Genomic DNA, 114,075 nt, shown 5'->3' with positions numbered 1-114,075 from the left:
TGAACTCAATCATCAAATCGGCGTTCCTATTCCGGCTCCTCGTTTTAGCCTTCGTCCTCGTCGTGGTGGTGTTCATGGTTACAGTTTCTCTGCTGACCTTATGGTTGATGGGGTCCCTGCTGGGCTTGTCGCTTGGGGAGCTGCGAACCATGGGTGTTTCGTCTCCTTTTCTGGTACTGGATGTGACGCTCTTGATTTTGTCGCTCTGCATCGTGTCATGGAGCGTGTTCCTGGTATCCGGATTACTCGTGTCGACTTGGCGCTGGACGATTACAGCGGTGAGATTATTACGTACACCGGGGCTGTAGAAGCTGCCCAGCGTGGCGCTTTCCACCCGGCCCGCGGCAATGCGCCCAAATGGATGAAGATTGAGGCCGGTGAGCTTATCCCTGAGATGGTCAAGGGCTTGGCCAAACGCTTTGGCCTTATCGCTTCCTCCGGTTGCTCGTTCTACATCGGTTCTCGCATCAACGGTAAATGTGGCCGTACCTATGAAAAGGGTAAACAGCTTTCATCTGTCGAGTTCCCGAACTGGGTACGGGCTGAGGGTGAATTGCACAACAAAGACCGGATTATTCCGCTCGATGTACTGATAAATCCTGACCCCTATTTCGCGGGGATGTATCCCCAGTTTGCTGAATGGTTGTCTTCTATGGTTGATGAATCGGTTGAACCGGTGCGTATTACCACCTTCAAGAATAAATTCCGCATTGGTCGTGATGCTGCTGTTGCCAATATGGCAAGAATGGCCGGTCGCATGCTTAATTGGATGGCTCATGTTGAAGGTTTGAATCCTGAATCAATTATCAATCAGTTGACCTCACATTTGTCACCTGATGATGTTCCGCTTCGTTTATTGCTGCCGCTTCCGTCTGAGATATTAGATGGTCGTTGCTCGCTGTTCGCTATGCCCACAACAGAGGGCTTAATCACTGGAGAGTATCAACATGTCTGAAATTACCGGCGTTATCGTAATGTGTGTCACTCATGGTAAGGGCATTTCCCGTAAATCGGGTTCACCCAAGCCGTATGACTTCGCCAGCCTGGAATACATCGTTCCTGCCGATAATGTCGACATGGCCGAATGTACCATCAGGAACTGGGGCTTCCAGGCTAAAAGCTTCCCGGTCAAGAATGACCCGGCTGTGCTGGCTCATATGGCCGTCTGTCCCAAGCTGGTGCCGGTGACGCTCATTCTGGAATCAGACCCTCGGGACTTCTCTAAAAACATCGTCGTCGGGTTCAAATCCGATTTGCCGGTGAAAGACGAGTTCGGCAGTAATTCTGCTGCCAAACCCTTGGCTAAGGATGAAAAATCCCCAGCTGAGAAAACGTTCTGATGGGCTGCTTACTTGTGTCCGAATTGGGTGAACTCTCTGTCACAGGGGATGACATTGCTACCTGCACGGGGTATGTGCTGGTGACACCGGACCAATATCGGGCACAAGTAGGCGCACTGTCGGAATTTGATAATGACCTTGCAGGCGAATATTTGGGTTTCATGTTGTTGACTTTTTTTGCTGGTCACAGCTTGGGACGGTTGGTTCGCTGGATGGGTAGACGTTAATTTCACAAAAGGAACTGTGTTATGAAAATCATCAATCAAGTTCGTAAGTATGCCGCCCCGGTTGCCGTTGTTGCCGGTACTCTGTTCGCTTCTGCCTCCGCTTTCGCCGTGGATATCACCGTGCCGTTCGAAGCGGCTAAGACTGATGCCATGGCGAACATGGACCTCCTCACCATCGGTCTGGTCGCTCTGGCGCTGTTCACCTTCGGTTTGGGTGCAGTGCTGGCTTGGTCGCGTAAGTAATGTTTCCGGCCCTGTTATGGGCCCTCGGGGTCGGCCTCTGTTTCGTGCTTGGGTTCGTCTCGGGGGTTTACTCGGCATAACACGAGGGGGCGGGGAAACCCGCCTTTTTTTTTATGAAATGGATCTTCGCCCTCTTATTTTTATTTTCTGTTAATTCTTTTGCGGTTGAGTCTGTCCCTGCTGATATTTCTTCTACTCCTAATTATAATTCCGATAAGGCTTCTCAATGTTTTTACACGGGTGCCTTGGTTGCAAATAATGTAAATTTATCCGAGTGTGTGAAGATAAAAAATGGTGCTAGTACGGCTTATGGTGTAGGTGCTTTAACTAGCCATACGGGTGGTGGGGCTTCTCATCAGTTTAATTTTTCTGCAACTTTTAATGGTTCCATTCAGCAGAATAGGAATTGGGTTTTAGCTTATTATAATTATCAACCATCTTATTCATGCCCTCCTAATGACAACCCATCTTTTACCGTTGGTCCTGTTGATTTGAATGGTTCCAAGGTTTGTCAAACAGTTCCCAAGGTTTGCATGATGGGTTCCACTGTTCGTATTCAGGGTAATGGCGCTGAAACCTGCGTCTCTAATTGCAGTTCTGCAGCTGGTCTTGCTCATCAGTCACGGTTCTTTTATCAGGCAGGCCCTAACCCTGGCTCTACGTCAGGTGAAGTCAAATGTTACGGTCAGTGTTCTATCCAAACGGTTGGCGGTGGTGTCCAGCTTACATCAGGTGCTTGGACAGGGAATTTCACTTTCACCGGTGCCAACTGCCCTGTTATTCGTCCTGAGCCTACTGTTGATTCTGAGTCAGACACTGGGGGCAATGGCAATGCTCCTGCTGTTGATGAATCCACTACGTCTGAGGGTACTGACAACGCCCTGGGCGAGCTTTCTGGTGCTGCCTCCTCTGCTACCGGTTCACAGGTGCAACCCTCTGCCACTGGCCCTGATGGTACTTCTACGCTCAATGACGTAGCCCAGACGGTTGCTGATGCTGCTAACGCTCAGATTCAAGCTACCTCTTCCCAGAACGTGGCTACCGGAAACCTCATAGCCAATACCACAAAGGATCTACAGAACACCATTATCAGAACGGGCAGCGTCGGTGCTTCTTCCGTGCTCCAGGCACAAGGTAATTCCAAGCTAGATGGCATTGGCTCGGCCATTGGTGAAGGCAATGGCAAGCTTGATGGTATTAAGTCCTCTCTTGATGAAATCTCAGACAAGTTAGATGAACCCGGTGAAGAAACTCCTTTCGTGCCCGGTGCTGGCTCTGGCGCGTTCTGGGAAAGTATCTTGCCTGAATCTTCGTTTACAGAAATCAAAGATAAACAGGCTCAGTCAATTCAGGATATGAAGGATTTATCTACTGAGTTTCAGGATTCGATTAGCTTCACTGATTTATCGGCTAGCGGTGCGCCTGATGAATGGTCTTTGAATGTTCACGGAACTGCTTTGCCGTTTGGGTTGGGCGCGTTTCAATTGTTAATAGACATGGGTATTGCTGCCATTGTTTTGTTCCTTTGCGCGCTCTATACAATCTATATCATTACATCAAGGAAGTGATTTATGATAACCGAATTCATTAACTGGATTTCAGGGATGTTTGTAGATATACACTCCTTCTTTACTGATGGTGTGCCTTATATCATTTCCCGAACCTTGGCTTATATTGTTGAGGTTGGCCTCTATTTAAAGATAGAGGGTGAGATTATGATTATTCAGGTGGGTTATTCTATCGCACAACAGATATTACAGGATTTTAATATTTCGGCGATATTGCAGCCTTTAATGAGTGCCCTTCCTTCATCCTTGCAGTGGTTTTTATTTCAGTCGGGATTTGTGGATGGAATGAATATGATACTTCATGGCATCGTTACTCGTTTTGCTTTGAATTTCTTGGGGTGGTGATATGGCCGTTGTTATTCGTCATGGGCCTAACGGTTCTTATAAATCGGCATCGGCAGTATGGTATGACCTGCTCCCGGCCTTGCGTCAAGGCCGCATCTGTATCACTAACCTTGAGGGGTGTTATCCCCTTGAGGAAATCGCTAAGCGGCTCGGTGAGACGTTCCCTGATACTACTCGCCTCTATCGTATTAATATTATCCATGATGAAGCCTTGCGTCTCTGGCGGCGTTGGTTTCACTGGGCCCCTGTTGGTTCTTTTATCCTCATGGATGAAGTACAGGATATTTATCCTGATAGGTCATGGAAAGAATCCGATTTGGATTATCAGCCCATCGAAACCTACAAGGACCAGTTACCTCCGGGTTTGATTGAAGATTATTATACGGCCATTGAGGCCTGTAAGCCTGACCAGTTTGATTCCTGTGATTATGATGATACAGGGGCATTATTGTTTGATGAAGAGGGCCGTATTGTTTATCCGAGGACGTTAAATGGTGCATTTAAACGGCATCGTAAATTTAACTGGGATATTGTGTGTGTTACTCCTGATATTAATGATATTGCTCCTATGGTTCGTGGTTGCGCTGAATTAGCCAAGGCGCAATCTAATAAGGATTCTTTATTCATATTCAAACGCAAGCCGAGGATATATGAACATAACCCGCGCTCAAATGGCATTCCGAATGCTAACTCTCCGGTTTATCGTGAGAAAGTGCCTTTGGCTGCTTTTCTTCTCTATAAATCGACACAAACCGGAAAACAAACCAAATCAGGTCAATCAAAGGGTCCCTTTAGTTCGCCCGTTATATATTTTTATCTCTTCTTACTTACGCTCGCTACTGGCTTTTATTTTTACCACTCTTCTTCGCCCGGTGCTCCAGCTGTTAAAACTGAGCCTAACTCGAGTGTGGCAGTTGCTTCGCAAACTTCTCCTGATGTTGTTCAAGGTACTGCGCGTGTTTCTAGTTCTGTGGGCACTGGCGGCACTGACAAGGTATCTTCTCGTCAGCCTGTTTTTGTGAACCCCTATAACGCCAAGGCTGTTTACGTGACCGGCTCGTCGCTGGACACCCAGGGTAATGGTGTGATCACGTTCTCGCTCTATACCAAGGATGGATCTGAATATCACACCAACAATGATGAACTCCTGTCTATGGGCTATGCCGTCCGCTTCAAGCGTTACTGCCAGGCTGAATTGTTCAACATCGATACCGGTCAGTCGGTGACCGTCTATTGTGAGCCTGCCAAGGTTGTCGAGCCCAAGGCCCCTGCGCTGTCCGCTCCTGCGTTGTTGAACCCCTTCACTACCACTGACAAGGATGAGGGGGGCGGAAAGGAGGAGGGAGCGGTCTAGCGGACGACGACGCCCCGCCCGTCATAGGTTAAAAATATTGGTAACTGTTACCGATATTCCCTTGCATTTATGGTAATAGTGACCGATAATGTAATTACGGTAACAGTTACCATAAATCGAGGGATTGAATATGAAACTCCGTTGCATCAAATCAGGTCTTGGCATTGAATCCGGTAGGGAATATCCGGTACTTTCTGAGAATAAATTGGCTTGGGTTATCGTCATTGGTCAGCTTGAAAAGAAGGTCACTAAATCAACTGGTCTTTTTGTTGGTGCTCCAAAGGGTGGCCCATCCTTCGAATTGGTTACTGTTACTGAAATTCAGTTAGACCTCCTTCCGAAAAAACGCCCTGTTGGGCGTCCAAAGACCGGTACAGCCTTGAGCTCTGCTGAGAAGCAGGCCCGTTATCGCGCCCGTCAGGCTGAAAAAAAAGTAACAGTTACCTTTAATCGTTCTGATTTGGCTGTCTTGAAACAAGCTTTAGTCATTGCTGAAACTGATAAGGGCGGCTATTTGACTGATACTGATGCTTTCGAACGTATCTGTAAGGCTGTCTATGCTGCGCAATGGTAGCGCCTAAGCTAACGAGCGCACGCAGTGCAAGCGAGTATAAGGCGGCCCTCTATCGCTCATTTTCGTGACCTAGGTGGGCCCGCCGAAACGTCTTTGTGGGCTTTCCCTGTGCCCGGCTCCACCCCTTCCCTGCTAGACCGTCTTTACTGCTCCGTCATAGTGCCCAGCCGAAGGCTATGGGGCACGGCCAGCGCCTGCTTATGCCTCCTGTCGAAGACAAGCGGCACTCACAGTGCCAGCCGGTTTTGGGATCCCCCCCCCGTGTAGTAATACGGGGGGAATTCAACTCGGTGCTTCCCATGTGCACGAACCACTGAAAATCAAAAGGGGCCGCCAGGCCCCTTCTGTTACTTGTAATTTCTGTACTTGATACGGGGTGATCGCCATCGCTTGAAATCTTCGACTCCCATGATGTCGATGAGCTCTAGCCGTTGTCTGGTCATTTGAGAGCCGGCTGGGGTGATGAGGTGATAGCCTGACATGCGCCACCCGCTCCAGTATCGTTCGAATATGGACGGCAATTCTCTCCCTGTTGCCATTCTCATAACTCGTTTGCATACGTCAGGGATTTGCTTTCCTTCGTCCCATAGTGTGACCTCGGTCACAGAAACGAAACAAAGTGTTGCTGTTTCTTCCTTGTTCAAACCGCATTCAAACCAACGAAAAATAAAGTTTCTCGTGATATTACGTTCCATGTCATTCAAACCCTTAAAACTGGCATATTCCAGCCGGGGTTATTTGAATCTCTATTTAACGTAATCTGTACCGTAACGCAGTAATGGTGTCAGCCCCGGATTGTTGTACTGTTCGCGGCTCCCGGCTCAGAGCAGCCCCTGCAGGGCATGGTCATCGAACTTGTTGGCATCGTCGAAGTACTCCTGCAAGGTGCGCATGTCCTTGTGGCGAGTGACCTCGATGATCTTGTTCATCGGCTTGCCGGCCGTCACCGCCGAGGTGATGAAGCCCCGTCTCAGGCTGTGGCCGCTGACATAGAGATCGTCGATGGCCATGCCGGTGCGCCGCTTGATCATCAGGTTGATGCCTTGTGGTCCGAGGGGGTCCTGGGTGAGCTGGCCCCAGCGGGTCATGCGGCGAAACAGGGCCCCTTGGCTGATGCCACTCATGGTCAGCCAGTGGCGCAGGGCTGCGATGGGGCAATGTTCCCGCCCCGGGATCAGGGCTATCTCGGTCTCATGGAGCTGATGTTTGCTCGGCTTGAGACGCAGCCTCACTCCCCGCCCGACGAAATCGAGATCCTCGACCTCGATACGGGCCGCTTCCGAGCGACGCAGGGCGCCGCTGAACATCAACAGCAGCAAGGTGTGATCCCGCAGCCCCGCCAGGGTATCTGTGTCGATCGCCTCGAGTACCTGGGCCAGGGGTTGCAGGGTCAGGGCCCCTGTCTTGCGCTTGCGGGTATCACCGAGACGCACTATCCCCCGCATCATCTCCTTGATCTCGCTGTGCTCGGTGGGCATGGGCGCTATCCCCTTCTGGCGAAAGGCATAGCGGATCCCCGCCAGACGCCGCACCAGGGTGGCCGGTTTCCTCGGCTCCCCGTTGCGCAGCTCCCCCCTGCCCCGGCTCTTGTCGAGCCAGACCCAGTGGGCGAGTACCCCATCGGCCTGATCCGCCAGGAAGTTCATGATATCGAGGTGGTTGCAGGCCAGGGGATCCAGCCCCTGCACCTGGCACCAGTGGACGAAGATACGGGTATCCGCTTGGTAGGCATTGAGGGTGGTGTCGGCCTTGGCACTGCGCAGGAAACGGCGAGCACGGCTGTTGAGCCTGGCATCGAAGACGCTCTGCAACCCTTGGTGAGCCGTCTGGGGCAAAAAAGCGGAAGTCACTGGTAACCCTATGATTTCATATGGAGTTTCGGGGATCTTACAGGATCTTTCATCCTCATCAAGTATCGATAATGAATATTATCGATACTTGATAAATCTGCCTTCAACCCAGGCAAGCCCCCGTTCAATCCTCACCTTGAGTGGCTTCATAACATTGCTTTTCATGGGCATTAGGTTGGATTGGCTGCCCGAGGTGTGAGAGATAACGCATCGTGTAATGGCGTGTTTGCGTGAGGGAAGAGAGGCGCTTTAAATGAAACAGACCCCGTTGCATGGGGCCTGTTGGCTCACTGCTTGGCAAGTTTGAACAGCTCGAAAAAGTTGTGGCTGGTGGCTTGCGCCAGTTCGGCAAGGGGGATCTGACGCAGATCGGCGATGAACTGGGCCACGTCAACCACGAAGGCGGGTTCGTTCTCCCTCCCCCGATGTGGCACGGGAGCCAGATAGGGAGAGTCCGTCTCTATCAGCAACCGTGACAGCGGCAGTGCCCTGACCACCTCCTGCAAGGCGGCGGCACTCTTGAAGGTCACTATGCCGGAGATGGAGACATAAAAGCCCATGGCCATGGCGGCCTCGGCCATCTCCAGGGATTCGGTGAAGCAGTGCAGCACCCCACCCACCTGATCCGCTCCCTCTTCGACCATGATCCGCAAGGTGTCCTCCTGGGCATCCCGGGTATGGATGATCAGGGGCTTGTTCAGCGCCCGCGCCACCCGGATATGCTCCCGGAACGAGTGCTGCTGCACCTCTTTATTCTCAGGGCTATAGAAATAATCGAGCCCGGTCTCACCGATGGCGACCACCCGGGGATCCTTTGCCTGCTCGAGCAGCAGGGAGGCGTCCACACCGGGATCCTGGTTGAGCGGGTGCACGCCGCAGGAGGCAAACACCTGGGGATAGGGCGCGATCGCCGCCAGCATCTCTGGAAACTGTTGCTGGGTCACGCTCACACACAGAAAGTAACCCACCTGGCGCGCCGCCGCCTTGGCCAGCACATCGGCCAGATCGGTCTGCTTGCTGCCATAGCTGAGCCGATCCAGATGGCAATGGGAATCTACGAATAACATGGGATCTTTTCCTCTGTTCACAGCCAATGGCTGAGCCAGTTCATCAGATGTATGGTCGGATTGGAGAGTTGCCCCGGTTGGCAGGCCTCTTTGAGGCTGACGAGACGTTGCTCGGCATCGAGCAGCCGCTCGCTGGAGTGGCCCTCGGCCAGAGCATGACTGAGCCCGGCCAGGTCCGGCATCGCCAACTGCTGATGACCGCAGCCGGCCTGGGTCTTGAGGGCATCGCACAGCAGCAGTTGCAACCAGTGCAAGCGGATCTGGGTCTCCTGTCCCAGCAGGGAGCAGAGCGCGGTGATCCGGGTCGGCTCCTGGCTCAGCTGCACGAAGCCCCCCAAGAGATCCTGGCGTGCCTTGTCCTGTTGCTGCGCCAGATAGTCGAGCACCCGCAGGGGCGCCCCCTGGCAGATCCGCACCTGGGCCTGGGTCGCCGGATGGCCCTGCTCGGCCAGCCAGTTCAGGGTGACCGGCTCGGGGGGAATGTGGCAGACATGCTTGTGGCAGCGGCTGCGGATGGTGGGCAGGAGACGGGAGATCTGCGAGGCGATCAGCAGCAGCAGGCTGTCGCCGGCCGGCTCTTCCAGGGTCTTGAGCAGGGCGTTGGCCGCCGCTTCCGTCATGCGTTCGGCATCGGGAATGATCACCACCTTGCCGCGACCGAGCTGGGCGGAACGCTGCAGACGCGAGCCGAGCTCGCGCACCGCATCCACCCCTATGGTCTTGCTGTCGCCTGGGATGATGCTGAGATCAGGATGGTTGCCCTTGTCCGCCAGCTGGCAGGCATGGCAGTGGCCACAAGGCTCCCCCTGCCGGGGTTGGTGGCACAGATGAAGCCGTGCGAGCCGCTCCGCCAGCTGCTCCTTGCCAAGGCCGGCTTCCCCCAGCAGCAACCAGGCATGGCCGAGTCGCCCGGCGACCGCGCTCTGGCTCAGGGCCTGCCAGTCCGGGATCAGCCAGGGATACATGCGCGGCTGTCCAGTGCGAGTTCGATGGCGGCCTTGACCCGCTCCGGTGTCTGGCTGGCATCGATCACCAGGATGGCGTCATCCTGGGCGGCCAGCTCGAGATAACGGGCCCGGGTCCGCTCGAAGAAGCTCAGCTGCTCCAGCTCGATCCGGTCGAGTTCCCCACGATGGCGAGCCCGCTGCAATCCCAGGGCGGGATCGATGTCGAGATAGAGGGTGAGATCGGGTTTAAAGTCGCCGAGCACCGCCTGCTTGATGGCATGAATGAGCCCGCTGTCTATGCCGCGTCCGCCCCCTTGATAGGCCTGGGAGGAGAGATCATGCCTGTCCCCCACCACCCAGATTCCCTCACGCAGGGCCGGTTTGATCCGCGTCTCCACCAGTTGCACCCGGGAGGCATACATCAGCAGCAGCTCGGCCTGGATGGTGAGTGGTTCCTCGTGCACCTCCTTGACGATGGCCCGCATCCGCTCGGCCAATGGGGTGCCACCCGGTTCCCGGGTACACTCGATGCGCGAGACGCCATGGGCCTTGAGGTAGTCGGTGACATACTGGACGGCGGAGCTCTTGCCCGCCCCTTCCAGTCCTTCGATCACGATAAATTTGGACATCAGGATTTCTTCAAAATGTATTGGCGAACCGCCCGGTTATGCTCTTCGAGGGTTCGGGAGAAGTGATGGGCACCGCCCCCCTTGGCGACGAAATAGAGAAAATCGCTCGCCTTGGGGTTGAGGGCCGCCTCGATGGATGCCTTGCCCGGCATGGCGATGGGGGTCGGTGGCAGGCCGTCGATCACATAGGTGTTGTAGGGATTCACGTCGGTGAGATCGCTGCGGCGAATGTTGCCATCGTAGCGATCCTTGACCCCATAGATGACGGTCGGATCCGTTTGCAACTTCATGCCAAGGCGCAGCCGGTTGACGAAGACGCCTGCAATCTCGGCCCGCTCCTCGGGCACCCCTGTCTCCTTCTCTATGATGGAGGCCATGATCAAGGCTTCATAGGGTGTCTTGTAGGGCAGGTTCTCCTGGCGATTCTCCCAGGCGGTTTGCAGGACGCTCTCCATCTCCTGATGGGCGCGGCGCAGCACGGAGAGATCGCTGGCATGAACCGTATAGGCGTAAGTCTCCGGCAGGAACCAGCCTTCCAGCTTGCCATTGTCGATGCCGAGCTCATGGGCCAGCTCGGTCTCGTCTTGCTCCAGGGTGACCCGCTCCAGATAGGGGGCGCTGGCGAGCTGCTTCTGCCAATCCTCGAAGCGGGATCCCTCGACGAAGGTCAGGCTTAAATGAAACTCTTTGCCCGAGGCAAACAGGGAGAGAGTCTCCTTCAAGGGGGTCCCTTCCTTGATCTCGTAGGTGCCTGACTTGATGGCCGCCAATTCAGGATGGCTGCGAAGCCAGAGCCGAAGCGCCCAGGGGGTCACCTCGCCATCGGCCAGTTCGGTGATGAGGCCGGCGGCATGGGAGCCCTTTGTGACTGTGTAGAGGCGGGTCGGCCCCTTGTTGGTCAGGGTCTCCACCTGATACCACTTGTAATAGACGTACCCGCCGGCCAGGGCGGCGCTCAGGGCCGCTCCCGCGAGCAGGGTGTAAAGCCGATTAAACTTCAATTAGCAATCGCTCCTGTAGACGACGCACCACCTGCTGTGAGTCGTACTCTTTATGCTCGATACGGGTGACGGGCACCAGGCCCATCAGGGTATTGGTCAGCCAGACCTCCTCGGCCTGCCAGAGTGACTCCAGGGGGGCTTCGACGATACGCAGCTCGATCCCCATCTGACGCAGGAGCGACATCACCTGTCGGCGCATGATGCCATCCACGCCACCGTGGCCAAGATCCGGGGTAAAGACGGTGCTCCCCCGGCGCCAGAACAGGTTGGCACTCACCCCTTCCACCAGAAACCCTCGGCAATTCAATACTATTCCTTCGACCGCGCCTTGCTTGGCAAGTTCGCCTTTAAGCAAAACTTGTTCCAGTCGATTGAGGGTCTTGAGTCCGGCCAGCATGGGGCTGTCACCAATGCGCTGCTGGCAGACGCCAATGCTGATGCCGGTCCGCTGCCAATCCAGATAGTGCATGGGATAGGGCGCCAGAGAGAGGATCCGGCTGGTCTGCAGGCAGCCAGAGCCATCATAGCCACGGCCCCCCTCCCCTCGGGTCAACACTATCTTGGCGACGGCCAGCGCCTGATCGGCGATCAGGGTGTCGAGCTCGGCTGCCAGGGTGGTCCAGCACGGCGGCGAGATGGCGAGTCGCGCGCAGCCCTGCTGCAAGCGTGCCAGATGCTCGGGCCAGTAGCGGGCCTGTCCCTCCTGGATCAGCAGGGTGGTGAAATGGCCATCGCCATAGGCCAACCCTCGATCCCGGGCCGATATCGACTCTGCGGATACACCATTGATGAGCAAGCGGGATCCCTCCGATAAAAAAGGCCCGATACGAGCTCGTATCGGGCCTATTGAACATTGCCCTGGCGCGAATTATACGCGTTTGAAGATCAGGGAGCCATTGGTGCCGCCAAATCCGAAGGAATTGGAGAGGGCGTACTCAAACTGGCCTGGTTTGGCCACATGGGGCACCAGATCCAGATCGCACTCCTCATCCGGATTGTCCAGGTTGATGGTGGGCGGAGCCACCTGATCCCGAAGGGCCAGCACGGTAATGATCGCCTCGATGGCGCCGGCGGCACCCAGCAGATGACCGGTCATCGACTTGGTGGAGCTGATCATCAGGGCGTTGGCATGGTCGCCAAACACCTCTTTCATGCCACGCAGTTCGGCCACGTCACCCAGGGGGGTGGAGGTGCCATGGGCATTGATGTAGCCGATCTGCTCGGGGGCGATGCCGGCATCCTTGATGGCGTTCTTCATGGCACGAGCGCCACCGTTGCCGTCAGAAGGCGGGGCCGTCATGTGATAGGCGTCGCCGCTCATGCCAAAGCCAACCAGCTCGGCGTAGATCTTGGCGCCACGGGCCTTGGCATGCTCGTACTCTTCCAGCACCAGCACCCCGGCGCCGTCACCCAGCACGAAACCGTCGCGATCCTTGTCCCAGGGGCGACTCGCCTTGGTGGGTTCGTCGTTGCGGGTAGAGAGCGCCTTGGCCGCCGCGAAGCCGCCCATCCCCATGGGGGTGGAGGCTTTCTCGGTGCCACCGGCTACCATCACGTCCGCATCACCGTAAGCAATCATGCGACCCGCCATGCCGATGGCATGGGTGCCAGTGGTACAGGCGGTGGTCACGGCAATGTTCGGCCCCTGCAGCCCCTTCATGATGGAGAGATGACCGGACACCATATTGATGATGGTGGATGGCACGAAGAAGGGGCTCAGCTTGCGCGGGCCGCCATTGACGAGGCTGGTATGGTTCTGTTCAATCAGACCCAGGCCGCCGATGCCGGAACCGATGGCCACACCCACCCGCTCTGCGTTGTCTTCGTTGACAACCAGACCCGAATCATCCAACGCCTGTATGCCCGCCGCCACGCCGTACTGGATGAAGAGATCCATCTTGCGGGCTTCTTTGCGGTTGATGCCGTACTGTTCGGGATCGAACGCCTTGACCTGGCCTGCGAAACGGGTCGCAAACTCGCTGGCATCAAAGTGTTCGATGGGAGAGATGCCGCTCTGCCCGTTGAGCAGGGCTTGCCAGCTGGATTCGGCTGTGTTGCCCACCGGGGAAAGCATTCCCAGGCCGGTCACCACGACTCTGCGTTTTGACACTGAGCTAGTCTCCGAGAGGTATTTTGAAAGGGGTAAACATAAAAGAAGCGGCCCTTGGGCCGCTTCTTTCAGAACAGGAACTTATTCCTGATTAGCGGTGATGTAGTCGATAGCCGCTTGTACAGTAGTGATCTTCTCGGCTTCTTCATCCGGGATCTCGGTATCGAATTCTTCTTCCAGCGCCATTACCAGTTCAACGGTATCCAAAGAGTCAGCGCCCAGGTCGTCGACGAAGGAGGCAGCGTTTTTAACGTCTTCCTCTTTAACACCCAGTTGTTCGATGATGATTTTCTTTACGCGTTCTTCGATGTTGCTCATGACCTGAATTTTCCTTTAAAAATACGCTATTGCGTCTGGTTGGGGTAGTTTATTCAATTGACGTTGGTTTGCAAGTAGCTTGCTGCTGGTCAAACCACGAAATGTGCCAAACTTCGGCGTAATATCGCAAATTTGAGCAGAACTGACGACAAATTGATTACACCATGTACATCCCGCCGTTAACATGCAGGGTTTCGCCGGTGATGTAAGCGGCGTCATCAGATGCCAAGAATACCACAGCGGCGGCAATTTCTTTCGGATCGCCCAAACGGGCTGCGGGTACCTGGTTCATGATACCTGACCGCTGCTCTTCATTGAGCGCCTTGGTCATGTCGGTCTCGATGAAACCGGGAGCAACCGCATTGACCGTGATACCACGGGATGCCACTTCACGGGCCAGCGACTTGGTAAAGCCCACCAGACCGGCCTTGGCGGCGGCATAGTTGACCTGACCTGCGTTGCCCATGGTACCCACCACGGAACCTATGCTGATGATGCGGCCATGGCGCTTCTTCATCATGGCGCGCAGCACCGGCTTGCTCAGACGATAGAGGGAAGTGAGGTTGGTGTCGATGATTTCGCTCCACTCATCATCCTTCATGCGCATCAACAGGTTGTCGCGGGTGATACCGGCGTTGTTGATCAGGATGTCGATGTCGCCAAAACGCGCCTTGATGGCGGCGAAGACGGCTTCGATGGATTCGGGGCTGGTCACATCCAGGGCCAGGCCGCAGCCATGCTCGCCCAGGTAGGCGCTGATGGCCTCGGCGCCGCGCTCGCTGGTCGCGGTACCCACGACGTTCGCGCCACGGGCCACGAACGCCTCGGCAATGGCACGACCGATGCCACGGCTGGCGCCGGTCACCAACACAACCTTATCGGTAAAACTCATGCTCTACTCCTGTTTACTGAATCTGGGCCAGCGCCTGTTCGAATGAAGCGGCATCGTTGGCATGAATGCCTTCCACCCGCTTGTCGATACGCTTGGCGAGACCGGTCAGTACCTTGCCCGGCCCCATCTCGATCTCGAGGGTGATGCCCTCATTGGCCATCCGCTCGACCGTCTCGGTCCAACGTACCGGGCTGAACAGCTGACGCACCAGCGCCTGCTTGATGGCGGCCGGATCCTGTTCACAGCTGACATCGACATTATTGATGACAGCGATGGATGGAACCTTGATCTCGATCCCATCCAGGGCCGCGGCCAGCTTCTCGGCGGCCGGTTTCATCAGGGCGCAGTGAGACGGCACCGAGACCGGCAGCGGCAGCGCCCGCTTGGCACCGGACGCCTTCATCAGCACATTGGCACGCTCGACGGCTTCCTTGTGCCCGGCGATCACCACCTGGCCCGGGGAGTTGAAGTTGACCGGGGAGACCACCTGCCCCTCTGCCGCCTGCTCGCAGTTGGCGGCGATGGTGTCGTTGTCCAGGCCGATGATGGCGGCCATGGCGCCGGTGCCTTCCGGCACGGCTTCCTGCATGGCCAGGCCGCGCAGTTCGACCAGCTTGACGGCATCGGTGAAGGCCAGGGCGCCGCTACAGACCAGGGCGGAATACTCGCCGAGGCTGTGACCGGCCATGACGGCCGGGGTCGCCCCACCCTGCTGCTGCCACAGACGCCACAGGGCAACGGAGGCGGTCAGCAGGGCCGGTTGGGTCTTCCAGGTCTTGCCCAGCTCTTCTGCCGGCCCCTGCAGGGTCAGCGCCAGCAGATCATAACCGAGCACCTGGCTCGCCTCGGCGAAGGTCTCCTTGATAATCGCATGCTGTTCGGCCAGTTCGGCCAGCATGCCGACAGCCTGGGAGCCTTGTCCCGGAAAAGCGATGGCAAATTGGGTCATCATGATGTCCTTTAAAGCGAAAACGACATGAGGAGCGTGGCCGGCACAGGGCTGGCCACGCTCCTTCGTGGTGAAAGCTTAGAAGCGAACCAGGGCTGAGCCCCAGGCAAATCCGCCACCAAACGCCTCGAGCAGCACCAGCTGACCGCGCTGGATACGACCGTCACGGACCCCTTCATCGAAGGCGATGGGGACGGAGGCGGCCGAGGTATTGCCGTGTTTGTCGAGGGTCAGCACCACACGGTCAAGGCTCATGCCGAGTTTCTTGGCGGTGGCGTTGATGATGCGGTAGTTGGCCTGGTGCGGCACCAGCCAGTCGAGCTCGCTCGGATCTATGTTGGCGGCGGCCAGGGTCTCGGTCACTATCTCGCTCAGGCGGGTCACCGCGACCTTGAACACATCGTTGCCCTTCATATACATGTAGGCTTCGAGCTCGCTGCCGCTCAGGCCGCGACGGGGTTGGGGCAGCTTGAGCAGATCGCCATAGCGACCATCGGCATGCAGGTGGGTGGAGAGGATGCCAGGGGTCTCGCTGGCACCAATGACCACGGCCCCTGCCCCATCACCAAACAGTATGATGGTGCCGCGATCTTGCGGATCGCACATGCGCGACAGCACATCGGCGCCGACGACCAGCACATGGCGGGCCGCCCCCGATTTGACGAACTGATCGGCGATGGAGAGGGCATAGGTGAAACCGGCGCAGGCGGCGGCGATGTCGAACGCCGGGATCCCCGGCACGTCCAACAGGTTTTGCAGCTCGCAGGCGGCGGCCGGGAAGGCATTTTCGGCACTGGTGGTGGCCAGCACTATCATGTCCAGATCGCTTGCCTGGAGGCCGGCGGCATCCAGTGCACGCAGGGCGGCCTGATGAGAAAGGGTGGCGACGGTTTCGCCATCCCCCGCGATACGGCGCTCATGGATCCCGGTGCGCTCCACGATCCAGTCGTGGCTGGTCTCGACCATCTGTTCGAGATCGGCGTTGGTGCGCACTGAACTTGGCAGGTAGCTGCCAGTACCCAGAATTTTGCTATGCATAGAGTTCTTATAGATCCCTGTCGGAAAAGACAGATTCAAGGCGATCTGCTATTTGCAATGGAAGTTGATGCTTGGCCTCTTGCGCGGCCAGCAGGATCGCAGTAGAGAGGGCGCGACGTTCGGCCCGCCCATGACTTTTTACCACAATGCCGCGCAATCCTAACAGACTTGCACCGTTATACTGGTCGGGGTTCAGGTAAGAAAAACGCCGTTTGAGCATAAATCCTGCGATCAGCCCAAGAAAACTGCGCTTTTTTCGCGGATAACCGGCCAGTTGCCCCATCATGCGCACCACCCCTTCCGCCGTCTTCAGGGCCACATTGCCCACGAAGCCATCGCAGACGATGACATCCGCCTGGCCGGTGAACAGGCAGTCTCCCTCGATGAAGCCGGTGAAGTTGATGGCAGGGCACTGGCGCAGCAGCTCGGCGCTGTGGCGCACCAGATCGTTGCCCTTGATCTCCTCCTCCCCCACGTTGAGCAGCGCGACACGGGGTGACGCTATGCCCTCCACCAGTTCGGCGACGACCGAGCCCATGACCGCAAATTGCAGCAAGGTGTCGGCATCGCAACTGACGTTGGCCCCCAGATCCAGCATGACGGTGCGTTTGCCCGCCACCGTCGGCAGCGCCTTGATAAGGGCGGGTCTGTCGACCCCGGGCAGGGACTTGAGCACGCACTTGGCCATGGCCATCAGGGCCCCGGTGTTGCCCGCACTGACACAAGCATCGGCGGCGCCGCTCTTGACCAGATCCAGCACAACCCGCATGGAGGAGTCTTTGAGGGTTCTCAGCGCGACGATCGGCTTATCGCCCATCCCGACGACCTGGGAGGCATGTACGAAGCGAACGCGGGGATGATTGAGCAGGCCATGCTGGCGCAGAAGCGGTGTGACGCTGGTTTCGTTGCCGACCAGGATCAGATTGAGCCGGGGCAAAAGAGACAGTGCCTGCACGGCGGCAGGCACTGTTTCAGAGGGACCGAAATCGCCCCCCATTATGTCTAGCGCGACGTTGAGCGTAGACAAAGGCAATCCTTAAGCGATTACCTTTTTACCGCGGTAGAAACCATCGGCAGTCACGTGGTGACGACGATGAATTTCGCCACTGGTCTGATCAACAGTCAGGGCAGCGCTGGTCAGTGCATCGTGGGAACGACGCATGCCACGCTTGGCACGGGTTTTACGGTTCTGTTGTACGGCCATGGTAGGCTAACTCCTAGATTCACTTACGTTTAAGCTCTTCAAGAACTGCAAAGGGATTTGGCCGCTCATCAGCAGGTTCGATATCACCCCAGGTCATCTCCATGTTTCCTCTCGGGCAGGCATCCATGGGATGCATTGCGACTTGAGGCAACGAGAGGATGAGTTCATCCTCCAGGATTTGATGAAGATCTATCTCACCGTTTTCGTCCAACTCAATGGGCTCATAAGCTTCCGGCAGTTCTTCCTCGTTTGTTCTCTCGAACAGCGGAGTGTAGATAAATTCAGCTTCACAAAGGTGTTGGAACGTTTCGCCACAACGCTGGCAAACCAGGTCAACCTCGGCATGGGCAGTGCCTTTCATAACGGTCAACTTCTGGACATCTTTGCCAAAGTGCAGTGACACATCCACATCACTTCGCAAGCCTGCGGTTGATGCCTCCAGCCTGGGCATCTGCGACTTTTCAACTATCCCGACATAATCGAGTAGCTTCAAGGCACTACGGACTGGATCAACCTTAACGGGCAACTTCACCTTTTGCATAGGGCGCGAATATTATAGGTCCAACAGGGGATAGTCAAAGGAAAAAGTCCTTACCGCCGATGATTTTAACAACACATGCCCCCAAGATGCCGGGGCTTGCGCTCATCGGTGACCGATTATGCCACAAAGCAGCGGATCCGACACAGGATCCTGTCCGCCACTTGGGCCCTCGGGTGATCGCCATTCGTCCATCGCCCGTGACCATCCCCCTGATGTGCCCGGGCATCGTCATGGTCAAATGGCATCAGGACACCAGACATAACGCCCAGGTGGGGGCTGCCATCCCATCCGGCAATTGCCCTGTCGATGGCGCGGCGATACCATCGGCCGCTGATCGCAACGAACCTGGATATCATGATGTCAACACCGCTGATCCTCGCCTCCACCTCCCCCTATCGCAAAGCACTGCTGGAAAAGCTCGGCCTCCCCTTCGAGTGTGCAGCCCCCCGGGTGGATGAATCCCCTCTGCCCGGCGAATCGGCCGAGGCGCTGGTGACGCGGCTCGCCCATGCCAAGGCGGCAGCCATTGCCGACGAGGTTGAGCGGGGATTGATCATTGGCTCGGACCAGGTGTGTGTCTGCAACGGCAGGATCCTCGGCAAGCCGGGGTCGGTGGACAATGCGGTGGCGCAGCTCATGGCCGCACAAGGGCGCAGCATCACCTTCTATACCGGCCTCACCGTGCTGGATGCCGCCACGGGCCAATGCCATGGCCTGGTCGAGCCTTTCACGGTCCACTTTCGCACCCTGGATGAAGCGGCCATTCGCCGCTATGTCGAGGCCGAACGACCGCTCGATTGCGCCGGCAGCTTCAAGTGTGAAGGGATGGGAATCGTGTTGTTCGAGGCGCTGGAGGGGCGCGATCCCAATGCCCTGATAGGCCTGCCCCTGATCGGCCTCATCGAGCTGCTGGGGCGTCACGGTCTCGCCCTGCCCTGACGCCCATGACACGCCAGCCATGAAAAACGGGAGCCCAGGCTCCCGTCTTGTCATTGTTGTCAGCGGCTCGCTAATCCAGAGAGCGCCTCAACTGAGCCATGGTATCGACGATGGCGACCGGATCATGGGCCTGCAGCCGTTCTCTGCCGTGCACGCCCCAGGTCACCCCGATGCGGGCCATTCCCAGCGCCTCGGCCATGCCAAGATCATGGACCGTGTCCCCTATCATCACCGCCTCGCCAACCGGCAACGCCAGCTCGTCCAGCAGTTGACTCAGCATCAGGGGGTCGGGTTTGGAACGTGCCTCGTCGGCGCCGCGACTGGCGGCAAACAGCGGCCCCAGCCCCGTCTCCTCGAGTACCCGATCCAGACCACGGCGAGACTTGCCGGTGGCCACCGCCAGCAAGATGCCGCGCCCATGCCAGTCATGGAGCAAGTCGGCGGCATCGGCAAACAGCGGGCTCGGCGTATCGTCATGAAGATAGTGATGACGATAGGCGGCGACCAGACGGGCACAGGACGCACTACCCACCGTCAATCCGAACAGGCTCGCCAGCCCCACCTCCAGGCTCAGGCCGATGATCTGCCGGGTCTGCTCCCGGGCAGGGAGTGACAGACCGCACTCCCCGGCGGCCAGTTCGACACAGTTGACGATGCGCCCGATGGAGTCCATCAGCGTGCCGTCCCAGTCGAAGATGGCGAGCCGGGTACCCTGCATCAGCGCGCCAGCTTGTTCAGGAAGGTATCGAGCTCGGCGGCCAGCGGCGCCTCGATCAACACCTCCCGGCCATCCACCGGATGGGTAAAGGTGAGCTTCCAGGCATGCAGGAACAGCCGTTTCAGCCCCTGGCTGCGCATTTTTTCATCAAAGGCCGCTTCACCATACTTATCATCGCAGGCGATGGGGTGGCCGGCGTGTTGGGTGTGGACCCGGATCTGGTGGGTGCGGCCGGTGATGGGGCTGCATTCCACCAGGGTTGCCTCGGCAAATTGGCGGGCAATCCGAAAGCGGGTTTCGGACGGCTTGCCGTCACTGCTGACCCGCACCACCCGCTCGCCCGATTGCAGATCGTTCTTGCGCAGGGGCGCATTGACCACCTTGACGTGGGACTGCCACTGACCGCGCACCAGCGCCAGGTACTGCTTGCGCATGGTCTTGACTCGCAACTGCTCGTGCAGGCTGCGCAGGGCGCTGCGCTTCTTGGCGACCAGCAAGACGCCGGAGGTGTCGCGGTCGAGCCGGTGAACCAGCTCGAGGAAGCGGGCTTCCGGGCGCAGGGCACGCAGCCCTTCAATCACGCCAAAGCTCAGGCCGCTGCCGCCGTGCACCGCCATGCCGGACGGTTTGTTGAGCACTATCATGGCGTCATCTTCAAACAGGATCTGGCTCTCCAGACGCTGGATGCTGCCGAGGTTGGCGGAGGGGAGCTCGTTCTTTTCGGCGACGCGCACGGGGGGCACCCGCACCTCGTCACCCGGGCAGAGCTTGTATTCCGGTTTGATGCGCTTCTTGTTGACGCGCACCTCCCCCTTGCGAAGGATGCGATAGATCAGGCTCTTGGGGACGCCCTTTAACTGAGTCTTGAGAAAATTGTCGATGCGCTGCCCTTCATGCTCAGCTTCGATGGTGAGCAGCTGCACTTGTTGATGTATCTGTGTCATGGCGCGGATTTTAACACCCCACGGGCCCCTTTGCTCCATGCTTTGTTGAAAAATGGCACCTTGCTATAAAAGTGGTTTAAATGGGATAATAAACAAGGTTTTGTCATTGTGTTCAAGCCTTGTACTAAGTGGCCAAAAAGTATGCCACCCAATCCCGAAACACCGTGTATACAAGAACATGACGGTTCCCGGGTGCGAGGTACAGCGCATGGAGAACGCAAACAGAACCGGCTATTTGTCTCCACACCGGCATCCTTTATTCATCCCTTCTCGAGAAGGCTGAACCAGAGCGCCCTTAGTTTGCGCCTCATGCGTACCCCAACCGGGAGGTTGCCCCAGTATGCTGAAGACCCGAGGCCGGCGCCGGCAGGATCCTGTGGAGGAAATCAAAATGACAAAATAATGAGAACTCAATGAAAAGAATGCTAATCAACGCGACTCAGGAAGAGGAGTTGCGCGTAGCGCTGGTTGACGGACAACAGCTCTACGATTTGGATATTGAAAGTCCGGGACACGAGCAGAAGAAAGCGAACATTTACAAGGGCAAGATCACCCGCGTAGAACCCAGTCTCGAAGCTGCTTTTGTCGACTACGGCGCCGAGCGCCACGGTTTCCTGCCGTTAAAGGAGATCGCCCGCAATTATTTCCCCTCCGGTTACTCCTATCAGGGTCGTCCCAACATCAAAGAAGTGGTCCGCGAGGGCCAGGAAGTGATCGTCCAGATCGATAAGGAAGAGCGTGGCACCAAGGGTGCGGCCCTCACCACCTTCATCAGCCTGGCCGGCAGCTACCTGGTGCTGATGCCCAACAACCCCCGTGCCGGCGGCATCTCCCGCCGCATCGAGGGTGACGAGCGCACCGAACTGAAAGAGGCCCTGTCGGGTCTTACCGTGCCGGAAGGCATGGGGCTCATCGTGCGTACCGCCGGTGTCGGCAAGTCCCCCGAGGAGCTCTCCTGGGATCTGAACGTCCTGCTCAATCACTGGGATTCCATCCACAAGGCCTCCCAGCAGCGTGCCGCCCCGGTGCTCATCCATCAGGAGAGCAACGTGATCGTGCGCGCCATTCGTGACTATCTGCGTCGCGATGTGGGCGAGATCCTGATCGACAACCCCGTCATCTTCGAGCGCGCCAAGGCGCATATCGAGCTGGTTCGCCCCGATTTCCTCAATCGGGTCAAGCTGTACCAGGGTGACGTGGCTCTGTTCAACCACTTCCAGATCGAGAGCCAGATTGAGTCTGCGTTCCAGCGTGAAGTGCGCCTGCCCTCCGGCGGCAGCATCGTCATCGATCCGACCGAGGCCCTGACCTCCATCGACATCAACTCCTCCCGCGCCACCAAGGGCGGCGACATCGAGGAGACGGCGCTGCAGACCAACCTGGAAGCGGCCGACGAGATTGCCCGTCAGTTGCGCCTGCGCGATCTGGGTGGCCTGATCGTCATCGACTTCATCGACATGACCCCGGTTCGCCATCAGCGTGAAGTGGAAAACCGTCTGCGTGAAGCCGTCCATCAGGACAGGGCCCGCATCCAGCTGGGCCGGATCTCCCGTTTCGGCCTGCTGGAGATGTCCCGCCAGCGCCTGCGCCCCTCCCTCAACGAGTCCAGCAGCCACATCTGCCCCCGTTGCCAGGGTCAAGGGGTCATCCGTGACAACGAGTCACTGGCCCTCTCCATCCTGCGCCTCATCGAAGAAGAGGCCCTGAAGGACAACACCGAACAGGTCCATGCCCAGGTGCCGGTGGATGTCGCCGCCTACCTGCTCAACGAGAAGCGCAGCTCCATCGCCAGCCTCGAGCAGCGCAACGACGTGCGCCTCTACATCATCCCGAACCAGCATCTGGAGACGCCCCACTACGAGGTGACCCGCATTCGCAAGAATGAGATCCCCGAAGCGGTGAGCTACGAGCTGAAGACGGAGATAGCCAAGCCCGTCTACCAGCCCAAGCAGGCCCAGGCCATCGAGCGGGAACAGCCGCTGCTGCAAGGCTTCATCCAGCCGACCCAGCCCGCACCGGCTGCCGCCGCGGCGCCTCAGCCTGCCGCACCGGTCGCCCCTGCCCCCGTGGCAGAGGCTGGCCTGGTCGGCAAGTTCTTCAAGGCCATCGCCGGCATCTTCGCCCCTGGCCCTGCCGCCCCCGAGGCCAAACCGGCCGCACCGGTCCAGGCCGAGGCCCGCAAGGAAGAGAGTCACCGCCATCAGCGTGACGAGCGTCGTGGCCCGCGTCAGGGCAACCGCAACCGCAACGAAGGGGGTGAACAGCGCCGTGACGCCAAGAGTGGCGAGCAGGGTGACAACCGTGCCCGTCGTCCGCGCAAGGAGCGTGAGCCCCGTACCGAGCGCGAGCCGCGTCAGGCCAACGAGGCGCGCACCGAACGGGAACCCCGTCAGCCCCGCGAGCCTCGCGCCGAGCGGGAACCTCGCCAGGCCAACGAAGCCCGCGCCGAGCGTGAGCCCCGTCAGCCCCGCGAACCGCGTCAGCCCCGGGAACCCCGTGGTGAGCGTGAACCGCGCCAACCCCGCGAGCCCCGTGCCGAGCGTGACACCCAGGTGCAGGCCGTGGTCGCCGCCGAAGCGCTGCCGACCCAGGTAGAGACTCAAGTCGAGGCTCACCAGGAGAAGGAGCTGATCGTCGCCGAGCGCCGCGAACGTCGTCAACTGCGCAAGCAGATCCGCGTCGATGCGCCCCAGGCCGAGCAGCCGCTAGCCGCCGTGGTGGCCACCGAAGACGCCGATGCCCCGCAGGGTGACGATCAGGACGGCCAGCGCCGCTCCCGTCGCAACCCCCGTGGCCAGCGTGGCGAAGGTCAGCGCCGCAAGCGCATCAACGAAGAGAGCCGCGGCCAGCGCGAAGAGGAGCAGCCCCAGGTCGAGAGCAATGAGCCGGTGACCCCGCTGGTTGCCCCGCTGAGCCCGCAAGCCATCGCCGCCGCGACCCAGGCCTCCGCCGCCCTGGTCGAGCACGCCGTCGTGGATACCGATCACCACCTGCCGGAAGTGCCCTTCGTCGACACCAGCAAGGTCGTCAGCGAGTCGGTTGCTCCGGTTGCCGACTCCGCGCCGCAAGCCGAGCAGCAGGTCGAGCAAGCGGTCGTGGTAGCGGACGTGCAGGCAGAGGTCGCCGTTGTGGCCGCAGCCGAACCCGCTCAGGTTGCCCCCGCTCCGGTCGAGCCCAAGGTGGAGGCACCCGCCCAGACCGACGCCCCCGTCCAGGTGGTGGAAGCGGCCCAGGCCCCTGTGCAGGCTGACGCCGCGCCAGTTGAGCTGGTTCAGGTTGACGCTGTTGAGCCGGCTCAGGTCGACGCAGTCCAGCCGCCGGCCGCAACCGAGGTTGAGGTCACCCCAGTGGCCGACGTCGCTCCCCTGGTCGCCGAGGCAGAGGCCATTGCCCCCGCCGCCGAGGCCCCGGTGGCAGCCGCAGCCAGCGCCCCGGCTGCCCCCGCCAAGGTAGAGGCCGCCAAGTCTGCGCCGCGCGCTACCGGTGGCTTGCTGGCCCAGGCCCGCAAAGCCTCCGCCCCCATGGCGACCCCGGCCGAGGCCCCTGCCCTGCCGGCCGCCGAGCCTGTCGACTACCCGCCCCTGGTGCGCGGTGACGTTGCCAGCTCGGGTCGTCACGCGGGCAGCACTGCGGCCGTCAACAAGGCCCACAGCCCGGCCGGCCGTCCCTAAGGGAGGCCAGCCATCAAAAAGAGCCGCATCTGCGGCTCTTTTTTTATCTCTGTGTCCCGTCCTGAATATGGTTTACACCTTTCCCCCACATAAATGGAGAGCCCGATGGGACAAGGTGTGAAACGGACACAGCGCGATGACTCGCTGACTTTTAAACTGGCGCTGGTCGAGCAGATTGAAAAAGGCGAGCTCACCTACCGGCGGTTTCTGGGAGGCGGTTTCTGGGACACCCACTCTTTTCTCACCCATCTCTTCTCGCCACCGACGGTTTCTGGGACACCCACTCTTTTCTCGCCCATCTCTTTTCGCCACAAATGGCTCCCGCCCCATGCCTTGCACTGTCAGCTTTGCTGGCAAGCCTCCCGTCAGAAACGAAAAGAGCCACACAAGGTGGCCCTAATTAGGGACGGGCAAGCGAACAGATCAGCTCGCCCAGGTGATGATGTGATCCTCCCACTCCCCCGCCTCGCGCTCGTGTATCACCTTGCCGCGTACCGACTGCCCCGCCTGGTGCATGGCGGAGCGGCTGCCGGTGATGAGCGGGTGCCACGCCGGCAGGCTCTGCCCCTCGGCCAGCAGGCGGTAGGCGCAGCTAGAGGGCAACCACTGGTACTCCTCTATCTTCTCCACCGTGATCTGCAGGCAGTCCGGCTCCTTCTTGAAGCGATTGTGATAGTCGGAGCACTGACAGCTCCTGGTGTTGAGCAGGTTGCAGGCCACATTGGTGAACACCAGCTCATCGGTATCGGCGTCGATCAGCTTGTTGAGGCAGCACTTGCCGCAGCCATCGCACAGGGACTCCCACTCGGCAGTGGTCATCTGTTGCAGGGTCTTGGCCTGCCAAAAAGGAGTTTGCATAAGGGGCTCGCTAAATACACCAGGAAAGCGCGTGGTTATACCCCTTATACCCCGATTTTTCAAGGTAAAGGGGACCATCTCATCACAGTAAAAAACCGGACAAGCCCGGGCTCAGAGGCGCGCAATACCCGCGGGAAGTACCCGGCACGAAGCACATGAACGAGTGAGGATAAGTTTTCTATCATGGACACCCACCCTTTTAAGCAGAACATCACCAAGCCGCCGGTCGATGCCACTGTGGCTGTTGCTGGATTATGTGTCTTGCTCAGAGGTGAAGCAGACGTGTTTAATGCAAGGCCGCATTTTTCAGGCAGCGTTATGCTGGCATCTGCTGATATACCGGGTATTTTGGGTGAGGTGTGTGCTAATGGTTCATGACAGTGGTTGATAGCATCGTCGCTGGCCGCAATGGTGGGCAAATAGCTGGCAATGCGCCCTGTCCCCCACCACTCTGATCCCTTGCCGTCGAAACAGTGCCACCCGCTTCAACCAACCAGCACCATCCAGGCTCAGCCGTTGCAGTATGGGGGCGAGCCTGGCTGGAATATGGCCCTGCTTGTCTGCCCGAATGGCGCGTCCGGTCCAATCAACCAGTATCAGGTAGTCAGCGAAGGCATAGGGCAAACCATCCGGATAAGGTGTGCTTTGACCCGCAAATGGCAGCAATAGCGGAGGCAAGGCGTCGCTTGCTGGTGTTTCATCCAGGCGCTGCTTGATGCTGGTGTAATCGCTCTGCTCGGGCCGGTCTGCCAGTGCCGCTCGTATCGGATTAAGGTCCACGTACGCCATGCAGGCCAGCAGAGCTGACTCGGTGAGCAGGGCCTGACTCTTGAAGCGCCCTTCCCAGAAATGGCCCTTGCAACCATCTTCCCGATTGGCCTGCCGTGCCAGGGTCTCATTGAGCAGCCGCACAAACCAGCTGATGGAATGCAGGCGCTCCCGCCACTGCCCTATCAACTGCTGCACGACCAACAACTCGGGCTCAATCAGGGATTCCCCCTGATACCAGCGCCGCACCAGCAGCGGCCACTGGAACAGCGCCGCCCAGCGCTCTGCCACCTCCCGCTCGCTCCAACTGGCGGCTGTGTCCGACTCGACTTTGAGCACCAGATGATAGTGGTTGCTCATCACCGCATAGGCGCAAATACCGATGGCAAACAGTCGCGACAGCTGGCCCAACTTGTCGATCACCCATTGGCGCCGATGTTCGTAACTCTGGCCGGAATAGACATCCTCCCCACACAGAAACGCCCGCCGCACGCAGCGGCTGACCACGTGGTAGTAAGGCGTATCCTGCAAACTGATTTGACGTGAACGGGCAATGGTCATGGCTCACCCCCTGGGCAGTGACCTCTCAAGCCAAGTACAGGGCTACGCCGCTGTCAAAAGGTGGGTGCCCCAGAAAAAGGCAGTCAAAAAGGTGGGTGTCCCAGAAAAAGGCAGTTGGTGGACAAGATGCTGGATGAGGCCCTGGCGACATGACAGCCAGGAGATGCGCCGGTGCGGCACTCGGATCAAGGCTGGCAATATCAAATGGCGAGCTATCAGACGCGATTATCGTCAAGGGAGGTGAAGCAAAGCATGTCACGCAAAGGGAGCTGCCTGGACAATGCGGTGGTAGAGAACTTCTTTGGGCTGCTGAAGAGCGAATGCTGGTTCAACGAAGAGTACGAAGATACAGAGCAGCTGAAGCGTGCGGTGGATGAATACATCCACTACTACAACCACGAGCGGATCAAAGTAAAACTAAACGGCCTGAGCCCGGTACAGTACCGAACTCAGGCCATGTCATCCGCCAACTAATGTGCCCAATAAATGGGGTTCACTTCACATAGGGCGGCATTTTTATCAGAGATAACAGGCTGACTTACCAGCCGGTCACTTCCCGCAGGGCCTTGCCGATATCGGCCAAGGATCGCACGGTTTTCACGCCGGCATCTTCCAGGGCGGCAAATTTCTCGGCCGCGGTGCCCTTGCCACCGGCGATGATGGCGCCAGCATGGCCCATGCGCTTGCCCGGAGGCGCGGTGACACCTGCGATGTAGGAGACCACCGGCTTGGTGACGTTGGCCTTGATGTAGGCCGCCGCTTCTTCCTCGGCATTGCCGCCGATCTCGCCGATCATCACGATGGCTTCGGTCTGCGGGTCGTTCTGGAACATCTCCAGGATGTCGATGAAGTTGGAACCCGGGATGGGGTCACCACCGATACCGACGCAGGTGGACTGGCCGAAGCCCTCGTCCGTGGTCTGCTTGACCGCTTCGTAGGTCAGAGTGCCGGAGCGCGACACGATACCCACCTTGCCGGGCTGGTGAATGTGACCGGGCATGATGCCAATCTTGCACTCACCCGGGGTGATGACGCCCGGGCAGTTCGGGCCAATCATGCGCACGCCGGTTTCCTGCAGCTTCACCTTGACGTCCAGCATGTCCAGGGTCGGGATGCCTTCGGTGATGGTGACGATGAGCTGGATGCCGGCATCGATCGCCTCCAGGATGGCGTCCTTGCAGAAGGGTGCCGGGACATAGATGACGGAGGCGGTGGCGCCGGTGGCTTCCACGGCGTCACGGACGGTGTTGAACACCGGCAGGCCCAGGTGGGTGGTGCCACCCTTGCCAGGCGACACGCCGCCGACCATCTGGGTACCGTAAGCAATGGCCTGTTCGGAGTGGAAGGTACCCTGACCGCCGGTGAAGCCCTGGCAGATCACCTTGGTATCTTTGTTGATCAGAACGCTCATTATTTGGCCTCCGCTGCTTTAACCACTTGCTGAGCTGCGTCAGTCAGACTCTTGGCGGCGATGATGTTGAGGCCGCTCTCGGCCAGTTTCTGGGCACCCAGGTCGGCATTGTTGCCTTCCAGACGCACCACCACGGGCACCTTGACCCCCACTTCCTTCACAGCACCTATGATGCCTTCCGCGATCATGTCGCAGCGCACTATGCCGCCGAAGATGTTGACCAGCACGGCCTGCACCTTGGTGTCGGAGAGGATGATCTTGAACGCCTCGGTCACTCGCTCCTTGGTGGCGCCGCCGCCGACGTCCAGGAAGTTGGCAGGCGAGCCGCCGTGCAGGTTGACGATGTCCATGGTACCCATGGCCAGACCCGCGCCGTTGACCATGCAGCCGATGTTGCCATCCAGCGCCACATAGTTCAGCTCCCACTGGGCGGCATGCGCTTCGCGGGGGTCATCCTGGGAGGGATCGTGCATCTCGCGCAGCTTGGGCTGGCGGTACATGGCGTTGGCGTCGATGTTGATCTTGCCGTCGAGGCAATGCAGGTTGCCCTTGTCGGTGATGACCAGGGGGTTGATCTCCAGCAGGGCGAAGTCGCAATCCTGGAACATCTTGCCCAGACCCATGAAGATCTTGGTGAACTGCTTGATCTGATCGCCGACCAGACCCAGCTTGAAGGCCAGTTCGCGGGCCTGATAGGCCTGGGGGCCCACCAGGGGATCGATGGCGGCCTTGTGGATCAGGTGCGGCGTCTCTTCGGCCACTTTCTCGATCTCGACACCACCTTCGGTGGAGGCCATGAAGACCACACGGCGGCTGCTGCGATCGACCACGGCGCCGAGATACAGCTCCTTGGCGATGTCGGTGCAGGATTCCACCAGGATCTTGGTGACCGGCTGACCGTTGGCGTCAGTCTGGTAGGTTACCAGGTTCTTGCCGAGCCAGTTCTGGGCGAAGGCACGGATCTCGTCCTTGCTCTTGGCCAGCTTGACGCCGCCCGCCTTGCCGCGGCCGCCGGCGTGCACCTGGCACTTGACGACCCACATGTTGCCGCCAATCTTGTCGGCCGCTTCGGCAGCTTCTTGCGGGGTTGCGCAGGCATAGCCTTCGGAGACCGGCAGGCCATACTGGGCAAACAGCTGTTTTGCCTGATATTCATGCAAATTCATGATGTTCTATCCGTGTTGTCGTTATATCCGTTGGGGTGTTTCTCAATGCCCCTGCGATAGGGGCCCGGACAGGCCCCTATATACTTGCCGATCAGACGTCCAGCAGCAGACGGGTCGGATCTTCCAGCAGCTCCTTGATGGAGACCAGGAAGCCGACCGACTCGCGGCCGTCGATGATGCGGTGATCGTAGGAGAGGGCCAGGTACATCATCGGCAGGATTTCCACCTTGCCGTCCACGGCCATGGGTCTGTCCTGGATCTTGTGCATCCCCAGGATGGCGCTCTGCGGCGGGTTGATGATGGGAGTGGACATCAGGGAGCCGAACACGCCACCGTTGGTGATGGTGAAGTTGCCGCCGGTCAGTTCGTCCACGGTCAGCTTGCCGTCACGGCCCTTGCCCGCCAGCTCCTTGATGGCCTTCTCGATGTCCGCCAGGCTCATGCTGTCGCAGTCGCGCAGCACCGGGGTCACCAGGCCGCGGGGGGTGGAGACGGCGATGCTGACGTCGAAGTAGTTGTGGTAGACGATGTCATCACCGTCGAGCGCCGCGTTCACTTCCGGGTAGCGCTTCAAGGATTCGACCACGGCCTTGACGTAGAAGGACATGAAGCCGAGCTTGATGCCGTGCTTCTTCTCGAAGATCTCGCCGTACTGCTTGCGCAGCTTCATGATGGGCGCCATGTTGATCTCGTTGAAGGTGGTCAGCATGGCGGTGGTGTTCTTGGCCTCCAGCAGACGTTCGGCGATGCGCTTGCGCAGACGAGTCATCGGCACACGCTTCTCGGTGCGACCTGCCAGGGGAGCGAGCGGCACAGCCGGCGCTGCCGCCACCGGGGCGGCGGCGGGCTTGCTGCCACCCTTGAGGAAGGCTTCCACGTCTTCCTTGGTGACGCGACCGCCCTTGCCGGTGCCGGTCAGCTTGGCCACGTCGATGGCATGTTCGGCCACCAGGCGGCGCACCGAGGGGCTCAGATCATCGGCCGCGCCACTCTCGGCGGCGGCGTCAACCGGCTTCTCCTTGGTCTCTTCACCCGCGACCGGGGCGGCCTTGAGCATGGCGATCAGCTGGCGGGAGAGCACGGTGGCGCCTTCGGCCTGTAGAATGTCACCCAGGATGCCCGCTTCCGGCGCCGGCACTTCCAGCACGACCTTGTCGGTCTCGATGTCGACCAGCACTTCGTCACGGGCAACCAGATCCCCCGGCTGCTTGTGCCAGGTCGCGATGGTGGCGTCGGCCACTGATTCCGGCAGGTCCGGTACCTTGATCTCGATAGTCATGTAATCAGTTCCTTGTTACTTCTTGTTCAGGGCTTAGGCCAGAGTAAGGGCGTCTTCCACCAGGGCTTTCTGCTGCTTGGCGTGGACGGACATGTAACCGACCGCGGGTGAGGCGGAGGCCGAACGACCGGCGTAACGCAGGGTGGCACCGGCAGGCAGGACCCCATCATAGTGATGGCGGGTGCAGTACCAGGCGCCCTGGTTCTGCGGCTCTTCCTGACACCAGACGAAATCGGTGACATGGGCATAATCGGCCAGAATGGCGCGCACTTCCGCCTCGGGGAAGGGGTAGAGCTGCTCGATCCGTACCAGGGCCACGTCTTGCTGCTCGGCCTTGCGACGGGCATCGAGCAGGTCGTAGTAGACCTTGCCGGAGCAGAACACCACCCGTTTGACCCCTTTGGGATCCAGGGCGTCGATCTCGCCGATGGCATTCTGGAAGGTGCCTTGTGCCAGCTCGTCGAGCTTGCTCACCGCCAGCGGGTGGCGCAGCAGGGACTTGGGCGACATCACGATGAGCGGACGACGCATGGGGCGCACCACCTGACGACGCAGCATGTGATAGACCTGGGCCGGGGTGGAGGGCACGCACACTTGCATGTTGTGTTCGGCGCACATCTGCAGATAGCGCTCCAGACGGGCGGAGGAGTGCTCCGGACCCTGTCCCTCGTAGCCGTGGGGCAGCAGCATGGTCAGGCCGCACATCCGGCCCCACTTCTGCTCGCCGGAGGAGAGGAACTGGTCGATCACCACCTGGGCACCGTTGGCGAAGTCACCGAACTGGGCTTCCCAGATGGTGAGGCCGGCGGGCTCGGCGCTGGCGTAACCATATTCGAACGCCAGTACCGCCTCTTCGGAGAGCACGGAGTCATAGACTTCGAACGGCCCCTGGTTCTCGTGAATGTTGCACAGCGGGGTGTAGGTGCTGGCATCGTTCTGGTTGTGCAGCACGGCGTGGCGGTGGAAGAAGGTGCCGCGACCGGAATCCTGCCCCGTGATACGGATGCGGGCGCCCTTGTCCACCAGGGTGGCGTAGGCCAGGGTCTCGGCGAAGCCCCAGTCCAGCAGCTTGTCGCCGGCGGCCATCAGGCGGCGGTCTTCGTAGATCTTCTGCACCTGACGCTGCAGCACGTGGGAAGCCGGGTACTGGCTGACACGCTCGCCCAGGGCCTTGAGCTGCTCCATGGGCAGGCTGGCGTCATAGTGCATGGCCCAGTCGTGACCCAGATAAGGGGTCCAGTCGACGGAGTGCAGCTCCATGGGGCGCCACTCCTTGACCACCCGCTCCCCCTTGTCCAGGGCGTCGCGGTATTCGTTGACCTGGGCGGTGGCCAGCTCCTGGCTGATGCTGCCTTCGGCGACCAGTTGATCGGCGTAGATCTTGCGCGGCGTCGGATGCTGCTTGATCTTCTGGTACATCAAGGGTTGGGTCGCGCTCGGCTCGTCGGCCTCGTTGTGGCCGTGACGACGGTAGCAGACCAGCTCGATCACCACGTCGCGCTTGAAGGTGTTGCGGTAATCCAGGGCAATCTGGGTCACCAGCACCACGGCTTCCGGGTCGTCGCCGTTGACGTGCAGCACAGGGGCCTGCACCGCCTTGGCGATGTCGGTGCAATATTCGGTGGAGCGCACGTCACGCATGTTGGAGGTGGTGAAGCCCACCTGGTTGTTGATGACGATGCGCACCGTCCCGCCCACGCCATAGGCACGGGTCTGGGACATGTTGAAGGTCTCCGCCACTACACCCTGACCAGCGATGGCCGAATCACCGTGGATGGTGATGGGCAGGACGCTGGAGCCATCCTTGTCGCCACGTCGATCCATACGGGCACGCACTGAGCCGATGACTACCGGGTTGACGATTTCGAGGTGAGAGGGGTTGAAGGCCAGCGCCAGGTGGACGTTGCCGCCCGGGGTGGCGAAGTCGGAGGAGAAGCCCATGTGGTACTTCACGTCCCCTGTGCCCCAGGATTCGCCATGCTTGCCGGCGAACTCGTCGAACAGGTCCTGGGCACGCTTGCCGAGCACGTTGATCAGCACGTTGAGGCGACCGCGGTGGGCCATGCCGATGACGGCCTCCTTGCAGCCCTGCTCACCGGCGCGGCGGATAAGCTCCTTGAGCATGGGCACCATGGCATCGCCCCCTTCCAGGGAGAAGCGCTTGGCGCCGGGGAACTTGGCCCCCAGGTATTTTTCCAGCCCTTCGGCGGCGGTCAGGTTCTCGAGGAAGCGGGTCTTCTCTTCGAGGGTATAGGTCCCCTTCCCTTCGATGGACTCGAGTCTGTCTTGCAGCCAGCGCTTCTCCTCGGTGGAGGTGAGGTGCATGTAGTCTGCACCTATGCTGCCGCAATAGGTCTTCTTCAGCGAGGCGTAAAGATCGGAGAGCACCATGGTCTCGCGACCGATGGCATAGGAGCCCACATTGAAGGTGGCCTCCATGTCTGCGCCCTGCAGGTTGTGGAAGGCCGGGTCGAGCTCGGCAACGGTTTCACGGGCCCAGAGACCGAGGGGATCCAGCTTGGCATTCTGGTGACCGCGGAAACGGAAGGCGTTGATCAGTTGCAACACGCGCACCTGCTTCGCATCCACCTGGGGATCGGAGACGGGGGCACTGAATCGGGAGGGGTCCTTGGCCAGACGACGGAAATAATCGCGAACCTGGGAGTGGGGTTGTTCTACCGCGTGACCATTGACCTGGGGCAGTTCAGCAAAGATGCTGCGCCACTCCTCGGCAACGGAATCGGGATCGTCCAGAAAGGATTCGTACAAATCCTCTATATAGCTTGCATTCGCACCAGCCAGGTGAGATGACTCCAACCAGGCCTTCATCACGCCGTTATGCATGTCTATCCCTTGTACTTCTTGTCACTGCCACGAAGCAGCTTTGTCGGGGTTAAACGGCCACCCTTCCAGGGGTCGAGTGGCCATCCAGAGGTCGGGCCCCTGCCCTTGCGGCGAGGCCCTGGGTATTACACAGCCCGGTTGAGCAGCATCGACTTGATATGGCCGATGGCCTTGGTCGGGTTGAGGCCCTTCGGACAGACGCTCACACAGTTCATGATGCCGTGGCAACGGAAGACGCTGAAGGCGTCGTCCAGGTTGCCCAGACGCTCAGTGGTGGCGCTGTCGCGGCTGTCAGCCAGCCAGCGATAGGCGGCGAGCAGACCGGCGGGGCCGATGAACTTGTCCGGGTTCCACCAGAAGGAGGGGCAAGAGGTCGAGCAGCAGGCACAGAGGATACATTCGTACAGGCCGTCGAGCTTGGCACGCTCTTCAGGGGATTGCAGGTGCTCACGCACGGGCGGCAATTTTTCGTCGTTGATGAGGAAGGGCTTGACCTTCTCCCACTGGGTGTAGAACTGGGTCATGTCGATCACCAGGTCCCGGATCACCGGCAGGCCGGGCAAGGGGCGGATGACCACCTTGTTGCCCTTCTTCAGCAGGTCGGAGAGCGGGGTGATGCAGGCAAGACCGTTCTTGCCATTCATGTTGATCCCGTCCGAGCCACAGACCCCTTCACGGCAGGAGCGACGGAAGGCGAGCGTGGGATCCAGCTCTTTGAGCTGGATCAGCGCATCGAGCACCATCATGTCGGAACCTTCAGGAATATCAAGACGATAATCCTTCATATGTGGGGCGTTATCAACGTCCGGGTTATAGCGATATACCGAGAATGTGACGTTCATTGTGCTTTGCTCCGCAATCAGTAAGTCCGGACCTTGGGCGGGAATGCCTCACGGGTCTTGGGTGACATGTTGACCGCGCGACGGGTCATGGACTCGGTGTCCGGGTGATAGAGGCTGTGGCACAACCAGCTATCGTCGTCACGCTCCGGGAAGTCGAAGCGGCTGTGGGCGCCCCGGCTCTCGGTACGGAAGTTGGCCGCCACCGCGGTGGCAAACGCCGTCTCCATCAGGTTGTCCAGCTCCAGGCACTCGATGCGCTGGGTGTTGAACTCCTTGGAGGTGTCGTCCAGACGGGCGTTTTTCAGGCGCTCGCGGATGAGTTTCAGCTCGGCCAGCCCTTCGGCCATGGCGTCACCTTCACGGAACACGGAGAAGTTGTTCTGCATGCAGCGCTGCAAATCCTTGCGGATCTGGGCCGGGTCTTCACCGTCACGGGTGTTTTCCCAGCGATTGAAACGGGCCAGGGCGGCATCGATGTCCCCTTCGGACGCGGCGCGGCCATGCTCCATCTCCCCCAGGGTGTTGACCAGGTGCATGCCGGCGGCACGACCGAACACCACCAGATCCAGCAGGGAGTTGCCGCCGAGGCGGTTGGCGCCGTGCACGGAGACGCAGGCGATTTCCCCCACCGCGAACAGGCCGACCACGGGGACGTCGTTGCCGTCTTTATCCTGGGTCAGGCACTGGCCATTCACGTTGGTCGGCACGCCGCCCATCATGTAGTGGCAGGTCGGGATGATGGGGATGGGTTCCTTGACCGGATCCACGTGAGCGAAGGTGCGAGAGAGCTCGCAGATGCCTGGCAGACGGGATTCCAGCACCTCCTTGCCCAGGTGATCCAGCTTGAGCTTGATGTGCGGGCCCCAGGGACCGTCGCAGCCACGGCCTTCGCGGATCTCGATCATGATGGAGCGCGCCACCACGTCGCGACCAGCGAGATCCTTGGCGTTGGGAGCATAACGCTCCATGAAGCGCTCGCCGTCCTTGTTGAGCAGATAACCGCCCTCACCACGGCAGCCTTCGGTCACCAGCACCCCTGCCCCGGCGATGCCGGTGGGGTGGAACTGCCAGAATTCCATGTCCTGCACGCCCACACCGGCGCGCAGCGCCATGCCGACGCCGTCACCGGTGTTGATGTGGGCGTTGGTGGTGGACTGGTAGATGCGACCGGCGCCGCCGGTGGCGAGCACCGTGGCCTTGGCCTTGAAGTAGACGACTTCGCCGCTCTCCATGTCGATGGCGGTACAGCCAACGACGTGGCCGTCCTGGTTCTTTACCAGATCCAGGGCATACCACTCGGAGAAGACGGTGGTCTTGCTCTTGACGTTTTGCTGATACAGGGTGTGCAGCAGGGCGTGACCGGTACGGTCGGCCGCCGCGGCGGTACGCGCCGCCTGCTCACCGCCAAAATCCTTGGACTGGCCGCCGAACGGACGCTGATAGACGCGGCCGTTGTCGAAGCGGGAGAAGGGTAAGCCCATATTCTCCAGCTCATAGACGGCTTCCGGGCCCGTCTTGCACATGTATTCAATCGCTTCCTGGTCACCGATGTAATCGGAACCCTTGACGGTGTCGTACATGTGCCACTGCCAGTTGTCATCGTGGGCATTGCCCAGGGCGACCGTGATCCCGCCCTGGGCGGACACGGTATGGGAGCGGGTCGGAAACACCTTGGACAGCAGAGCACAGCTCTTGCCGGATTGGGCAATCTGCAGTGCGGCGCGCATGCCGGCGCCACCGGCACCGATCACCACCGCATCAAATTCACGAGTTGGAATAGTCACCTTATACACCCCACAGCACGACGAAACCCGTCATCAGATAGACAAACAAGACCACGACCAGGGCAAATTGCAGAGAGCCCCGTACGGCAACCGGCTTGATATAGTCGGTCAGCACCTGCCACAGGCCGATCCAGGCGTGGATCAGCACACAGAAGAGCGCCAACAGGGTGAACACCTTGGTAAAGGTCTTGGCGAAGAAGCCGACCCATACCTCGTAGGTGATGTCGTTGAAGGCGATGAAACCCACCAGATAGAGGGTGTAGAACGTCATGATGAGGGCGGTGGCACGGATCAGGATGTAATCGTGAACGCCGCTGCGCCCGAAGGTTGCAGAATTGGTTACCATACCAGTACTCCCGCCAATACCGCCAAGACACCGGTGATCACGAAGGCCACGCGGGCACTCTGTGAGCCGGACTCCAGCTCTTCCCAATAGCCCATGTCCATGATCAGGTGACGAATACCACCAACAATGTGGTACGCGAGCGCCGTCAGGATCCCCCAGAACACGAGTTTGACCAGGATGTTGTCCAGGATGGACATGACAGTGTCGAACCCCTCGGGAGAGGAAAGGGAAGTACCAAGCATCCACAGCAAGATGGAAAGCGCCACAAAGGTGATCACCCCTGAGACACGATGCAAGATGGAAGCGATGGCGGTGACAGGAAAGCTGATAGTCTGTAGGTCGAGGTTTACAGGTCTCTGTTTATTTTTCACGGCTTTGCCCACTCAGCTCCATTGAGCACGTTAGTTATTGTTTTCACAAACTATTGAGGGCACGGAGTGGCATTTGTTAGGATTTTGTTACCAAAACAACTCAGGAAAGCCAAAAACAACATTTTCAATATCACATCCGGCTTTGCGAAAGCGTTTCAAACACCGACAGCCATCACCCACGAGGCGCAGTATATCGGCGGCCTTAACCAATGACAATCAAATAGCTACAAAGAAAACCCAAAACCGTAAACCAGATCTCACATCTTGTTTAACAGGTCATTAATGATCATTCAGCAAAATTGACAAGGGGGGGGATCTCTGGTTCAAATAAGGCGATCCAGCCGACCCTTTAGGGATGAAGGGTGAGAAACCTTTTTGCCTGAGTCATGATTCTCGTAATAGAGTACGACTGGAACTAATTATAAAAGAGCAAAGGAGACGTGCTATGGCTGATAAAATAGCCACCCTACACCTACCCGGAAAAGAGCCGGTCGAACTACCGATCCTGTCGGGGACCGTCGGACCCGACGTGATCGATGTCAGAAAACTGGGCGCTCAAGGTTATTTCACCTTCGACCCTGGTTTTATGGCCACAGGTTCTTGCAAATCCTCCATCACTTACATAGATGGCGATCAGGGTGTCTTGCTGCACCGTGGTTACCCCATTGCCGAGCTGGCCACCCAGGCAAGCTATCTGGAAGTCTGCTACATCCTGCTCTACGGCGAGGCCCCCACCAAGGCCCAGTACGCCGAATTCGAGCGTCTGGTCACCCGCCACACCATGGTGCACGAGCAGATCGCCTTCTTCTTCCGCGGCTTCCGTCGTGACTCCCACCCCATGGCCATCATGTGCGGTGTGGTCAGCGCCCTGTCCGCCTTCTATCACGATGCCCTCGACATCAACAACGAAGAGCATCGCGAGATCTGCGCCTTCCGTCTGCTCTCCAAGATGCCGACCCTGGCCGCCATGTGTTACAAATACTCCATCGGCCAGCCCTTCATGCAGCCGCGCAACGCCCTCTCCTATGCCGGCAACTTCCTGCACATGATGTTTGGCGTGCCGACCGAAGAGTACAAGGTCAACCCCATCGTCGAGCGGGCCATGGATCGCATCTTCACCCTGCATGCGGATCACGAGCAGAACGCCTCCACCTCCACCGTGCGTCTGGCGGGCTCCTCCGGTGCCAACCCGTTTGCCTGTATCGCCGCCGGGATCGCCTCCCTGTGGGGACCGGCTCATGGCGGCGCCAACGAAGCCTGCCTCAAGATGCTCGAAGAAATAGGCTCGGTGGATCGCATTCCCGAGTACATCGCCAAGGCCAAGGACAAGAACGATCCGTTCCGTCTCATGGGCTTCGGTCACCGGGTCTACAAGAACCACGACCCTCGTGCCACCGTGATGCGCGAAACCTGCCACGAGGTACTGAGCGAGCTGCAGATCAAGGATCCGCTGCTGGATGTGGCCATGGAGCTGGAGCGCATCGCGCTGTCCGATGCCTACTTTGTCGAAAAGAAACTCTACCCCAACGTGGACTTCTACTCCGGTATCATCATGAAGGCCATCGGCATCCCCGTCTCCATGTTCACCGTGATCTTCGCCATCTCCCGCACCATCGGCTGGATTGCCCACTGGAACGAAATGCACTCGGATCCGGATCAGAAGATCGGTCGCCCGCGTCAGCTCTACACGGGTCAACCGCAACGGGAATTCACCCCGCTCGATCAGCGCTGATGCACTGAGTCGATAGGCTGTGTTACCAAGGCGGTCATTGACCGCCTTTTTCTTTCGCGTTTTAATCCTCGTTTGAATTCGTCAACGAGGCCCATCCCATGAAATTTCCCCTTGCCGCTGCCGCCCTGGTGCTGGCTGGCTGCCAACCGGCCCCCGCCCCGGCGGGCGACACCCTCTTTATCAACGCCCAGCTGGTGCCCTGCACCGGTGTAGGTCCCATGCAGTGCATGGAAGTCAAGGAGAGCAAGGATCAGGACTGGACGCTGTTTTACAACCAAATTCAAGGCTTTACCTTCGAACCTGGTTACCTGTATGAGCTGAAGATTGCCAAGCATCCGGTGGAAAATCCCCCCGCCGACGCCCCCAGCATTCGCTACGAGCTGCTGGAGCTGGTGAGCAAACAAGCGGCCAAATGAGCCGTGAGTGCAGAGAAAAAGGCCGCTTGCGCGGCCTTTTTGCTTTTTGTCGGAAGGTGACCAGGTCTTAATCCTTCACCTCTTCATGACCGGAAAACTCGCGCATGAAGCCCTCGGCCCGCTCCACCATCCGGGTTGAGCCCACGAAATAGGGGGTGCGCTGATGCAGGGCGGTCGGCTGTATGTCCATGATGCGACGGAAACCGTCAGAGGCCTTGCCCCCCGCCTGCTCCACCAGGAAGGCCATGGGGTTGCACTCGTAAAGCAGACGCAGCTTGCCGTTCGGGGAGTTGGTACCGGACGGATAGATGTAGATGCCACCCTTGAGCAGGTTGCGATGAAAATCCGAGACCAGGGAGCCGATATAGCGGGAGGTATAGGGCCTGTGGGTCGGCTCATCAAGCTCCTGGCAATATTTCAGGTACTTCTTCACCCCATCCGGGAACTTGATGTAGTTGCCCTCGTTGATGGAGTAGATCTTGCCTTCCTCCGGGATGCGGATGTTCTCGTGGGAGAGGCAGAAGCAGCCGATGGAGGGATCATAGGTGAAACCGTTGACCCCAAACCCTGTGGTATACACCAGCATGGTGGAGGAGCCGTAGACCACGTAGCCGGCGGCGACCTGGCGATGGCCCGGCTGCAGGAAGTCATCCAGACGCACCGGCGAGCCCGGTTCGCTCACCCGGCGATAGATGGAGAATATGGTGCCGACCGAGACGTTGACGTCGATGTTGGAGGAGCCATCCAGGGGATCTATCAGCACCACATACTTGGAGTGAGCCGAGAGCGCCGAATCGAAGGCGACGAAGTCCTCCTCCTCCTCGGAGGCCATGCCACACACCTCACCACGGGCCTCCAGGGCCGCCTTGAAGCGTTCGTTGGCATAGACATCCAGCTTCTGCTGCTCTTCACCCTGCACATTTGCGGCACCAACCGAGCCCATGATGTCGGCCAGGCCTGCCTTGTTGATCTCCCGGTTGACCACCTTGGCAGCGAGGCGAATGGAGCTGAGCAAGGAGCTGAGTTCGCCGGTTGCGGTCGGATAGTCCGCCTGTTTTTTGACGATGTACTCACCCAGGGTGATCATGTTCTTCATGGTGTTTCCTTTGAGCATTTCCGTTGGCGTTGAAAACGTTTGCATGGCGGCGCAAAAAAAGAGCCGAGCGCGGCATCATTGTTATGTAACCCAATGTAACGTTGAAAATTTGTTTTTGCAGCGAATTAACTCGTTGAATTTCTGTTCAAAAAAGTCACATCCATGGTCACTTATCCCTTGATGTGTCGAGTTTGCCCCGAGATTTCGAGAAGTTAATTCGCTTCGATAAACTACCGGCAGGCATGCCCTCCCCACCTTCACCTCACCATGGCGCCCTCCCCTGTCGATGCCCGCCTCTCCCGGGCCAGAGGGACTCGCGCTTGAGCTTTCCTTGCGGATACAGCACACTGGGATCGCTTTGGAAGCATACAAAAACATAAGGATATTCAATGAAGAAGACCCTCATTGCCGGGGCCGTGCTGGCCCTGTTCGCGCTGCCCGCCCTGGCAGCACAGGTACCACCCGGCACCACATTGCTCCCCGCCGAGCAACAGACCTTTATTCGCAACATAGGGGCTGAGCCCGCCTCCATCGATCCCCAGCTGGTGGAGGAGAGTTCGGGCAGCGAGATAGTCAACGATCTGTTCGAGGGCCTCTATACCGTGGACGGGGATGGCAAGCTGCAGCCGGCCGGGGCCATCGGTTATGAGGTGGATGCCAGCGGCACCCTCTACACCTTCACCCTCAGGCCCGACGCCAGGTGGTCCAATGGCGAGCCGGTGACGGCGGCGGATTATGTCTATGGTTGGCAGCGGGCGGCGGATCCCAAGACGGCATCGAATTATGCCTGGTTCATCGAGCTGACCGGGGTCACCGGCGCCAGCGAGGTACTGGCAGGAAAGGCCAGCCCGGATACCCTCGGCATCAAGGCCCTCGATGACCACACCTTGCAGATCCGTCTCAAGGCCCCCGTCCCCTTCTTCCTCAAGACCCTCTCCCACTACACCACCTTCCCGGCGCCACGGGCGACCATCGCCAAATTTGGCCAGGAGTGGGTCAAACCGGGCAATATCGTGTCGAACGGTGCCTATGTGCTCAAGGAGTGGACCCCCAACGAGCGTCTGGTGGCAGAGCGCAATGCCCATTACTGGGACAATGCCAATACGGTGATCAACAAGGTGCTCTATCTGGAGATAGTGGCCGACACCGCCGCCTACAATCGCTACCGGGCCGGCAGCCTGCACTACACCAGCTATCCCCTGGAGCAATACGCCGTCTTGAAGAAATCGGCGCCGGACGAGCTGCTCAACGTGCCACTGCTGGCCAGCTATTACTATGTGTTCAACACCCAGCGCAAACCCTTCGACGATCCCAGGGTGCGCAAGGCGCTCTCCCTCGCCATCGACCGCGACACCATCACAGGCAAGATCCTGGGTCAGGGGCAGATCTCGGCCTACAGCTTCACACCGCCCATCGTCGATGGCTTCGAGCTCAAGCCCTCCCGCAGCCAGCAGATGAGCAAGGAGCAGCGTATCCAGGAAGCCAAGGCGCTGCTGGCCGAGGCCGGTTATGGTCCGGACAAGCCCCTCAGCGTGGATATCCTCTACAACACCAACGAAGGCCACAAGAAGATAGCCTTGGCCATCTCCTCCATGTGGAAACACAACCTGGGGGTGAAATCCGAACTCAACAACATGGAGTGGAAGACCATGGTCTCCGCCCTCAACGAGGGGGACTTCGGGGTGAGCCGCTACTCCTGGAACGGCGACTACAACGACGCCTCCACCTTCCTCGACATCATGACCTCCAGCAGCTCGGCCAACAGCGGCAAGTGGGTCAACAAGGAGTATGACGCCCTGCTCGCCAGGGCCCATGACGCCCAGAGCCCGGCCGAGCGAAACCGGCTTTATCAGGCGGCAGAGCAGATCCTCGATCAGGAAGCCCCCATCGCCCCCGTCTACTTCTACGTGAAGTCCAGGCTGCTCAAGCCCTTCGTGAAGGGCTACCCCTACCACAACCCCCAGGATCTGGTCTACTCCAAGGACATGTACCTGATCGCCCCATAAAATCCCGACGGCGGATCCTGATGTCAGACGGCCCCATCGCGGGGCCGTTTTTTTGCATGAGAGGACGGGGGCAAGGGCTCATTGAGGCAAATCGCAGGGGCCGAAACAATCAGACCCTCCGAAGAGGGTCTGGGGCACGGCATGGCGGCAACGCGGGGGGCGCCGTTACGCCGCATCCATGTGCAGGCGACCTATCAGGGCGTTGACCTCGAGCACCGTCTGGCGGTGCGGCAGATCGGCCTGGCTCGGCATCAGCAGCAGCCCGGACTGAAAGTCGAAGCGGCCACGGCCATGGATATAAATGCGCCCCTTGAAGAAGGTCTTGACGTGCTTTGCCACCATCAGCGGCAGGTATTTTTTAAATACTCTCATCGTTGTAACCTCTTGCCATTGTCCCCGTATGACAGCAGTTTCTGCGAAACGGTTCCCTTAAAACTGGATATTCATCCATAAACAACAAGGTCAAACATTAAAAAAGCTGAATGTTATCAGATTGTTTCGATGGGTATTGTATGAGGTCCCGTCAGCCAGAGCAAGTTGCCTTTGCCCTGCTGCCACTCGATGCAGGCCAGACCCGAGGTGGCGAACATGGGCGCCCCTGCCGCCGGGCTCAGCATCTGCACCAGATAGCCCACCAGAGGCAGGTGGCTGACCATGAGGATGCTGTCGTGCTGATCGGCCAGGGCGGTGAGATAGCTGGCCACCAGGGCCGGATCGCCGTAAGGGGTGATCTCCGCACTCTCCTCGACCCGGTTCGGGGTCGGCAGCACCTGGCTGATCCCCTGCCAGGTCTGCCGCGCCCGCAGGTAGTTGCTGTGGATCACCAATCCCAGGCCATTGTCCAACTGAGGAGCGAGCCAGCGCGCCATGTGCAACGATTCTGCCACCCCCTGTTCGGTCAAGGGACGCTGTTCATCGGTTTTCGCATTCATGCCAGCCTGGCCATGACGCATGATGTAAATCTTCATTCCCACCTCACCCTGTCGGGCCTGTTTGGACGTTGACGGCGGGGCGATCTTACCTTGACCCGCACGGGGAAACAATTGCGCGACCTCTCAGAAAAGGGTTTGCCCAACCGGGAACCGAGGTCGATAATCATCTTTAAATTCAAATAAATCCAACATGAGTCAACGCCTATGAGCCCCTATGCCAGCCCGAATGACCACAGGCAGTATCACTACCTCACGCTGGCCAACCGGCTCAAGGTGCTCCTCATTTGTGACCCTGAGACCGACAAATCGGCGGCTTCGCTGGCGGTCAATACCGGCCATTTCGACGATCCCGTCGATCGCCAGGGCATGGCCCATTTCCTCGAGCATATGCTGTTTCTCGGCACCCGCACCTTTCCCAAGCCCGGCGAATACCAGCAGTTCATGAATCGGCACGGCGGCAGCAACAATGCCTGGACAGGCACCGAGTTCACCAACTTCTTCTTCGATATCGACAACGCCTACTTCGAGCAGGGGCTGGCCCGGTTCGCCCAGTTCTTCATCTGCCCGACCCTGGCGCCCGAATGGGTCGACAAGGAGCGCAACGCGGTCGATTCCGAGTATCGCCTCAAGCTGATGGACGACGTTCGCCGCAGCTATCAGGTGCACAAGGAGACAGTCAATCCGGCCCACCCCTTCGCCAAGTTCTCGGTCGGCAACCTCGATACCCTGGCGGATCTGCCGGGACGCAGCCTGCATGGCGACCTCGTTGCTTTCTACGAGCGTCACTACAGCGCGGATCGCATGGCGCTGGTGATGCTGTCACCCGAGTCTATTGCGACCCAATTAACCTGGTGTGAACACTTCTTCGGCCCCATCGTCGATCGCAACCTGGGGGAGCCTACCCTGACGGCGCCCCTCTACCGGCAGGAGGATCTGGGGCTGCGCATCGATCTGGTGCCGGTCAAGGAGAGCCGCCGACTGAGCCTGACCTTCCCTCTGCCGCCGGTCGATGCCTATTACGATCGAAAGCCCCTCACCTTCCTCAGCCACCTCATCGGCTATGAGGGCAATGGCAGCCTGCTCTCCCTGCTCAAGGAGAAGGGATGGGTCAATCAGCTGGCCGCCGGTGGGGGCGTGAGCGGCAGCAACTTCAAGGACTTTGGCATCAACTTCGGCCTGACCCCGGCAGGGGTCGACCATGTGGACGAGATCATTGGCCTGCTGTTTGGCTATCTCAAGCTGATCCAGCGCCAAGGGCTCGCCCCCTGGCGCTACGTGGAGAAGCAGCAGGTGCTCGAGTCGGCATTTCGCTTCCAGGAGCGGGGCAAGGCCCAGGACACGGTGGCGGGCCTGGTGCTCAACCTCTTTCTCTATCGCCCGGAGGATCTGCTCTACGGCGACTACATGATGCGCGAGTATGACGAGGCCCTGATCGCGCGCCTGCTCGCCAAGCTGATCCCCCACAACCTGAGGGTCACCCTGGTCGCCCCCGGGCTGGCCACGGACTGCCTCGCCCGCTGGTATCAGACCCCCTACAAGGTGAGCCCCATCCCGGAGGCCAGCAAGATCCGCTGGCAACAGTGCGAGCCCGATGGGGCCCTGGCCCTGCCCGAGCCCAACCCCTTCATCGCCAGCCGCCTGGAGCCCAGGACGCCCGCCATCGCCGCCGACCAGCCCGCCTGCCTGATAGACAGGCCCGGCTTTCGGCTCTGGCACCTCCATGAGCACCAGTTCAAGGTGCCCAAGGGCAACCTCTACATCGCCATCGACAGCGAACACGCGGTCAAGAGTCCGCGCCACATCGCCATGGCCCGGCTCGCGGTGGAGCTGCTGAGCGATCACCTCAACGCCCTCACCTACCCGGCCGAGCTCGCCGGCCTCGGCTATCAGATGTATGCCCATCAGGGGGGCTTCACCATCACCCTGAGCGGCTTTGCCGACAAGCAGGCGTTGCTGCTGGACATGATCCTCGGCAACCGCACCCTGGGCTATCCGGATCCGGCCCGCTTCGATGCCATCAAGCAGCAGCTCATTCGCAACTGGGAGAACCAGGCCAAGACCCGCCCCATCAACCAGCTGTTCAACCAGCTCACCAGTTTGCTGCAACCCAACAACCCGCCCTTCGAGCAGTTGCTGCGCCACCTGCGCAGCGTCGAGATTGGCGAGATGCCAGCCTTCGTCGCCCAGTTGTTCAAGGAGGTGCACGTGGAGACCCTGGTGCACGGCGACTGGCAAGAGAGCGAGGCCTTGGCCCTGGCCGCCTTGCTCGAGCGCCATCTCGCCCCCTACAGCCAGCCGGGCAGCGAGACCCGCCGCCCCCTGCTCTCCATCCAGGACAGAGGCACCCTCATTCGCCAGCACGGCTGCGAGCACGAAGACTCGGCGCTGCTGGTCTACTACCAGTCCCGTACCACCAGGGCGCGGGATCTCGCCTGCTTCACCCTGGCCAACCACATCATGTCCTCCACCTTCTTCCACGAGTTGCGCACCCGCCAGCAGCTCGGTTACGTGGTGGGGGCCGGCAACCTGCCCCTCAATCGCCACCCTGGCCTCATCTTCTATATCCAGTCGCCGGTGGCCGGGCCCCAGGTGCTGCTCGATGCGGTGGAGGAGTTTATCGACCTCTTCCCCCTGGCCATGCTCGAATTCAGCGAGCAGCAGTGGCAGGAGAGCAAGGCGGGCCTGCAGGCCCAGCTGAGCGAGCGGGATGCCAACCTGCGCAGCCGGGGCCAGCGACTCTGGGTCAGCATTGGCAACAAGGATCTGGGGTTTGATCAGCGCGAGAGGGTCTGCGAGGAGGTGGGCAGGCTCAGCCGCGCCGATCTGGTGCGCTTCGTCATGGCGCTGCGCTCACGCACCTCGGACAGGCTGATCCTCTGCAGCTATGGCCAGGGCCATGAACACGACGAGCGGATCACCGGCCAGATCATCGACGACACAGGGGCATTTCGCCTCACCGCTCAGCCCTTCGAGGGCTGATGCGCCCAAAGAAAAAGCCGGCCAAAGAGGCCGGCTGGAAATACCACCATAAAGACGACAAGTGCCGCCAAACGTGAACATGAGCGTGAAAATCAGACACTGGACGGCACGCGACCGGGTCGATGCCAGCAGTGATTGAGAAACGCCTTCATCTTAACCCCTCCCGGCAGAGGCCGGTTGATCTACATCAAAAGAGGTAACAAAGAGTCAAGGCCCTGCCCGTTTGCCGATCGGGATCCCCCTTCCATCTCCTATCAGACATAACTCCAAGCCAGGACCAAGGCGCAGCCCGTTCAGCGGTTTCCACCTCGGCCCAGCCCATTGAGGCAAGCGCGAGCAAAGCACCAGAGCGCGGCCCCTTGGCTCAGCACTTCCCTCCAGCCCTGGCGGATCAGGAGCCCCGGCGGATCAGCCGGTAAGCCACCTCATCGAAATAGGAGAGTTGCCCGGAGATCACCCTGGGGTGATCCAGCTCGGTCGCCCTGCCCAGCACCTCCACGCTAAAGTCGTGCTCAAACAGGGTGCGCACCTCCATCTCCCCCACCGAGAACGGCGGCTGTTGCTGCTGCTCGGGCTGATATTCCAGGGTCACCAGCAGCACCTGGCCCCCGGCTTCCACCAGGCGGCTCATCTGCGCCGCATACTGGCGGCGCATGGCCGCTGGCAAGGCGATGAGGGCCGCCCTGTCATAGACCAACCGATAACGGCGGCCCAGCTCGGGGGCGGCAAAGAAATCCCCCTGGTAGATGCGCAGGCTGTCGTGCTGGTGGCACCGATAGGGCCCCACCTCGCTCACCTCCTCGGTCAGGCCGTGCTCGCTGAAAAACTGGCTCACCGCCAGGGCCGAGAGCTCGAAGCCATCGACAGGGTGCCCCTGGCCGCGCAGCCAGAGCATGTCCCGGGACTTGCCGCACAGGGGCACCAGCACGGGCTCATCCTGCTGCTGGGCCGACCACCAGGATTGCAGCCAGCGGTTGAAATCTGCCTGATGAAAGCCAATCCGGTTCTCTTCCCACTTCTGATGCCAAAACGCCGCTTCCATCATCATCCTCTCGTCATATGCAATGGTGGATCACTATCACAACTTCACCGGGGCGGCGCAACCCTTGTCTCCCCTGCCCCGCGGTTTTGCCAGGCAAGGGATTTCAACGGCGACCAGGACCGCAGGAGGCATTGCTGTGATCAGGGAATGGCCTGTGCCAGAGCGAAGACGGCGCTCAGGCGCAGGCGGGCTCCGCCGCCACACTGGCCGCCACCGCGTCTATCCGGGCGGCACTCTCTGCAAACGAGGGGCGCTGCAGCACCCCTTGCGAGAGGCAATCCTCAGCCAGTCGATGGAGCGGCTCAAGGGCCTTGCCCTGGGCGGGGCAGCGCGCCAGCAGCTCCGTCAGCAGGCAGCCAAAGGCCCGTACCTCCAGGCGCTCCAGCCTTTCGGCCAGCTCGCGGTCAGCGCGGTCATAGCAGGAGGCGGCGCCAAAGTCCCCGAGCAGCACCCGGCCCGGCTCCTGAACAGAGTGCAGCAGGTTATGGGCATAGAGATCCCCGTGCAGTATGCCTCGCTCGTGCAGATGGCGGGCGGCGCTCGCCACCCCCTGCACCATGGCCATCGCCTGGGCCGGGGTGAAAGCCAGATCCGCCGGATAGATATCCCGGGTGCAGGATTTCAGACTCGGGGGCCCCGCCAGGGTGGCGAAGGCGGGGTCTACCAGGGGCATCACCAGGGCCGGGATGCCGGAGGGATGATCGCTCACCCGCCCCATCACCCCGACCAGGTTTGGATGGCGACCGGCGGCCAGGGACACCGCCATCTCGCAGCGAGGCAGACCGTCGCTGGTCATCGCCCCCTTGAACAGCTTGACCGCCACCGCTCGGGTCCCCTCGTCGGAGCGCCACTCTGCGCCGTGGATGACGCCGGACGCGCCTTGCCCCAGTTGTTCCCCCAGGGTCAACGCGGGCCAGGGGATATCGGTGGCGGCCCTCTCGCCAAGCCGGCGCTCCTGCTTGTCGCCAAAGGGGTTGCCCGCGAAGGCCAGCCAGGACAGACGCGGCAAGTCGAGCAGCCACTCGGGCAGTGCCGGCAGGCGGTTGGCGGCGATGCGCAGCAGCTCCAAACGCCGGCAGTTGGCCAGGCTTGCCGGCAGCTCGCACAGACGGTTGCCCGCGAGCATCAGTTTTTGCAGGGCACCGCACTGACCCAGCTCATCGGGCAACCGCTCGATGGCGTTGTCGGTCAGGATCAGCCAGCGCAGCCCCGCCGGTAGCGACGCAGCGGGAACCGTGGCAATCCGGTTGGCCTTAAAGCCCACCATGGTGAGCGCTGGGCAGCGCCCCAGCACCTCGGGCAACTCGGTAAAACGGTTCTCGGAGCAAAAGAGAATGCGCAGTTTGCTGAACTCGGCCAACTCGTCAGGCAACTCGCTTAGCTGGTTGCCGGTGAGATCCAGCACCTCCAGGGTCTCCTTGAGGCTCAGGATCTCGGGCGGGAAAACCGCGAGGTTTTCAGCAAGTTTGAGGTGGCGGACGCCGCAGAGTTCGCCTGCGCGCAGCTGTTCCAAGGTATGCATGACATCGTCTCTATCAAGATTCGGGCTTGCGGTGGCTCACTGCGGGGCGCGCCCCCCGGGCCACAAAGGAGGGGCATTATAGGGAATGACGGCCAGAAATGGCCGATTTTCTTGCAAAGCTTTTTCTTGCAAAGCCCCCCATCGCCACACACCTGCGCCCCGTTGCCATCGATCATTCGGGTTGCGCTCTTGCGTGGTTGATCATTTGGTTGGCGCCATATAGTATGGCGCCATACAAAGTCATTCGAGACTCACCATCATGATCACCCTGGAACAGAAACACCTCGCCCTGCTCGAGGATGCGAAGCGCCGCGGACACGCGGACACCGACAACATACGAGTCTGCTTTGAGGTGTTGACCCTCGCCGCTGCCATTGATCAGGCGTGCGCGGCGCGCCTGGCTCCCCACCGCCTCTCCGAAGGCAAGTTCGTGCTGCTGTTTTTGCTGCGCGACCTGCCAGAAGGGCTGGCCCCCCACGAGCTTGCCGACAAGGCGGGGGTCACACGGGCCACCATCACCGGCCTGCTCGACGGGTTGCAGCGGGACGGCCTGCTGGCTCGCCACTGCGACAGCCAGGACAGGCGAAAGATCTCGGTGCGCCTGACAGAGCAGGGCCAGGCCCTGGCGCAGCACCTGCTCGATGAGCACAGCCAGTGGATAGGCTCCCTGTTTGCCGGGTTCGATCAGGCAGAGCGAGAGACCCTGAGCGCCCTGCTCAAGCGGGCCTGGCTCAATGTCATCTCATCCCGGGCAGGCTGCACAGAGGCCGCCACAGAGGAGCACCCATGACACGCAGCCGCATCACGGATATCGCCCCCTCACGCCTCGCCCGGCTCAACCAGGGAGAGATCGAGGCAAGCAACCTGACCGAATGCCTGGCGGTGGATTTTGCCGCCCTGATGCAGTGCACCCTGCCTGCGCTCGGGCCCCAGGCGCTGGCGTCGCTGCACGCCGCATCCGGGGAGGGCATTACCCGGCGCATGGCGCTGGCCGCCAGGCTGCTCCTGGCCGAGCACGGCAGGAGGGATCTTGCGGCGCTCAGCCGTCATCACTCCGATACCGTGCGGGGCTGGGCCTGTTTCATGGTGGGCGCGAGCGAGGGGCTGTCGCTCGGTGACCGCCTGGCCCTCATTCGTCCCCTCGCCGATGACCCTCACTTTGGGGTGCGCGAGTGGGCCTGGCTCGCAATGCGATCGACAATTGCCGCGCAGCTGGAGGTGGCCATTGCCGCCCTGGTGCCCTGGACGGCGGAGCCGTCCGAGCGGCTGCGACGCTTTGCCAGCGAGGCGACCCGGCCCCGCGGCGTCTGGTGCACCCATCTTGCGTCCCTGCGACAAGCGCCGGAGCAGGCCCTGGCACTGCTCGAACCCCTCAGGGCCGATCCCGCCCCCTATGTGCAGGACTCCGTCGCCAACTGGCTGAACGATGCGAGCAAAGACAGGCCACAGTGGGTCACTGACCTCTGCGCGCGCTGGTCTCGCGAAAGCCCCTGCCCCGCGACAACCCGGATTTGTCAACGCGCCTTGCGCACCTTGCGCAAGGGCCAACTCCCGAAGGAACCCCTATGACCCACTATCTGGCAGAGCTCTACACCCCCACTCCCGCCTGGCTGGCATTGAGCCAGACGGCCCGTCAACAGTTCTTCGAGGCCATTGGCACAGGCATGGCCAGCCTCGCCGCCCTCGGGGTGGAGCCCATCGCCCTGGGCGAGACCGATGCCACCACCCTCCATGGTGCGCCCCAACCCTTCTTCGCCATCTGGCGCGGGCCGGATGCCGCGGCCATCGAGGCCCTCGTCCAGGGGATAGCCGCATCGGGCTGGCACCATTACTTCGAGACGGTCAACGCCACCGGCGCCGGTGTCTCCCTGGGCGAGCACCTTGCACAGTTGGCCGCCCTGCCCTGCGCCGCCACATCCAGCCCCGCCCTGGCCTGATAGCCCGAAAAGAGGTGACTCCCACCAGGCTTTGCGTCAGTGCCGCCGACAGCGGTGGCACTGCTTTCCACACCCTTCCCTTGCATCCCATATCACCACCATATGGGAAAGCGGTGCCACAACCCCACTCCCTTCCCACTCCCTTCAAAGAACGCTGATATCTCCCGATACCGTGATGGCCCATCGCCAATGGGAAAAGTGAGCAAGATCCGGGTCGTCGTGACGAAGGTTCGCAGCCATAGTGCTTTCAAACCCAAAGTGCTTTCAAACCCAAAGTGCTTTCGACCCCCCAAGGGGTTGAACCAAAGGAGGTTTGAACCAGGGGGGGGTTGAACCCATCCACTTGTCTGCCAATCCTGCATGGGCGTCGCTACCTGGCGCCATGCACATCTAGCGAGGGAACTGCCATGTCATTACTGTCCAACAAGGTCGCCATCATCACGGGAGCCAGCTCCGGCATCGGTCGCGCCAGTGCCATCCTGTTTGCACGGGAGGGGGCCAGGGTCGTGCTGGGGGCCCGCCGCCAGCCCGAGCTGGATGCGCTGGTGGAGGAGATCAGGGGATTCGGGGGCCAGCCGGTGAGCCTGGCGGGGGATGTGAAAAGCGAATCTTACGCCAGCGCCCTGGTGGAGCTGGCCGTGGGGAGTTTCGGGGGGCTCGATGTCGCCTTCAACAACGCCGGCACCACGGGGACGCCGGGCAGCGTGCAGGAGATGGCACTGACCCAGTGGCATGAAACCCTGGATACCAACCTCACCAGCGCCTTTGTGGGGGCCAAGCACCAGATCCCCGCCATGCTGGCGCGCGGGGGCGGCTCCCTTATCTTTACCTCCACCTTCGTCGGCCATACCCTGGGGCTGCCCGGCATGGCAGCCTATGCCGCGAGCAAGGCGGGCCTCATTGGCCTGACCCAGGTGCTGGCCGCCGAATATGGGGCACAAGGGGTGCGGGTCAACGCCCTGCTGCCGGGGGGCACCGACACCCCCATGGGGCGGGCCTTTACCGATACACCGGAGAGTCTCGCCTTTGTGCAGAATATGCATGCCCTCAAGCGCCTGGCCCAACCGGAGGAGATCGCCCGCTCGGCCCTTTATCTCGCGTCCGATGCATCGAGCTTTACCACCGGCATTGCCCTGCTGGCCGATGGTGGGGTATCTATTTGTCGCACATGACCTTGTCGCACCCAAGATCCTGCGGCTGCAAACCTATCGTGAGAGCGCCTTATGTCTGATTACGCCCGCATCGCCGATGCCATCCGTTTTATCGCAAGCCAGGTGGCGCGCCAGCCCACCCTGGAGGAGATAGCGGCGCACGTGCACCTAAGCCCCTTTCACTTCCAGCGGCTGTTCAGCCGCTGGGCCGGAGTGACACCCAAACGCTATCTGCAGGTGCTGACCCTGGAGCGGGCCAAGGCACTGCTGCACGAGTCGCGCTCCCTGCTGGAGGTGGCCGACACCTTGGGCCTGAGCAGCGGCTCGCGGCTCTACGATCACTTCGTGCAGCTCGAAGCCGTCACGCCGGGCGAGTACAAACAGCGCGGGGCCGGGCTGGTCATCGATCACGGGGTGCACGACACCCCCTTCGGCCAGGCGTTCGTCGCCCTGACCCCGCGGGGGGTGTGCAACTTCTCGTTTCTCGATGACCAGGCCCCAGAGGCGCCCCTGACCGCCCTCGCCCAGCGCTGGCCTGCGGCAGAGCTTAGAGAAGCGCCATCACGCACCCAGGAGGTCATCCACACCATGTTCGATGGCAGCCAGACGCCGGATCGCCCCATCTCGCTGCACGTGAGCGGCACCAACTTTCAGATCAGCGTCTGGCGGGCGCTGCTCGAGATCCCGCCAGCCAGGGTGGTGAGCTACGCCCAGGTGGCAAGCGCCGTCGGCAACCCCAAGGCCGCCCGCGCCGTGGGGCTGGCCGTCGGCGCCAACCCCGTCGCCTTGATGATCCCCTGCCACCGGGTCATTCAGCAAAACGGCAAACTCGGCGGCTATCACTGGGGCGAGACCCGCAAACAGGCGATACACGCCTGGGAAGCAGCAAGATATGAGTAGATTCCCGATTCCACAATCAGACCTTTCTCTTATCAGCGCCTATAAAGATTCACTCTTATCTCGTCAGTGAACACACGACTCTCACTCCATGACGAGATAATTTTTCTTGAGCCAAGCCATATGACAAGAGCCTGATTCTCAGGAGTTTTTTTCAATACCGGCGTATTGTATCCAACTTTTATTTCGGAAAATGGTTTTGGTAGATTGGCCAAGACAAAACGTACTTCGTCATCCGTCATCAGAGAATTATATTTATTAAAGAGTGAAATTTGTGTTGCAACGGGCATGGAATGAATTACTAATGATTGAGCAACACTCCCATTAACATTTGATAGATTGGCATCAGCGTTGTTAATAATCGGACCGATGAGTGCTGACCGTTCCGGGAGATCAACGAATGCCTCCAAATTCATCAATTGAATTATTCCAAGCTTGGCTACATTAACAATATCAGCACGAAGAAGATTTTCTCTAAAATCATCGTCTAGAGTGAACTTGTCTGGCTCTTTCAGGTATGTGCCAATGTTTGCAGCTACAAATGCTATCTGCAGTTCATTGCTGTCAGCGAGAGCATCAAAACTCTCATTAGAGAAGGTGATTTTTCCTTCCTCGATCAGAATTCGAAGCTTGGCTGACTCAAATCCTTCAGGAGGTTCTGTAAACGGTTTTGGCAGAGCATGAGCATATTCTCTATAGGCGGAATCAGACAGAGTTCCAGCATTGAAGAGGAAACTGCGCAGCCTTAGTGAATCCGAGTCACTAGGAATAGGGTTTCTCAGGATAGCTGTACGAACAGCACCTCGGTCAAGATACTCTATCAGGCTCTGCGCCTCGAACCCTTCACCTTCAATAAAAGCTAGACAGTTCAGCCAAATTGGTTCGATCAAACCTAACTTAAACAGTGTTGCGTGCAATCTCTCGGGAACATCCGCTAGCGTTGGCAACAAGGTCGTTTGTCGTTCAAGAAATTTCAGTAGATCATCCTGATCAAGTCCTTCATGGTGCATAACGGCAAGAATAGCCGGGGCATCCTCCTTTGAATTCCCTTCAAGCACCACAAGGATGTCATGGAGGTAGCGGTCGAAATCGCGCTCTATCCGCTTCATCAGGGCAGTGTTGTTCTTCGAACGAATGGCAGTGAAATTCCTCTCGCGTAATTGCTCGAGATCGTTCTCTCCCAAAATGGTTTGATAGATGTACTCCAGATTGGCGATTGTGAGTTCGAAGCGCCCCTTCTCGAACATGGTGCGTACAATCTCAGAATGCTCTTTGATTGCGGCCAGATTTTTGACCTCAAAGCCAAGACATACAAGAGGTTCTGGTGCAAGTTCAGGTGAATTGATCAAAATTTCGGGGAGGTTTTCCGAAACAAATACAGGTAGTTCTTCGAAACTCTTTGCCAGCTCTTCGAGCTGACTTTCGGGCAGGTTAGAAACTAATTGGGTTACATGGGATATATTGTTAGGGCTTGCCATAATAGTAGGAACAAGACCTTTCCAAGCGTTGACTAGTCCCGAAAGTAGCCCTGCAATATCGCGACCACTTGTATAATAAGAATCAAAGAAACCCTCACAACTCTCGAATTCTGAGGATATAAAATTGAAAAACTTTCTCAATTGGACAAAGTATCGGCCCCGGTCACTTAGGAGACTATCGACAAGTTTAACGTTCAAGACATAGTTTTGCCGGAAGTCCTCATCTCGCATCGCTGCGATAACTTCATGTGGATTATCTATAGGAAAACGTGGGTCAGGGGTAACAAATGCTCGAATCTGGATAAGAAACTTATTGTCATTAGGTGACAAGCGGCCCGAGTGAAAGAGGGATGTGTATTGGTAGTAGGTATCATCGAGATGACCTTCTAAAATCAGGAAGCGGGCAAGCTCTCCGTTTTCCCTGAAGTTGTCGAATAGACCCTGCACGCGCTCAGCATTCAAACGCAACAGCTCATTGAGCTTCGTTGTGCGAAGCGTTGCAATTTTTGATTTTAAGTCGTGTATTCGGCGCAAGCTTTTGTTCTTAATATCAATCGCTTTACGTTCGATCTCCACTTTGCGTTGCTGATAGGATCTCTCAGAGTCCACTTCAGTTTGCAATTTTGAAATATCGATTGGCTGGGGAGAATGATTATAAGAGTAGTGGTAGTAGATAAGTGAAGCATCTATAATTTGCTCGAAAACATCGTTATTGACCAGCTGGGGAAGCTCAATCAACGGTTGCCGGTTATAACTGACACTAATTGCAATTACATTCGTTGGAAGCTTCTCAACCAAAGCCATAGCGTAGATTTGCCGTAATTCTCTTAGGTTAGAAGGTGTTTGTCGCTCGAAAAATTCAAGCTGCTTTTCGATTCCCGTAATTTCAGCCCTATAGGTGGCTTCACCAGACTCAATCAGTTGTTCTTTCTGGTTTAATATTTCAGTAAGAATACCCGTGCCACGGTGTAGTTGCTCAAAGTCTCTTGGATAGACGTTTTTATAGATCAGGATCGCGAGCAGCTTATTGGCATCGAGCAGATTCTCTCCATCAGTTTCCAAATTAGCGACATAAATAGCAAATTCATTAAAGATGTTCTGAATTAACCTGAGATCATTCAGATATCGTGATACTTCTCTCAAGAACTGCCTATCAAGGCGCTCGTCAAGAGCAAGTCTCTTTCCTTGCGCCAATACCATATCAATCGAATTCGATGTGTTGATGATCGGTATGACAGGTATAATGAATTCGAAGAATTTTGTTCTATCTGTATTGACAAACATGTCGTCGCGTAGGGCGTAGAGGAATCTGATGGTGCGCTTTACACCAGCATTCTCGTTCACTAGGCTATTAATCTCACGCAGCGTTACAAAGATGTCTGCGTTGTCAAATCGGTCTAGATCTTCAATAATCACAAGATCGTAATTCGTTGACTGGAAAAAATATACAATTTCATCTAGGTGCCTATTTAGTATGGAGGTTTGGTCATCGCATGCTGGCTTTATTTCAATGTCTTTTAACGAGATGCTTTTTAGTGACAGTCCGAAGCTAGCAACATAAAAATGATGCAGCGCCCCCCAGAAAAATACTACTGCGAGAGTAAATATGGCAATGTTTATGCCATTGCTGATTTCGAATGGAGTGAAGTAAGTGCCACTTATAATATACTCTCGCTGATGAATAACGTACCAAAGCGAGAAAATACCAAGCATTATGAAGAGAGATTTAAATATAGCCAATGCACTTGGAGACTGAATTCTTTTAAATCGTGATAGCGGAAGTCTATTTGCATCAGCCCCATACAGCATCTGTTGCAGAATACTCCTCTCAATCTCTTGGCGGCTCACCTTCCCTCCCTCCGAATCTGTCTCGGGAACGAACGAAGCCAAAGAAATATGAAGCGCAGGCCGCCGATATTTCAGTAAGAAGGATTGGATAATACTACTCTTTCCTGAACCATAAGGGCCAGTTAGAGCAATGTTGGAGACCTTCGTATTGTTTGTAGCAAACAGAATCGCTTCGGAATACACGCCAGTCTTGTCTGCCTCATCAGTTGGCGCAAGGTCCACGAACTTAGATGGAGTGTTGGCGGAGCGGTCTTTACTTTCCAGCCAAGACACTAGGCTATCAAGGCGATTAGCAAGCCTGCGTGTTAGAGAAGTGATTGTCTTTATCATATGATACGGAATTAACGCCCCCTTAAAAATCGAAAACACACAGACGAAAATTTTTCAAGTCATTATCATCATTCAACAGCCTATACATAGTGATGCTTTGGTGTTGGAGTTCTGTGATGGCGCCTTGAAGTTCATTCATTTCAACTGAACTACACACGGTTTACAAGCTTATTGCGGCAGACAAAATCATGATATGTCCATCTTTCCATTAATCGAGCTAGTCCTTGTCTATACAGATCTAGTTATCACCTGTCACTTCTCGGTAGGATGTTGAACAGCCAATTCGAGTACGGTGGTGCAGCGGAGCGTGGGCATCCTATGTCCTGTGGCTCCTTCGACCCGTTGATAAAACAAGATCATCCACACAGAAGACTGTTTGCTGGAAGAAAGCCCTCTTGATAGCGTCTTGGGCCAGCAAGAAGTCACTCGTCCACCAACTGCGTGACAGCAAGCGCTCCTGGACTTGAAGCACCTTCCACAAGCCTCAGGTCGGACATCAACAAATTTGTGATGAAATACACCTAGGGTCCCACTAGCAACGCCATAGCAAGGCACCAATGCAACGCGTTCTTGCAAGTCCGAGACACTCCGCCGATCGACTCGGGCACTCTCCACGACAACGTTGGCAACAGAGCCCTCACCCCCTGCGCCAGGGGCAAAATTTTCTCGCAAACGATTGGAAAAAGAAAAGGCGCCTCAAGGGCGCCTTTTTGACAGTTTTGCGTGATCGCAGGGAGAGGCGTTAGCCGCTTATTCCCATTCGATGGTTGCGGGCGGCTTGCCGGAGACGTCGTACACCACGCGGGAGATGCCGTTGATCTCGTTGATGATGCGGTTCGACACGTGGCCGAGGAAGTCGTACGGCAGATGGGCCCAGTGAGCGGTCATGAAGTCGATGGTCTCGACGGCGCGCAGCGCGATGACCCAATCGTACTTGCGGCCATCGCCCATGACGCCGACGGAGCGCACCGGCAGGAAGACGGCGAACGCCTGGCTGACCTGGTTGTAGAGGTCGGCCTTGCGCAGCTCTTCGATGAAGATGGCGTCAGCCTTGCGCAGCAGATCGCAGTACTCTTTCTTCACCTCGCCAAGGACGCGCACACCCAGACCCGGGCCCGGGAAGGGGTGACGGTAGAGCATGTCGTAGGGCAGGCCGAGCTCGAGGCCGACACGGCGCACTTCGTCCTTGAACAGCTCGCGCAGGGGCTCCACCAGACCCATCTTCATCTCTTCCGGCAGGCCGCCGACGTTGTGGTGAGACTTGATGACATGGGCCTTGCCGGTGGCGCTGGCGGCGGATTCGATGACATCCGGGTAGATGGTGCCTTGCGCCAGCCACTTGGCGTTTTTCAGCTTTTTCGCTTCGTCGTCAAACACTTCCACGAAGACGCGACCTATGGTCTTGCGCTTGGCTTCCGGCTCGTCGATGCCAGCGAGGGCTCCGAGGAAGCGCTCTTCGGCATCGACCTTGATGATCTTGAGGCCGAAATGATCGCCGAACATCTCCATCACCTGCTCGCCTTCGTTCAGGCGCAGCAGGCCGTTGTCGACGAAGACGCAGGTCAGGCGATCGCCGATGGCGCGGTGTACCAGCATGGCGACCACGGAGGAGTCCACGCCGCCGGAGAGGCCCAGGATCACCTCGTCGTCACCCACCTGCTCGCGGATGCGGGCAACGGCGTCGTCGATGATGGTGGCCGGGGTCCAGAGGCATTGGCAGCCGCAGACGTCTTTGACGAAGTGCTCCAGCATGCGGGCACCCTGACGGGTGTGGGTCACTTCCGGGTGGAACTGCACGCCGTAGAAGCGCTTGGTCTCGTCGGCCATGGCGGCGTGGGGACAGGTGCCGGTCTGGGCGATGGTGGTGAAACCCGCCGGGATCTCGGTGACCTTGTCGCCGTGGCTCATCCAGACATCCAGCAGGGCATTGCCGTTGGGGGCGATGGCGTCTTCGATGTTGCGCAAGAGGGCGCTGGTCTGGCCGGATTGACCCAGCACTTCGACCTGGGCATAGCCGAATTCACGTTCGGTGGAAGACTGCACCTTGCCGCCGAGCTGCTCGGCCATGGTCTGCATGCCGTAGCAGATGCCAAACACCGGCACCCCGGCGTTGAACACGTACTCGGGGGCGCGCGGGCTGCCGGCCTCGGTCACGGATTCCGGGCCGCCGGAGAGGATGATGCCGTTGGGATTGAATTCGCGGATCTGCTCTTCGGTCACATCCCAGGCCCACAGCTCGCAGTAGACGCCGATTTCACGGACACGGCGGGCGATGAGCTGGGTGTACTGGGAACCGAAATCCAGGATCAGGATACGGTGATCGTGAATATTTTTAGTCATTTTATTCCTGCATCAGGCTGATGTTGTCACAAAAAGCGTGGGGATAAAAAATCATGGAGAAACGGGGCCGCAGCCCCGTTTCATCAGCCCATCCGGTAGTTGGGGGCTTCTTTGGTAATAGTCACGTCATGGACGTGGGACTCTTTCATCCCGGCGCCGGAGATGCGCACGAACTCGGCCTTGGTACGCATCTCGTCGATGGTGGCGCAGCCGGTCAGGCCCATGGAGGAGCGCAGGCCGCCCATCTGCTGGTGGATGATCTCTTTGAGGCGGCCCTTGTAGGGGACGCGCCCTTCGATCCCTTCCGGCACCAGCTTGTCGGCGGCGTTGTCGGTCTGGAAGTAGCGATCGCTGGAGCCCTTGGACATGGCGCCGAGGGACCCCATGCCGCGGTAGGACTTGAAGGAGCGGCCCTGGTAGAGCTCGATCTCGCCCGGCGCCTCTTCGGTACCGGCGAACATGGAGCCCACCATGACGCAGCTGGCGCCCGCGGCGATGGCCTTGGCCACATCGCCGGAGAAGCGGATGCCGCCATCGGCAATCACCGGCACGCCGGTGCCTTCCAGGGCGTCAACGGCGTCGGAGATGGCGGTGATCTGGGGCACGCCCACGCCGGTCACGATACGGGTAGTACAGATGGAGCCCGGGCCGATGCCGACCTTGACCGCATTAACGCCGGCGGCGACCAGCGCCTTGGCACCGGCGGCGGTGGCGACGTTGCCGCCGATGATCTGCAGATCCGGATAGGCATCACGGGTCGCCTTGATGCGATCCAGCACGCCCTGGGAGTGGCCATGGGAGGAGTCAATCAGCAGCACGTCCACACCGGCTTCCACCAGGGCGGCGACGCGCTCTTCGTTACCGGCACCGGCACCGACGGCGGCACCGACCCGCAGGCGGCCCTTGTCGTCTTTACAGGCGTTGGGCTTGCGCTCGGCCTTCTGGAAGTCCTTGACGGTGATCATGCCCTTGAGCTTGAAGTCGCCGTTGACCACCAGCACCTTCTCGATGCGGTGCTTTTGCATCAGAGCCACCACCTCTTCGCGAGGGGCGCCTTCGCGCACGGTCACCAGACGATCCTTCTGGGTCATGATCTGCTCGACGGTCTGGGAGAGATCAATCACGAAGCGCACGTCACGGCCGGTGATGATGCCCACCAGCAGGTTGCCCTCGGTCACCACGGGGTAACCGGCGAAACCGTTCTTGTGGCTCAGCTCCTTGACCTGGGCGATGGTCATGTCGGGACGCACGGTGACGGGGTCGCTGACCACGCCGCTCTCGTACTTCTTGACCTTGCGCACTTCGGCAGCCTGCTGCTCGATGGACATGTTCTTGTGAATGAAGCCGATACCGCCTTCCTGGGCCAGTGCGATAGCCAGACGGGCTTCGGTCACTGTGTCCATGGCAGCGGAAATCATCGGAATATTCAGGGAGATAGCAGACGTGAGCTGGGTGCGCAGGTCGGCGGTATTGGGGAGAACAGTGGAGTGGGCTGGAACCAACAGTACGTCGTCGAAGGTCAGCGCTTCTTTGGCAATCCTGAGCATGGCAATATCTCACCGTTGAGGAGTGGGGGTGTAAAATATTGCCGACAAATTTTACTCATGGTTTCCCGGTTGGTAAAGAAGTATTTTTGAATTTTTCATGGCATAGCCCGTTTTTAGACGGCCAAACCGCTAAAATACCCATCAATGCAACCCTAACCATGGCGTTTTTCGCGACAAAAGGATCCTTTTTGCCCCTGAACAAATATTCGCCTGACGCCCTGTGTGGCTGTCTCCCGCGAGAGGGGCTCCCTCCCTCGCTACCCCTCTCCTCCCTGATAGCGACCCGGCTTGTGCCAGTTCATCAGCATGGCGTTCATGGCCAGCGCGCTTAAGGTGGACCAGAGCAGCAGGGGGAGCGGCAGGGTGAGCAGAGAGAATACAAACACCAGCACATCAAGCACCATCTGGCTCTTTCCCGCATTGATACCGGCGCGCCGTTGCAGCCAGAGCGTCACCACGCCGGTGCCCCCCACGGAGGCATTGTGGCGCGCCAGAGACAAGACCCCCATGCCGAGAAAGGTCCCCCCCACCAGGGCGGAAAACAGGGGATGGACATAGCTCACCGTCAGCAGCAGCGGCACCGCCTGGGTGGCCGCCGAGAGGGCAAGGTTGACGATCAGTGTCTTGAGGGTGAAGGCGCGCCCCATGGTGACGTAGCAGAACACCATGAAGGGCAGGTTCACCAGGAAGAAGAGCACCCCGATGGGCAGGCTGCTGACGTGGGCGAGCAGCAGGGCGATGCCCGCGATGCCGCCGGTGATCATGCCGGAGCACTTGAGCAGATTGAGCCCCACGGCGATAAACATGACCCCGAGCACCATGCCGTAGACATCGTCCTTGAGGGTGTGGGCCAGGGCCTTGGCTGCCGGCCCGGACGACATGGTCATTTCACCTTCCATATGACTCCTTAACCCGACTTGATGGTGGCATCCATTGCCCGACAACCAGGCCGCGTTGGTGCTGATGGCGGCGGCCTGTTCACCTTGCCGCCTCCAGCCCCCAATCTTGCGACCCCCGCCCCCTGATGTCGCCATCATGGGGATGACAAGACACAGCAAAAAGAGCGCCAATCAAAACAAGAGTCCGGGATAGCATCAAAAATCGAATTTAAATTCTGAAATATCACCAAGGAACAGGTTGAACATGCCAACCCGGGGCGGAGCACCCATGCCTGACCAGCATCTTTGCCCGATTAATCCCAAAGCATGTCGCCCTCCTCCCTTGTCAGCTCGCCTTTTTGGTTGATCATGTCGACAAGATGCCGCTTTGCAGCATGAATAATGCCTGTAACGGGGAGTGCCCGGGGGCGAGGCGACCTGTTTCTTCGGGGCGGGATCCAGAAGCTGATGTGGATGACATGCACCGCATCGGGGCAAATGCACCAATACAGAGCAATTGGGTGGCGCGGGTTTGCCTTGCGGCGCGGCGCAGAGGCGGCAAGGGCACCGCTTTGCTCATTGCTGTGAGCACTGCAATGAGCAGAGCATGAAATGACTCGGGCGACGGGAGGCGCCAGTCCCTTTCCCTCTAATTCGCTAGTTCGCTAGTCAAATCATCCACCAGCTCACCCGCAGCCAGAGTCCCTCAAGATTAGGCAGGTGATGGCATAAAAAAGTCGGCCCCAAGGCCGACTCGCTGCACGCTGTGACAGGGTTTCCTTACTTGAGGTATTTGCCGTCAGCCCCCACCTTGCCAGGGCCGTTCAGTACCCAGACCCGCGCCGAATAGGCGGGCACCGCGAAGCTCAGGCTGCCGTTGCTTACGCTCTGGCTCGCGCCGGTCACCGCGTCCGTGTAGGTGCCGTTCTTCAGGCCGCTCAGGCTTATCTGCTGGGCCGAGTTGGCCGCGAGGCCCACGGCGGCGTAGCTGCCCTCGGCGCCAAGATCGCGCACGAAGCTGATGCCGCTGCCCCACTCGTTCACCTGGCTCATGGGCGCCTTCTGCAGGGCGGGCACCGCCTTGCGGATCTGGTTCAGGCGCTTGATGTGCTGATAGAGCGGGTGACTCGGCGTGGCAGGGTTGTCGAGCACCTCCCCAAAGTAGGCGCGACCGGTCTGATCCACCGTCATGGTGGCCCCGTCGATGTCCTGGGGCTTGCCGGCCTGGAACATCACCTCCTCCCCGTAGTAGAGGGTCGGGATGCCCCGCGCCGTCCAGAGCAGGTTGTAGGTCATGGCCGCATTGCCCTCTTCCCCGCCATAGCGGTACTTGAAGTCATTGTCCGGCCCCACGTCGTGGTTCTGGAAGAAGGTGATGAGTTTGGTGGCATCCCCATAGACCCAGTCCATGGCGAAGATCCCCCCTACCCCGCCAAAGTTCCCCCGGGTGACGTTGTCACGGAAGGTGGAGAACAGCGAGAAGTCCAGTACCGAGAGGCCGGAATCCCCACCTGCGCGGGGATCCGCCGGGTTGGCCGTGGTGCGGGTGTACCACCAGGGGCGGATCACCGCCGAGGCGTTGTCATTGGCCAACTCCGAGCCCCAGCCGGTGCCCTTGACCAGGTTCTCGCCAAAGACGAACAACCCCGGCTTGTGGGCCTGCCAGTCGTGGACATAGGTCAGCAGCTCGTCCCGCTCGATGTGCTTCAAGGTATCGATGCGGATGGCGTCCACCCCCATGTCGAGGTACTGGCGGATGGCGCCGTTGAGGTACTCCTTGACGTTCTGGTTGCCGGTGGCGAGATCGATGCAATCCCCCGCCATGTGCTTGCGCTGCAGGGCGAGCGGGCTCTCCCAGTCACCGCCGGACATGAAGCCGTCCAGGTGATACCAGGCGGGATCCAGGGTCTGGGCATCGATGCCGAAGAAGCGGTTGGGGTTGTAGCCCGCACTCGGCACGGTGGCGCCGGTCTTGGGGTCCACCAGGGGCTGGGTGCCGGCCGGATCGGACTGGCAGCGGGCCTTGTACCAGTCGGGGGCCGCCGGGTTGTCGTCGTCACAACGGTTGGCGCTGGCGTAGTCCCCGAGGTTGCCCTGATAGGGGCCGTTGTCGATGAGTCCCTGGCTCGACCCCGCAGGTACGTAGTATTTGACCGGCAGACGATCGATCCAGGTCTTGCCGCGCAGGCCGTACTGGCTCGAGTGGTTGATCACCACGTCCTGGATCACCTTGAGCCCCTTGGCGTGGGCCGCCTGGATAAACTCGCGGTAACCCGCCCCCGGCGACTCCAGACGGGGATCGACCCGGTAGAAGTCGTAGGCGTGGTAGCCGTGATAGTCGAGGCCGGAGCGGTTCTCCACCGGCGGCGTCACCCAGATGGCGGTGAAGCCGAGATCCTTGATGTAGTCGAGCTTCTCGATGAGCCCCTTGAAGTCGCCGCGCCAGTGGGGGTCCCCAGCCTTGTAGCGATCCCGGTTATGGTAGTTGTTGCTCTCATCGCCATCGTAGAAGCGGGCGGTCAGCAGGAAGTAGATGCTCTCGCCACGAAAATCGCCGCTCGCCACCCCCTGCTCGCTGATACGGTATTCGAAACGCTGCTCGTGCTGATTGCCGCTCTCGTCCACCGCGAGGGTGCGGATCACCAGATCGGTGCCGCTGCCCTTGTCGCTGGCGAGAATGGCCTGACCGGCGTAGAGGGGGGACGCCGTGGTGGGGGTGCTGCCGTCCGTGGTGAAATGCACGGCGGGGGCGCTGTCGTTATCGTCGCTCACCCCCAGGGTGATGGACTGGCTGTCCACATAGCTCCCCGGGGCCGGGGTGGCCGTCACCGTGGGGGCCTGTAGATCCGCCCCGGCCAGTGCCTCCACCTCGATGGCCTTGCGCAGGCTGTCAAAGCAGATGCGATAGCGGGTGTTGGCGCTGACCAGGTAATCCTGGGCCGGATAGGCTTCGGTCAAGTCCCCCTTGTGGTCAATCTTGAAGCGGGGGTTGTTGCTGCCAAACGCCTGCTCGGTGCAGAAGGTGGTGCCATCCTCGCTGGTCATGGGGGTGAGCCCCCAGTTGTTGGCCGTGCCGCGGAAGTACCAGCTGTCGCCGCTCTGTCCTGCCCCGACCACCACGCTCACGCTGCTGCTGCCCTTGGCGCCCTGATCGTCGGTGACCGTCAGGCCATAGGTGAAGGTGCCCGCCTGAGCCGTATTGACGCTGATACTCTCCGTGGTCTCGCCGCTGCTCCACAGATAGCCGGCAATCTGGCCGTCGGGATCCGTGGAGTCGCTGCCGCTCAGGGTGAGCGCATCCCCCACCGCGACATTCAGGATGCCTCCCGGGGTGATGACCGCCAGCGGCGGCTGGTTGTCATCCCCAAGCGGCGCGATGCTGTAGGCCAGGGTCTGGTCGTTGACCTGGATGCGCACCGTGCCGGTGCCACCCCAGAAGATGTCGCCGCCACTTTGCTCCAGCACGCCGTCACCGTTGCTGTCGCCGAAGCTCGCGACCCAGTCGCCCGCCTGGTCAAACTTGAGGCGCTGGTTGGCTCCACCGTCCAGATAGGCCTCGGCCTGCCACAGGTGATCCCCTACCAACGTCATGGGGAGGCTGTCCCAGCCGTTGAAGGTGCCGCGCACGTTGAGCTGCGCCAAGGTGCTGGCAAACCCCGAGGCCTCGCAACTCGCCACCGCCGTCGCGCTTACCGCCTGGGTGCTGGCGTTGATGCGGATCTGGTACGCCGTGTTGGCATTGACCCCATAGTCGGCAGCCGGGTAGCTCTGCTGCCAGTTGCCATACCTGTCTATCTTGAAGCGCGGGCCGCCGCTGGCGTCCCCGCTCACGAAGCGCTGGCAGGTATCAAAATTGACGCCGTCCGTCGACGTCATGGCGGTCGCCGCCCATCCATTCGCGGTGCCCCGGAAGAACCATTCCGCCGCCGTGCTCGGCGCCGTGATCAGGGTGCCCAACAATCCGGCCGCGAGTATCCATCTAGCCATTGATAGTCCTTTATTTTCATTGTGTTGTGTGTGATGCCTGTGTGCCCCGGCATGCCCCCATCCGCGACAGTCCCGCCTTCGGATGAGCCCGACCAGTCTAGAGTCCCGAGTGACCAATTCATGGCCAAGGCGCGCAAAATGTGACCATGGTCGACCTCGCCATTGGCGGTATGTGATTGATAGCGCTTTCATTTCTTGGCGCGGGCGTGAGGGGAACGTTCCCCATCGGGGAGAGCAAGGCGCGCCGCCCGCGGCGGTCATATCGGGGCGCATGATCAGCCCCCGGCCTCCTGCACGGCGCCGTTGCCATCGGTGGCGCTTGCCGCCATGATGCAAGGCCCCCTTGCCATCTCGGGCAGCAGGGCGGTTCATTCAGGGAGAGACCATGAGACCATCGGATTACGGCAGGCTGCTGGCGCTTGCGGCCATCTGGGGTGCCAGCTTTTTGTTCATGCGCATCGCGGCGCCGGCCTTCGGCTCGGTCAACACCACCTTCCTGCGGGTCTTCTTCGCCCTGGTCGGGCTCGCCGCCATGCTGTTGCTGCTGCGCACCCCCATGCAGTTTCAGGGCAAGCTCAAATCCATCATGGTGCTCGGCATCATCAACTCCGGCGTCCCCTTCCTCATGTATGCCGTGGCGGCCCTCTGGCTACCCGCGGGGTATTCCGCCCTCCTCAACGCCACCACGCCCCTGATGGGAGCCCTCATCGGCTTCTCCTTCTTCCACGAGGCGCTGACCTTGCGCAAGTGGGCCGGGGTCATGCTGGGGCTGGTGGGCATAGCCCTCATCACCACCACCGGGGAGGTCGACCTGAGCGGCCAACTGGCCATCGGGGTGCTGGCCTGCCTCATCGCCACCGCCTGCTATGGCTGCGCCGGCTTCCTGACGAGGCGCTGGATCAGCGAGCGGGGCGGCCTGGACGCCAAGCTGGTGGCCTTTGGCAGCCAGATAGGGGCCGTCCTCTTCCTGCTTCCCTTCTTCGGCTACACCCTGGCGACCGGCCCCGCCGTCGACTGGGCCCAGCCTGGGGTCTGGGCCAGCGTGCTGGCGGTTGGCTTTCTCTGCACCGCCCTCGCCTATCTGCTCTATTTCAGGCTGATCGCCGACATCGGCCCCCTGCGAAGCCTCACTGTCACCTTCCTCATTCCCCCCTTCGGCATCCTGTGGGGCTATCTGGTGCTGGGGGAAACCCTCACCGGCGGCTTCGTGTTCGGCGGCGCCGTGGTCTGCCTCGCGGTCTGGCTGGTGACCAGCCCTGCCAAAGCCGTCGCAGCCAAGGCGCAAGCCTAGGCTCTGCTCCATCTGCCGGGCCCCATGGCTCGGCAGATGGACGCAACTGGGGTAAGATGTGCCCCATCGTTTTCCCCGCCCCGGCGGACACCACAGCAGGGCCAGCCTTGAACCACCTCGACCAATCCAGCCAGAACAAGCAGCAGATCTTCACCGTCACCCGCCTCAACAGCGCCGTGCGCATGATCCTGGAGCAGGATCTGGGGCTGGTGTGGCTGACTGGGGAGCTCTCCAACCTGGCGATGCCAAGCTCGGGCCACTGGTACTTTTCCTTGAAAGACATGTCGGCCCAGGTGCGCTGCGCCATGTTCAAAGGCAACAACCGTCGGGTGCCGTTCCGGCCTCAAGATGGCATGCAGGTGCTGGTGCAGGCGCGGGTCTCCCTCTATGAGCCCCGCGGCGACTACCAGCTCATCATCGAGTCCATGCAGCCCGCCGGGGATGGCATGCTGGCCCTGCGCTTCGAGGAGCTCAAGCGCCGCCTCGGCGCCGAAGGGCTGTTCGACGAGGGCCGCAAGCGCCCGCTCCCCCGCGAACCCCGCGCCGTGGGGCTGGTCACCTCAGCCACCGGCGCCGCCCTGCACGACATGCTGACGGTGCTTGAGCGCCGCGCCCCGGACCTGCCCGTTTTTATCTACCCGACCCAGGTGCAGGGCAGCGCCGCCACCGCCCAGATCGTCTCGGCGATCCTGCTTGCCAACCGCCGCGCCGAGGTGGATGTGCTCATCGTCGGACGCGGCGGCGGGTCGCTCGAAGATCTCTGGTGCTTCAACGAGGAGGCGGTGGCACGGGCCATTGCCAACTCCGCCATCCCCGTCGTGAGCGCCGTGGGCCACGAGGTGGATGTCACCATCAGCGACTTCGCCGCCGACCTTCGCGCCCCCACCCCCTCAGCCGCCGCCGAGCTGGTGGCACCGGACAGAAGCGCCCGCGCCCAGCGCCTGGTTCACCTCAAGCAGCGTCTGGTGCAGGCCATCTCCCGGCGCCAGACCGCCGCCCGCCATGGCTTCGTCCTGCTGCAAAAGCGGCTCGACCATCAGGATCCCAAGCGCCGGCTGGAGCAGCAATCCCAGCGCCTCGACGAGCTCGACCGCCGCTTGCAGCAGTACCTGCGTGATCGCCTGCACCAGGGGGAGCGGCGCCTGGCGGGCCTCGCCATGCGCCTGCAGGCCAGAAGCCCCGAGAAGCTGCTGGCCGCCGGCAAGCGCCGTCACCAGCTGGCCGAGGAGCGCCTCCATGCCCTGATGAGCAAGCGCCAGGATCTGGCCGCCCACCGCCTCGCCATGCTGGGAGCCCGGCTCGACGGCATCAGCCCGCTGGCCACCCTGGGGCGGGGTTACTCCATCACCCGCACCCCAAGTGGCGAGGTGATAAGCCGCGCCGCCCAGGTGAGTCCTGGCCAGCAACTGGTCACCACGCTTGCAGAGGGGGGGCTGCGAGTGCGGGTGGAGGAAGTGCACAACCCATGACGAAACAAGGGGGCCTTCAACTGGCCCCCTTTCGTTCCCTCCTCCTCTTGCCCCTGCCCGCTATACCGGCGAATGATGCCTGGTCCCGCCCGGATAAGCGGCGGGAGTTGCCGCCTCCCCTTCCAGGGGATTTGCCTGCAGATACTCGAACAAGCCCACCTGCAGATTGACGTTCCAGAAACGCCCCGCCAGGGTCAGCGCCAGTATCTCCCCAATCAGCTCGGCCAGGCCATGCTGCTGCCAGCGTTCAAAGAGCGGTAACAGATGCCCCCGCAAGGGGGGCGGCAAGCACTCTAGGGCCAGCCAGCCGGTATCGAGGCCACCGCGCAGCAGGCCGTCGATGGACGCGTTGGGATTGGGCCTCATCACCATGCCGGGGGCACGCACGCCGGCGGTCAGCGCCTCATGCCAGGACGCCAGATCCCGGCCATACATGAAGCCGTGGCTGTGAATCTTGCCCCCCGCCCCCGCGCCGAAGGGCAGGATCTCGGCGCCCCACTTGGCCATCTGGTTGTAGCGGCTCTGCTCGGCATCGGTGCGCCGCCAGTGGCTGCAGGAGAGTCGCTGCCAACCCCCCTGCTCCAGGGTGTGGGCGCCATAGGCATACATGGCCGCCCGCTGCTGACCATCGGCGGCCCAGCCGAGCCGGCCCTTCTCCTGCGCCCGATCCAGATGGGTGCCCTGCATGGGGATGAGCTGGTAGAGATCCACCCCGTGCACCCCGCTCGCCATCACATCCGCGATGTCTTGGCGCCACAGGGCATCATCCTGCCCCGGCAGACCGAAGATGAGATCCGCCACGATCACCGCCTCGTTGTGGCGGGTCAGCGCCGCCAGCCGGGCCAACACCGTCTCCCTGTCATCGAAGCGGGCCGCCTGCTGGCGCACGCGGGTATCAAAACTCTGCACCCCGAACGAGAAGCGGTTGAAGCCACCCGCCAGGGCCGTCTGCCACTTCTCGTCATCAAAGCCGTTGAGCCGCCCCTCCAGGGTCAGCTCCGCATCCGCGGTCAGGGGAAAACGCTGTATGGCATGGGCCAGGCGGGCGAGATCCGCCGCCACCATGTCGGTCGGGGTGCCGCCCCCCACATAGACCGCCGAGAAAGGCCGACTCTGGCCAAAGGGGGACTCGGCGGCCCGTTGCAGGCTGTCGCACAGGGCCGCCATATAGCGGCTCATGCGCGCCGGATTGGCGCCGTTTTCGAAGAAGTTGCAAAAACTGCAGCGCTTGCGGCAAAACGGGACATGGATATAGAGCGCCCGCTCCTGAGCCTCGCTCGGCCGCTGCCACCAGGCTCGCCAGCCGGCGTCGTCCAGCATCAGGGGGACGGCGGCGCCCCGGCTGGCATGGGCCGAGGTCTTGGCGGTGAAGGCGAACGTGAGGGGATCCGGGGTGGAACGCCCCGTCATGGTGGATGTCAGTCTCATCGGGGGTCTGCCAATATGGTGTTTATGCTAATGATAATTACTATCAACAATGCGATGACTTGCGCCAGATCAACTGAAGATCAATCACCACACCTGGCTACCCGTGGTTAACGCCACGGCTGGATCCCGTTAACAGAATCCTTACTAAAGATGCGGTAATGTGTGCCGATAGAGAACCATCACCGACGGGCAAGCCGCCCGCTCGGCTCCCCCCTTTCTGCCGCACGGATCCGGTTACCCATGAAAAACCTCTCCCTCAACTGGAAAATCTTTCTCCCCCTGGCCCTGGTGATAGGGGCCAGCTTCACCCTCAGCTTCGAGCTCTCCGCCTGGCTGCAGCGGGATCTCGCCCTGCGCCTGGCCGACGAGAAGGTGCAGAGCATGGCCAACAGCTACATGGATCAGCTCAACGTCATGATGGTGACGGGGGTCATTGCCAATCGGGCCCTGGTGCAGACCAAGATCAAGAGCGAGACCGGCATCACCCAGGCGCGTTTGATCCGCGCCCCCGCCATCAGCCAGCTGTTTGGCCCGGGTCACGGCGATCAGCAGATAGAAGATGATCTGGACAGGCGCGCCATCGAGCAGGGGGAGACGGTGCTGATCCAGCAGGAGAAGCAGCTCACCCTCGTCAAACCCTTCAAGGCCTATCAGGAGTATCGCGGTACCCAGTGCCTCACCTGCCATCAGGTGGCCGAGGGTACCGTCATGGGGGCCGTGCGCATCAGCTATGACCTGAGCCATATCTTTGCCGAGATCCGCCACAACAACTGGCTGCTGAGCGGCTGCCTGGGGGCAGTGTTCAGCCTGGGGTTCGGGCTGCTGTGGTGGGTGCTGCAACGGCACGTCAAGGGCCCCATCAACCGGTTGCAGCGCACCATGATGCAGATGGCCAGGGAGCGCGACCTCTCCCTGCTCCTGGTCAACCACAGCCAGGATGAGCTGGGCCAGATGACCCGGGCGGTCGATGAGATGGTGCAGGGGTTTCGCCTCAGTCTGGCCGAGGTAGAGGGGGCCACCGCCCAGCTCTATCTGGGCTCGGATCAGATCCGCGAGGGGGCGGCACGTACCGAGCACGCGGCGCGCCAGCAGGAGCTGATGACGGTCCAGGTCGCCACGGCGGTGAGCGAGCTGGCGGCCAGCTCCCACGAGGTGCGCGAGCACGCCCGCCATAGCGCCGAGCTCTCCGCCCTCACCAACGAGGATGCGGCCCACACCAGCCGCCTCGCCCGCCATGCCATCACGGACATGGACGAGATGGCGGCCGAGATAGCCAGGGTCGATGCGGTGATCCAGCAGCTCGACAGCCGCTGCCTCGCCGTGGACGGGGTGCTGGAGGTGATCAAGGGGATCGCGGATCAGACCAATCTGCTGGCCCTGAACGCCGCCATCGAGGCGGCCCGGGCCGGGGAGCAGGGGCGCGGCTTCGCCGTGGTGGCCGAGGAGGTGCGTGCCCTCTCCAGCCGCAGCCGCAGCGCCAGCGAGGAGATTGCCGGCATGATAGCCGCCCTGTTGCAGGAGGCCCAGAGCGCGGTGGCCGTGATAGGGGATGCCAGGGTCAAGGCGAAGGAGAGCATAGGCAAGACGGAGGATACCCTGACGGCGATGCAGGCCATCATCACCCGGATCGCCAGCATCAATGATCTCAATGCCCAGATGGCGCAATCGGCCGAGGAGCAGGACAGGGTCTGTCAGGAGGTGGACGGCGCCGTCCATGAGATCCGAAGCCGGTCGAACGACACCCTCGGCCAGGCCCATGAGGCCAGCCTCGCCAGCACGCGCTTGGCCAGCCAGTGCCAGGCCCTGGAGGCCCTGCTCAAGACCTATCGCCGCTGATCCGATCGGGGGGGCAGCGCCACGATGCCCACAAAAAAGCGCGACCGGGTCGCGCTTTTTCACTGGCTTCAGGCTGTCATCAGAGGGCGTTGCGCTCGGCCACCGCCTCGGCCAGGGTACGCAGCAGGGTCTCGGTGTCGTCCCAGCCGATGCAGGCGTCCGTGATGCTCTGACCGAAGGTGAGCTGGCACCCTTCCACCAGATCCTGACGTCCTTCCACCAGATGGCTCTCCACCATGACGCCGAACACCGCCTTGCTGCCGGCGCGGATCTGGCCCGCCACATCCTCGGCCACCCGCATCTGGTTCTTGAACTGCTTGCTGCTGTTGGCGTGGCTGAAGTCGATCATCACCTTCTGGGGCAGACCCGCCTTGTCCAGCCCTTTCACCACCTCGTCCACGTGGGCGGCGCTGTAGTTAGGCTCACGGCCGCCGCGCAGTATGATATGGCAGTCCGGGTTGCCGGCGGTGGAGACGATGGCGGAGTGACCGTACTTGGTCACCGACAGGAAGTGGTGGGGCGCGCTGGCGGCGCCGATGGCGTCAATCGCCACCTTGATGGTGCCGTCTGTGCCGTTCTTGAAGCCCACCGGGCAGGAGAGGCCGGAGGCCAGCTCGCGGTGTACCTGGGATTCGGTGGTGCGGGCACCGATGGCGCCCCAGCTCATCAGATCCGCCACGTATTGCGGGGTGATCATGTCGAGGAACTCGGAGGCGGTCGGCATGCCCAGATCGTTGAGCTCGAGCAGCAGCTTGCGACCGATGCGCAGGCCGTCGTTGATCTTGAAGCTGTTGTCCAGATGGGGATCGTTGATCAGCCCCTTCCAGCCCACCGTAGTGCGCGGCTTCTCGAAGTAGACCCGCATCACGATTTCCAGCTGATCCTTGTACTGCTCGCGCAGCGCCTTGAGGCGCTTGCCGTATTCGACGGCGGCGACCGGATCATGGATGGAGCAGGGACCGATCACCACCAGCAGGCGCTGATCTTCGCCGGACAGGATCTGGTGGATGGCCTGACGGGATTCAAATACGGTGGAGACGGCCGCCTCGGTCGCCGGAAACTTCTCAAGCACCGCAACCGGGGGTAATAACTCTTTGATTTCACTGATACGAACGTCATCGGTTTGATGCTGCATACTTCGGCTTCCTGCTTGGCTAGACACATTGCTTGCACCAATCTAGCCCGAGGGGCCCAGGGGTGTAAATAGAAAATTACATCCCTTAATAAAATATTTTTAGGTCAATGATTGCATGTTACAGGAATGCTGCTAGGGAGAGGCGAGATCAAAAAGGCCCGCTGGGTGCGGGCCTCGACGGGTCGTGATCAGACTGCGCCATCAGGAGATGCCTCAGGCATCCTGGCTGATGCTGGCCAGCTTGTCGAAATAATCGGGGAAGGTCTTGGAGGTGCAACCCGGATCATTGATGGTCACCGGGGTATCCGACAGGGCCACCAGGGAGAAGCACATGGCGATGCGGTGATCGTTGTAGGTGTCGATCTCGGCATGGTGCAACCGGGCCGGCGGCGTCACCTGGATGAAGTCGTGCCCCTCCTCCACCTCCACACCCAGCTTGCGCAGCTCGGTTGCCATGGCGTGCAGGCGATCCGTCTCCTTCACCCGCCAGTTGTAGATGTTGCGAATGGCGGTGGGCCCTTCGGCAAACAGGGCCGTGGTGGCGATGGTCATGGCCGCATCCGGGATCTGGTTCATGTCCATGTCGATGCCGTGCAGGGGGGCCTGCTCGGCCTCGATGAAGTCGTCGCCCCAGGTGATGCGGGCCCCCATCTTCTCCAGCACGTCGGCGAAGTGAATGTCGCCCTGGATGCTGTGCTTGCCGATCCCGGTCACCCGCACCTTGCCCTTGATGGCACCCGCCGCGAGGAAATAGGAGGCGCTGGAGGCGTCACCCTCCACCAGGAAGTCACCCGGGCTGACATAGGTCTGGTTGCCCTGGATGTAGAAGATCTGGTAGTTGTCGTGCTCTATCACCACGCCAAACTGCTTCATGATGTGCAGTGTGATGTCGATGTAGGGCTTGGAGACCAGTTCACCCTTGATGTGGATGCGGGTATCGCCGGCCGCCATGGGGGCCGCCATCAGGAAGGCGGTGAGGAACTGGCTGGAGACGGAGCCGTCGACGTGTACGTCGCCGCCCCACAGCCCCTTGGCATCGATGGCCAGCGGCGGGAAGCCATCGCGCTTGAGGTATTGCACATGGGCACCGGCCTCGCGCAGGGCATCCACCAGATGGCCGATGGGGCGCTCTTCCATGCGCGGCTCGCCGGTCAGCATGTATTCGCCGGAACCCAGGCACAGGGCGGCGCACAGGGGGCGCATGGCGGTGCCGGCGTTGCCGAGAAACAGGGTGACAGGCTCACTCACCGCGAAGCTGCGGCCCAGTCCTTGCACCTCGCATACCGTCTTGTCGGCGGAGAGCTTGTACTTGACCCCGAGCTGGGTCAGCGCCGCCAGCATGTGGCGAATGTCATCGCTGTCGAGCAGGTTGGTGAGGCGGGTGGTGCCCCGCGCCAGCGCCGCCAGCAGCAGGGCCCGGTTAGACACGCTCTTGGAGCCGGGCAGATTGACCACCCCCTCGACCCGAGCAATAGGTTCCAAACGCAACGAATTCATAGCCTTCCTGTACCGATATCAAAAAACACCTGCCCGGACGTTAACAGCCAAGGGCAAGGAGGGCAAGGCTCTTGCTTGCCCCCTCTCCTCGCCGGCCCGCAGGGAGGGTGTCAAAGTGAAACGAGGCGGCGCCCCGAGGAGCGCCGCCCATAGAACTGGCCTCTGCCACGCCCGGGACGCGGCAGCAAGGGGCATGCCCCTTGCACTCAACCGTGCTGCTTGGCGAAACGCTCCATGAAGCTCACCAGCGCCTCGACCCCGGCCAGAGGCATGGCGTTGTAGAGGCTGGCGCGCATGCCGCCGACGATGCGGTGCCCCTTGAGCGCCAGCAGACCGGCGGCCTCGGATTCGGCCAGGAACAGCTTGTCCAGACGGTCATCCTTGAGCTGGAACGGCACGTTCATGCGCGAGCGGCAGGCCAAGTCCACCTGGTTGGCGTAGAAGCTGGAGTCGTCAATGTAGCCGTAGAGCAGCTCGGCCTTGGCGCGGTTGCGCGCCTCTATCTCGCCAAGCCCTCCCTGCTCTTTGAGCCACTCGAACACCAGACCGGCCAGGTACCAGGCGTAGGTGGGCGGGGTGTTGAACATGGAGTCGTGCTTGGCGGTCAGGGCATAGTCAAACACCGCGGGCACGTCGCTCCTGGCCTGGGCCAGCAAGTCGTCCCGCACGATGGCGATGGCCAGGCCAGAGGGGCCTATGTTCTTCTGGGCGCCGGCGTAGAGCACGCCGAAGCGGCTCACGTCCACGGGGCGCGAGAGGATGGTGGAGGAGAGATCCGCCACCAAAGGCACGTCCCCCGTGGCCGGGATGTCGAACATCTCTATGCCATCGATGGTTTCGTTCGGGCAGTAGTGAACATAGGCGGCATCGCTGCGAAACGCCGGGGTCGGCAGCAGCTGGCTCACTCCCTCCGCCGTCTTGGCCACGCCGGCATGGGTCAGGATGTCGCCATACTTGTGGGCCTCGTCCACGGCGCTCTGGGCCCAGACCCCGGTCAGCAGGTAATCCGCTTTCTTGTTGGCCCCCCCCAGCAGGTTCATGGGCACGGCGGAGAACTGGCCGCGGCCACCGCCGTGCATGAAGAGCACCTTGTAGTTGGCGGGAATGGCGAGCAGCTCGCGCAAGTCGGCCTCGGCCTTCTCGGCCACCGCCATAAAGGGTTTGCCGCGGTGGGAAAGCTCCATGACAGAGGCACCCAATCCCTGGAAATTACAAAATTCGCGCTGAGCGCGCGCCATGACTTCGACCGGCAACATGGCTGGGCCGGCGCAGAAGTTGTAAACCTGTTTGCTCATGACACTTTCCGTGAGGTGGTAAAGAGTGGAAGACTCCCTCGTTTTTACACGAAACAGCGCCCCTTCGGCAAAGGCTTTTTGGGAGCTGGGTCAAGGTTTTGCGCCCCCTGCCCCGGGCCGGGTGGAGGAAATGTCATGGCGCCGCGCCGGCCGGGGGCTCCCCGGCTGGGGCTGGGGCCAGGCGAGGAGAGCCGGGGAAGCCCCCCCTTGCCTGGCCAATACGCCCGGGCGGCTAGATCTTGGCGGTCAGCTCGGGCAGCAGGGTGAACAGGTCCCCCACCAGGCCGTAATCGGCAACCTGGAAGATGGGAGCCTCGCCATCCTTGTTGATGGCGACGATCACCCTGGACTCCTTCATGCCCGCCAGATGCTGGATGGCCCCCGAGATGCCGACGGCGATGTAGAGCTCGGGAGCGACCACCTTGCCGGTCTGACCCACCTGCAGATCGTTGCCGACAAATCCCGCATCCACCGCGGCCCGGGAGGCGCCGACCGCCCCCCCCAGCTTGTCCGCCAGGGCCTCGATCAACGCGAACTGCGCTTTCGAGCCCAGGGCCCTGCCCCCGGAGACCACCACCCGGGCGTTGCCAAGCTCGGGGCGGCTCGACACCACCGCCTGGCGGGAGACAAACCGGGTGCGCGCCGCGATGGCAAGGGGGGGCAGCGTCTCTATCGGCGCGCTCTCTGCGCCCTGCGGCGCCGCGCCGAAGCTGCTGGCCCGCAGCGTCATCAGCTTGATGGGGGCACTGCTCTGCACCCGGGCCAGGGCATTGCCCGCATAGATGGGGCGCACGAAGGTATCGGCTCCCTCGATGGCGGTCACCTCGGAGAGCATCTCCATCCCCAGCCGCGCCGCCACCCGGGGCAGCAGATCCTTGGCCGCGGTGCCCGCCGCCATCATCACATGGTGATAATCCCGGGCCAAGGCCGCGAGGGGCCCATCCAGGCCGTCGCACCACGCCTCTGCCAGCTCCGCCAGCAGCACCCGCGATACCCCTTGCAGGCGGGCCGCCTCTTCGGCGCCCTGGCCGGGATTCTGGCCGATCAGCAACAGGTGGATCTCCCCCCCCAGGAGGCCTGCTGCCCCCACCAGGCGCGCCGTGCTGGCAGTCAGGGGGCCTTGTGTTTGCTGCGCAATGATCAGTGTGCTCATCCCAGTACCTTCGCCTCGTGCTTGAGTTTGTCCACCAGCTCGTCCACCGAGCCGACCCGGATGCCGGCGCGCCTTGGCGGCGGCGCCATGACCCCGAGCAGCCGGGTCTGACCGGCGGGCTCGACCCCAAGCGCCGCAAAGGGCGCGCTCTCAATCGGCTTGCGCTTGGCCTTCATGATGTTGGGCAGGGAGACAAAGCGCGGCTCGTTGAGGCGCAAGTCCACCGTCACCACGGCGGGCAGTCCCATGGCGAGGGTCTCCAGGCCCCCGTCCACCTCCCGGGTCACCTGCATCTCCTCCCCGTCGAATGCCATGGCCGAGGCGAAGGTGGCCAGCGGCCAGTCGGTGAGGGCCGCCAGCATCTGGCCGACCTGGTTGTTGTCGGAGTCGATGGACTGCTTGCCCAGCAGCACCAGATCCGGCCGCTCCCGCTCGCAGATCCCTTGCAGCGCCCGGGCCACGGTCAGCGGCTCGAGCCGCTCGTCGGTGACATAATGCAGCGCCCGATCGGCCCCCAGGGCCAGGGCATGGCGCAGCTGCTCCGCCGCCGCCTCCGGCCCCAGGGTCACCACCACCAGTTCGCTCGCCACCCCGGCTTCCCGCAGCCTCACCCCCTGCTCCACCGCTATCTCGCAAAACGGGTTGATCCCCATCTTGACGTTGGCCAGCTCCACATCGGAGCCATCGCTCTTGACCCGGATCCTGACGTTGTAATCGACGACCCGTTTGACTGCTACCAGCAGCTTCATTCGACCACTCCTTATCCCGCGTTTCCTCGGGGAGGCGACATACACGCCTCCCATCAACTATTGCGTGCCGAGAGTTTACAGACGGGTTTACGTTTACGTAAACTAACACCACTACCCTAGGCCAAGTCGAGAGCAGAGGCAAGATGGAACGAGAAGCAATGGAATACGATGTGGTCATCGTCGGTGGCGGGCCGGCCGGGCTCAGTGCCGCCATCGCCATCAAGCAGCGCGCCCCGGATTGCAGCGTCTGCCTGCTGGAGAAAGGTGCCGAGGTCGGCGCCCATCTCCTCTCCGGCGCCCTGCTCGATCCCCGCGCCCTCAAGGAGCTGCTGCCGGATCGCTGGCAAGAGGCACCGCTTGGTATCCAGGTGCAGGATGATCAGCTCTGGCTGCTGCGAAGTGCCCACGGCGCCAGTCACCTGCCCCACTGGGCCCTGCCCCCCAGCATGAGCAATCAGGGTTGCCACATCATCAGCCTGGGCAACCTCTGTCGCTGGCTCGCCAGGGAGGCCGAGTCCCTCGGGGTCGAGATCTACCCGGGATTCGCCGCCAGCGAGCTCATCGTCGAGGCCGGAGTGGTCAAGGGGGTGCTCACCGGGGATCTGGGGCTGGATCGGGCAGGCAACCCCAAGGGGGACCATGTGCCCGGCATGGCTCTGCTCGGCCGCTACACCCTGCTGGCGGAGGGGGCCCGCGGCCACCTCGGCAAGCAGGCGATCGCCCGCTTCGCCCTGGCCAGCCACACTCAGCCCCAGCACTACGCCATCGGCTTCAAGGAGCTGTGGCAGGTACCTGAGGAACAGTCCCATCCCGGCCGGGTGCTCCATGGCAGCGGCTGGCCCCTCGGCGGTCAGGATAGGAGCCATGGCGGCTTCTATCTCTATCATCAGGGGGACCATCAGGTGTCGGTGGGGCTCATCGTCGATCTCAATTACCAGAACCCCTGGCTCAGCCCGTTCGACGAGTTTCAGCGCCTCAAGCAGCACCCCCTCATCGCCGCCACCCTGCGCGGCGGTGAGCGTATCGGCTATGGGGCCCGCGCCATCACCAAGGGAGGCTGGCACTCCCTGCCGCGCATGGATTTTCCCGGGGGCCTGCTGCTCGGCTGCGACGCCGGGACTCTGGATTTCTCCCGCATCAAGGGGATACACGGCGCCATGAAGAGCGGCCTGCTGGCCGCCGAGACCCTGGCCCCCCATCTGGCCCCAGGGATGGCCGCTGGCCTCAGCCTTGCCCACTACCAGCAGGCCCTGGCCGCCAGCTGGCTCGGGCAGGATCTCAAGGGGGCGCGCAACTTCGGCGCCGCCCTGCACCGATTCGGCCCCCTGCTGGGGGGCGCCTTCAACTGGCTGGAGCAGCGCCTGCTGCGGGGGAAAGGCGGGCTCAGGCTGCTGGACAAGGGGGAAGACTACCGCGCCCTCAAGGCCGCCAATCGCTGCCAGCCCATCGACTATCCCAAGCCGGACGGGCAGCTCAGCTTTGACCGGCTCTCTTCCGTCTATCTGGCCAACACCCAGCACGACGAGGATCAGCCCTGTCACCTGCGGCTGCAGGACGCCAGCATCCCCATCCAGGTCAATTTACCCACTTGGGCCGAGCCCGCGGTGCGTTACTGCCCGGCCGGGGTGTTCGAGATAGTCGAGACCGAGCAGCGCCCCAGATTCCAGATAAACAGCGCCAACTGCATCCATTGCAAGACCTGCGACATCAAGGATCCCAGCCAGAATATCGTCTGGACGCCCCCCCAGGGGGGATCCGGTCCCAACTACCCCAACATGTGATCCGACCAGGGCGGTTTTTTGGACAAACAGGATGAATATCAGCTGAATAGGCCCTGACATTGACGGCGAGCGCCTGTATAGTTCGCCGCAGTCAGGTTGCCCATCGGCCCCGCTATGCTTCATACGATCCCCTTCTCGTGATCGACGCCGCATGAACCTGTTCAACCATCCCACCCAAGACTTTAAGGGGGACAGATGATCACCGCCTACATCCTCAACAACAAGGTGCTCGACATCGTCACGCTCGGGCCTGACGACATCCTGCCCGACAACACGGTCTGGCTCGATGCCTACAAGCCGGACGGCGCGGAGCGAGAATGGTTGACGGGGCTCTTTCTGGAAGAGGTCCCCGACAAGGAAGAGCTCGACGACATCGAGGCCTCCGCCCGTTTCTACTGGGACACGGATGGCCTGCACATCCACTCCCTGTTCCCCCAGCGCATTGGCCGTGACACCAAGGGTGTCCACGTCTCCTTTACCCTGCGCAACAACCTGCTGATCAGCATCCGCGAGGACGACATCGGCCTGGTGCGGCTGATGCGCCACTATATGCGCCAGGACAGGCTGGAGGTGGAAGATGCCCTGGATATCCTGCTGGAGGTGCAAAACCTCAAGGTCGAATACCTCTCCGATCTCATCGAAGATGGCTACAAGACCCTGGAGAACACCGCCGATCAGATCTTCGAGCCCGACCAGATCAACCCCATGCTCAAGGAGCTGATGGCCCAGGAAGAGGCCAACGGCCAGATCCGTCTCTCCCTGCACGATACCCGGCGTGCCCTGCGCTTCCTCAAGCGCAGCCTGCGCCAGAAGATGAGCAACGAGCAGAACAAGTGGATCGACGAGATGCTCCACGATGTGGAGTCCCTGCTGCCCCACACCCAGTTCCTGTTCGACAAGATCAACTTCCAGCTCGAGGCCGCCATGGGGGTGACCAACCTGGAGCAGAACAAGGTGATCAAGATCTTCTCGGTGGCCGCCGTCATCTTCCTGCCGCCGACCCTGATCGCCAGCATCTATGGCATGAACTTCGGTCGCATGCCCGAGCTGCAATGGGAATATGGCTACTCCATGTCCCTGGTGCTCATGGTGATGTCATCCCTGGGCACCGGACTCTTCTTCAAGCGCAAGGGCTGGCTCTGACGCCAATCCCTTCATGAGCAGCGACAGGGGCCAGGGGCCCCTTCGTTTTTGCTCCCTCAGCCCCCGACTGCCCGCTTTTTCACTCCCTCCTCTTGCAAGCCGGGCCGCCGTCCCCATATCTGCAACACCCTTGCTTGAACTGGCGCCCCATGACCCTCTACCCCGACCACCGCTACGATGACCATGGCCAGCTGCGCCCTCCCCTCTGGTTCTGGCCCATCGCCCTGCTGCTGACCCGCGCCGTCTGGCTCTTTCTGATGGCAGGCGCCACCCGCCAGGGGGGCAGCGAGCTGCTGGCCCTGCTCTATCCCGAGCGCTGGAGCCTCTATTTGAGCCTGTTCACCGACCTGCCCGCCCTGCTGGCCCTGCTCGCCTGTGGCGGCACCTTCGCCAGCCCGGATGGCTGGCGGGCGCGGCTGCGGCGGCTGAGCCCCCAGCTGCTGATCGTCTCCGCCCTCGGCGGCCTCGCCATGCAGATCCACGCCCTGATGAGCCTGGGCTGGCAATTCAGCTGGCTCAACGCCCTGGTGCTGATCGCCAGCCTGTGGAGCCTCTGGTACCTGCTGAGAAGCCGCCAGCTTAGGGAATACGCGGCGGACAGGCCCCATGGCCCGGATGCCTGAATCGGGTGACATCCTGATCATGGCTGAACCTGATCTGGCGATCAGGCCGCCCCAGCCTGAGGGCCGGGCTCAGTTGAGGGGGGTCACCCGGATGGCCAGGGTCTGCTGGCGCGCCGTCTGGCCCAGGCTTGCCCCCAGGGCACTGCCCAGCCCCAGGGTTTGACCCTGCCGGCTGTCGGCCAGGGCGCCCACCTCGGTCCACTGGCCCGGGACGGCGTCCAGCTCGGTCGCGCTCTGGCCATGCTCAGGCACCCCCTGATCCAGGCTCGCCTGTTCGCTGGCGAGCCGGATCCGCACCCGATCCCCCACCAGGGTGGCGCTGGCATAGAGGCCGCTGACGATGGGCAACAGGGCCGTCACCCTATCGCCGCGCCAGCGATAGAGGCTGACGGGCCGATAGCTGCCCAGCTGCAACAGCACGGGGCGCCCGGAGAGTCCGCGGATCTGCCAGGCCTGCTGGCCCTGCTCGCTGCCCTGGCCCAGGGCCACCCCCGCCCGCCAGTCACCATCGCCACCTGGCCCGGCCCCCAGACTCATCCCGCGGGTATTGCTGTTTTGGGCCACCCGCCACTCGATGAGCAGCATGGCGGGGGGCTGATTGAGCCGCGCCACCAGCGCCTCGGCCTCCTGCAGCTGCTGCGCCGTGCCGCTCAGCACCAGCTGGTTGCCCATGGCGCTCACCCCCAGGGCCGGATAGAGGTCGCGCAGGCTGCGCACCATGGCTTCGGCCTCGAAGACGGTGATCACCTTCACTTCCGCCAGTGCCGGGCCCGCCAGCAGCCCCAGCAGCAGGCAGAGCGATCCCACCCTCTGTTTGATTTTCATATGGCACTCACCTCCCTCTCTTTTGCTCCCGCAAGGCTCAACCCTGGCGGCCCGCTTTGCCAGCGGCTGGGTAAAAAAAACCGCCGAACAACGGCGGTTTGATGGCATACATATTGTGTTGGGCGCCCAGCACAGAGCCTCTGGCTCAGAGCCAGGGGGCCGCCGTGGGGCCATGGCCCAGACCCAGCTTCCAGACCCGGCCAAAATGCTTGTAGTGGCCGGCGGCCACACCGGCCTTCTCCCCCATGCCGTGGTAGAGATCCAGGTGACCGCGTTTGACGGCGCCACCGGTATCCAGGGCGATGAGCAGGCGCAGCTGATGCTTGCCGGTCCAGTTGCCCACCTGATCCAGCAGGGGCACTTCCGCCAGTATGGGGGTGCCCATGGGCAGCAGGGTGCGATCGGCGGCGACCGAGGCCATGGCGAGCAGGGGAATGCCGGCCGAGCCGATCACGTCGTTGGTGGGGCGGCGCTCGAAGAAGACATAGGAGGGGTTCTGCTCCACCAGCTCCTTGACGCTCTCCTCCGGCTGGGCATTGGCCCACTCCTTGATGGCCTTGAGGGACATCTTCTCCTTGGCCACCTCCCCTCTGTCGATCAGTACCCGGCCAATGCTGACGTAACCGTGACCGTTCTTGCCGCTGTAGCCCAGGTATTGCAGACGATCATCGTCCCCGTAGTGGACGAAACCCGATCCCTGCACGTCCATCAGGAAGTTGTCGATGAGGGACTTGCTGTACCCCAGCTCCAGGCCGCGATTGGCCAGGGCGCCCCGGTGGATCTGGGCACGGGAGGGGCAGCGGCCGCCGCAGTTGGGCATGGCGTAGAGGGGGTACTTGAATTCGCGATCCGGGCGGTGGCGCACCTCCAGCACTGGGGAGTAGTAGCCGGTGAACAGTATGTTGCCCATGCGATCGGCTCCCCCCATCTGGGCCAGGCTGATGCCATATTGCCCGATGCGGGCGGGATCCCCCCCCTGGGCGACCCAGCGCGACAGCTGACGGTAGAGCTCGCCATAACGAGTCGCCATCCGGGTCGAACGCTGGGTCACCAGCTGGCTCTGGGCATGGAAGCGGCTGAAATCACGGGATGCCTGGCTGTTGACCTGGGTGACGTGCACCAGATCGCTGGGCAAGGTGCCATCGAGATACTGCTTGCCCAGGTTCTCCACCGGGGCACAGTTGAGAAAACAGGCCTCGTCGGCGGCCTTTGGCTTGGGGAGAGGGGCCGGCTGCGGCTCGCCGGCACAACCGGCCAGGCCCAGTACGGTTGCGGCCAACCAGTATGCGTGTCTGTTCATAAGTCCTCATTTAACACCGAGTGCCAGATTCGGCGTGGAAGATGCCAAATTTACCCGTGGAAAGCAAACGACCCGGGCCCTGAGCCAGACTATTTTTCCAATCCTTATCATCTGGGTTATAACAGGGTAACAAGGCATGAGGATCCGGGCATGGAACAGCTGGAAATCTTTCCCCTGCAGAGCCCCTGTATCGGGGTCTGTCAGTTGAACAACAAGGGCTATTGCAAGGGGTGCTTTCGCAGCCGGGACGAGCGTTACAACTGGCTCGCCATGACCCCGGGCCAGCAGCAGGAGGTGATGCGGCTGTGCCGGGGCCGCAAGGCCCGGGTGCTGGCGGCCAAACGCAAGGCCGAGGAGGCCGCCGTGCCCCAGGTGCAGCCGGGTTGGGACTTCTAAGCCCCCTCCCCCAATGAACAAAGGCGACCCCAGGGTCGCCTTTGTCGTTGCTTGAGCCGGCGTCACCTCCGCCGGCTGGCTCAGGCCGTGGCCAGCTTGGCCGGCGCCTCGGCGCGCTTGAGCATGGCGTAGCTCACCCCGGTCAGCAGTGAACCCGCGGCGATAGCCACTATGTACATCCACACATGGCTGATGGCATTGGGGATGAAGAGCACGAACAGGCCGCCGTGGGGCGCCACCAGTTCACAGCCAAACAGCATGGAGAGGGCACCGGTCAGGGCACCGCCCACCATGCAGGCCGGGATGACCCGCACCGGATCCTTGGCGGCGAACGGGATGGCTCCCTCGGAGATGAAGCACAGACCCAGCACGAAGGAGGCCTTGCCCGCTTCCTGCTCCGTCTTGATGAACTTCTTGCCCGCCAGGAAGGTGGCGATGCCCATGCCCAGCGCCGGGACCATGCCGGCCGCCATCACGGCCGCCATGGGGGCATAGGCCTTGGAGGCCAGCAGACCGACCCCGAAGGCATAGGCCGCCTTGTTGACCGGACCGCCCATGTCGAAGCACATCATGGCGCCGATGATGACCCCCAGCAGCACGGCATTGGCCGAGCCCATGTTGTTGAGGAACTCGGTCATGGCATTCATGATGCCGGCCACGGGGCCACCCACCACGTAGATCATCACCAGGCCGGTGAACAGGCTCGCCACCAGGGGAATGATGAGGATGGGCTTGAGCGCCTCCAGGGTCACCGGCAGGCGCACCTTGTCACTCAGGAACTTGGCGCTGTAACCGGCCAGGAAGCCGGCGACGATGCCGCCGAGGAAACCGGCCCCGAGGGAGCTGGCCAGCATGCCGCCAATCATGCCGGGCGCCAGGCCAGGACGGTCGGCGATGGAGTAGGCGATATAGCCGGCCAGCACCGGGATCATCAGGGCGAAGGCGGAGCCGCCGCCAATCTGCATCAGGGCCGCGGCCAGGCTGCCCTCCTCCTTGAAGGCCTCGATGCCGAAGATGAAGGAGATGGCGATGATGAGGCCACCGGCCACCACCATGGGCAGCATGAAGGAGACCCCGGTCAGCAGGTGCTTGTAGGGACCGGCCTTCTCCTCTTTCTTGACGGCCGCGCCGCCGCTGTGGCGATAGGGTTGGGCCTGCTGCCATGCCTTGTCCAGCTCGGCCTTGGTCTTCTTCAGGGCCGCGCCCGTGCTGGTGTGATAGAGGGGCTTGCCATCGAAGCGGGCCATGTCCACCTCGATGTCGGTGGCCAGGAACACCAGATCGGCGGCGGCGATCTCGTCGGCGGTCAGGGCGTTTTGGGCACCGACCGAGCCCTGGGTCTCGACCCGGATCTCGTAGCCGAGCTGCTTGGCGGTATTCTCCAGCGCCTCGGCGGACATGAAGGTGTGGGCCACCCCGGTCGGACAGGCGGTGACCGCCACGATGCGCTTGCGCGCGCCGCTCGGTGCCGGCGTCTGGGCACTCGCCTCGTGACGATAGGGGCTGGCGCCTGCTGCGGCGGCGCTTAGCACGGCGGCGGGATCTTGCAGCGCCGCGTCCATCTCGGCACGGTAGAGGCGCTTGCCGTCATAGGCGGCGAGATCCACCGGGGCGCTGGCCACCACGATGACCAGCTCGGCCTCGGCAATCTGGGCCGCCGTCGGCGCGGTGCGCGCCGCTATAGTGGAATGAATGTCGCCGATCAGCGTCCAGCCGGCCTGTTCGGCCTGCTGGGTGAGCCGCTTGGCGACAAGAAAACTGGTGGCGATGCCCGCCGGGCAGGCCGTTACCAAGATAGCTTTCATTGGGCATCTCCTGTGGATGTGTGTGATGTCATGTCCTTGCGATCGGCCTGATGGGCACCCTGGGGCGCCTCGGCATCCAGCCGCGTCATAGTCACTCGTTCGGCAATGGGATCCAGTGCCGCCGGGTCGGTGAAGCCGACCGCCACCTGGCTCACCGCCAGGGCCGAGGCGGCGGTGGCCAGGCGCAGGGTCTGCGCCATGGGCCAGCCCAGGCTGAGGCCGTGCGCCAACCCGGCCACCAGGGAATCCCCGGCACCGACCGTGCTCACCACCGTCATGCGTGGCGGTCTGGCCTGCCAGATCTCCTCTTCCCCAAACCAGACAACCCCTTCTGCGCCATTGGAGATCACCACCTGGCTCACTCCCTGGGCCTGCAGGGCGCGGGCGCACTCGGCCTGCTCCTCTAGGGTGCGGATGGGGCGACCCGCCCACTGGCTGAGCTCTTCGAGATTGGGCTTGATCAGGGTGGGACCCGCCGCAATACCGACTCCGAGGGCCGCGCCGCTGCAATCGAAGATCACCTGCTTGCCGCGCGCCTTGAGGCCGGTGATGAGCCGGGCGACCAGGGCGGTATCCACCCCCTTGGGCAGGCTGCCCGCCAGCACGAACCACTGCCCCTGCCCGGCCAGCGTCTCGATGACTTCATCGAGGGCCAGGATGGCGTCCTGGGCGATGGCGAGCCCCGGCAGGTTGAGATCCGTGACCCGGCCGGAGCGCTCCGACACCTTGACGTTGATGCGGGTGCTGCCGGGGACCCGCACGAAGCAGTCCTCCAGCCCCTTCTGGGCAAACAGGTCGACGAAGGCCTGCTGGTTCTCCTCGCCGAGCCAGCCGGTCAGGCTCACCTCCCGGCCCAGATCCTTCAACACCATGGCGACATTGATCCCCTTGCCCGCGGCACGCAGGGAGGCCTCTCCCACCAGGTTCACCTCGCCGGGGTGCAGCTCATCCAGGGCGGCGGTGAGATCGAGCGCCGGGTTGAGGGTAATGGTGACGAGTTTCATCAGTGCGCCCCCTCGCCCAACCCGGCGGCAATGGCTTCGCCTATGCCGCGCAGGGCCGCCTCGGCGTCCGCCCCTTCGGCGCGAAATTCGAGTCTGTGGCCGCACTTGACCCCCAGACCGATCACCTTCATCAGGCTCTTGGCGGAGACGGCCTCGCCGTTGCCATCGAGGTTGGCAACGCGAATGTCGGCCTCATACTCCTTGGCGACCTTGACCAGCATGGCGCCGGGGCGGGCATGGAGACCGTGGGGGTTGATGATGGTGAAGGTGTCGGCCAGCCCCTTGGCCGGTCCGTTTTGCAGCAGGGCCAGCCCCTCGCCGCCCGCCAGGGCATCGAGTTGGCCGGCGCCCGCCAGGGCCGCCAGGTTGTCGAGCTGGGAGAGATGGGATTCATCCTTGCCGCACAGCAGCAGCAAGGCCTTGACCGCCTGCTCGCCCTCCCCGAGGGGACGGGTCGGGGTCGCCAGCACCCAGCCGCTCTGCTGCGCCCTGGCGCTGGCCAGCCAGATCCCCTGGCCCAGCGCCGACGGCCCGCGCGCCATCAGGGCGCTCACCATGTCGGCGCCACCCCAACCGGCGGACTTGGCACGGGCGGCCGCCCCCAGCAGCAGCTGATCCAGATCGTCGGCGGGGAAATCGGCGAGACTCAGGAACTGCACCTCGGCCGGGGCGCTCGCTCCGGTCAGTATGTCGATGATGGTGGCGGCATCCCTGGCCTCCTTGAGGGACTGGGCGGCCTGCTCGTCCCCCAGGACCTGAGTGAGCTGGCGCAAGATCCCCAAGTGCTCGTCAGACTTGGCGGCGATGCCGATGGCCACATAGGCTACCTGGCCGTCGTCCCATTCGATCCCTTGCGGGAACTGGGCCACCATGACGCCGGTGTGCTTCACCAGATGACGGGTGTCCGTGGTGCCATGGGGAATGGCGATGCCGCTGCCAAGGTAGGTGGCGTGCTGGGCCTCCCGGGCCAGCATGCCCTCCACATAGCCCGCCTCCACCAGACCGGCCGCGGTCAACTGCCCAGCCAGCAGGGCGATGGCCTCTCCCTTGCTGGTAGCGACCTGGTTCAACAGGATCTGCTCTTGCGCCAACTTCAACATACTCTCTCTCCATCCGCTTGAGGCGGCCCGCTCGGCCCCCTGGATTGCGCTCAATGATAATGGGTGGTGATGATTGCCCGGGCGTGCTGCCCTGCCCGTTTCACAATAGACCTGGTTGTATCCTTTTGTGGGATTTATCAACCATTTGCCTCTGCTTGCTGACAAGCTGAATCGTTTCACTTACACTCAGACTGAATCGTTTCAGCTATTTGATCAAGTCCCCGCACTCCCCTTGCATCGATGATATGATCCGGCGCACACTTTTTGCGTCACGACCGCATGAGGAGGGTGGGATATTGCACTCTTTGCGCGCCAAACAAGACAGGGCCAACAAGATGAAACTGGATGAAATCGCCGCCCTCGCCGGTGTCTCGCGCACCACGGCCAGTTATGTGATCAACGGCAAGGCCGACCAATATCGCATCAGTCAGGCGACCCGCGACAAGGTGATGGCGGTGGTCGAGGCCCACAACTATCGTCCCGACAGCCGCGCCGCCTCCCTGCGCGGCGGCCAGACCCGCACCCTGGGTTTCATTCTGCCGGATCTGGAGAACGCCAGTTATGCCAAGCTGGCCAAGCGGCTGGAGCAGGGGGCCCGCGCCCAAGGCTACCAGCTGCTCATCGTCTGCTCGGAAGATGAGCCCCAGACGGAAAAGGTTCTGTGCGACATGCTGATCAGCCGCCATGTGGATGCCCTGCTGGTAGCCAGCTGCCTGCCCCCGGGGGATCCCTGGTATCAGGAGAAACAGGCCGGCGGCACCCAGGTGATCGCCATCGACCGGACCATGGCCCCCGACCGCTTCATCAGCGTCGCCAGCGAGAACCGCAAGGCGTGCGAGGCGCTCACCGCCTCCCTGCTGCGCCCGGGGTTGGCCCACATCGCCCTGATCAGCGCCCTGCCGGCCCTCACCATCAGCCAGGAGCGCCGCCAGGGGTTTCTGCAGGCCCTGAGCGCAAGCGAGGCCAAGCCGCACCTGTGCGAGGGGGAGCACTTCTCCCGCGCCGAGGGCTACCGCCTGATCGGCGAGCTGCATCGCCGCCTCGGCACCCTGCCCCAGGCCCTGATCACCACCTCCTACATCATGATGGAAGGGGTGCTCGACTACCTGCTGGAGCAAGAAGCCGACATGAGCCGCCTCGCCATGGCCACCTTCGGCGATGACCGCCTGCTCGATTTTCTCCCCTTTGGCATCAACTCCCTGCCCCAGCGCCACGATGCCCTGGCCACCCTGGCCCTGGAGCTCGCCTTTGCCGCCATCCATGGCGACTATCAGTGCGGCCTGCACTACATAGGCCGCAGCCTCAAGACCCGCCGCTGATCCCCCGCCCGCCCCTGTCCCAGGCAGGGCGCGGGCTCGCCGCCAGCCCCACCACGCTGCCGCCGAGTTTTTCACCAGCCTGCCGCCACGCTGTCACTATTTATTTCCAAGTATTACGCAAAAAAATGGTAGATCCCGCTATCACGGGCTTGTTTCCCCTATTTTGATCCGTTAGCTTGGCAACTCACTTTTACAAACGACAGGTTTTGAGTACAGATGCGTCTGCTACGATATTGCTAGCCTCCGGACGGACCCGGAGGCGCCCCATCCCGTTTAGCCACTGCCGCCCGTGCGGCCCCCTCATCATCAATATCGGATTGGACCCATGAATACCAAGACCCTCGGCGCGACCCTGCTCATCGCAGGCACCACCATAGGGGCAGGCATGTTGGCCTTGCCGCTCGCCTCCTCCTCCCTCGGCGGCCCCGCCACCCTGGCGCTGATGCTGGGGCTCTGGGCCCTGATGGCCTTCACCGCCATGTTGCAGGTGGAAGCCAGCCTCACCACCGGCAAGTGGTACCTGCACCAGCTCGCCGATCAGCTGCTCGGCCCCTGGGGCAAGGGCATCGCCTCCTTCTGCATCCTGATGCTGTTCTACTCCCTGGCCTCCGCCTACATCAGCGGCGGCAGCAGCCTGCTGGCCCAGGCCCTGGCGGATGCGGGCCTGCCCCTGGGCCAGGAGCAGGCGGCCTGGATCTTCACCCTGCTGTTTGGCGGCATGGTCTGTGTCGGTACCAAACAGGTGGATTACCTCAACCGGCTGATGTTCGCCGTGAAGCTGCTGATCATGGTGGCGGTGCTGGCGCTGCTCTTGCCCCGCGCCCAGGGACAGCACCTGCTCTCCCTGCCGCTCGGCCAGGGCCTGCTGCTGGCGGGCCTGCCGGTCATCTTCACCTCGTTCGGCTTTCACGGCTCCATCCCGAGCGTGATGCTCTACCTGGGGGATTGCCCCAGGCGGCTGCGCCGGGTGTTCGTGTGGGGCTCGGCCCTGCCCCTCATCCTCTATGTGCTCTGGCAGGTGGCGATCCTGGGCCTGCTGGGTCAAGAGTCCCTGATCCAGAGCGGCGGCGCCCTGGACAACCTGCTGGCCAGCGTCGGCGCTCTGGTGAACTGGCCTGCCTTCAATCAGGCGATGCACCTCTTTGCGGATCTGGCGCTGGCCACCTCCTTCCTCGGGGTGACCCTGGGGCTGTTTGACTTCATGGCCAAGGTGACCCGGCGCAAGGACAATGCCGGCGGGCGCCTGCAAACCGGGCTCATCACCTTCGTGCCCCCCCTGCTGTTTGCCCTCTACTTCCCGCAAGGCTTCATCATGGCCCTGGGTTACGCCGCCATCGCCCTGGCCATACTGGCGGTGCTGCTGCCGGTGGCACTGGTGTGGCAGAGCCGCAAGCAGGCCGAGGATCACCACTACCGCGCACCGGGCGGCGTGGTCGCCCTCGGCCTGGCCGGCGCCATGGGGGTGCTGATCGTCGGGGTACAGGTGAGCGTCAGCCTGGGGCTCTTGCCCGCGCTCTGATCCCTGTCCGCCAGAAGGCCTCAAACAGCACAGCCCCGCCAGCGTCAGTTGGCGGGGCTTTTTGATGACGAGCATTACCCGGCGGGCCCTGACCAACGATCGCCTGCGGGAAGAGGCGGGTGAACTGGATCGGGTACCGAAAGAGGATTGGCTGGTAGGCCTGCCCGGCAGCAGCAGCGCGGCGGGGCGGACGGCATTCACTACCGCTCGGTGCGCCACGGCGGCCACGACAGCCATGTGCTCTACCGCCCCCGACTCATCACTAAGATCCATCAGACCCGCCATCTGGAGTACCACTGGAACGGCAGCGCCATCGCCAACGTGCTGGCGATCAGGCTCTATGGGGAGTGAACCTCAGCCCCAGACATGACAAAGCCCCGCCAAATTGGCGGGGCTTTGTATCTCAACCGGACAGCCGGGGAGCCTGGCTCCCTGGCCGCTTACTGGTTGTGGCTGGCGCGGCGGGGGCGACGAGCCTGGGCCGGCTTGGCGGCTGCGGCGCCGTCGGGACGAGCACCGTTACCGGAACGCTGGCCACCGGCACCGCCGGAGCGACCACCACCATTACCGGCACGGCCGGCACCCTGACGCTGGCCCTGACCCTGCGGGCGGGGCGCGCGGCGCGGCTCGCTCGGATCGCGCGGCTCTTTGCGCAGCGGCGCACCGATACCGCGGGCGATGTTGTCCAGGGTTTCGCGGGAAGCCTCGAAGCCAGCCACCTGCTCGCAGGGGATATTTTGCTTGGTCAGACGCTCGATGGCCTTGATGAGCTTGCCCTCATCGGCGGCCACCAGGGAGATGGCATGACCGGTGGCGCCGGCACGGCCGGTACGGCCGATGCGGTGCACATAGTCTTCCGCCACGTTGGGCAGCTCGAAGTTGACCACTTGCGGCAACTTGTCGATGTCCAGGCCGCGTGCGGCGATGTCGGTCGCCACCAGCACCTTGACGCTGCCATCCTTGAAACCGGCCAGGGCACGGGTACGGGCACCCTGGCTCTTGTTGCCGTGGATGGCGGCGGCGCTGACGCCGTTCTTGTCCAGGGTCTCGGCGACCCGGTTGGCCATGTGCTTGGTGCGGGTGAACACCAGTACCTGCTGCCAGTCGTTGCTGGTGACCAGGTGGCTCAGCAGTCCGATCTTGTTGGCCTTGTCGCAGGGGTGCACCAGCTGCTCGATGCGCTCGGCCGTACTGTTGCGCGGCGCCACTTCGATCACCGCCGGGTTGTCCAAGAGGCCGGTGGCCAGCTCGCGGATCTCGTCGGCGAAGGTGGCGGAGAAGAGCAGGTTCTGGCGCTTCTTCGGCATCAGGGCCAGGATCTTGCGAATGTCGCGGATGAAGCCCATGTCGAGCATGCGATCCGCTTCATCCAGCACCAGGATCTCCACTTCGTCGAACTTGACGGCGTTCTGGTTGTAGAGATCCATCAGGCGGCCCGGGCAGGCCACCAGCACGTCCAGACCACGGCGGGTCGCCATCATCTGCGGGTTGATGCTGACGCCGCCGAACACGACGTGGCTGCGGATCGGCAGGTGTTTGCCGTAGTTGCGCACGCTCTCGCCCACCTGGGCGGCCAGCTCGCGGGTCGGGGTCAGCACCAGGGCGCGGATGCGGTTCGGAGAAACCTTGCGCTTGCTGTCGGTCAGACGTTGCAGCATGGGCAGGGTGAAGCCTGCGGTCTTGCCGGTCCCGGTTTGGGCCGCCGCCATCAGGTCACGGCCAGCCAGGACGGCCGGGATCGCTTGTTGCTGGATGGGGGACGGAGTGTCGTAGCCTTGTTCGGCGACGGCACGGAGCAAAGGCTCGGCCAGACCGAGGGAAGTAAAACTCATAGTTACCTGCTAGGGATTTGGGGCGCCGGGGATTTGTGGTGGGGCTCCTCTGCCGAGCCGATGCCATCTCACAAGATCTGGGCCTATGGAGAAAACAACGATTTCCCCGGGGAGCAGAGCAAAGGGGAAAGAATAGAGGCGCAGTCTAACGGAGTTGGCGCAGTTACACGAGAAAAATGTGATAAGCCTCCCAGCATGGTTGGAAAAGCCGACTATGTCGGGGCAGAATGGCCATGATGGCACTCGTTGGCATCAACCACAGTCGCAACGGACCCGCGAGGGGGTCCATGGAGCGCGACACACAGCAACAGGGAGGTCTGCTTGTTCGGGATACATACCATCATTGGCCGCGCGCTTGGCCTCGGCCTGCTGCTCGCCCTGAGCCTGCCTCTTGGCGCCAAGGAAACACTGTCGGTGGCCTGGAGCCACTGGCCACCCCTTAGCCAGATCGATGCCAACGGGGAGATCGGCGGCCTGGACGTGACCCTGACCCGCCAGATCCTGAAAGACGCGGGTCTGACCCCCAGGTTTCGCAACCTCCCCTGGGCCCGCACCCTGCATCTGATTGAGCGTCGCCAGCTCGACGTGGCCATGGGGGCCCTGGACACCCCGGAGCGCCGAGGTTTCGCCCGCTTCTCCGCCCCCTACCGGCGCGCCAGTTTCGTGCTGCTCAGCCATCTGCCTGCGCCAGAGGCCGCCGACCCCTGGCGGGGGATAACGGGCCTCGCGGATCTGTGCCGGCCGTCGGGGCTGCGCCTTGGCAAGCTGCGGGGCACCCGCCCCCTGCCCCTCGGCGTCCCCTGCCCCTCCCTCGGGGCCGCCCGCGAATACAACTCGGACGACAGGCTGATCGCCCTCTTGCTTGCGCGGCGCCTCGATGGGGTCATCATGGAGTGGCAATATACCCACCACCGGCTGACCCAGCTGGGGGCCAACGACTTCATCCGCTGCCAGCTGCTGTTGCACCAGCAGCCGGTCAGCCTGATGTTCGCCAGGGAGGCGGTGAGCGACGAGGAACTCGCCCGCATCGATGCCGCCATCGCCGCCCTGCCCCCGTTGGACGCGGCATTTGCCCCGCCAGTGTGCCGCCTCGATGGCAGCCGGGCCCGGGATGACGTCGCCCGAAGCTGAACCCTCCAGACATGAGAAAGGCGACCCTGGGGTCGCCTTTTAACCAAAGAGAGTGATCAGCCGCCAGCGCAGCCTGGTGATCAGCGCAGCTGCGGCGTGGCGGTATGCACCCCGGCATTCTGGGCGCGGTGGCGCAGCAGGTGGTCCATCAGCACCAGGGCCAGCATGGCCTCGGCGATGGGCACGGCGCGGATGCCGACGCAAGGATCGTGACGACCCTTGGTGATCATCTCGGTGGCCTCGCCGCTGGTATTGATGGTCTTGCCCGGCACCGTGATGCTGGAGGTGGGCTTGAGCGCCATGCTCACCAGGATATCCTGGCCCGAGGAGATGCCCCCCAGGATGCCGCCCGCATGGTTGCTGGCAAAACCGGCCGGGGTCATCTCGTCGCGGTGCTCCGAGCCTTTTTGCTCCACCACGGCGAAGCCGTCCCCTATCTCCACCCCTTTCACCGCATTGATGCCCATCATGGCGTGGGCGATGTCGGCGTCGAGCCGATCGAACACGGGCTCCCCCAAGCCCACCGGCACGTTGCGGGCGATGACAGCCACCTTGGCGCCTATGCTGTTGCCCTCTTTCTTGAGGGCGCGCATGTATTCATCCAGCGCCTCCAGCTTGCCCGCATCGGGGAAGAAGAAGGGGTTCTGCTCGATCTGGCTCTGCTCGAACGTCTCGGCCTTGATGGGGCCGAGCTGGGAGAGAAAACCAACGATCTCGATGCCGTGCACCTGCTTCAGGTACTTCTTGGCGATGGCCCCCGCCGCCACCCGCATGGCGGTCTCGCGGGCCGAGGAGCGGCCGCCGCCGCGATAGTCACGCTGACCGTACTTCTGGTGGTAGGTATAGTCGGCATGACCCGGACGAAACAGATCCTGTATGTCCGAGTAATCCTTGGAGCGCTGATCGGTGTTCTCGATGAGCAGTCCGATGGAGGTGCCCGTGGTCCTGCCCTCGAACACCCCGGAGAGGATCTTCACCTCGTCCGCCTCGCGGCGCTGGGTGGTGTAGCGGGAGGTCCCCGGCTTGCGCCTGTCCAGATCGACTTGCAGATCCGCTTCGCTTATCTCCAGTCCCGGCGGGCAGCCGTCGACCACGGCGCCCAGCGCCGGGCCATGGCTCTCGCCGAAGGTGGACACCCGAAAGAGTTGGCCAAAACTGTTCCCTGCCATGCTTGCTCCTGCTCAGTTCTTGTAGATGGCGAAATGATCTTGATACTGCACCAGCTCGGCGCGGGTCATCACGAACACCCCGTGGCCGCCGTGCTCGAACTCGACCCAGGTGAAGGGCACCTCGGGGAACTGGACCTCCAGGTGGATCATGCTGTTGCCCACCTCGACCACCAGCACGCCGTCATCCTTGAGGAAGTCCGCGGCATGGGCCAGCAGGCGCTTGGTCAGCTTGAGGCCGTCGGAGCCCGACGCCAGGGCCAGCTCCGGCTCGTGACGAAACTCGTCCGGCAGATCCGACATGTCCTCGGAATCCACGTAGGGCGGGTTGGAGACGATGAGATCGTACTTGTCGCCGGCCGGCAGGTCCCGGAACAGATCCGAGCGGATGGGGATGACCTGCTGCTCGAGACCGTGGTCATTGATGTTGCGCTCGGCCACGTTGAGGGCATCGACGCTGATGTCGATGGCATCCACTTCCGCGTGGGGGAACTCGTGGGCCATGATGATGGCGATGCAGCCGGAGCCGGTGCACAAGTCCATGATCCGGGTTGGTTCATGTTTGAGGAAGGGGGCGAAGCGGTTGGCCACCATCTCGGCGATGGGGGAGCGGGGAATGAGCACCCGCTCGTCCACGTAGAACTCCCAACCCGCATACCAGGCCTTGTTGGTCAGGTAGGCGGCGGGGACCCGCTCCTGCACCCGGCGGATGATGAGCTCGGCGATGCGATGACGCTCGGTCGGGGTCAGACGGGAGTAGCGCATGCCCGGATCCACGTCCGGCGGCAGATGCAACGCAGGCAGTACCAGCTGCACGGCTTCATCCCAGGCGTTGTCCGTACCATGGCCGTAAAAGATACCGGCGTCGTTGAAACGACTCATGGCCCAGCGCAACATGTCCTGGATGGTGTGCATCTCGGCAACCACCTCGTCGATAAATATCTTGTCCAAATCCACCTCCAAGTCGAGTAATATCCGGCCCGAGCCCCGTATAGTGGGCAAGATGCATACCTGATAAATGAGTCTCTGATGAAAAAAACGCCCTCACCCACAGACGAGGAGAGCCTGCTGTTTCGCGAGGCGATCAAAGGTACCCGGAAAATCAAGCAAGATACCTTAAGGGCCGAGTTGCGCCCGGTCAAGCAGAAACGCGAATTGCGTGAGAGCCGCGAAAAGCTTGGGGTTGACCACTTTTTCAGCGATGAATATCAGCCCCATCTGGAAGAGGATGGACCGACCCGCTACGTCCGTTCCGATGTCTCGACATTCGAGCTCAAGAAGCTCAAGCGCGGCAGTTATCCACCGGAGATTTATCTGGATCTGCATGGCATGAACCAGCACCAGGCCAAGCAGGAGCTGGCGGCCCTGCTGACCCTGTGCCGCAAAGAGAACATTCATGTCGCCTCGGTGATGCACGGCATCGGCAAGCATATCTTGAAGCAGCGCATCCCGGGCTGGCTGGCCCAGCACCCCGATGTGCGCGCCTTCCATCAGGCTCCCCGTGAATGGGGCGGCGACAGCGCCATCCTGGTGCTGCTGGACATAGAAGAGTAAAGCAGCGTCACCAGACGGGCAAAACAGCGTCAAAAGAGGCGCACGCTGCGTAAAGGCAGCAGAGCATTGCCCCGCCCCTTGCCAGACAGCCCCGCCATGCCCTTGTCACAACCTGGCCCCAGCCCCCGGGCAGCGCCAGGCCACTTGCTTTCAGAGTGTACGAACAGGGCGCCCTAGATGTGTAAACCCACCAGAGGGGCGCCCTGGCTCTGCTCATACCGCCTCGCGGCTCGCCTCGACTTGGCTCGGCAATCAAGTCATCCTTCGCCGGGGCAAGGAGAGGCGCCTGCCCCGGTGGACTCAGGGCTTGGGGACAAACAGATCGAACACCTGCTGCCCGGTCAGGGTGGGGGTCTCGTTCTTGAGCGCATAGAAGTCCGGCTTCTCGTCGATGAAGACCTGGCTGGCCAGCTCGAAGTGCTGTGTCTGGAACAGACCGGCACAGAGGATGTACTCATCCGTCGGCAGCAGATGATAGAACAGATGGGTGCCGCAGGTGGGGCAAAAGCCTCGCTCCGCCCACTCCGAGGAGCGGTAGGCCACAGGGGCGAGCCCCTCGAACCGCACTCCGCTGCCGCAATGGACCGCGAACATGGGCCCCCCCGACCAGCGCCGACACATGGCGCAGTGGCACAGGCTGATCTCCTTGTGTTCATCGCTCGAGACGGTGATGCCACCGCACAGACAATGACCTTCCATGATGCCTCCTTGAGTATGGTGCGGCTGAGGGGGCGAGGACGATCCTGGCTCCTTGCCGCACCAGATGAAGTAGCACGGGGATCCGGTGACGGCAACTGACCATCCCGGGCCCCCGGACCGGATCCCTGGCCCGACATAGCCCCCCGAACGAAGGCACACCCCGCATTCATTCGTGATACGAATGGGGATCTCACTCTCATTCACCGAATAAATCATGGCTCGACCTGCCTCCTGCAGGGGGACGGTGGGCCCTCGCCGCCCCTCAGCAAAGGGGCGCGCTGGCAAAGAGGAGCCCCATGCCAAGAATAAGGGAGGCCCATCGCCTCCCCTATCCGGTCCCGCCGCTCAGCTCACCGGCGCCCAGGGATCCCCCTGGCCGGGCTCGTTGCCCTGGGTCCACCACTTGGCTTGGTAGAGGGCGCCCTGGAAGCTGACCCTGTCCCCGGCGACATAGACCTTGCTGGCGCGCCAGGCGGCCACGCCGCCGACGGGGGGCGTCGAGGGATCGGTCGGCGGCGGCGTCAGCTCGGCCACGATGCGCACCTTGGGCCAGTTGGCGTGGGAGCCATAGACGTTGGTGACGCACTTCTGATAATCCCCCGGCACCAGGGCCGAATAGGCGGTCTGGAATCCCACCAGCTCGCACTCGAACGAATAGCCACCGGGTCTGTCCGGGTAGTATTTCCAGTTGCCGTCCCAGTTGGTGTAGAGCACGTCGGTGGCGCCATTGAGGTTCAGGCTGCCATAGGGGGTCTGCTGCCAGCAGGTGTTCTTCTCGTCGCTCGGCACCGGGATCTGGTAGTGAGCGGCCAGCCCCTCCCAGTAGCGGATGCGGTTGACCGGCTGGCCCTTGTCCTTGTTCTGCTCGCCGCACTCTATGCCGCCGTTGATGACGTTGATGGTGGTGCCAAAACCGTAGCCGATGCCCGCATCCTGCTCGCGTCGGGAGGGGACCCAGGTGCGGTCGATCACGTGCAGCATGGCGGGTTTGGGGGCCTGCGGGGTCAGGAAGAACCAGATGGCGGACGCCAGATTGAGCCAGGAGTCCGCCACCAGCCCGGGGTTGTTTAGCAGCACGCTGGCATCACCGTCGAACATGGCCTCGGAGAAGGCGCCGTAGTTGAAGTGATAGGAGAGTTGTTTCGCGCCGCGGCCAAAATACCCCTGTCCGCTGGCGCAGGGCCACTTCTTGTTCTGCCAATCCTGCTGGCCGCAGCCCGTGGTGTAACCCAGCTGCCCCTCGGCCCAGCCCATCTCGCGCACATGGACCAGGGCCTGCTGCCACTCCTCCAGGGCCAGGGGGTTGTCCGAGACGTTCTCCTTGGCGATGTGGCCCCCCGTCTCCTGGGAGAAGTGGGCGAAGGCGGTGATGATGGATTTCTTGCAGATGGCATCGGCGTCGCGGCCATCGGTGTACTCCCCGCAGAACGCCGGGAACTTGCCCACCGCCCGCAAGAAACGCTCATAGGTGTATTCCGGCGCCGCCATCTGGGTCAGAAAGTCCCATTCGGCCTCGGGGAACACCCGCTCGACCCGCTTGACGTTGTCAGGGTTGCTCGCCGCCCTGGGGTAAATGGCCTCGACAACAGTATTGGGGCGAGTCGCCAGCGCCTTGGCCCAGAGGGCATACATGGGGTTGGCCGTCTTGGTCTGCGCCTGCGCCTCGATATCCGCCTGGGCGATCAGATAGCCCCCGGCCTGCTCGGGATCGGGCTGGATAGTCATGGCGGCATGACCTGGCAGGGCGCAGGCCGCGGCCACCAGCCAGGCGCAACGGGTGATGTTCAACATGGGCAACCGTCCTTGTCTCAGATGAAAACTCAGCCGAGCATAGACAGATCAACAACTAAATTCACAGAGGAAAATAAGAAGTCTGATGGATGTGTGAGCCGACTCACTGCCCGATGAGCCGGCCCGCAAGGGGGATAACGCCGCCCCAGGCAGGCGAGCGCTGGGGAAGCGGGGCGAGGCAAAGAGATAAACACGCAGACAGTCAGGCGGTGAAGTCCATCCCCACCGTCAGCCAGAGCAGAGCAGCCGCCCCGCCTTCAGCCACGCACGGCGCGGATCAGCAGGTTGCGCGGGGTCATGGGCTTGGCGCAGAACTCGCCGAGTTCCACCCGGTAGCCCTGCTCTTGCAGGAAGAGGGCGCGATCCAGCCCGAGCCAGATCTCCAGGGGGCGGCGAAACAGGTGACGCACCAGCTCCATGCGGGCGACATCCCCATAGCGCGCCTCCCCCCGGGCCAGCAGGCCGTCGTAGTCGAGCCCGGCAGGCAGGGCTATCCCCTTGCGCTCGGCGGCCCAGCGGCAGAAGGCCTCGAAGCTGCCGGTGAGCAGGCTCTTTTGCATATTGGGCACCGGCAGGTACTCATCCACTCCCCGTACCTGGCGCTGCAGGCAGTCAAAGCCCAGGCGCCACACCACCTCCTGCTCCCGCAGCCGGGCGATGCGGGCGCCACCGGTGACCGTCTCTTGCAGGGGCAGGCGCAAGTCTGCCTTGCTCAGCCCCAGGGCACTGGCCCGGGCCGCCCGGGAGAGGGGGCGATAGTGGGTTCCCCGGATCAGGTGATAGCAACAGGGGGAGAGGGTCACGCCGCGGGCGCCGCGCGCGGCCACCCCCTCCAGCAGATGGGTATGCAGCTCGCCACAGGCATGGAGCGCCAGGGCGTGATGCTCGGGGGCGATCAGCGCCACCGATTCGGCGGCGAAGGCATCGGCCTCGATGAAGCGCATGCGAGCGCCATCCCGCTCGGCGAGCCTGCGCCCCTCCTCGCACAACTGCCCCTGCCACTCCAGGCTGGTCACCTCGGCACGGCGGTGCACCGAGAGCAGCCGGCCCAGGTGCCCCTTGCCGGCGCACCACTCCAGGTAGGGCCCCTCATGGGGGGGCAGGCAGCCGGTGAAGGCCTCGATCTGGGTCTGCTTGCGACCCGGCATGTGCAACGCCATGGCCTTGCCGCACTCGACGGGCTCGGCCTCAAAGCGCGTCAACTCGCTCAGGGCCTGCAACTCGGCCCCTTGGGGGATCCAGGGGGCCAGCAGGCTGGCCAGGGCAGTCATATCGCCATCGAGCCGGTTGAGCTGCGCCAGACTCAGGCCATCGAGCAGGGCCGCCAGCTCGGGGGCCTCGCCGGCAAAGGCGATCGCCAGGTGATGATAGGGCTGGTATTGCCACCAGGGGCGGCAGAGGGTCAGCAGGTGATCGAGGCGTTCGAAGCGTTGGGCCAGCACAAGGGGCTCCCTGAGGGGAAAAAGAGAGGGCGCCATTGTAGCCATCCTGCGCCAGATTGCACCCGCCATGATGGCCGGCGCCCAATAGAAGAGGGGCCACAGGGGCCCCTCTTTGACTCGGTTGGCAAGCGCCTTAGAACGGCAGCTTCATGCCCGGGGGCAGCTGCATGCCACCGGTCAGCTCGCCCATCTTGCTCTTGTTCTGCTCTTCGACCCGGCGCACGGCGTCGTTGCAGGCGGCGGCCACCAGATCTTCCAGCAGCTCCTTGTCATCTTCCATCAGGGAGGGATCGATCTCGATGCGACGCACGCTGTGGCTGCCGGTCATGGTGACCTTGACCATGCCAGCGCCCGCTTCACCCGTCACTTCCATCAGGGCCAGCTGCTCTTGCATCTTCTGCATGCGCTCTTGCATCTGTTGGGCCTGTTTCATCAGGTTACCCATTCCACCTTTACCAAACATATGTCGTCTCTCGCGTTGAAATCCGGCGCACCTGGCCGGGCGTTAGGCTCGTCTGTCCTAGATGGGGACGGCCGAGCGGCATTTCAAGCGGGGAGCACACTCCCCGCCCCTGATTCAGCGATTGAGGGGCTCGATACTCTCCATGTGGAGCTCGGCACCGAATCGCTGACGTAAAAACTGCACATTGGGATCCTGCTCCAGATCCCGCCCCGCCTGCTCGAGCACCCCGAGGTAGAGGCGATGCTCGATCTCCAGCGGCGTCTCCCGCTCGGCCACCGTGCCCAGGGTCACCTCGATGCGCACCTCGCGGCCAAGCTCTGGGCCTATGATGGCCGCGAGCTCGGCCAGGGCACGATCGCTCACCAGGTGACGCTGTTCGGGTTTGAGGGTCAGCAGGACCCGCTCCTCCTGCTGGCTCATCACCGCATTGATGGCGAGCTGACGCAGTCGGCCCCCCACCCGGGTGCGGGCGATGAGCTCGCTCCAGGGATCGCCGCAGCTGGCCAGCAGGCTGGCGGGGATGAGCCGGCTCGGCTCGTCCCCCACCTCCTCTTCCTGCTCGCTCTCGATGGCGTTCCAGTCGATGGTCTCAAGGGCCGGGGCCGCCGTCTCTGCCGGGGCCAGGGCGTCCCGCCCTTCAGCCGTGGGCGAGGCGGGGGCGAGCCCGGTCGCAGGAGCAGAAGGGGCGCCATGGTCGACGGGCTGCTGCGCCCCGGTCGAGGGGCCGTCGGGATCCCAGGGGGGAGAGTCCGCCTCGCGCCCGCCCTGGCTGGCACTGCGCGGTGCAGGGGCGCCATCGCGCTCCCTCGGCGCCGCCAACGCGGGCGCAGGCGCGCTCGCCGCCCCCTGGGTCAGGTACTCCTGATAGGCCTGAAGGTCGCCCTCCTCCTCGTCCCGCTCCCTTGGCACATCATAGGACCAATCCCCCTGCCAGGGGGTCTCCCCTGCCGAAGGGGAGGCTGGCGCCGCGACCGGGCTCGGGGCCGGGATGGTGGCGGGCGCCTCGGCTGCGTCACGCCTGGGCGAGGCCGCCTCCGGACGGGGCTGGCCTGCCCCTGCTACCGCCGCGGCTCTGGCGGCGGGTCTGGTCGCCCCTTCCGAGGCCCGCAACCGGCTGCGCAGCATGTTGCGGGTGTCCAGCAGGCTCATGATGCCGCCCCCGGCGCTCTCCTCGCCCAACGCGGCGTCGGCTGGGGCGACTGTCGCCACCGGGGTCGACGCTTCCCCCTGCCGGGGCGCCGAGGGGCTCAGCCCCATCGGCTCCCCCCTGTCGGTGCTGGCGGCAGGCGGCTCCCCGCTCCCGGACGGATGCGCTGGCGACTCTGCCTGCGGACCCGCAGGCATGCTCCCGATCTGGGCAGAAGGCGCGTCTCGATAACCCATCTCGCTCGCCGCCTGCAACAGCGCCGCCTGCTCGGCAAAGAGCGGGGAGAGCGCCTCCCCTGTCTCCTCTGGCGCCGCAGCCGGGCCGGGCGGGGTCGCCCCCTCGCTCTGCCCTGGCCGCGCCAGGGGAGCGGCAATCTCGCCCTCTCCCGCGACCTCGGCTGGCGAAGGCCGGTCCTTCTCGCCCTCGGTTGGCGGGAGAGGCGCAGGCGTCAGGGCGGCGCCGCTGTCATGGGCAACCGCCGTGGCCTGCGGGGCGGCGGGCTCAGCCGGTTGCGGCTTTCCCAACCCCAAGGGAGCGGCCCCCTGCCCCGCCTGCGCCGGCAGGGCACCCAGGCTCGCCGGGTGTATCGGGTCGCGCCGGGGCGAGAAGGCGAGCATGCGCAGGCAGGTCATCTCCAGGGCGGTGCGACCGTCCGGGGCCCAGGGCAGATCCTTGCGCCCCCCCAGCACTATCTGGTAGCAGAGCTGCACCTCCTCCGGCCCCATGGCCTTGGCGAGCTGGGTCAGGGCGTCCGCCTCCATCCCCTGCTCCTGCACGCTGGCCGGCAGCAGTTGTGCCAGGGCGATGCGATGGAGCAGGGCTTCCAGCTCGGCGTGGAGCTGATCAAAATCCGGCCCCAGGGTCGCTATCTCACCTATCTTGGCCATGGTGGCCTGGGCATCCTGGCGCAGTATCGCCTCCAGCAACTGGTGCAGGTGGTGATGATCCAGGGTGCCGAGCATGGCCAGCACGCTCGCCTCCCCCACCCGGCCGTTGCCATGGGCCAGGGCCTGATCGGTGAGGCTCAGGGCGTCGCGCATGCTGCCATCGGCCGCCTTGGCCAGGGCCTGCAAGGCGCGCGGCTCGAACGGTTGCCCCTCCTGCTCCAGCACCCATTCGAGCTGCCGGGCGATCTGGGTCTGATCCAGGCTCTTGAGATGAAACTGCAGGCAACGGGAGAGGATGGTGATGGGCAGCTTCTGGGGATCCGTGGTGGCCAGCAGAAACTTCACATAGGGGGGCGGCTCTTCCAGGGTTTTGAGCAGCGCGTTGAAGCTGTGACGCGACAACATGTGCACCTCATCGATGAGGTAGACCTTGAAGCGGCCGCGGGCCGGGCGATATTGCACGTTGTCGAGCAGCTCCCGGGTGTCTTCCACCTTGGTGCGCGACGCCGCGTCTATCTCCAGCAGATCGACGAAGTTGCCCTGATCGATCTCGCGGCAGGTGTCGCACACCCCGCAGGGGGTGCTGCTGATCCCCTGCTCGCAGTTGAGGCTCTTGGCCAAGATGCGGGCTATGGTGGTCTTGCCCACGCCACGGGTGCCGCTGAGCAGATAGGCATGGTGCAGCCGCCCCTGATCCAGGGCATTGGTCAGGGCGGTCAGCACATGTTGCTGGCCCACCACTTGCTCGAATGTATGGGGGCGCCATTTACGCGCCAGAACCTGATAGCTCATAGAACCTTTGGATGCGGGGATGACAGGGCATTGAGGCCGAATGCTAACACAAATGGCGAGAGCCCTGTAACGGCGATGGCGCCAAGTTGCGGCAAAGCCTGGGATAAGTGCCGCTATTTCAACCAGATAGACGAGCAGGCCACCCCGTTGGCGGCGTCAATCCGCCCCTGGCGGCAAGGTGGGGCCGCCCCATAAAAGAACAGGGAGCCCGATCCGTCGTGGCTCCCTGTGTCAGGCAGGCGGCAAAGGCCCCTGTTCGTTCAAATCACCTGCGCCGCCCGTTCATTCCAGCCACGAGCGCCCCTTAGGCACCGGCCAGTTCGACCAGGGAGACCACCTTGATGCCGGCGGCGGTCAGGCGGGCATCCCCGCCCAGGGATGGCAGGGAGATGATGAAGGCGGCATCGGCCACCTCGCCACCGGCGCGGCGGATGAGCTTGACGGTGGCATCGACGGTGCCGCCGGTGGCCAGCAGATCGTCCACCACCAGCACCTTGTCACCGGGCACGATGGCATCGGTGTGCAGTTGCAGGGTGTCGGTGCCGTACTCCAGGTCGTAGGACTCCTCGATGACGGCGCGGGGCAGCTTGCCCGGCTTGCGCACCGGCACGAAGCCCAGCCCCATGGCGAAGGCAACGGGGGCGCCGAAGATGAAGCCGCGGGCCTCGGTGCCGACGATCTTGGTGATGCCCTGATCACGGTAATGATCGGCCAGCAGATCGATGGTGGCCTTGAAGGCCTCGGCATTCTCGATCAGGCTGGTGATGTCACGAAACAGGATCCCGGGCTTGGGATAGTCGGGGATGGTCTTGATGCTGGCTTCGATAAATTTCAGGATGTCCGGATTCATGTGATGACCGCTTATTTTTCGACCCGGCACCGGCCACTGCGGCGACGGGAAAACAAAAAGGCCCATCGTGCAAAAACGACAGGCCAACTCCATAGCATTATTGCCGCGATAGCTTAGGGACTTCACTTCTTCATTGCAACCGGCTCCAGCACAGGCAAACGTATTAACCAGGTGAGCAGGATCACCATGATGGCAATCAGCAGCCAGCGCACCCAGTCGACGGGCACCAGGGCCAGGGAGAAGGCGAAGCTCGCCAGGATGAAGAGGATGGCGCGGCGCCTGGCATCCCGCCGTATGCCCCTGTGGGCCTGCCAGTCGCGGATGGGGGGACCAAACCAGGGATGGTGCAGCAGCCAGTGGTGAAAGCGCGGCGACGAGCGGGCAAACAGGGCGGCCGCCAGCAGCATGAAGGGGGTGCAGGGCAGCAGGGGCAACACCAACCCGGCGAGGCCGGTGACAAAGCTGAGCCAACCCAGACCAAACAGCAACCAAGATTTCATCCCCGCCTACCTCCCCTCATTTCACTGCTCTGCTGTTGCCATCCTAGCAGCTCAGGCCCGGACCACCTAGCCGGCCCGGTGCCGCCTTTGCGCCCCGCCGGGGGCATCTGGCCATCTCGAGGCTGACAGCGGCAGGCGTTGCCACTACAATCTGGCGTCCATTTCAGCCCTTGCCCTCGGAAAACCGGTTATGCGCGTAATTTTGGCCCCCATGCAGGGGGTGCTCGATCACCTGATGCGGGAGGTGCTCACCTCCGTCAACGATTACGACCTGTGCGTCAGCGAATTCGTGCGGGTGGTCGATCAGCTGCTGCCCACCAAGGTCTTCTACCGCATCGCCCCCGAACTCAGGCAGGGGGGCAAGACCCGCGCCGGTACCCCGGTGCGGGTGCAGCTGCTGGGCCAGCACCCCGAGTGGCTGGCGGAGAATGCGGTGCGCGCCATCGCCCTCGGCTCCCCCGGGGTGGATCTCAACTTCGGCTGCCCCGCCCCCACGGTCAACAAGAGCAAGGGGGGCGCCGTGCTGCTCAAGGAGCCGGAGGCCGTCTATCGCATCGTCAAGGCGGTGCGGGAGGCCGTGCCGGCCCATCTGCCGGTCAGCGCCAAGATCCGCCTGGGCTACGATGACAAGTCGCTGTTTCTGGAAAATGCCCACGCCGCCAGTGACGGGGGCGCGGTGGAGCTGGCGGTGCATGCTCGCACCAAGCGCGAGGGCTATCGCCCCCCCGCCCACTGGGAGTATGTGGATGCCATCCGCCGCGCCCTGCCCATCCCGGTCACCGCCAACGGCGAGATCTGGAACCACGAGGATGCCCTCGCCTGCGCCCGGGTCTCGGGCTGTGACAGCCTGATGGTGGGACGGGGCGCCGTCTCCCTGCCCAACCTGGCCCGGGTGATGAAGACGAACTGCCCCCACATGAGCTGGTCCGAGGCCCTGCGCCTCATGGTGAGCTACACGGAGCAGGATCTCGCCGGGGAGAAGGCGGACTACTACCCGAGCCGGATCAAGCAGTGGTTCTCCTATCTCAAGCGCGAGTATCCCCAGGCCGATACCCTGTTCACCGAGGTGCGCCTGCTCAAGCACGCCGACGAGATCCGCGATCGCCTGCTGGTCGAGAGCAAGCGCCATCCCTGAGCCGCACGGGCCTGCCGCCCCGCAGTGCCCTATGAAGGCTCAATGACAGGAGGTCAGAATGCAGGGAGTACCGGTCACCTTTACCCATCAGCACGACAGGGCCGATTTTCGCGCCCTGCCGGGGCAGCCTGCGACCGAGCTCTATCGCGCCCACATCCAGCACCACGCCTTCGATCCCCATAGTCACGAGGGGTTTGGCCTCGGTGTCATCGAGTGCGGGGCCGAGCGCTTTCGCTATCGTGGCAGCCAGCTCCTGGCGGGCCCCGGCAGCCTGGTGCTGATGAACCCCGATGAGCTGCACACGGGCGAGGCGGCCTGCGAGCAGGGGTGGCGCTATCGCATGCTCTACCTGCCCGCCGATCGGCTCGAGGCCATCAGCGGCGAGCGCGGCTGGTATTTCGCCGATGCCGTGCGAAGCGACCCGCGCACCGCCCCCCTCCTGCAGGCGTCCCTGGACGCCCTCTGGCACTGTGACAGCGAGCTCGCCGCCGACGGCCTGCTGCTCACCGTGTGCGAGATCCTGCGCCCCCACGCCCGGGCCCTGGCGGCCCCGCGCGAAGCGGTCCACCCTCTGGGCCGCGCCATCGACTATATGCAGGCCTATTTCGCCCGCCCCATTACCCTGGCCGAGCTGGCGGGGGCGGTGAACCTCAGCCCCTACCACTTTCAGCGCAGCTTCAAGGCCCGCTTTCACGTCACCCCCCAGCAGATGTTGATGGCCATCCGCCTGCAGCGAGCCAAGGGGTGGCTGGCCGCCGGCCTGCCCGCCGCCGAGGTGGCCGCCGCCTGCGGTCTGGCCGATCAGTCCCACCTCAACCGCGCCTTCCTGCGCCGCTATGGCACCACCCCGGTGCGCTACCAGAAACAGGTACAGGCTGGCCGCTAAAGCGCAATCTGGTTCAATACGCCGCCCTTCCCCCCTGCTAGGCTGGCCTCCTTCTTCTTGACCGGATATGAAACATGTTGATCGGAGTCTTGTTTGCCCTGCTGGCCGGCCTGATGTGGGGGCTCATCTTCGTCGCCCCCCTGCTGGTGGACGGCTATCCTCCCGCCCTGCTCGCCAGCGGCCGCTACCTCGCCTTCGGCCTCATCGTGCTGCCGCTCGCCTGGCGGGCCCGCAAGCACCTGGCGGCCCTCTCGGCCAGCGACTGGCGCGAGGCCCTCGCCCTCACCCTGGTGGGGAACCTCATCTACTACTTCTGCCTGTCGGGGGCCATCTTGCGCATCGGCTCGCCCCTGGCGGCCATGTTGATCGGCACCCTGCCGGTGGTGACGGCCCTGGCCGCCAACCGTCTCTATGGCGCGCGGGATGGTCGCCTCTCCCGCGCCCGTCTCTACCCGGCACTGGTGCTGATGGGGGTCGGCCTCTATCTGGTCAACCGCGCCGAGCTGACCTGGCAGGCAGAGGCACACACCGATCAGCTGCTCGGGCTCGCCCTGGCGGTGGCCGCCGTGCTGTGCTGGACCTGGTATCCCCTGCGCAACGCCCGCTGGCTGCGCGAACACCCGGGGCGCAGCCCGGCGCTCTGGGCCACCGCCCAGGGGTTGGTGACCCTGCCGGTGGCGCTCGTTGCCTACCTCGGCAGCCTCGGCCATCTCGCCCTGAGCGCACCGGACTTCCCCCTGCCCTTCGGGCCGACGCCCCTGCGCTTCGTGCTGTTGATGGGGGCGGTGGGGCTCTTTTGCTCCTGGCTCGGCACCCTGTGCTGGAACGAGGCGAGCCAGCGCCTGCCGACCGTGCTGGTGGGGCCGCTCATCGTGTTCGAGACTCTGGCGGGGCTGCTTTATGCCTTCATGCTGCGCGGGATCATGCCCCCCATGAGTACCCTGGCCGGCGTCGTCTGCCTGGTGGTGGGGGTGCTCCATGTGCTCGCCGGCAAGCCAAGGCCTCAGCCAGAAAAGCGCGCCAAAGCACGGTTAACTTGACGCATGTCATCTTGACTCTCCCATCGACTCCCTATACTGCCCTGACTCTGTAATCGTCTGTTGGGGGCATCTGTGTGTGAAATGACGCAAGCGCAGTTGGCAGGATGGCGCGATCGCCTGCTGACCGACTGGGCCAGAATTCGAGAGGAGCTGATCGTTCAGCTCAAGGCGAGCCGTCAGGGTGACTGGGCCGAACAGGCCAGCCACTGCGAACGGGATCAGTTGGTGGATCTCACCAGTCGGTTGGATCTGCCGCAAGTAGAGCAGAATGTGGCGGCGCTCAAGCGCATCGACGCCACCCTCTGTCAGATTGAGCTGGGGCTGTTTGGCCTGTGCTCGGACTGCGAGGAGCCGCTGACCCTGGACCAACTGGATCAGGATCCGACCCGGCAGCGCTGCCCGCGCTGCGAGCAGCGTTATCGCAAGGGTTTCCACGGCCACGAGCTGTAACGGGCCCCTCGCGGGACCCAACCCCGCCCGTCGAGCCGGCCGCAGAGCCTGGCCGAACACCCCACAGCGTCAATGAAACGGGCCCCCCCCATGGGGGGGGGCCGTTGTTGTTCATCGCTCAACCGGGGGCAGACGGCCTCACTGGGCCAACAGGTGACCCACCAGCTCATGGCGCCAGCCTTGCAGCAGCATGGGCTTGTCGGCCCGGGCCCGCTCCTCTTCGCTCATGCGCCAGCTCCAGGTGAAGTACTGGTGGATGATCTTCTTGCTGGCCACAAGCTCAGGGGGAATGTTGCTGGCCTTGGCCTTCTCCTCCACCAGGGCCTTGATGCGCTTGAGCTCGCCCTTGTACTGGGGGTAATCCACCAGACGGCGGATGGGCTCGGGCCAGCTGTCCGGCTCGCTCTGCTGGGCAGCGGCGACGATGTCCAGCATCCGCTTGCCGTGGATCTTGATCTCGATGGGAGAGAGCCCCAGCTCGTTGAGATCCCGCAGCGAAGCGGGCCGGCGCTCGGCCACCTTGAACAGGTGCAGCTCTTTGACCACGAAGTTGAGGGCCAGATCCCGGCGTACCGCCTCTTTCTGGCGCCAGGCGGCCAGCTCGCGCAAGATGGCGAGCTCGCGCCGCCCCAGCTGCCAGGCATTGACGATGTCGAGATAGGCCTGATAGGGATCGCTGGTCTGGGTCTTGCGGGCACAGTGGTTCTGGCACTCCTGCTCGAACCAGGGGAACTTGCCGCTCTCCCTGAGTCTGGCCATCACCTTCTCGTAGAGGGGCATCAGGTAGAAGACATCCGCCGCCGCGTATTCGAGCTGACGGGGAGTGAGCGGGCGCGCCAGCCAGTCGGTGCGCGCCTGATCCTTTTCCAACTCCACGCCGAGGAACTCCTTGACCAGGGCGCCAAACCCCACTGACACCCCGTAGCCCAGGAAGGCGGTGGCGAGCTGGGTGTCGTGCACCCGGCTGGGCAGATGGCCCGCCTGGTGCTGGATGAGTTCGAGATCCTCCCCGGCGGCGTGGAGGATGGAGATCTGATCGGCCTGGCCGAGGCGCTGCCACAAGGGAGCCAGATCCAGGGTCAGGGGATCGAGCAGGGCGAGGCGCTCGCCGTCATAGATCTGGAACAGACCGAGCTGGGGATAATAGGTGCGGGTGCGCACGAATTCGGTATCGATGGCGAGCGGCACCCGGGCCAGGTCGGCGAGGTAGGCCGCCAGCTCGGCTTGCTCTGAAATGAGTTGAAATTGCATCTTTGCCTGCATCTTGTCGGTGGGCCCAAAAGAAAAAACCGTGGCCTGAACCACGGTTTACCCCATATCGGCTTGATGGCCCGGCTTATTGCCCGGCCTGCCTGGCTATCTCCTCGTCGCGCAGCACGCGGCGCAGGATCTTGCCCACATTGGTCTTGGGAAGTTCGTCGCGAAATTCTACCAGCTTAGGCACCTTATAGGCAGTAAGATGTTGACGGCAATGGGCAATAACTTCCTCCTCGGTCAATTTGGGATCCTTCCTGACCACGAATACCTTGACCAGCTCCCCGGACACCTTGTGGGGCACGCCAACCGCGGCCACTTCCAGCACCTTGGGATGGAGCGCCACCACGTCCTCTATCTCGTTGGGATAGACGTTGAAGCCCGACACCAGGATCATGTCCTTCTTGCGATCGACGATCTTGAAGAAGCCCTGCGGGTCGCACACCGCGATGTCGCCGGTGCAGAGCCAGCCATCCTGCATCACCTCGGCGGTGGCCTCGGGCCGCTGCCAGTAGCCCGTCATCACCTGGGGACCGCGCACCTGCATCTCCCCCGGGGTACCGGTGGCGGCGATGGGGTTGCCGGCTTCATCCACCAGGCGGATATCGGTGGAACAGACCGGCAGGCCGATGGAACCGTTGTAATCCACCAGATCATAGGGGCAGACGCTCACCAGGGGAGAGCACTCGGTCAGGCCATAGCCTTCCAGCAGCGGCGTATCGGTCAGCGTCTTCCATTGCTCGGCCACCGCCCGCTGCACCGCCATGCCGCCGCCAATGGTGAGTTTCAGCTTGCTGAAGTCCATGCTCTGGAACTCGTCGTTGTTGACCAGGGCATTGAACAGGGTGTTGACCCCTGTGATGCAGGTGAAGGGGTACTTCCTGATCTCCTTGACGAAACCCGGGATGTCGCGGGGGTTGCTGATGAGCAGGTTGTAGCCGCCGATGCGCATGAACAGCAGGCAGTTCACCGTCAGGGCGAAGACGTGATAGAGCGGCAGGGCCGTGACCACGAACTCCTTGCCCCGCTCCAGCACGGGACCATAGACCCCCAGGCACTGCTCGACGTTGGCAATCATGTTGCGGTGGGTCAGCATGGCCCCCTTGGACAGACCCGTGGTGCCGCCTGTGTATTGCAGGAAGGCGACATCCTCGTTGTGGATCTCGGGCTTGATGTACTGCAGGTAGCGCCCCTTGGCGAGCGCCTGGCGCATGGTGCTGGCATGGGGCAGGTTGTATTTGGGGACCAGCTTCTTGACGTACTTGACCACGAAGTTGACGAGCGTCCCCTTGGCCAGCCCCAGGTTGTCCCCCATCCGGGTCAAAATGACGTGCTTGACCGGGGTGCCGTACACCACCTTCTCCAGGGTATGGGCAAAGTTGGAGACGATGACGATGGCCTTGGCCCCCGAGTCGTTGAGCTGGTGCTCCAGCTCGCGGGGGGTATAGAGGGGGTTGACGTTGACCACTATCATGCCGGCCCGCAGTATGCCGAACACGGCGATGGGGTATTGCAGCAGGTTCGGCATCATGACTGCCACCCTGTCCCCCTTCTCCAGCTTGAGTTCGTTTTGCAGGTAGGCCGCAAACGCGCGGGACTGCTCCTCCAGCCGGCGATAGGTGATGGTCTGGCCCATGTTGACGAAGGCGGGCTGGTCGGCGAATTCGCTCACCGAGGCGTCGAACATCTCGACCAGGGAGCCGTAGATATCGGGATCGATCTCGGCGGGCACCCCCTCTGGATAGCGTGTCAACCAGATCTTGTCGACCGGCACGGCCTGCTCCCCGGCGGCGTCGGCCTGCTGCAACCTGGTATTCTCATGCTTGCCTTCATGCTCATGCATAACTCGCACCTGTGCGCTCACTGTGTTGCCTCCGTCCCTGTCCCAATTTCAATCGCTTGTTTTGAGTTACCACTCTAATGCCGGGTATCTTTACATATGGCAACAGGAATTAACAGCCAATTAACATGCGTGAAATGTGAGGAAGGAGGCAAACCTGAAAGATTGAAAGCGGGAGATTCTAACGAATGTGACAGAATTTTTCGATAACAATGGCGGTTTGCAACGGATTATCCATATGAAAGTGGTGATTGCCCGCCACCGACTCCCGATGGATCCGCGCAAAACAGTCGCGCCGGGCCAGCCATTGCGCCGTCAGGCTGGCAAAGCCCTGCTCCCCCTGCACGAACAGCACGGGGCAGCGGATCGCCGCCATCAGGGCCCTCGCCTGTCCCTCGCTCATGCGCAGCGGCGAGAGATCCCGCAATCTGGCATCGCTGCGCCAATGGAGCCGCCCATCCCGCAGGATCAGCTGGCGCTCGCAGATGAGCCGGGCTGCCTCGGGAGAGATATCGGCCACCTTGCAGCGGGCCGCCACCGCTTCGTCGAGGGAGGCAAAACCGCCGGGCGCCCGCGCGCGGGTACGGCTGCGATTGAGAATGGCCCGCCGCAGCTGGGCGGGCACCTCCTCATCGGGTTGACTGAGGGGCCCCAGCCCCTCCAGCAGGATGAGCCGTGCCACCTGCTCGGGAAAAACGCCGGCATAGGCGCTGGCAATCAAGGCCCCGAGGGAGTGACCGAGCAGGGTGACATCGGACCAGCCTCCCGCCGCCATGATCTGATGCAGATCGTCGAGCCAGTCGGTGAACACATAGGGGGAGGATTTGTGATCGGACAGACCGTGCCCCGGCAGATCCACGCAGACGAGGTGAACCCCTTCTAGGCAGGCGGCCAGCGGCAGGAAGCTGGCGCCATTGTCGAGCCAGCCATGGAGCGCCAGTACCAGGGGCTGGCCCGCCAGGCCCGACTCCAGCAGGGCAACACGGCGCCCATCGGCCAGCTGCAACTGCCCCTCTCTCATCCCTGCACCCATCGTCATGGCCAAGGATCACCAGCGCCGTATCGGCCGCCGCGGCCAGAAGGGATCGTAGAAGGGGTCATGGAAATAGGGGTCCATGTAGCGCACCTCCACCTCCTTGACCGGTGGCCACAGCTTGCTGCCGGTCACCCTGATCACGGAAAACCGATACTGGTGATCGCCAATCCGGCTCTGCACTGGCTTGTCCAGGGTGCCAAGCACCGTCAGGCTGCGTCCCTTGGCGTAGAGGGTGGGATCGACAAAGCCCTCCATCACCGCCAGGAAGCGGCCTGGGCTCTGCTCGGTCTGCATGGGCACACCATTGCTCTTGAGGGGCAGATAGACCACCTCGACCAGGCTGCGATCCTGCTCGTTATGCACGGCGGCGATGACGCCGCTCCAGCGGGCCGGTTTCCCCTCCTGCCCCGCCAAGGCGGGCTGATAGGCCACCAGGGCGGCCTCCGGCTCATAGGCCAGCTCCTTGGGTGTGGTGCTGCAACCGGCCAGCACCAGGGCGGCCAGACCCAGCAGCAGTGGGTGTCTCAACTGACGGAACGCCTTCATCTTGCTCTCCTTCGCCGGGCGCACCAGGCTCATTCCCGCCCGGGCAGCTTCTTCCAGGTCACCTTGTCCCTGAGGTATACGGGGGTGGCCTGCTCCGGGGTCACCGCGGCCCCGGCCAGCCAGGCGGCCCTCGCCAGAGGCAGCATGTCCAGGGCGGCGGGCAGGCGCGCCGCCGGGCAGGGTCTCTGCTCATCGGCCAGGGCGCTCAGGCCGTCAGCATAGGTCTCAAAGCCTGTACCCGCGCTAAACCAGAGGCCGGACAGGGTCGGCTGCTGCGCCAGCGCCTCGGGGGCCGTGACCTGCTCCTCGCCATCCAGCACCATGATGCCGTCTTGCAGCAGATAGCGGCCCACATAGACCTCCCCCATGCGGGCATCGATGGCGCTGATCACCCGCGTTGCCCCCTCCTGGCGATGGGCCCCCTGGGCCATGGCCGCCAGGGTGGAGATGCCAAGCAGGGGCACACCGGCGCCAAAGGCCAGCCCCTGGGCCACGCCGACCCCGATCCGCACCCCGGTAAAGGAGCCTGGCCCCCGGCCAAAGGCGATGGCATCGAGATCGCTCAGGGCAATGCCGGCCTCATCGAGCACGGCCTGCACCATGGGCAGGATCTTCTTGGTGTGATCCCGCGGTGCCTCCTCCCAGCGCGCATAGACGCGCTCCCCCACCAGCAAGGCGGCGGAGCAGGCTTCGGTGGCGGTATCCAGGGCCAGGATCTTCAACTCATTCATTCGCGACTCTTCTCTAACAGGCATCATTGAAACAGATCGGCCGTAGCCGGATCGGGACTCGCCGCATCGGCCAGTCCGCTAAAGAAATCCCCCAGCCCCGTCAGGTCCCGGGTACGGGGGATGGCGGGCAGACTCTTGATAAAGGTGGCGCCATAGGGCTTGTTGACCATGCGTGGATCACAGATGACCAGGACGCCATGATCACGGCGATCACGTATCAGCCGCCCCACCCCCTGCTTCAAGGCAATCACCGCCTTGGGCAGCTGGATCTCGGCAAAGGGATCTCCCCCCTTCAACTTGCAATCATCGACCCGCGCCTTGAGCAAGGGGTCATCGGGGCTCGCAAACGGCAGCTTGTCGATGATAACACAGGACAATGCCGCCCCTCGCACGTCTATCCCCTCCCAGAAGCTGCTGGTGGCCACCAGCACGGCGCGACCGTTCTCCACGAAGGTCGACAGCAGACGCTGCTTGTTGTCCTCCCCCTGCAGCAAGACGGTGCGACCGATTTCCCGGCGCAGTACCTCGGCCACCTGCCGCATCACCTGATGGCTGGTGCAGAGGAAGAAACAGCCCCCCGGGGTCTTGTTGATGAGGGGGATCATGCGAAGGGCCAGCTGCTCCCCCCGACCGAAGGCATTGGGCTCGGGCAGTTGACGCGGCACGCACAGGCGCGCCTGTTCGCCATAGTCGAACGGGCTGTCGAGGATCAGCTCGCGGCTTCCCGCCAGCCCGAGCTCGCTCTTGAAGTGATCGAAGCCCATGTCCACCGTCAGGGTGGCCGAGGTAAACACCCAGGCCACCTCGGGCCGCTGCACCTCGGCGCCGAACCGTTCGGCCACCGACAAGGGGGTGAGATGGAGGGAAAAATGGAGCCGCGAGCAGTCATACCAGTAGGAGAAGCCGGTCTGGTTGATGGCCAGCACCTCGCCCAGACGAGTGCGCAGCTCACACAATCGTTCGAAACAGTGATCCAGCTGCTCGCCACGGCCCAGGGCCAGTTTCAGCACCTCATAGCAGAGACCGAGGGCATCGTTGAGGCGAGCCAGCGCCTGACCCCAGAGCGGCTGGCGCAGCATGTCGCGGGTGTTGCCCCGCCCGCCATCGACACCGAAGGCCAGGCGCAGATCCTGGCTGGCAATGGCGAGCCTGTCCGCCGCCTTGCCAAGCTGCCCCATGTCGTGGGCCTCGGCGCGATAGGCGAGCTGGATGTCCCGGGCCAGATCCTGCAGGGCGCGGCTGCCCACCGACTTGCCGAAATAGTGGCTGGCTATCTCCCCCAGCTGGTGGGCCTCATCGAACACATAGACCTGGGCCTGCGGCACCAACTCGCCAAATCCCGTGTCTTTCACCGCCATATCGGCGAAGAAGAGGTGATGATTGATCACCACCACCTGGGCCTCCATGGCGCGGCGCCG

The 114,075-nt window shown here is 62.0% G+C and carries 99 protein-coding genes and 1 pseudogene (2 of these 100 running past the window's edge); 36 read left to right on the top strand and 64 right to left on the bottom strand.

All coding sequences use genetic code 11. From position 1 onward, the window contains the following. The 7 genes from ACW5W4_RS00990 to ACW5W4_RS00960 form a co-directional block, all read left to right on the top strand. Positions 1-955, top strand: partial view of a replication initiation factor domain-containing protein gene (locus tag ACW5W4_RS00990; protein WP_456688098.1) — the 3' portion only. It extends 506 nt beyond the left edge of the window; the window shows 955 of its 1,461 coding nt (coding positions 507-1,461); its start codon lies beyond the left edge, outside the window; its stop codon occupies positions 953-955. Beyond that, a complete protein-coding gene (locus ACW5W4_RS00985; protein ID WP_427255257.1) occupies positions 948-1,340 on the top strand; it encodes a hypothetical protein in 393 nt (130 codons plus the stop codon). The genes ACW5W4_RS00990 and ACW5W4_RS00985 overlap by 8 nt, the downstream gene beginning before the upstream one ends. 248 nt (positions 1,341-1,588) lie before the next feature. Continuing rightward, on the top strand, positions 1,589-1,810 hold the full coding sequence (locus tag ACW5W4_RS00980) for a hypothetical protein (RefSeq protein WP_456688097.1): 222 nt from the start codon (positions 1,589-1,591) through the stop codon (positions 1,808-1,810). A gap of 113 nt (positions 1,811-1,923) precedes the next feature. Then, the gene (locus tag ACW5W4_RS00975) at positions 1,924-3,378 is read left to right on the top strand and encodes a hypothetical protein (protein ID WP_456688096.1); all 1,455 of its coding nucleotides are present in this window, start codon (positions 1,924-1,926) and stop codon (positions 3,376-3,378) included. Between the two features lie 3 nt (positions 3,379-3,381). After that, complete coding sequence (locus ACW5W4_RS00970; protein ID WP_456688095.1) at positions 3,382-3,723, top strand: DUF2523 family protein; 342 nt, start codon at positions 3,382-3,384, stop codon at positions 3,721-3,723. Between the two features lies 1 nt (position 3,724). After that, positions 3,725-5,077, top strand: coding sequence for a zonular occludens toxin domain-containing protein (locus ACW5W4_RS00965; RefSeq protein WP_456688094.1), 1,353 nt, complete (start codon positions 3,725-3,727; stop codon positions 5,075-5,077). Between the two features lie 130 nt (positions 5,078-5,207). Then, positions 5,208-5,651: a hypothetical protein gene (locus ACW5W4_RS00960; RefSeq protein ID WP_456688093.1), complete on the top strand. Its 444-nt coding sequence runs from the start codon at positions 5,208-5,210 to the stop codon at positions 5,649-5,651. Positions 5,652-5,998: 347 nt separating this feature from the next. On the opposite strand, the gene ACW5W4_RS00955 is transcribed toward ACW5W4_RS00960, so the two are convergent. The 15 genes from ACW5W4_RS00955 to yceD all read right to left on the bottom strand — a co-directional run bounded on the left by ACW5W4_RS00955 (position 5,999) and on the right by yceD (position 18,197). Beyond that, positions 5,999-6,190, bottom strand: coding sequence for a DUF3653 domain-containing protein (locus tag ACW5W4_RS00955; RefSeq protein WP_456688180.1), 192 nt, complete (start codon positions 6,188-6,190; stop codon positions 5,999-6,001). Between the two features lie 282 nt (positions 6,191-6,472). Next, positions 6,473-7,414 (bottom strand): tyrosine-type recombinase/integrase, encoded by a 942-nt coding sequence (locus ACW5W4_RS00950; RefSeq protein WP_456688179.1) that lies wholly within the window; start codon positions 7,412-7,414, stop codon positions 6,473-6,475. 374 nt (positions 7,415-7,788) lie between these two features. Next, the gene (locus tag ACW5W4_RS00945; protein ID WP_456688092.1) at positions 7,789-8,568 is read right to left on the bottom strand and encodes a TatD family hydrolase; all 780 of its coding nucleotides are present in this window, start codon (positions 8,566-8,568) and stop codon (positions 7,789-7,791) included. A 17-nt stretch (positions 8,569-8,585) separates the two neighbouring features. Beyond that, complete coding sequence (gene holB / locus ACW5W4_RS00940; RefSeq protein WP_456688091.1) at positions 8,586-9,533, bottom strand: DNA polymerase III subunit delta'; 948 nt, start codon at positions 9,531-9,533, stop codon at positions 8,586-8,588. Continuing rightward, positions 9,518-10,144, bottom strand: a complete 627-nt coding sequence (tmk, locus tag ACW5W4_RS00935; RefSeq protein ID WP_456688090.1) for a dTMP kinase — start codon at positions 10,142-10,144, stop codon at positions 9,518-9,520. Before tmk ends, holB begins: the two co-directional genes overlap by 16 nt. Further along, on the bottom strand, positions 10,144-11,145 hold the full coding sequence (mltG, locus tag ACW5W4_RS00930; RefSeq protein ID WP_427262053.1) for an endolytic transglycosylase MltG: 1,002 nt from the start codon (positions 11,143-11,145) through the stop codon (positions 10,144-10,146). Before mltG ends, tmk begins: the two co-directional genes overlap by 1 nt. After that, the gene (pabC, locus tag ACW5W4_RS00925; RefSeq protein ID WP_456688089.1) at positions 11,135-11,941 is read right to left on the bottom strand and encodes an aminodeoxychorismate lyase; all 807 of its coding nucleotides are present in this window, start codon (positions 11,939-11,941) and stop codon (positions 11,135-11,137) included. The genes mltG and pabC overlap by 11 nt, the downstream gene beginning before the upstream one ends. Positions 11,942-12,013: 72 nt before the next feature. Continuing rightward, positions 12,014-13,255, bottom strand: a complete 1,242-nt coding sequence (gene fabF / locus ACW5W4_RS00920; RefSeq protein ID WP_427262051.1) for a beta-ketoacyl-ACP synthase II — start codon at positions 13,253-13,255, stop codon at positions 12,014-12,016. An 81-nt stretch (positions 13,256-13,336) separates the two neighbouring features. After that, positions 13,337-13,573: an acyl carrier protein gene (gene acpP, locus ACW5W4_RS00915; RefSeq protein WP_005300909.1), complete on the bottom strand. Its 237-nt coding sequence runs from the start codon at positions 13,571-13,573 to the stop codon at positions 13,337-13,339. Between the two features lie 157 nt (positions 13,574-13,730). Further along, on the bottom strand, positions 13,731-14,465 hold the full coding sequence (gene fabG, locus ACW5W4_RS00910; protein ID WP_456688088.1) for a 3-oxoacyl-ACP reductase FabG: 735 nt from the start codon (positions 14,463-14,465) through the stop codon (positions 13,731-13,733). Positions 14,466-14,478: 13 nt separating this feature from the next. Then, a complete protein-coding gene (fabD, locus tag ACW5W4_RS00905; protein WP_456688178.1) occupies positions 14,479-15,414 on the bottom strand; it encodes an ACP S-malonyltransferase in 936 nt (311 codons plus the stop codon). Between the two features lie 78 nt (positions 15,415-15,492). Next, on the bottom strand, positions 15,493-16,452 hold the full coding sequence (locus ACW5W4_RS00900; RefSeq protein ID WP_041992300.1) for a beta-ketoacyl-ACP synthase III: 960 nt from the start codon (positions 16,450-16,452) through the stop codon (positions 15,493-15,495). A gap of 7 nt (positions 16,453-16,459) precedes the next feature. Beyond that, positions 16,460-17,479: a phosphate acyltransferase PlsX gene (gene plsX, locus ACW5W4_RS00895; protein WP_408774640.1), complete on the bottom strand. Its 1,020-nt coding sequence runs from the start codon at positions 17,477-17,479 to the stop codon at positions 16,460-16,462. Positions 17,480-17,488: 9 nt separating this feature from the next. Further along, positions 17,489-17,656 (bottom strand): 50S ribosomal protein L32, encoded by a 168-nt coding sequence (gene rpmF, locus ACW5W4_RS00890; protein ID WP_005311492.1) that lies wholly within the window; start codon positions 17,654-17,656, stop codon positions 17,489-17,491. A gap of 19 nt (positions 17,657-17,675) precedes the next feature. Continuing rightward, positions 17,676-18,197 (bottom strand): 23S rRNA accumulation protein YceD, encoded by a 522-nt coding sequence (gene yceD / locus ACW5W4_RS00885; protein WP_084205223.1) that lies wholly within the window; start codon positions 18,195-18,197, stop codon positions 17,676-17,678. Positions 18,198-18,554: 357 nt separating this feature from the next. Here yceD and ACW5W4_RS00880 point away from each other — a divergent pair, with 357 nt between their 5' ends. Further along, a complete protein-coding gene (locus ACW5W4_RS00880) occupies positions 18,555-19,136 on the top strand; it encodes a Maf family protein (protein WP_456688177.1) in 582 nt (193 codons plus the stop codon). Between the two features lie 70 nt (positions 19,137-19,206). On the opposite strand, the gene ACW5W4_RS00875 is transcribed toward ACW5W4_RS00880, so the two are convergent. Next, on the bottom strand, positions 19,207-19,854 hold the full coding sequence (locus ACW5W4_RS00875) for an HAD family hydrolase (RefSeq protein ID WP_456688087.1): 648 nt from the start codon (positions 19,852-19,854) through the stop codon (positions 19,207-19,209). After that, positions 19,854-20,798 carry a 23S rRNA pseudouridine(955/2504/2580) synthase RluC gene (rluC, locus tag ACW5W4_RS00870; RefSeq protein ID WP_456688086.1) on the bottom strand — a complete coding sequence of 315 codons (945 nt, stop codon included), beginning with the start codon at positions 20,796-20,798 and terminating at the stop codon, positions 19,854-19,856. Before rluC ends, ACW5W4_RS00875 begins: the two co-directional genes overlap by 1 nt. A gap of 413 nt (positions 20,799-21,211) precedes the next feature. On the opposite strand from rluC, the gene rne reads away from it, so the two are divergent. Then, positions 21,212-24,469, top strand: a complete 3,258-nt coding sequence (gene rne / locus ACW5W4_RS00865; protein ID WP_456688085.1) for a ribonuclease E — start codon at positions 21,212-21,214, stop codon at positions 24,467-24,469. Between the two features lie 423 nt (positions 24,470-24,892). Here the strand turns inward: rne and ACW5W4_RS00860 are convergent, their stop codons facing one another. After that, on the bottom strand, positions 24,893-25,327 hold the full coding sequence (locus ACW5W4_RS00860) for a YcgN family cysteine cluster protein (protein ID WP_456688084.1): 435 nt from the start codon (positions 25,325-25,327) through the stop codon (positions 24,893-24,895). A gap of 183 nt (positions 25,328-25,510) precedes the next feature. Between ACW5W4_RS00860 and ACW5W4_RS00855 the strand changes: the two genes are divergently transcribed. Further along, entirely contained in the window at positions 25,511-25,705 is a 195-nt protein-coding gene (locus tag ACW5W4_RS00855) for a hypothetical protein (RefSeq protein ID WP_456688083.1), read from the top strand. Here the strand turns inward: ACW5W4_RS00855 and ACW5W4_RS00850 are convergent. Further along, positions 25,700-26,656, bottom strand: coding sequence for a transposase (locus ACW5W4_RS00850; RefSeq protein WP_456688082.1), 957 nt, complete (start codon positions 26,654-26,656; stop codon positions 25,700-25,702). The genes ACW5W4_RS00855 and ACW5W4_RS00850 overlap by 6 nt on opposite strands. A 156-nt stretch (positions 26,657-26,812) precedes the next feature. Here ACW5W4_RS00850 and ACW5W4_RS00845 point away from each other — a divergent pair. After that, positions 26,813-27,130: pseudogene (locus ACW5W4_RS00845) on the top strand (transposase); the annotation flags it as partial. Between the two features lie 64 nt (positions 27,131-27,194). Here the strand turns inward: ACW5W4_RS00845 and sucD are convergent. The 8 genes from sucD to sdhC form a co-directional block, all read right to left on the bottom strand. Next, positions 27,195-28,067: a succinate--CoA ligase subunit alpha gene (gene sucD / locus ACW5W4_RS00840; protein ID WP_041992280.1), complete on the bottom strand. Its 873-nt coding sequence runs from the start codon at positions 28,065-28,067 to the stop codon at positions 27,195-27,197. After that, the gene (gene sucC / locus ACW5W4_RS00835) at positions 28,067-29,233 is read right to left on the bottom strand and encodes an ADP-forming succinate--CoA ligase subunit beta (RefSeq protein WP_111872714.1); all 1,167 of its coding nucleotides are present in this window, start codon (positions 29,231-29,233) and stop codon (positions 28,067-28,069) included. Before sucC ends, sucD begins: the two co-directional genes overlap by 1 nt. 91 nt (positions 29,234-29,324) lie before the next feature. Further along, on the bottom strand, positions 29,325-30,512 hold the full coding sequence (gene odhB, locus ACW5W4_RS00830; RefSeq protein ID WP_456688081.1) for a 2-oxoglutarate dehydrogenase complex dihydrolipoyllysine-residue succinyltransferase: 1,188 nt from the start codon (positions 30,510-30,512) through the stop codon (positions 29,325-29,327). A 33-nt stretch (positions 30,513-30,545) separates the two neighbouring features. Continuing rightward, the gene (gene sucA / locus ACW5W4_RS00825; RefSeq protein WP_408793283.1) at positions 30,546-33,356 is read right to left on the bottom strand and encodes a 2-oxoglutarate dehydrogenase E1 component; all 2,811 of its coding nucleotides are present in this window, start codon (positions 33,354-33,356) and stop codon (positions 30,546-30,548) included. A gap of 125 nt (positions 33,357-33,481) precedes the next feature. Next, positions 33,482-34,198, bottom strand: coding sequence for a succinate dehydrogenase iron-sulfur subunit (locus ACW5W4_RS00820; RefSeq protein WP_041992269.1), 717 nt, complete (start codon positions 34,196-34,198; stop codon positions 33,482-33,484). 17 nt (positions 34,199-34,215) lie between these two features. Next, positions 34,216-35,982, bottom strand: a complete 1,767-nt coding sequence (gene sdhA / locus ACW5W4_RS00815; protein WP_456688080.1) for a succinate dehydrogenase flavoprotein subunit — start codon at positions 35,980-35,982, stop codon at positions 34,216-34,218. A gap of 1 nt (position 35,983) precedes the next feature. Next, a complete protein-coding gene (gene sdhD, locus ACW5W4_RS00810; RefSeq protein ID WP_408793280.1) occupies positions 35,984-36,328 on the bottom strand; it encodes a succinate dehydrogenase, hydrophobic membrane anchor protein in 345 nt (114 codons plus the stop codon). Continuing rightward, entirely contained in the window at positions 36,322-36,711 is a 390-nt protein-coding gene (gene sdhC, locus ACW5W4_RS00805) for a succinate dehydrogenase cytochrome b556 subunit (protein WP_041992260.1), read from the bottom strand. Before sdhC ends, sdhD begins: the two co-directional genes overlap by 7 nt. 433 nt (positions 36,712-37,144) lie before the next feature. Between sdhC and ACW5W4_RS00800 the strand changes: the two genes are divergently transcribed. Together ACW5W4_RS00800 and ACW5W4_RS00795 are read left to right on the top strand one after the other, a co-directional pair. Continuing rightward, the gene (locus ACW5W4_RS00800) at positions 37,145-38,431 is read left to right on the top strand and encodes a citrate synthase (protein WP_427262042.1); all 1,287 of its coding nucleotides are present in this window, start codon (positions 37,145-37,147) and stop codon (positions 38,429-38,431) included. 98 nt (positions 38,432-38,529) lie between these two features. After that, positions 38,530-38,847, top strand: coding sequence for a DUF4377 domain-containing protein (locus ACW5W4_RS00795; RefSeq protein ID WP_427262041.1), 318 nt, complete (start codon positions 38,530-38,532; stop codon positions 38,845-38,847). 67 nt (positions 38,848-38,914) lie between these two features. On the opposite strand, the gene fbp is transcribed toward ACW5W4_RS00795, so the two are convergent. Beyond that, entirely contained in the window at positions 38,915-39,943 is a 1,029-nt protein-coding gene (gene fbp / locus ACW5W4_RS00790) for a class 1 fructose-bisphosphatase (protein ID WP_456688079.1), read from the bottom strand. A gap of 389 nt (positions 39,944-40,332) precedes the next feature. On the opposite strand from fbp, the gene ACW5W4_RS00785 reads away from it, so the two are divergent. After that, positions 40,333-41,949: a peptide ABC transporter substrate-binding protein gene (locus ACW5W4_RS00785; protein WP_456688078.1), complete on the top strand. Its 1,617-nt coding sequence runs from the start codon at positions 40,333-40,335 to the stop codon at positions 41,947-41,949. Positions 41,950-42,114: 165 nt separating this feature from the next. Here ACW5W4_RS00785 and ACW5W4_RS00780 read toward each other — a convergent pair whose 3' ends face one another. Then, positions 42,115-42,321, bottom strand: coding sequence for a DUF1107 domain-containing protein (locus ACW5W4_RS00780; protein WP_408793275.1), 207 nt, complete (start codon positions 42,319-42,321; stop codon positions 42,115-42,117). Between the two features lie 116 nt (positions 42,322-42,437). Further along, a complete protein-coding gene (gene sixA, locus ACW5W4_RS00775; RefSeq protein ID WP_456688077.1) occupies positions 42,438-42,917 on the bottom strand; it encodes a phosphohistidine phosphatase SixA in 480 nt (159 codons plus the stop codon). 168 nt (positions 42,918-43,085) lie between these two features. Between sixA and ACW5W4_RS00770 the strand changes: the two genes are divergently transcribed. After that, the gene (locus ACW5W4_RS00770; protein ID WP_456688076.1) at positions 43,086-45,860 is read left to right on the top strand and encodes an insulinase family protein; all 2,775 of its coding nucleotides are present in this window, start codon (positions 43,086-43,088) and stop codon (positions 45,858-45,860) included. A 391-nt stretch (positions 45,861-46,251) separates the two neighbouring features. Here ACW5W4_RS00770 and ACW5W4_RS00765 read toward each other — a convergent pair whose 3' ends face one another. Both ACW5W4_RS00765 and ACW5W4_RS00760 read right to left on the bottom strand, forming a co-directional pair. Continuing rightward, positions 46,252-46,902, bottom strand: coding sequence for a thiopurine S-methyltransferase (locus ACW5W4_RS00765; RefSeq protein ID WP_427262071.1), 651 nt, complete (start codon positions 46,900-46,902; stop codon positions 46,252-46,254). Positions 46,903-47,077: 175 nt separating this feature from the next. Then, complete coding sequence (locus ACW5W4_RS00760) at positions 47,078-48,424, bottom strand: leucine-rich repeat-containing protein kinase family protein (protein WP_456688075.1); 1,347 nt, start codon at positions 48,422-48,424, stop codon at positions 47,078-47,080. A gap of 259 nt (positions 48,425-48,683) precedes the next feature. Here ACW5W4_RS00760 and ACW5W4_RS00755 point away from each other — a divergent pair, with 259 nt between their 5' ends. From ACW5W4_RS00755 to ACW5W4_RS00735, 5 genes are all read left to right on the top strand, one after another. Then, positions 48,684-49,214, top strand: coding sequence for a MarR family winged helix-turn-helix transcriptional regulator (locus ACW5W4_RS00755; protein WP_456688074.1), 531 nt, complete (start codon positions 48,684-48,686; stop codon positions 49,212-49,214). Continuing rightward, positions 49,211-49,993 (top strand): DNA alkylation repair protein, encoded by a 783-nt coding sequence (locus ACW5W4_RS00750; RefSeq protein ID WP_456688073.1) that lies wholly within the window; start codon positions 49,211-49,213, stop codon positions 49,991-49,993. Before ACW5W4_RS00755 ends, ACW5W4_RS00750 begins: the two co-directional genes overlap by 4 nt. Next, positions 49,990-50,361 carry a DUF6616 family protein gene (locus tag ACW5W4_RS00745; protein WP_456688072.1) on the top strand — a complete coding sequence of 124 codons (372 nt, stop codon included), beginning with the start codon at positions 49,990-49,992 and terminating at the stop codon, positions 50,359-50,361. Before ACW5W4_RS00750 ends, ACW5W4_RS00745 begins: the two co-directional genes overlap by 4 nt. Before the next feature lie 407 nt (positions 50,362-50,768). Further along, a complete protein-coding gene (locus ACW5W4_RS00740) occupies positions 50,769-51,533 on the top strand; it encodes an SDR family oxidoreductase (protein ID WP_456688071.1) in 765 nt (254 codons plus the stop codon). Between the two features lie 51 nt (positions 51,534-51,584). Next, positions 51,585-52,412: a bifunctional transcriptional activator/DNA repair enzyme AdaA gene (locus ACW5W4_RS00735; protein ID WP_456688070.1), complete on the top strand. Its 828-nt coding sequence runs from the start codon at positions 51,585-51,587 to the stop codon at positions 52,410-52,412. Positions 52,413-52,444: 32 nt separating this feature from the next. Here ACW5W4_RS00735 and ACW5W4_RS00730 read toward each other — a convergent pair whose 3' ends face one another. The 5 genes from ACW5W4_RS00730 to ACW5W4_RS00710 all read right to left on the bottom strand — a co-directional run bounded on the left by ACW5W4_RS00730 (position 52,445) and on the right by ACW5W4_RS00710 (position 64,817). Next, a complete protein-coding gene (locus ACW5W4_RS00730; protein WP_456688069.1) occupies positions 52,445-56,008 on the bottom strand; it encodes a YobI family P-loop NTPase in 3,564 nt (1,187 codons plus the stop codon). An 807-nt stretch (positions 56,009-56,815) separates the two neighbouring features. Further along, positions 56,816-58,405, bottom strand: coding sequence for a glutamine-hydrolyzing GMP synthase (gene guaA, locus ACW5W4_RS00725; protein ID WP_456688068.1), 1,590 nt, complete (start codon positions 58,403-58,405; stop codon positions 56,816-56,818). An 83-nt stretch (positions 58,406-58,488) separates the two neighbouring features. Next, on the bottom strand, positions 58,489-59,952 hold the full coding sequence (guaB, locus tag ACW5W4_RS00720; RefSeq protein WP_408816579.1) for an IMP dehydrogenase: 1,464 nt from the start codon (positions 59,950-59,952) through the stop codon (positions 58,489-58,491). Positions 59,953-60,209: 257 nt separating this feature from the next. Beyond that, positions 60,210-60,851, bottom strand: coding sequence for a YitT family protein (locus ACW5W4_RS00715; protein ID WP_456688067.1), 642 nt, complete (start codon positions 60,849-60,851; stop codon positions 60,210-60,212). A 759-nt stretch (positions 60,852-61,610) separates the two neighbouring features. Beyond that, positions 61,611-64,817, bottom strand: a complete 3,207-nt coding sequence (locus ACW5W4_RS00710; protein WP_456688066.1) for an alpha-amylase family glycosyl hydrolase — start codon at positions 64,815-64,817, stop codon at positions 61,611-61,613. A 385-nt stretch (positions 64,818-65,202) separates the two neighbouring features. On the opposite strand from ACW5W4_RS00710, the gene ACW5W4_RS00705 reads away from it, so the two are divergent. Continuing rightward, positions 65,203-66,108, top strand: coding sequence for a DMT family transporter (locus tag ACW5W4_RS00705; protein ID WP_456688065.1), 906 nt, complete (start codon positions 65,203-65,205; stop codon positions 66,106-66,108). A gap of 107 nt (positions 66,109-66,215) precedes the next feature. After that, on the top strand, positions 66,216-67,577 hold the full coding sequence (xseA, locus tag ACW5W4_RS00700) for an exodeoxyribonuclease VII large subunit (protein ID WP_456688064.1): 1,362 nt from the start codon (positions 66,216-66,218) through the stop codon (positions 67,575-67,577). Between the two features lie 60 nt (positions 67,578-67,637). Here the strand turns inward: xseA and hutW are convergent, their stop codons facing one another. After that, entirely contained in the window at positions 67,638-69,005 is a 1,368-nt protein-coding gene (gene hutW, locus ACW5W4_RS00695; protein ID WP_456688063.1) for a heme anaerobic degradation radical SAM methyltransferase ChuW/HutW, read from the bottom strand. Between the two features lie 240 nt (positions 69,006-69,245). Here hutW and ACW5W4_RS00690 point away from each other — a divergent pair, with 240 nt between their 5' ends. Continuing rightward, positions 69,246-70,841 (top strand): methyl-accepting chemotaxis protein, encoded by a 1,596-nt coding sequence (locus ACW5W4_RS00690; protein ID WP_456688062.1) that lies wholly within the window; start codon positions 69,246-69,248, stop codon positions 70,839-70,841. A 79-nt stretch (positions 70,842-70,920) separates the two neighbouring features. Here the strand turns inward: ACW5W4_RS00690 and aroG are convergent, their stop codons facing one another. The 5 genes from aroG to ACW5W4_RS00665 form a co-directional block, all read right to left on the bottom strand. Beyond that, on the bottom strand, positions 70,921-71,976 hold the full coding sequence (aroG, locus tag ACW5W4_RS00685) for a 3-deoxy-7-phosphoheptulonate synthase AroG (protein ID WP_456688061.1): 1,056 nt from the start codon (positions 71,974-71,976) through the stop codon (positions 70,921-70,923). A gap of 213 nt (positions 71,977-72,189) precedes the next feature. Then, positions 72,190-73,473, bottom strand: a complete 1,284-nt coding sequence (gene aroA, locus ACW5W4_RS00680) for a 3-phosphoshikimate 1-carboxyvinyltransferase (RefSeq protein ID WP_456688060.1) — start codon at positions 73,471-73,473, stop codon at positions 72,190-72,192. A gap of 206 nt (positions 73,474-73,679) precedes the next feature. Then, a complete protein-coding gene (serC, locus tag ACW5W4_RS00675; RefSeq protein WP_456688059.1) occupies positions 73,680-74,768 on the bottom strand; it encodes a 3-phosphoserine/phosphohydroxythreonine transaminase in 1,089 nt (362 codons plus the stop codon). A 232-nt stretch (positions 74,769-75,000) separates the two neighbouring features. Beyond that, positions 75,001-75,921: an electron transfer flavoprotein subunit alpha/FixB family protein gene (locus ACW5W4_RS00670; protein ID WP_456688058.1), complete on the bottom strand. Its 921-nt coding sequence runs from the start codon at positions 75,919-75,921 to the stop codon at positions 75,001-75,003. Continuing rightward, the gene (locus ACW5W4_RS00665; RefSeq protein WP_456688057.1) at positions 75,918-76,670 is read right to left on the bottom strand and encodes an electron transfer flavoprotein subunit beta/FixA family protein; all 753 of its coding nucleotides are present in this window, start codon (positions 76,668-76,670) and stop codon (positions 75,918-75,920) included. Before ACW5W4_RS00665 ends, ACW5W4_RS00670 begins: the two co-directional genes overlap by 4 nt. A gap of 143 nt (positions 76,671-76,813) precedes the next feature. On the opposite strand from ACW5W4_RS00665, the gene ACW5W4_RS00660 reads away from it, so the two are divergent. From ACW5W4_RS00660 to ACW5W4_RS00650, 3 genes are all read left to right on the top strand, one after another. Beyond that, positions 76,814-78,451, top strand: coding sequence for an electron transfer flavoprotein-ubiquinone oxidoreductase (locus ACW5W4_RS00660; protein ID WP_456688056.1), 1,638 nt, complete (start codon positions 76,814-76,816; stop codon positions 78,449-78,451). Positions 78,452-78,646: 195 nt separating this feature from the next. After that, positions 78,647-79,594 (top strand): magnesium/cobalt transporter CorA, encoded by a 948-nt coding sequence (gene corA, locus ACW5W4_RS00655; RefSeq protein ID WP_041992177.1) that lies wholly within the window; start codon positions 78,647-78,649, stop codon positions 79,592-79,594. Between the two features lie 149 nt (positions 79,595-79,743). Next, entirely contained in the window at positions 79,744-80,217 is a 474-nt protein-coding gene (locus ACW5W4_RS00650; protein WP_456688055.1) for a DUF2919 domain-containing protein, read from the top strand. 69 nt (positions 80,218-80,286) lie between these two features. Here ACW5W4_RS00650 and ACW5W4_RS00645 read toward each other — a convergent pair whose 3' ends face one another. After that, the gene (locus ACW5W4_RS00645) at positions 80,287-81,042 is read right to left on the bottom strand and encodes a hypothetical protein (RefSeq protein ID WP_456688054.1); all 756 of its coding nucleotides are present in this window, start codon (positions 81,040-81,042) and stop codon (positions 80,287-80,289) included. A 145-nt stretch (positions 81,043-81,187) separates the two neighbouring features. After that, on the bottom strand, positions 81,188-82,342 hold the full coding sequence (mltA, locus tag ACW5W4_RS00640; protein WP_456688053.1) for a murein transglycosylase A: 1,155 nt from the start codon (positions 82,340-82,342) through the stop codon (positions 81,188-81,190). A gap of 150 nt (positions 82,343-82,492) precedes the next feature. Between mltA and ACW5W4_RS00635 the strand changes: the two genes are divergently transcribed. After that, on the top strand, positions 82,493-82,738 hold the full coding sequence (locus ACW5W4_RS00635) for a DUF1289 domain-containing protein (RefSeq protein WP_456688052.1): 246 nt from the start codon (positions 82,493-82,495) through the stop codon (positions 82,736-82,738). Positions 82,739-82,818: 80 nt separating this feature from the next. Here ACW5W4_RS00635 and fruA read toward each other — a convergent pair whose 3' ends face one another. Genes fruA through fruB form a run of 3 tightly spaced genes read right to left on the bottom strand, consistent with a single transcriptional unit; the run spans position 82,819 to position 86,647 of the window. Beyond that, complete coding sequence (gene fruA, locus ACW5W4_RS00630; protein WP_456688051.1) at positions 82,819-84,543, bottom strand: PTS fructose transporter subunit IIBC; 1,725 nt, start codon at positions 84,541-84,543, stop codon at positions 82,819-82,821. Then, complete coding sequence (gene pfkB, locus ACW5W4_RS00625) at positions 84,540-85,547, bottom strand: 1-phosphofructokinase (protein ID WP_456688050.1); 1,008 nt, start codon at positions 85,545-85,547, stop codon at positions 84,540-84,542. The genes fruA and pfkB overlap by 4 nt, the downstream gene beginning before the upstream one ends. Then, complete coding sequence (gene fruB, locus ACW5W4_RS00620) at positions 85,547-86,647, bottom strand: fused PTS fructose transporter subunit IIA/HPr protein (RefSeq protein ID WP_427263478.1); 1,101 nt, start codon at positions 86,645-86,647, stop codon at positions 85,547-85,549. Before fruB ends, pfkB begins: the two co-directional genes overlap by 1 nt. Positions 86,648-86,982: 335 nt before the next feature. Between fruB and cra the strand changes: the two genes are divergently transcribed. From cra to ACW5W4_RS00605, 3 genes are all read left to right on the top strand, one after another. Continuing rightward, a complete protein-coding gene (cra, locus tag ACW5W4_RS00615) occupies positions 86,983-87,966 on the top strand; it encodes a catabolite repressor/activator (protein ID WP_456688049.1) in 984 nt (327 codons plus the stop codon). 325 nt (positions 87,967-88,291) lie between these two features. After that, positions 88,292-89,485 carry an aromatic amino acid transport family protein gene (locus tag ACW5W4_RS00610; protein WP_456688048.1) on the top strand — a complete coding sequence of 398 codons (1,194 nt, stop codon included), beginning with the start codon at positions 88,292-88,294 and terminating at the stop codon, positions 89,483-89,485. A gap of 147 nt (positions 89,486-89,632) precedes the next feature. After that, entirely contained in the window at positions 89,633-89,836 is a 204-nt protein-coding gene (locus tag ACW5W4_RS00605; RefSeq protein ID WP_456688047.1) for an RES domain-containing protein, read from the top strand. An 89-nt stretch (positions 89,837-89,925) separates the two neighbouring features. Here ACW5W4_RS00605 and ACW5W4_RS00600 read toward each other — a convergent pair whose 3' ends face one another. Then, positions 89,926-91,317: a DEAD/DEAH box helicase gene (locus ACW5W4_RS00600; protein WP_456688046.1), complete on the bottom strand. Its 1,392-nt coding sequence runs from the start codon at positions 91,315-91,317 to the stop codon at positions 89,926-89,928. Positions 91,318-91,638: 321 nt separating this feature from the next. Between ACW5W4_RS00600 and ACW5W4_RS00595 the strand changes: the two genes are divergently transcribed. Continuing rightward, positions 91,639-92,448, top strand: a complete 810-nt coding sequence (locus ACW5W4_RS00595; protein WP_456688045.1) for a substrate-binding periplasmic protein — start codon at positions 91,639-91,641, stop codon at positions 92,446-92,448. A gap of 80 nt (positions 92,449-92,528) precedes the next feature. On the opposite strand, the gene aroC is transcribed toward ACW5W4_RS00595, so the two are convergent. Both aroC and prmB read right to left on the bottom strand, forming a co-directional pair. Then, positions 92,529-93,617 (bottom strand): chorismate synthase, encoded by a 1,089-nt coding sequence (gene aroC, locus ACW5W4_RS00590; RefSeq protein ID WP_456688044.1) that lies wholly within the window; start codon positions 93,615-93,617, stop codon positions 92,529-92,531. Positions 93,618-93,629: 12 nt separating this feature from the next. Continuing rightward, the gene (gene prmB, locus ACW5W4_RS00585) at positions 93,630-94,565 is read right to left on the bottom strand and encodes a 50S ribosomal protein L3 N(5)-glutamine methyltransferase (RefSeq protein ID WP_456688043.1); all 936 of its coding nucleotides are present in this window, start codon (positions 94,563-94,565) and stop codon (positions 93,630-93,632) included. A 78-nt stretch (positions 94,566-94,643) separates the two neighbouring features. On the opposite strand from prmB, the gene smrB reads away from it, so the two are divergent. Continuing rightward, positions 94,644-95,168, top strand: a complete 525-nt coding sequence (smrB, locus tag ACW5W4_RS00580) for an endonuclease SmrB (protein ID WP_427263040.1) — start codon at positions 94,644-94,646, stop codon at positions 95,166-95,168. 300 nt (positions 95,169-95,468) lie between these two features. Here smrB and ACW5W4_RS00575 read toward each other — a convergent pair whose 3' ends face one another. The 7 genes from ACW5W4_RS00575 to ACW5W4_RS00545 all read right to left on the bottom strand — a co-directional run bounded on the left by ACW5W4_RS00575 (position 95,469) and on the right by ACW5W4_RS00545 (position 103,739). After that, on the bottom strand, positions 95,469-95,867 hold the full coding sequence (locus ACW5W4_RS00575) for a GFA family protein (RefSeq protein WP_456688042.1): 399 nt from the start codon (positions 95,865-95,867) through the stop codon (positions 95,469-95,471). 345 nt (positions 95,868-96,212) lie between these two features. Beyond that, on the bottom strand, positions 96,213-97,658 hold the full coding sequence (locus tag ACW5W4_RS00570; RefSeq protein ID WP_456688041.1) for a chitinase: 1,446 nt from the start codon (positions 97,656-97,658) through the stop codon (positions 96,213-96,215). A 257-nt stretch (positions 97,659-97,915) separates the two neighbouring features. Beyond that, positions 97,916-99,100, bottom strand: a complete 1,185-nt coding sequence (locus ACW5W4_RS00565) for a methyltransferase (protein WP_456688040.1) — start codon at positions 99,098-99,100, stop codon at positions 97,916-97,918. Positions 99,101-99,233: 133 nt separating this feature from the next. Then, the gene (locus ACW5W4_RS00560; protein WP_041997156.1) at positions 99,234-99,563 is read right to left on the bottom strand and encodes a YbaB/EbfC family nucleoid-associated protein; all 330 of its coding nucleotides are present in this window, start codon (positions 99,561-99,563) and stop codon (positions 99,234-99,236) included. Between the two features lie 114 nt (positions 99,564-99,677). Beyond that, positions 99,678-102,389, bottom strand: coding sequence for a DNA polymerase III subunit gamma/tau (gene dnaX, locus ACW5W4_RS00555; protein ID WP_456688039.1), 2,712 nt, complete (start codon positions 102,387-102,389; stop codon positions 99,678-99,680). 304 nt (positions 102,390-102,693) lie between these two features. Next, positions 102,694-103,239: an adenine phosphoribosyltransferase gene (gene apt / locus ACW5W4_RS00550; RefSeq protein WP_408793199.1), complete on the bottom strand. Its 546-nt coding sequence runs from the start codon at positions 103,237-103,239 to the stop codon at positions 102,694-102,696. A 122-nt stretch (positions 103,240-103,361) separates the two neighbouring features. Next, positions 103,362-103,739 (bottom strand): YbaN family protein, encoded by a 378-nt coding sequence (locus ACW5W4_RS00545; protein ID WP_408793198.1) that lies wholly within the window; start codon positions 103,737-103,739, stop codon positions 103,362-103,364. Between the two features lie 190 nt (positions 103,740-103,929). Between ACW5W4_RS00545 and dusC the strand changes: the two genes are divergently transcribed. The 4 genes from dusC (at position 103,930) to ACW5W4_RS00525 (ending at position 107,250) form a co-directional block, all read left to right on the top strand. Further along, a complete protein-coding gene (gene dusC, locus ACW5W4_RS00540) occupies positions 103,930-104,874 on the top strand; it encodes a tRNA dihydrouridine(16) synthase DusC (RefSeq protein WP_456688038.1) in 945 nt (314 codons plus the stop codon). A gap of 58 nt (positions 104,875-104,932) precedes the next feature. Continuing rightward, a complete protein-coding gene (locus ACW5W4_RS00535; protein ID WP_456688037.1) occupies positions 104,933-105,760 on the top strand; it encodes an AraC family ligand binding domain-containing protein in 828 nt (275 codons plus the stop codon). A 74-nt stretch (positions 105,761-105,834) separates the two neighbouring features. Further along, a complete protein-coding gene (locus tag ACW5W4_RS00530) occupies positions 105,835-106,800 on the top strand; it encodes a DMT family transporter (RefSeq protein WP_456688036.1) in 966 nt (321 codons plus the stop codon). An 81-nt stretch (positions 106,801-106,881) separates the two neighbouring features. Further along, the gene (locus ACW5W4_RS00525; RefSeq protein ID WP_427263033.1) at positions 106,882-107,250 is read left to right on the top strand and encodes a conjugal transfer protein TraR; all 369 of its coding nucleotides are present in this window, start codon (positions 106,882-106,884) and stop codon (positions 107,248-107,250) included. Between the two features lie 138 nt (positions 107,251-107,388). On the opposite strand, the gene rnd is transcribed toward ACW5W4_RS00525, so the two are convergent. The 6 genes from rnd to ACW5W4_RS00495 form a co-directional block, all read right to left on the bottom strand. Next, complete coding sequence (gene rnd, locus ACW5W4_RS00520; protein WP_456688035.1) at positions 107,389-108,501, bottom strand: ribonuclease D; 1,113 nt, start codon at positions 108,499-108,501, stop codon at positions 107,389-107,391. An 85-nt stretch (positions 108,502-108,586) separates the two neighbouring features. Continuing rightward, positions 108,587-110,347, bottom strand: coding sequence for a long-chain-fatty-acid--CoA ligase FadD (gene fadD / locus ACW5W4_RS00515; RefSeq protein WP_456688034.1), 1,761 nt, complete (start codon positions 110,345-110,347; stop codon positions 108,587-108,589). A 178-nt stretch (positions 110,348-110,525) separates the two neighbouring features. Beyond that, positions 110,526-111,377 (bottom strand): alpha/beta fold hydrolase, encoded by an 852-nt coding sequence (locus tag ACW5W4_RS00510; RefSeq protein ID WP_456688176.1) that lies wholly within the window; start codon positions 111,375-111,377, stop codon positions 110,526-110,528. Positions 111,378-111,392: 15 nt separating this feature from the next. After that, positions 111,393-111,926 (bottom strand): Slp family lipoprotein, encoded by a 534-nt coding sequence (locus ACW5W4_RS00505; protein ID WP_456688033.1) that lies wholly within the window; start codon positions 111,924-111,926, stop codon positions 111,393-111,395. A gap of 29 nt (positions 111,927-111,955) precedes the next feature. Next, the gene (tsaB, locus tag ACW5W4_RS00500) at positions 111,956-112,657 is read right to left on the bottom strand and encodes a tRNA (adenosine(37)-N6)-threonylcarbamoyltransferase complex dimerization subunit type 1 TsaB (RefSeq protein WP_427263029.1); all 702 of its coding nucleotides are present in this window, start codon (positions 112,655-112,657) and stop codon (positions 111,956-111,958) included. Positions 112,658-112,680: 23 nt separating this feature from the next. Continuing rightward, positions 112,681-114,075, bottom strand: the 3' portion of a protein-coding gene (locus ACW5W4_RS00495; protein ID WP_456688032.1) for an ATP-dependent DNA helicase. It continues 558 nt past the right edge of the window; the window shows 1,395 of its 1,953 coding nt (coding positions 559-1,953); its start codon lies beyond the right edge, outside the window; it ends in the stop codon at positions 112,681-112,683.

The organism is Aeromonas crassostreae (assembly GCF_054052445.1).
The sequence above is the reverse complement of the archived record's forward strand: the minus strand, read 5'-3'. Positions and strand labels throughout refer to the sequence as shown.

Excerpts from the sequence above, each read along its gene's own strand:
- ACW5W4_RS00635 (WP_456688052.1), top strand. The coding sequence starts at position 82,493 with ATGGAACAGCTGGAAATCTTTCCCCTGCAGAGCCCCTGTATCGGGGTC.
- ACW5W4_RS00875 (WP_456688087.1), bottom strand. The coding sequence starts at position 19,854 with ATGCAGGGTACCCGGCTCGCCATCTTCGACTGGGACGGCACGCTGATG.
- ACW5W4_RS00975 (WP_456688096.1), top strand. The coding sequence starts at position 1,924 with ATGAAATGGATCTTCGCCCTCTTATTTTTATTTTCTGTTAATTCTTTT.
- ACW5W4_RS00735 (WP_456688070.1), top strand. The coding sequence starts at position 51,585 with ATGTCTGATTACGCCCGCATCGCCGATGCCATCCGTTTTATCGCAAGC.
- holB (WP_456688091.1), bottom strand. The coding sequence starts at position 9,533 with ATGTATCCCTGGCTGATCCCGGACTGGCAGGCCCTGAGCCAGAGCGCG.
- aroA (WP_456688060.1), bottom strand. The coding sequence starts at position 73,473 with ATGAATTCGTTGCGTTTGGAACCTATTGCTCGGGTCGAGGGGGTGGTC.
- rnd (WP_456688035.1), bottom strand. The coding sequence starts at position 108,501 with ATGCAATTTCAACTCATTTCAGAGCAAGCCGAGCTGGCGGCCTACCTC.
- ACW5W4_RS00820 (WP_041992269.1), bottom strand. The coding sequence starts at position 34,198 with ATGAACGTCACATTCTCGGTATATCGCTATAACCCGGACGTTGATAAC.
- ACW5W4_RS00710 (WP_456688066.1), bottom strand. The coding sequence starts at position 64,817 with ATGGCTAGATGGATACTCGCGGCCGGATTGTTGGGCACCCTGATCACG.
- aroG (WP_456688061.1), bottom strand. The coding sequence starts at position 71,976 with ATGCAGCATCAAACCGATGACGTTCGTATCAGTGAAATCAAAGAGTTA.
- rne (WP_456688085.1), top strand. The coding sequence starts at position 21,212 with ATGAAAAGAATGCTAATCAACGCGACTCAGGAAGAGGAGTTGCGCGTA.
- ACW5W4_RS00570 (WP_456688041.1), bottom strand. The coding sequence starts at position 97,658 with ATGTTGAACATCACCCGTTGCGCCTGGCTGGTGGCCGCGGCCTGCGCC.
- ACW5W4_RS00645 (WP_456688054.1), bottom strand. The coding sequence starts at position 81,042 with ATGAAAATCAAACAGAGGGTGGGATCGCTCTGCCTGCTGCTGGGGCTG.
- ACW5W4_RS00860 (WP_456688084.1), bottom strand. The coding sequence starts at position 25,327 with ATGCAAACTCCTTTTTGGCAGGCCAAGACCCTGCAACAGATGACCACT.
- dusC (WP_456688038.1), top strand. The coding sequence starts at position 103,930 with ATGCGCGTAATTTTGGCCCCCATGCAGGGGGTGCTCGATCACCTGATG.
- fadD (WP_456688034.1), bottom strand. The coding sequence starts at position 110,347 with ATGCATGAGCATGAAGGCAAGCATGAGAATACCAGGTTGCAGCAGGCC.
- fruA (WP_456688051.1), bottom strand. The coding sequence starts at position 84,543 with ATGAAAGCTATCTTGGTAACGGCCTGCCCGGCGGGCATCGCCACCAGT.
- ACW5W4_RS00650 (WP_456688055.1), top strand. The coding sequence starts at position 79,744 with ATGACCCTCTACCCCGACCACCGCTACGATGACCATGGCCAGCTGCGC.
- ACW5W4_RS00660 (WP_456688056.1), top strand. The coding sequence starts at position 76,814 with ATGGAACGAGAAGCAATGGAATACGATGTGGTCATCGTCGGTGGCGGG.
- ACW5W4_RS00800 (WP_427262042.1), top strand. The coding sequence starts at position 37,145 with ATGGCTGATAAAATAGCCACCCTACACCTACCCGGAAAAGAGCCGGTC.
- ACW5W4_RS00880 (WP_456688177.1), top strand. The coding sequence starts at position 18,555 with ATGTCAACACCGCTGATCCTCGCCTCCACCTCCCCCTATCGCAAAGCA.
- ACW5W4_RS00665 (WP_456688057.1), bottom strand. The coding sequence starts at position 76,670 with ATGAAGCTGCTGGTAGCAGTCAAACGGGTCGTCGATTACAACGTCAGG.
- sixA (WP_456688077.1), bottom strand. The coding sequence starts at position 42,917 with ATGAAGATTTACATCATGCGTCATGGCCAGGCTGGCATGAATGCGAAA.
- corA (WP_041992177.1), top strand. The coding sequence starts at position 78,647 with ATGATCACCGCCTACATCCTCAACAACAAGGTGCTCGACATCGTCACG.
- ACW5W4_RS00510 (WP_456688176.1), bottom strand. The coding sequence starts at position 111,377 with ATGGGTGCAGGGATGAGAGAGGGGCAGTTGCAGCTGGCCGATGGGCGC.
- ACW5W4_RS00755 (WP_456688074.1), top strand. The coding sequence starts at position 48,684 with ATGATCACCCTGGAACAGAAACACCTCGCCCTGCTCGAGGATGCGAAG.
- ACW5W4_RS00760 (WP_456688075.1), bottom strand. The coding sequence starts at position 48,424 with ATGCATACCTTGGAACAGCTGCGCGCAGGCGAACTCTGCGGCGTCCGC.
- odhB (WP_456688081.1), bottom strand. The coding sequence starts at position 30,512 with ATGACTATCGAGATCAAGGTACCGGACCTGCCGGAATCAGTGGCCGAC.
- ACW5W4_RS00780 (WP_408793275.1), bottom strand. The coding sequence starts at position 42,321 with ATGAGAGTATTTAAAAAATACCTGCCGCTGATGGTGGCAAAGCACGTC.
- sucA (WP_408793283.1), bottom strand. The coding sequence starts at position 33,356 with ATGCATAACGGCGTGATGAAGGCCTGGTTGGAGTCATCTCACCTGGCT.
- smrB (WP_427263040.1), top strand. The coding sequence starts at position 94,644 with ATGAAAAAAACGCCCTCACCCACAGACGAGGAGAGCCTGCTGTTTCGC.
- ACW5W4_RS00690 (WP_456688062.1), top strand. The coding sequence starts at position 69,246 with ATGAAAAACCTCTCCCTCAACTGGAAAATCTTTCTCCCCCTGGCCCTG.
- ACW5W4_RS00715 (WP_456688067.1), bottom strand. The coding sequence starts at position 60,851 with ATGGAAGGTGAAATGACCATGTCGTCCGGGCCGGCAGCCAAGGCCCTG.
- ACW5W4_RS00985 (WP_427255257.1), top strand. The coding sequence starts at position 948 with ATGTCTGAAATTACCGGCGTTATCGTAATGTGTGTCACTCATGGTAAG.
- ACW5W4_RS00535 (WP_456688037.1), top strand. The coding sequence starts at position 104,933 with ATGCAGGGAGTACCGGTCACCTTTACCCATCAGCACGACAGGGCCGAT.
- ACW5W4_RS00850 (WP_456688082.1), bottom strand. The coding sequence starts at position 26,656 with ATGACCATTGCCCGTTCACGTCAAATCAGTTTGCAGGATACGCCTTAC.
- ACW5W4_RS00740 (WP_456688071.1), top strand. The coding sequence starts at position 50,769 with ATGTCATTACTGTCCAACAAGGTCGCCATCATCACGGGAGCCAGCTCC.
- fbp (WP_456688079.1), bottom strand. The coding sequence starts at position 39,943 with ATGAAGAACATGATCACCCTGGGTGAGTACATCGTCAAAAAACAGGCG.
- sucC (WP_111872714.1), bottom strand. The coding sequence starts at position 29,233 with ATGAATTTGCATGAATATCAGGCAAAACAGCTGTTTGCCCAGTATGGC.
- rluC (WP_456688086.1), bottom strand. The coding sequence starts at position 20,798 with ATGACACAGATACATCAACAAGTGCAGCTGCTCACCATCGAAGCTGAG.
- apt (WP_408793199.1), bottom strand. The coding sequence starts at position 103,239 with ATGAATCCGGACATCCTGAAATTTATCGAAGCCAGCATCAAGACCATC.
- ACW5W4_RS00575 (WP_456688042.1), bottom strand. The coding sequence starts at position 95,867 with ATGGAAGGTCATTGTCTGTGCGGTGGCATCACCGTCTCGAGCGATGAA.
- fabD (WP_456688178.1), bottom strand. The coding sequence starts at position 15,414 with ATGACCCAATTTGCCATCGCTTTTCCGGGACAAGGCTCCCAGGCTGTC.
- serC (WP_456688059.1), bottom strand. The coding sequence starts at position 74,768 with ATGAGCAAACAGGTTTACAACTTCTGCGCCGGCCCAGCCATGTTGCCG.
- hutW (WP_456688063.1), bottom strand. The coding sequence starts at position 69,005 with ATGAGACTGACATCCACCATGACGGGGCGTTCCACCCCGGATCCCCTC.
- ACW5W4_RS00670 (WP_456688058.1), bottom strand. The coding sequence starts at position 75,921 with ATGAGCACACTGATCATTGCGCAGCAAACACAAGGCCCCCTGACTGCC.
- ACW5W4_RS00855 (WP_456688083.1), top strand. The coding sequence starts at position 25,511 with ATGGACACCCACCCTTTTAAGCAGAACATCACCAAGCCGCCGGTCGAT.
- ACW5W4_RS00900 (WP_041992300.1), bottom strand. The coding sequence starts at position 16,452 with ATGCATAGCAAAATTCTGGGTACTGGCAGCTACCTGCCAAGTTCAGTG.
- ACW5W4_RS00525 (WP_427263033.1), top strand. The coding sequence starts at position 106,882 with ATGACGCAAGCGCAGTTGGCAGGATGGCGCGATCGCCTGCTGACCGAC.
- mltA (WP_456688053.1), bottom strand. The coding sequence starts at position 82,342 with ATGAACAGACACGCATACTGGTTGGCCGCAACCGTACTGGGCCTGGCC.
- ACW5W4_RS00765 (WP_427262071.1), bottom strand. The coding sequence starts at position 46,902 with ATGGAAGCGGCGTTTTGGCATCAGAAGTGGGAAGAGAACCGGATTGGC.
- ACW5W4_RS00530 (WP_456688036.1), top strand. The coding sequence starts at position 105,835 with ATGTTGATCGGAGTCTTGTTTGCCCTGCTGGCCGGCCTGATGTGGGGG.
- ACW5W4_RS00505 (WP_456688033.1), bottom strand. The coding sequence starts at position 111,926 with ATGAAGGCGTTCCGTCAGTTGAGACACCCACTGCTGCTGGGTCTGGCC.
- cra (WP_456688049.1), top strand. The coding sequence starts at position 86,983 with ATGAAACTGGATGAAATCGCCGCCCTCGCCGGTGTCTCGCGCACCACG.
- ACW5W4_RS00545 (WP_408793198.1), bottom strand. The coding sequence starts at position 103,739 with ATGAAATCTTGGTTGCTGTTTGGTCTGGGTTGGCTCAGCTTTGTCACC.
- guaB (WP_408816579.1), bottom strand. The coding sequence starts at position 59,952 with ATGCTCAGGATTGCCAAAGAAGCGCTGACCTTCGACGACGTACTGTTG.
- ACW5W4_RS00610 (WP_456688048.1), top strand. The coding sequence starts at position 88,292 with ATGAATACCAAGACCCTCGGCGCGACCCTGCTCATCGCAGGCACCACC.
- ACW5W4_RS00960 (WP_456688093.1), top strand. The coding sequence starts at position 5,208 with ATGAAACTCCGTTGCATCAAATCAGGTCTTGGCATTGAATCCGGTAGG.
- ACW5W4_RS00955 (WP_456688180.1), bottom strand. The coding sequence starts at position 6,190 with ATGGCAACAGGGAGAGAATTGCCGTCCATATTCGAACGATACTGGAGC.
- ACW5W4_RS00945 (WP_456688092.1), bottom strand. The coding sequence starts at position 8,568 with ATGTTATTCGTAGATTCCCATTGCCATCTGGATCGGCTCAGCTATGGC.
- rpmF (WP_005311492.1), bottom strand. The coding sequence starts at position 17,656 with ATGGCCGTACAACAGAACCGTAAAACCCGTGCCAAGCGTGGCATGCGT.
- ACW5W4_RS00785 (WP_456688078.1), top strand. The coding sequence starts at position 40,333 with ATGAAGAAGACCCTCATTGCCGGGGCCGTGCTGGCCCTGTTCGCGCTG.
- ACW5W4_RS00970 (WP_456688095.1), top strand. The coding sequence starts at position 3,382 with ATGATAACCGAATTCATTAACTGGATTTCAGGGATGTTTGTAGATATA.
- ACW5W4_RS00770 (WP_456688076.1), top strand. The coding sequence starts at position 43,086 with ATGAGCCCCTATGCCAGCCCGAATGACCACAGGCAGTATCACTACCTC.
- aroC (WP_456688044.1), bottom strand. The coding sequence starts at position 93,617 with ATGGCAGGGAACAGTTTTGGCCAACTCTTTCGGGTGTCCACCTTCGGC.
- dnaX (WP_456688039.1), bottom strand. The coding sequence starts at position 102,389 with ATGAGCTATCAGGTTCTGGCGCGTAAATGGCGCCCCCATACATTCGAG.
- fabG (WP_456688088.1), bottom strand. The coding sequence starts at position 14,465 with ATGAGTTTTACCGATAAGGTTGTGTTGGTGACCGGCGCCAGCCGTGGC.
- tmk (WP_456688090.1), bottom strand. The coding sequence starts at position 10,144 with ATGTCCAAATTTATCGTGATCGAAGGACTGGAAGGGGCGGGCAAGAGC.
- ACW5W4_RS00705 (WP_456688065.1), top strand. The coding sequence starts at position 65,203 with ATGAGACCATCGGATTACGGCAGGCTGCTGGCGCTTGCGGCCATCTGG.
- fruB (WP_427263478.1), bottom strand. The coding sequence starts at position 86,647 with ATGTTGAAGTTGGCGCAAGAGCAGATCCTGTTGAACCAGGTCGCTACC.
- sucD (WP_041992280.1), bottom strand. The coding sequence starts at position 28,067 with ATGAGCGTTCTGATCAACAAAGATACCAAGGTGATCTGCCAGGGCTTC.
- ACW5W4_RS00600 (WP_456688046.1), bottom strand. The coding sequence starts at position 91,317 with ATGAGTTTTACTTCCCTCGGTCTGGCCGAGCCTTTGCTCCGTGCCGTC.
- ACW5W4_RS00965 (WP_456688094.1), top strand. The coding sequence starts at position 3,725 with ATGGCCGTTGTTATTCGTCATGGGCCTAACGGTTCTTATAAATCGGCA.
- tsaB (WP_427263029.1), bottom strand. The coding sequence starts at position 112,657 with ATGAATGAGTTGAAGATCCTGGCCCTGGATACCGCCACCGAAGCCTGC.
- sdhD (WP_408793280.1), bottom strand. The coding sequence starts at position 36,328 with ATGGTAACCAATTCTGCAACCTTCGGGCGCAGCGGCGTTCACGATTAC.
- ACW5W4_RS00745 (WP_456688072.1), top strand. The coding sequence starts at position 49,990 with ATGACCCACTATCTGGCAGAGCTCTACACCCCCACTCCCGCCTGGCTG.
- ACW5W4_RS00980 (WP_456688097.1), top strand. The coding sequence starts at position 1,589 with ATGAAAATCATCAATCAAGTTCGTAAGTATGCCGCCCCGGTTGCCGTT.
- acpP (WP_005300909.1), bottom strand. The coding sequence starts at position 13,573 with ATGAGCAACATCGAAGAACGCGTAAAGAAAATCATCATCGAACAACTG.
- yceD (WP_084205223.1), bottom strand. The coding sequence starts at position 18,197 with ATGCAAAAGGTGAAGTTGCCCGTTAAGGTTGATCCAGTCCGTAGTGCC.
- guaA (WP_456688068.1), bottom strand. The coding sequence starts at position 58,405 with ATGACTAAAAATATTCACGATCACCGTATCCTGATCCTGGATTTCGGT.
- ACW5W4_RS00560 (WP_041997156.1), bottom strand. The coding sequence starts at position 99,563 with ATGTTTGGTAAAGGTGGAATGGGTAACCTGATGAAACAGGCCCAACAG.
- ACW5W4_RS00750 (WP_456688073.1), top strand. The coding sequence starts at position 49,211 with ATGACACGCAGCCGCATCACGGATATCGCCCCCTCACGCCTCGCCCGG.
- ACW5W4_RS00795 (WP_427262041.1), top strand. The coding sequence starts at position 38,530 with ATGAAATTTCCCCTTGCCGCTGCCGCCCTGGTGCTGGCTGGCTGCCAA.
- pfkB (WP_456688050.1), bottom strand. The coding sequence starts at position 85,547 with ATGAAACTCGTCACCATTACCCTCAACCCGGCGCTCGATCTCACCGCC.